104 protein-coding genes and 1 tRNA gene (2 of these 105 only partly in view) are annotated in these 114636 nt (G+C 63.3%); 64 read left to right on the top strand and 41 right to left on the bottom strand.

The genetic code is table 11. The features are described from left to right. The 6 genes from M2336_RS13585 to M2336_RS13560 all read left to right on the top strand — a co-directional run. On the top strand, positions 1-712 hold the 3' portion of the coding sequence (locus M2336_RS13585; protein ID WP_264593086.1) for a DMT family transporter. The gene continues 206 nt to the left of window position 1, outside the view; the window shows 712 of its 918 coding nt (coding positions 207-918); the start codon falls outside the window, past its left edge; it ends in the stop codon at positions 710-712. After that, on the top strand, positions 709-1578 hold the full coding sequence (locus M2336_RS13580; protein ID WP_264593085.1) for an ATP-binding protein: 870 nt from the start codon (positions 709-711) through the stop codon (positions 1576-1578). The genes M2336_RS13585 and M2336_RS13580 overlap by 4 nt, the downstream gene beginning before the upstream one ends. A gap of 158 nt (positions 1579-1736) precedes the next feature. Then, on the top strand, positions 1737-2522 hold the full coding sequence (locus M2336_RS13575) for a LuxR family transcriptional regulator (protein ID WP_264593084.1): 786 nt from the start codon (positions 1737-1739) through the stop codon (positions 2520-2522). Between the two features lie 67 nt (positions 2523-2589). Then, positions 2590-3195, top strand: a complete 606-nt coding sequence (locus tag M2336_RS13570; RefSeq protein WP_264593083.1) for an acyl-homoserine-lactone synthase — start codon at positions 2590-2592, stop codon at positions 3193-3195. Next, positions 3192-4058, top strand: coding sequence for a phytanoyl-CoA dioxygenase family protein (locus M2336_RS13565; protein ID WP_264593082.1), 867 nt, complete (start codon positions 3192-3194; stop codon positions 4056-4058). Before M2336_RS13570 ends, M2336_RS13565 begins: the two co-directional genes overlap by 4 nt. A 26-nt stretch (positions 4059-4084) precedes the next feature. Continuing rightward, positions 4085-4858, top strand: coding sequence for a DUF2285 domain-containing protein (locus tag M2336_RS13560; protein ID WP_264593081.1), 774 nt, complete (start codon positions 4085-4087; stop codon positions 4856-4858). A 34-nt stretch (positions 4859-4892) separates the two neighbouring features. Here the strand turns inward: M2336_RS13560 and M2336_RS13555 are convergent, their stop codons facing one another. Next, entirely contained in the window at positions 4893-5111 is a 219-nt protein-coding gene (locus tag M2336_RS13555) for a helix-turn-helix domain-containing protein (protein WP_264593080.1), read from the bottom strand. Between the two features lie 722 nt (positions 5112-5833). Here M2336_RS13555 and M2336_RS13550 point away from each other — a divergent pair. From M2336_RS13550 to M2336_RS13540, 3 genes are all read left to right on the top strand, one after another. Continuing rightward, the gene (locus tag M2336_RS13550) at positions 5834-6799 is read left to right on the top strand and encodes an ArdC family protein (protein ID WP_264593079.1); all 966 of its coding nucleotides are present in this window, start codon (positions 5834-5836) and stop codon (positions 6797-6799) included. Then, entirely contained in the window at positions 6796-7209 is a 414-nt protein-coding gene (locus tag M2336_RS13545) for a DUF2958 domain-containing protein (protein WP_264593078.1), read from the top strand. The genes M2336_RS13550 and M2336_RS13545 overlap by 4 nt, the downstream gene beginning before the upstream one ends. A 100-nt stretch (positions 7210-7309) precedes the next feature. Further along, on the top strand, positions 7310-9094 hold the full coding sequence (locus M2336_RS13540) for a ParB/RepB/Spo0J family partition protein (RefSeq protein ID WP_264593077.1): 1785 nt from the start codon (positions 7310-7312) through the stop codon (positions 9092-9094). Positions 9095-9198: 104 nt separating this feature from the next. Here M2336_RS13540 and trpS read toward each other — a convergent pair whose 3' ends face one another. Next, positions 9199-10212, bottom strand: a complete 1014-nt coding sequence (trpS, locus tag M2336_RS13535; RefSeq protein ID WP_264593076.1) for a tryptophan--tRNA ligase — start codon at positions 10210-10212, stop codon at positions 9199-9201. Between the two features lie 525 nt (positions 10213-10737). Between trpS and M2336_RS13530 the strand changes: the two genes are divergently transcribed. The 6 genes from M2336_RS13530 (at position 10738) to rlxS (ending at position 15398) form a co-directional block, all read left to right on the top strand. Next, positions 10738-11037, top strand: coding sequence for a DUF736 domain-containing protein (locus M2336_RS13530; protein ID WP_264593075.1), 300 nt, complete (start codon positions 10738-10740; stop codon positions 11035-11037). Positions 11038-11190: 153 nt separating this feature from the next. Then, positions 11191-11421: a helix-turn-helix domain-containing protein gene (locus tag M2336_RS13525; protein ID WP_264593074.1), complete on the top strand. Its 231-nt coding sequence runs from the start codon at positions 11191-11193 to the stop codon at positions 11419-11421. Next, entirely contained in the window at positions 11418-11996 is a 579-nt protein-coding gene (locus M2336_RS13520; protein WP_264593073.1) for a S26 family signal peptidase, read from the top strand. Before M2336_RS13525 ends, M2336_RS13520 begins: the two co-directional genes overlap by 4 nt. Continuing rightward, entirely contained in the window at positions 11984-12589 is a 606-nt protein-coding gene (locus M2336_RS13515) for a lytic transglycosylase domain-containing protein (protein ID WP_264593072.1), read from the top strand. The genes M2336_RS13520 and M2336_RS13515 overlap by 13 nt, the downstream gene beginning before the upstream one ends. A 227-nt stretch (positions 12590-12816) precedes the next feature. Next, complete coding sequence (locus tag M2336_RS13510) at positions 12817-13188, top strand: hypothetical protein (protein ID WP_264593071.1); 372 nt, start codon at positions 12817-12819, stop codon at positions 13186-13188. 251 nt (positions 13189-13439) lie between these two features. Beyond that, a complete protein-coding gene (gene rlxS / locus M2336_RS13505) occupies positions 13440-15398 on the top strand; it encodes a relaxase/mobilization nuclease RlxS (protein ID WP_264593070.1) in 1959 nt (652 codons plus the stop codon). 84 nt (positions 15399-15482) lie between these two features. Here rlxS and M2336_RS13500 read toward each other — a convergent pair whose 3' ends face one another. Together M2336_RS13500 and M2336_RS13495 are read right to left on the bottom strand one after the other, a co-directional pair. Further along, entirely contained in the window at positions 15483-16523 is a 1041-nt protein-coding gene (locus M2336_RS13500; RefSeq protein WP_264593069.1) for a class I SAM-dependent methyltransferase, read from the bottom strand. Beyond that, positions 16516-17532 carry an HNH endonuclease gene (locus M2336_RS13495; protein WP_264593068.1) on the bottom strand — a complete coding sequence of 339 codons (1017 nt, stop codon included), beginning with the start codon at positions 17530-17532 and terminating at the stop codon, positions 16516-16518. The genes M2336_RS13500 and M2336_RS13495 overlap by 8 nt, the downstream gene beginning before the upstream one ends. Before the next feature lie 213 nt (positions 17533-17745). Between M2336_RS13495 and dndB the strand changes: the two genes are divergently transcribed. From dndB to M2336_RS13470, 5 genes are read left to right on the top strand one after another with little or no spacing between them, the layout of a single operon-like run. Beyond that, positions 17746-18858, top strand: a complete 1113-nt coding sequence (gene dndB, locus M2336_RS13490) for a DNA sulfur modification protein DndB (protein WP_264593067.1) — start codon at positions 17746-17748, stop codon at positions 18856-18858. Beyond that, the gene (gene dndC, locus M2336_RS13485; protein WP_264593066.1) at positions 18858-20342 is read left to right on the top strand and encodes a DNA phosphorothioation system sulfurtransferase DndC; all 1485 of its coding nucleotides are present in this window, start codon (positions 18858-18860) and stop codon (positions 20340-20342) included. The genes dndB and dndC overlap by 1 nt, the downstream gene beginning before the upstream one ends. Beyond that, complete coding sequence (gene dndD, locus M2336_RS13480; RefSeq protein ID WP_264593065.1) at positions 20339-22348, top strand: DNA sulfur modification protein DndD; 2010 nt, start codon at positions 20339-20341, stop codon at positions 22346-22348. The genes dndC and dndD overlap by 4 nt, the downstream gene beginning before the upstream one ends. Then, positions 22329-22706: a DNA sulfur modification protein DndE gene (gene dndE, locus M2336_RS13475; RefSeq protein WP_264593064.1), complete on the top strand. Its 378-nt coding sequence runs from the start codon at positions 22329-22331 to the stop codon at positions 22704-22706. Before dndD ends, dndE begins: the two co-directional genes overlap by 20 nt. A 7-nt stretch (positions 22707-22713) precedes the next feature. After that, positions 22714-23889 carry a cysteine desulfurase family protein gene (locus M2336_RS13470; protein ID WP_264593063.1) on the top strand — a complete coding sequence of 392 codons (1176 nt, stop codon included), beginning with the start codon at positions 22714-22716 and terminating at the stop codon, positions 23887-23889. On the opposite strand, the gene M2336_RS13465 is transcribed toward M2336_RS13470, so the two are convergent. The 8 genes from M2336_RS13465 to M2336_RS13430 form a co-directional block, all read right to left on the bottom strand. Then, entirely contained in the window at positions 23886-24368 is a 483-nt protein-coding gene (locus tag M2336_RS13465) for a hypothetical protein (RefSeq protein ID WP_264593062.1), read from the bottom strand. The genes M2336_RS13470 and M2336_RS13465 overlap by 4 nt on opposite strands. A 1-nt stretch (position 24369) precedes the next feature. Continuing rightward, complete coding sequence (locus tag M2336_RS13460; protein ID WP_264593061.1) at positions 24370-26316, bottom strand: hypothetical protein; 1947 nt, start codon at positions 26314-26316, stop codon at positions 24370-24372. Between the two features lie 25 nt (positions 26317-26341). Beyond that, positions 26342-26545 carry a CxC ATPase DNA modification system associated small protein gene (locus tag M2336_RS13455; RefSeq protein WP_264593060.1) on the bottom strand — a complete coding sequence of 68 codons (204 nt, stop codon included), beginning with the start codon at positions 26543-26545 and terminating at the stop codon, positions 26342-26344. Further along, positions 26529-28499: a DEAD/DEAH box helicase family protein gene (locus M2336_RS13450; protein WP_264593059.1), complete on the bottom strand. Its 1971-nt coding sequence runs from the start codon at positions 28497-28499 to the stop codon at positions 26529-26531. Before M2336_RS13450 ends, M2336_RS13455 begins: the two co-directional genes overlap by 17 nt. A gap of 18 nt (positions 28500-28517) precedes the next feature. Further along, positions 28518-31148 (bottom strand): sigma factor-like helix-turn-helix DNA-binding protein, encoded by a 2631-nt coding sequence (locus M2336_RS13445; RefSeq protein WP_264593058.1) that lies wholly within the window; start codon positions 31146-31148, stop codon positions 28518-28520. 16 nt (positions 31149-31164) lie between these two features. Further along, positions 31165-32250, bottom strand: coding sequence for a GTP pyrophosphokinase family protein (locus M2336_RS13440; protein ID WP_264593057.1), 1086 nt, complete (start codon positions 32248-32250; stop codon positions 31165-31167). 281 nt (positions 32251-32531) lie between these two features. Then, entirely contained in the window at positions 32532-33773 is a 1242-nt protein-coding gene (locus M2336_RS13435; RefSeq protein WP_264593056.1) for a DGQHR domain-containing protein, read from the bottom strand. Next, the gene (locus M2336_RS13430) at positions 33773-34282 is read right to left on the bottom strand and encodes a hypothetical protein (RefSeq protein WP_264593055.1); all 510 of its coding nucleotides are present in this window, start codon (positions 34280-34282) and stop codon (positions 33773-33775) included. Before M2336_RS13430 ends, M2336_RS13435 begins: the two co-directional genes overlap by 1 nt. A 1124-nt stretch (positions 34283-35406) precedes the next feature. Between M2336_RS13430 and M2336_RS13425 the strand changes: the two genes are divergently transcribed. The 4 genes from M2336_RS13425 (at position 35407) to M2336_RS13410 (ending at position 40119) form a co-directional block, all read left to right on the top strand. Beyond that, positions 35407-36831, top strand: a complete 1425-nt coding sequence (locus M2336_RS13425) for an MvaI/BcnI family restriction endonuclease (RefSeq protein WP_264572921.1) — start codon at positions 35407-35409, stop codon at positions 36829-36831. Between the two features lie 195 nt (positions 36832-37026). Further along, positions 37027-38247 (top strand): DNA (cytosine-5-)-methyltransferase, encoded by a 1221-nt coding sequence (gene dcm / locus M2336_RS13420; protein ID WP_264572920.1) that lies wholly within the window; start codon positions 37027-37029, stop codon positions 38245-38247. 3 nt (positions 38248-38250) lie between these two features. After that, entirely contained in the window at positions 38251-38703 is a 453-nt protein-coding gene (locus M2336_RS13415) for a very short patch repair endonuclease (protein WP_264572919.1), read from the top strand. 126 nt (positions 38704-38829) lie between these two features. Further along, a complete protein-coding gene (locus tag M2336_RS13410) occupies positions 38830-40119 on the top strand; it encodes a phospholipase D family protein (RefSeq protein ID WP_264572918.1) in 1290 nt (429 codons plus the stop codon). Positions 40120-40196: 77 nt separating this feature from the next. Here M2336_RS13410 and M2336_RS13405 read toward each other — a convergent pair whose 3' ends face one another. From M2336_RS13405 to M2336_RS13395, 3 genes are all read right to left on the bottom strand, one after another. After that, a complete protein-coding gene (locus tag M2336_RS13405; RefSeq protein ID WP_264572917.1) occupies positions 40197-41432 on the bottom strand; it encodes a hypothetical protein in 1236 nt (411 codons plus the stop codon). Between the two features lie 335 nt (positions 41433-41767). Beyond that, positions 41768-42973, bottom strand: a complete 1206-nt coding sequence (locus M2336_RS13400) for a DUF4143 domain-containing protein (protein WP_264572916.1) — start codon at positions 42971-42973, stop codon at positions 41768-41770. Then, positions 42970-46851: an NACHT domain-containing protein gene (locus tag M2336_RS13395; RefSeq protein ID WP_264593054.1), complete on the bottom strand. Its 3882-nt coding sequence runs from the start codon at positions 46849-46851 to the stop codon at positions 42970-42972. Before M2336_RS13395 ends, M2336_RS13400 begins: the two co-directional genes overlap by 4 nt. A 480-nt stretch (positions 46852-47331) precedes the next feature. On the opposite strand from M2336_RS13395, the gene M2336_RS13390 reads away from it, so the two are divergent. The 4 genes from M2336_RS13390 to M2336_RS13375 are packed head-to-tail and all read left to right on the top strand — an operon-like array spanning position 47332 to position 49286. Further along, the gene (locus M2336_RS13390; RefSeq protein ID WP_264572914.1) at positions 47332-47856 is read left to right on the top strand and encodes a hypothetical protein; all 525 of its coding nucleotides are present in this window, start codon (positions 47332-47334) and stop codon (positions 47854-47856) included. A 2-nt stretch (positions 47857-47858) separates the two neighbouring features. Continuing rightward, entirely contained in the window at positions 47859-48473 is a 615-nt protein-coding gene (locus M2336_RS13385) for a hypothetical protein (RefSeq protein WP_264572913.1), read from the top strand. A 49-nt stretch (positions 48474-48522) separates the two neighbouring features. Beyond that, complete coding sequence (locus M2336_RS13380) at positions 48523-48792, top strand: hypothetical protein (protein WP_264572912.1); 270 nt, start codon at positions 48523-48525, stop codon at positions 48790-48792. Then, the gene (locus tag M2336_RS13375) at positions 48789-49286 is read left to right on the top strand and encodes a hypothetical protein (RefSeq protein ID WP_264572911.1); all 498 of its coding nucleotides are present in this window, start codon (positions 48789-48791) and stop codon (positions 49284-49286) included. The genes M2336_RS13380 and M2336_RS13375 overlap by 4 nt, the downstream gene beginning before the upstream one ends. Positions 49287-49329: 43 nt before the next feature. Here the strand turns inward: M2336_RS13375 and M2336_RS13370 are convergent, their stop codons facing one another. The 5 genes from M2336_RS13370 to recJ all read right to left on the bottom strand — a co-directional run bounded on the left by M2336_RS13370 (position 49330) and on the right by recJ (position 55471). Beyond that, entirely contained in the window at positions 49330-51177 is a 1848-nt protein-coding gene (locus tag M2336_RS13370; protein ID WP_264593053.1) for a plasmid recombination protein, read from the bottom strand. Between the two features lie 356 nt (positions 51178-51533). Beyond that, a complete protein-coding gene (locus M2336_RS13365; RefSeq protein ID WP_264593052.1) occupies positions 51534-52772 on the bottom strand; it encodes a hypothetical protein in 1239 nt (412 codons plus the stop codon). Next, positions 52773-53471: a DUF6538 domain-containing protein gene (locus tag M2336_RS13360; protein ID WP_264593051.1), complete on the bottom strand. Its 699-nt coding sequence runs from the start codon at positions 53469-53471 to the stop codon at positions 52773-52775. Positions 53472-53570: 99 nt separating this feature from the next. Then, a tRNA-Glu gene (locus M2336_RS13355) sits at positions 53571-53645 on the bottom strand. A 77-nt stretch (positions 53646-53722) separates the two neighbouring features. Then, complete coding sequence (recJ, locus tag M2336_RS13350; RefSeq protein ID WP_264572908.1) at positions 53723-55471, bottom strand: single-stranded-DNA-specific exonuclease RecJ; 1749 nt, start codon at positions 55469-55471, stop codon at positions 53723-53725. A 296-nt stretch (positions 55472-55767) separates the two neighbouring features. On the opposite strand from recJ, the gene M2336_RS13345 reads away from it, so the two are divergent. Beyond that, positions 55768-56715: an ABC transporter ATP-binding protein gene (locus M2336_RS13345; protein ID WP_264572907.1), complete on the top strand. Its 948-nt coding sequence runs from the start codon at positions 55768-55770 to the stop codon at positions 56713-56715. Further along, positions 56712-57482, top strand: a complete 771-nt coding sequence (locus M2336_RS13340) for an ABC transporter permease (RefSeq protein WP_264572906.1) — start codon at positions 56712-56714, stop codon at positions 57480-57482. Before M2336_RS13345 ends, M2336_RS13340 begins: the two co-directional genes overlap by 4 nt. Before the next feature lie 79 nt (positions 57483-57561). Here the strand turns inward: M2336_RS13340 and glpX are convergent, their stop codons facing one another. From glpX to M2336_RS13325, 3 genes are all read right to left on the bottom strand, one after another. Next, positions 57562-58551, bottom strand: a complete 990-nt coding sequence (glpX, locus tag M2336_RS13335) for a class II fructose-bisphosphatase (protein ID WP_181559765.1) — start codon at positions 58549-58551, stop codon at positions 57562-57564. A gap of 133 nt (positions 58552-58684) precedes the next feature. Further along, positions 58685-60001 (bottom strand): homoserine dehydrogenase, encoded by a 1317-nt coding sequence (locus M2336_RS13330; protein ID WP_181559764.1) that lies wholly within the window; start codon positions 59999-60001, stop codon positions 58685-58687. Positions 60002-60093: 92 nt separating this feature from the next. Next, on the bottom strand, positions 60094-60975 hold the full coding sequence (locus M2336_RS13325; RefSeq protein WP_264572905.1) for a hypothetical protein: 882 nt from the start codon (positions 60973-60975) through the stop codon (positions 60094-60096). Between the two features lie 229 nt (positions 60976-61204). Here M2336_RS13325 and M2336_RS13320 point away from each other — a divergent pair, with 229 nt between their 5' ends. From M2336_RS13320 to M2336_RS13300, 5 genes are all read left to right on the top strand, one after another. Next, positions 61205-61858, top strand: coding sequence for an energy transducer TonB (locus M2336_RS13320; RefSeq protein WP_264572904.1), 654 nt, complete (start codon positions 61205-61207; stop codon positions 61856-61858). 72 nt (positions 61859-61930) lie between these two features. Further along, entirely contained in the window at positions 61931-62680 is a 750-nt protein-coding gene (locus tag M2336_RS13315; protein ID WP_181559761.1) for a MotA/TolQ/ExbB proton channel family protein, read from the top strand. 101 nt (positions 62681-62781) lie between these two features. After that, positions 62782-63267 carry an ExbD/TolR family protein gene (locus M2336_RS13310; protein WP_181559760.1) on the top strand — a complete coding sequence of 162 codons (486 nt, stop codon included), beginning with the start codon at positions 62782-62784 and terminating at the stop codon, positions 63265-63267. A gap of 25 nt (positions 63268-63292) precedes the next feature. After that, positions 63293-63718: an ExbD/TolR family protein gene (locus tag M2336_RS13305; protein ID WP_181559759.1), complete on the top strand. Its 426-nt coding sequence runs from the start codon at positions 63293-63295 to the stop codon at positions 63716-63718. Positions 63719-64189: 471 nt separating this feature from the next. Then, a complete protein-coding gene (locus M2336_RS13300; RefSeq protein ID WP_264572250.1) occupies positions 64190-64510 on the top strand; it encodes a PilZ domain-containing protein in 321 nt (106 codons plus the stop codon). A gap of 456 nt (positions 64511-64966) precedes the next feature. On the opposite strand, the gene M2336_RS13295 is transcribed toward M2336_RS13300, so the two are convergent. Continuing rightward, positions 64967-66757, bottom strand: coding sequence for an ABC transporter transmembrane domain-containing protein (locus tag M2336_RS13295; protein ID WP_264572903.1), 1791 nt, complete (start codon positions 66755-66757; stop codon positions 64967-64969). A gap of 178 nt (positions 66758-66935) precedes the next feature. On the opposite strand from M2336_RS13295, the gene M2336_RS13290 reads away from it, so the two are divergent. The 3 genes from M2336_RS13290 (at position 66936) to M2336_RS13280 (ending at position 69668) form a co-directional block, all read left to right on the top strand. Next, a complete protein-coding gene (locus tag M2336_RS13290; RefSeq protein WP_264572902.1) occupies positions 66936-68171 on the top strand; it encodes a polyhydroxyalkanoate depolymerase in 1236 nt (411 codons plus the stop codon). Positions 68172-68200: 29 nt separating this feature from the next. After that, on the top strand, positions 68201-69217 hold the full coding sequence (gene dgcA, locus M2336_RS13285) for an N-acetyl-D-Glu racemase DgcA (protein ID WP_264572901.1): 1017 nt from the start codon (positions 68201-68203) through the stop codon (positions 69215-69217). Positions 69218-69293: 76 nt separating this feature from the next. After that, entirely contained in the window at positions 69294-69668 is a 375-nt protein-coding gene (locus tag M2336_RS13280; protein ID WP_181559754.1) for a hypothetical protein, read from the top strand. Here M2336_RS13280 and M2336_RS13275 read toward each other — a convergent pair. Together M2336_RS13275 and ubiG are read right to left on the bottom strand one after the other, a co-directional pair. Next, entirely contained in the window at positions 69650-70834 is a 1185-nt protein-coding gene (locus M2336_RS13275) for a mechanosensitive ion channel family protein (RefSeq protein WP_264572900.1), read from the bottom strand. The two genes, M2336_RS13280 and M2336_RS13275, sit on opposite strands and share 19 nt — an antisense overlap. Beyond that, positions 70834-71604: a bifunctional 2-polyprenyl-6-hydroxyphenol methylase/3-demethylubiquinol 3-O-methyltransferase UbiG gene (gene ubiG / locus M2336_RS13270; protein WP_264572899.1), complete on the bottom strand. Its 771-nt coding sequence runs from the start codon at positions 71602-71604 to the stop codon at positions 70834-70836. Before ubiG ends, M2336_RS13275 begins: the two co-directional genes overlap by 1 nt. A gap of 106 nt (positions 71605-71710) precedes the next feature. Between ubiG and M2336_RS13265 the strand changes: the two genes are divergently transcribed. The 8 genes from M2336_RS13265 to M2336_RS13230 all read left to right on the top strand — a co-directional run bounded on the left by M2336_RS13265 (position 71711) and on the right by M2336_RS13230 (position 82475). Continuing rightward, on the top strand, positions 71711-72970 hold the full coding sequence (locus M2336_RS13265; protein WP_264570375.1) for an aspartate kinase: 1260 nt from the start codon (positions 71711-71713) through the stop codon (positions 72968-72970). A gap of 119 nt (positions 72971-73089) precedes the next feature. Then, positions 73090-74100: an NAD(P)H-dependent flavin oxidoreductase gene (locus tag M2336_RS13260; RefSeq protein ID WP_264572898.1), complete on the top strand. Its 1011-nt coding sequence runs from the start codon at positions 73090-73092 to the stop codon at positions 74098-74100. 345 nt (positions 74101-74445) lie between these two features. Further along, the gene (gene ptsP / locus M2336_RS13255) at positions 74446-76746 is read left to right on the top strand and encodes a phosphoenolpyruvate--protein phosphotransferase (RefSeq protein WP_264572897.1); all 2301 of its coding nucleotides are present in this window, start codon (positions 74446-74448) and stop codon (positions 76744-76746) included. 107 nt (positions 76747-76853) lie between these two features. After that, positions 76854-77711, top strand: a complete 858-nt coding sequence (locus M2336_RS13250) for a helix-turn-helix domain-containing protein (RefSeq protein ID WP_264572896.1) — start codon at positions 76854-76856, stop codon at positions 77709-77711. A 93-nt stretch (positions 77712-77804) separates the two neighbouring features. Then, complete coding sequence (locus M2336_RS13245; protein WP_413716182.1) at positions 77805-78770, top strand: hypothetical protein; 966 nt, start codon at positions 77805-77807, stop codon at positions 78768-78770. Continuing rightward, entirely contained in the window at positions 78763-79710 is a 948-nt protein-coding gene (gene tilS, locus M2336_RS13240; protein WP_264572894.1) for a tRNA lysidine(34) synthetase TilS, read from the top strand. Before M2336_RS13245 ends, tilS begins: the two co-directional genes overlap by 8 nt. 70 nt (positions 79711-79780) lie before the next feature. After that, positions 79781-81730, top strand: a complete 1950-nt coding sequence (gene ftsH / locus M2336_RS13235; protein ID WP_181559746.1) for an ATP-dependent zinc metalloprotease FtsH — start codon at positions 79781-79783, stop codon at positions 81728-81730. Positions 81731-81839: 109 nt separating this feature from the next. After that, on the top strand, positions 81840-82475 hold the full coding sequence (locus tag M2336_RS13230) for a DUF3800 domain-containing protein (RefSeq protein WP_264572893.1): 636 nt from the start codon (positions 81840-81842) through the stop codon (positions 82473-82475). An 82-nt stretch (positions 82476-82557) separates the two neighbouring features. Here the strand turns inward: M2336_RS13230 and rpoZ are convergent, their stop codons facing one another. Then, complete coding sequence (gene rpoZ, locus M2336_RS13225) at positions 82558-82902, bottom strand: DNA-directed RNA polymerase subunit omega (protein WP_181559744.1); 345 nt, start codon at positions 82900-82902, stop codon at positions 82558-82560. A 203-nt stretch (positions 82903-83105) separates the two neighbouring features. On the opposite strand from rpoZ, the gene M2336_RS13220 reads away from it, so the two are divergent. Then, positions 83106-84287: a phospholipase D-like domain-containing protein gene (locus M2336_RS13220; protein WP_264572892.1), complete on the top strand. Its 1182-nt coding sequence runs from the start codon at positions 83106-83108 to the stop codon at positions 84285-84287. On the opposite strand, the gene M2336_RS13215 is transcribed toward M2336_RS13220, so the two are convergent. The 5 genes from M2336_RS13215 to dapF all read right to left on the bottom strand — a co-directional run bounded on the left by M2336_RS13215 (position 84256) and on the right by dapF (position 88734). Next, positions 84256-84864, bottom strand: coding sequence for a class I SAM-dependent methyltransferase (locus M2336_RS13215; RefSeq protein ID WP_264593050.1), 609 nt, complete (start codon positions 84862-84864; stop codon positions 84256-84258). The genes M2336_RS13220 and M2336_RS13215 overlap by 32 nt on opposite strands. Before the next feature lie 143 nt (positions 84865-85007). Further along, positions 85008-85652: an inner membrane-spanning protein YciB gene (locus M2336_RS13210; protein WP_413715131.1), complete on the bottom strand. Its 645-nt coding sequence runs from the start codon at positions 85650-85652 to the stop codon at positions 85008-85010. Beyond that, positions 85642-86574 (bottom strand): signal recognition particle-docking protein FtsY, encoded by a 933-nt coding sequence (ftsY, locus tag M2336_RS13205; RefSeq protein WP_264572890.1) that lies wholly within the window; start codon positions 86572-86574, stop codon positions 85642-85644. Before ftsY ends, M2336_RS13210 begins: the two co-directional genes overlap by 11 nt. Next, positions 86567-87907: a tRNA (N(6)-L-threonylcarbamoyladenosine(37)-C(2))-methylthiotransferase MtaB gene (mtaB, locus tag M2336_RS13200; RefSeq protein WP_264572889.1), complete on the bottom strand. Its 1341-nt coding sequence runs from the start codon at positions 87905-87907 to the stop codon at positions 86567-86569. Before mtaB ends, ftsY begins: the two co-directional genes overlap by 8 nt. After that, complete coding sequence (gene dapF, locus M2336_RS13195; protein ID WP_264572888.1) at positions 87904-88734, bottom strand: diaminopimelate epimerase; 831 nt, start codon at positions 88732-88734, stop codon at positions 87904-87906. The genes mtaB and dapF overlap by 4 nt, the downstream gene beginning before the upstream one ends. Before the next feature lie 125 nt (positions 88735-88859). Here dapF and M2336_RS13190 point away from each other — a divergent pair, with 125 nt between their 5' ends. Next, positions 88860-89441: a hypothetical protein gene (locus M2336_RS13190; RefSeq protein ID WP_264593049.1), complete on the top strand. Its 582-nt coding sequence runs from the start codon at positions 88860-88862 to the stop codon at positions 89439-89441. Positions 89442-89553: 112 nt separating this feature from the next. Then, positions 89554-90579 (top strand): aspartate-semialdehyde dehydrogenase, encoded by a 1026-nt coding sequence (locus tag M2336_RS13185; RefSeq protein WP_264572886.1) that lies wholly within the window; start codon positions 89554-89556, stop codon positions 90577-90579. A gap of 53 nt (positions 90580-90632) precedes the next feature. On the opposite strand, the gene M2336_RS13180 is transcribed toward M2336_RS13185, so the two are convergent. Genes M2336_RS13180 through M2336_RS13170 form a run of 3 tightly spaced genes read right to left on the bottom strand, consistent with a single transcriptional unit; the run spans position 90633 to position 93779 of the window. Further along, positions 90633-92174 carry a DHA2 family efflux MFS transporter permease subunit gene (locus M2336_RS13180; protein ID WP_264572885.1) on the bottom strand — a complete coding sequence of 514 codons (1542 nt, stop codon included), beginning with the start codon at positions 92172-92174 and terminating at the stop codon, positions 90633-90635. A 14-nt stretch (positions 92175-92188) separates the two neighbouring features. Then, a complete protein-coding gene (locus tag M2336_RS13175) occupies positions 92189-93316 on the bottom strand; it encodes an HlyD family secretion protein (RefSeq protein ID WP_264570361.1) in 1128 nt (375 codons plus the stop codon). Next, positions 93309-93779 (bottom strand): MarR family winged helix-turn-helix transcriptional regulator, encoded by a 471-nt coding sequence (locus M2336_RS13170; RefSeq protein ID WP_264572884.1) that lies wholly within the window; start codon positions 93777-93779, stop codon positions 93309-93311. The genes M2336_RS13175 and M2336_RS13170 overlap by 8 nt, the downstream gene beginning before the upstream one ends. Before the next feature lie 131 nt (positions 93780-93910). Between M2336_RS13170 and M2336_RS13165 the strand changes: the two genes are divergently transcribed. The 3 genes from M2336_RS13165 to M2336_RS13155 all read left to right on the top strand — a co-directional run bounded on the left by M2336_RS13165 (position 93911) and on the right by M2336_RS13155 (position 97654). Further along, on the top strand, positions 93911-94675 hold the full coding sequence (locus tag M2336_RS13165; protein ID WP_264572883.1) for an alpha/beta fold hydrolase: 765 nt from the start codon (positions 93911-93913) through the stop codon (positions 94673-94675). Between the two features lie 71 nt (positions 94676-94746). Continuing rightward, a complete protein-coding gene (locus tag M2336_RS13160; RefSeq protein WP_264572882.1) occupies positions 94747-96636 on the top strand; it encodes a M2 family metallopeptidase in 1890 nt (629 codons plus the stop codon). A gap of 184 nt (positions 96637-96820) precedes the next feature. Further along, a complete protein-coding gene (locus M2336_RS13155; protein ID WP_181559729.1) occupies positions 96821-97654 on the top strand; it encodes a GGDEF domain-containing protein in 834 nt (277 codons plus the stop codon). Positions 97655-97669: 15 nt separating this feature from the next. Here the strand turns inward: M2336_RS13155 and M2336_RS13150 are convergent, their stop codons facing one another. Beyond that, the gene (locus M2336_RS13150) at positions 97670-99118 is read right to left on the bottom strand and encodes an AMP nucleosidase (RefSeq protein WP_181559728.1); all 1449 of its coding nucleotides are present in this window, start codon (positions 99116-99118) and stop codon (positions 97670-97672) included. Between the two features lie 90 nt (positions 99119-99208). Continuing rightward, a complete protein-coding gene (locus M2336_RS13145) occupies positions 99209-99691 on the bottom strand; it encodes a peroxiredoxin (protein ID WP_264572881.1) in 483 nt (160 codons plus the stop codon). 210 nt (positions 99692-99901) lie between these two features. Here M2336_RS13145 and M2336_RS13140 point away from each other — a divergent pair, with 210 nt between their 5' ends. The 5 genes from M2336_RS13140 to M2336_RS13120 all read left to right on the top strand — a co-directional run bounded on the left by M2336_RS13140 (position 99902) and on the right by M2336_RS13120 (position 105816). Beyond that, the gene (locus M2336_RS13140; protein ID WP_181559726.1) at positions 99902-100474 is read left to right on the top strand and encodes a YqgE/AlgH family protein; all 573 of its coding nucleotides are present in this window, start codon (positions 99902-99904) and stop codon (positions 100472-100474) included. Between the two features lie 155 nt (positions 100475-100629). After that, positions 100630-102030, top strand: a complete 1401-nt coding sequence (gene ahcY / locus M2336_RS13135; RefSeq protein WP_181559725.1) for an adenosylhomocysteinase — start codon at positions 100630-100632, stop codon at positions 102028-102030. 136 nt (positions 102031-102166) lie between these two features. Then, positions 102167-103120, top strand: coding sequence for a metal-dependent hydrolase (locus tag M2336_RS13130; protein ID WP_264572880.1), 954 nt, complete (start codon positions 102167-102169; stop codon positions 103118-103120). Positions 103121-103124: 4 nt separating this feature from the next. After that, positions 103125-104501, top strand: coding sequence for a cryptochrome/photolyase family protein (locus M2336_RS13125; RefSeq protein ID WP_264572879.1), 1377 nt, complete (start codon positions 103125-103127; stop codon positions 104499-104501). Between the two features lie 46 nt (positions 104502-104547). Further along, entirely contained in the window at positions 104548-105816 is a 1269-nt protein-coding gene (locus M2336_RS13120) for a class I SAM-dependent methyltransferase (RefSeq protein WP_413715933.1), read from the top strand. Here the strand turns inward: M2336_RS13120 and M2336_RS13115 are convergent. Further along, on the bottom strand, positions 105813-108182 hold the full coding sequence (locus M2336_RS13115) for a patatin-like protein (RefSeq protein ID WP_264574875.1): 2370 nt from the start codon (positions 108180-108182) through the stop codon (positions 105813-105815). The two genes, M2336_RS13120 and M2336_RS13115, sit on opposite strands and share 4 nt — an antisense overlap. Positions 108183-108241: 59 nt before the next feature. Further along, on the bottom strand, positions 108242-108946 hold the full coding sequence (locus tag M2336_RS13110) for an endonuclease/exonuclease/phosphatase family protein (RefSeq protein ID WP_181559721.1): 705 nt from the start codon (positions 108944-108946) through the stop codon (positions 108242-108244). A gap of 110 nt (positions 108947-109056) precedes the next feature. Here M2336_RS13110 and M2336_RS13105 point away from each other — a divergent pair, with 110 nt between their 5' ends. Genes M2336_RS13105 through M2336_RS13085 form a run of 5 tightly spaced genes read left to right on the top strand, consistent with a single transcriptional unit; the run spans position 109057 to position 112292 of the window. Then, a complete protein-coding gene (locus tag M2336_RS13105) occupies positions 109057-109503 on the top strand; it encodes a host attachment family protein (protein ID WP_264572878.1) in 447 nt (148 codons plus the stop codon). A 42-nt stretch (positions 109504-109545) separates the two neighbouring features. Continuing rightward, on the top strand, positions 109546-110913 hold the full coding sequence (gene radA, locus M2336_RS13100) for a DNA repair protein RadA (RefSeq protein WP_264572877.1): 1368 nt from the start codon (positions 109546-109548) through the stop codon (positions 110911-110913). 9 nt (positions 110914-110922) lie between these two features. After that, the gene (locus M2336_RS13095) at positions 110923-111498 is read left to right on the top strand and encodes a CvpA family protein (RefSeq protein WP_181559718.1); all 576 of its coding nucleotides are present in this window, start codon (positions 110923-110925) and stop codon (positions 111496-111498) included. A 12-nt stretch (positions 111499-111510) separates the two neighbouring features. Next, positions 111511-111960, top strand: a complete 450-nt coding sequence (locus M2336_RS13090; RefSeq protein WP_264572876.1) for an iron-sulfur cluster assembly scaffold protein — start codon at positions 111511-111513, stop codon at positions 111958-111960. After that, positions 111957-112292 carry a DUF423 domain-containing protein gene (locus M2336_RS13085; protein ID WP_264572875.1) on the top strand — a complete coding sequence of 112 codons (336 nt, stop codon included), beginning with the start codon at positions 111957-111959 and terminating at the stop codon, positions 112290-112292. The genes M2336_RS13090 and M2336_RS13085 overlap by 4 nt, the downstream gene beginning before the upstream one ends. A gap of 15 nt (positions 112293-112307) precedes the next feature. Here the strand turns inward: M2336_RS13085 and aroB are convergent, their stop codons facing one another. Together aroB and M2336_RS13075 are read right to left on the bottom strand one after the other, a co-directional pair. Continuing rightward, positions 112308-113405 carry a 3-dehydroquinate synthase gene (gene aroB, locus M2336_RS13080; protein ID WP_264572874.1) on the bottom strand — a complete coding sequence of 366 codons (1098 nt, stop codon included), beginning with the start codon at positions 113403-113405 and terminating at the stop codon, positions 112308-112310. Further along, entirely contained in the window at positions 113402-113956 is a 555-nt protein-coding gene (locus tag M2336_RS13075) for a shikimate kinase (protein WP_264572873.1), read from the bottom strand. Before M2336_RS13075 ends, aroB begins: the two co-directional genes overlap by 4 nt. A gap of 96 nt (positions 113957-114052) precedes the next feature. Between M2336_RS13075 and M2336_RS13070 the strand changes: the two genes are divergently transcribed. Both M2336_RS13070 and M2336_RS13065 read left to right on the top strand, forming a co-directional pair. Continuing rightward, positions 114053-114244 (top strand): hypothetical protein, encoded by a 192-nt coding sequence (locus M2336_RS13070; protein ID WP_181559713.1) that lies wholly within the window; start codon positions 114053-114055, stop codon positions 114242-114244. A gap of 42 nt (positions 114245-114286) precedes the next feature. Next, on the top strand, positions 114287-114636 hold the beginning of the coding sequence (locus M2336_RS13065; RefSeq protein ID WP_264572872.1) for a hypothetical protein. Its footprint extends 1456 nt past the window's final position; only the first 350 of its 1806 coding nucleotides appear in the window; it begins with the start codon at positions 114287-114289; its stop codon lies off the right edge, out of view.

Raw genomic sequence — 114636 nt, 5'->3', positions numbered from 1 at the left:
CGCTGTTCTCGGGTTCCTGGCGATGTGCCTGTTCCAGAGTCTCTCCTACCTCGCAGCCGAAACGACCAGTGCCACCAACATGGCCGTTTTCACGGCTCTCGTACCTCTGCTTACGGTGGCGCTCAGCATCCCAATCCTGGGAGAGGCGCCGACCACTGGTCTTGTCTTTGGAGGCATGCTGTCGCTCGGGGGCATCCTGTACCTCGTCAGTGGCGGGGAGCCCGGCCAGATTTTCAGGAACGGCATTCATGCAGGCGATCTCATGATGCTGATCGCGGCGACGATCTATGCGCTTTACGGCATCCTTCTCAAAAGGTGGAACGTCGGCCTGCCGGGCTGGCAATCGACCTATGGCCAGGCCCTGTGCGCTCTCGCGATCATGTTTCCCGCATTCCTCGCAACGCCACCCGAGCTTCGCCAGTTGGATGCGCGCACCTTGCCGCTCATCGGCTATGCTGGTGCCTTCGCTTCCGTTCTGCTGCCCTTTCTCTGGATCAGGGGCGTGGAGAAGCTTGGCCCCAGCCGGTGCTCGATCTTCATGAATCTATTGCCGGTCTTTACCGCGGCGATTGCCTTCCTGCTGCTAGGCGAACCAATACGGCTCTACCATCTTCTCGGTGGAGTAACGATCCTCGCCGGCGTGGCCTGCGCACAAGTCTTTTCTCGCCCTCTCGCAAGGGAGGCGGCTGGAAGCCGGGGAGAAGCCCGATGAACAGTGTTGCCAATCAGGATCTCCTCGTCCGTCTGGTCGAGGCTCTCGAGCGGCTTGCGCCACCTCCGCGCAGTGTCGCAATCGCGCCCGAGGCTGAAGGCTATGTATGGCGCGCGGACGCCCTCGCGCTGGATCCTGTCGCCACCATCGCGCGCGTTGACCTCGACCTTTTGAGAGGCATTGAGCGCCAGCGTGACGCGCTGCTCGCCAATACGCTGGCTTTCGCCGAGGGGCAGCCGGCCAACAATGCCTTGCTATGGGGGGCTCGCGGCACCGGAAAGAGTTCGTTGGTCAAGGCGGTCCATGCCGAAGTCAATCGCGCGCTGGATGGCCAAACGGCGCCTGTCGCGCTGGTCGAAGTGCAGCGGGAAGACATTGGCAGCCTGGGCAAGCTGCTGGCGATCCTGGCTGGCGAGCATGGCAGGCGCTTCATCCTCTTCTGCGACGATCTCTCGTTCGACCATGGGGAAGGAGACTATAAGTCGCTGAAAGCTCTTCTCGACGGCGGCATAGCGGGGCGCCCATCAAACGTGATCATATATGCGACGTCCAATCGCCGGCACCTTCTCGCCCGTGACATCGTCGAAAACGAACGCGCGACGGCTATCCATCCGGGGGAGGCGATCGAGGAGAAAGTCTCGCTGTCGGACCGCTTCGGCCTTTGGCTGGGTTTCCACGCGATGGTGGAGACCGAATATCTCGACATCGTGGCATCCTATGCGGATCGGCTGGGTATCGGCATCGACCGCGCGGATCTCGCCCAGGCGGCTAGGGAATGGGCCCTTGCCAGGGGATCGCGATCGGGGCGGACGGCATGGCAATTCATCCAGCATGTTCGTGGCCAGGGTACCCCGGCATCCCGTTGATACGCACCAGCAGCGGTCGATCGCCAATTAAGTAGGTGGCTGGATAGGGGCCCCACCAACCAGTGACTCATGGCCATGGCAAACCATGGTCATATGCGAGCTTTCAAAGGAAAGGGTCTGGTTACCGGGTTGGCCCGGCGGGAGAGGAAAAACCGAGAATGCCTGCCGACCGATGGCGGTCGCGGCTGGCGCCAAGCGTAGCCCTGGCGGACGCCTTCATTCGCTCCGCCCGGGCGGCAGCGTCGCCCGGCGAGCTTGCCCTGCTGATGGAGGCGGTCACCGCCGACCTGGGCTTTCGTTACTACGCGCTCATCCATCACGCCGACCTGCGCGGATCGCCCCCAGGCCGGGTCGATGTCCGCCACTATCCCGAGGCAGTTGCTGCCCGGATCATCGACGAGGGCCGGTATCGCCGCGATCCAGTCATCCGGGCCTGTGCCTTCGCCGACGGCGCATTTCTCTGGTCAGAGCTCGACCGGATCATCCATCTTGATCGCCATGACCGCCGCTGCCTCGAGGCAGGCCAGGCCGAAGGGCTGAACGAGGGCATCACCGTGCCGTCCGTGCTGCTCGGGGACTGCATGGGCTCGTGCACCTTCGCCGGGATCAAATCGCCGAAGCGCGCAGTTCGCCTGCTCGGCCCCGTCCAGATGATCGGTATTTTTGCTTTCCAGGCAGCACGCCGTCTGGTCATCGGGCAGCGCCAGCCACGCCCGACGCCGCGCCTCCATCCCCGTCCGCGCGACTGCGTGATCCTTGCCGGACGCGGCATGTCCAACAAGGAAATCGCGCGAACCCTCTCGCTCACCCCGCGCACCGTCGATGGCTACATGACCGAGGCGCGTGAGCTCTTCGGCGCCCATGATCGCACCGAACTCGTCGTGAGCGCGATCTTCGCTGGCGAAATCGGCCTCGACGAACTCGTAGCTCGTCAACCCGAGTAATCACTCGGCCTGTTTCGAGGCCGCCCCGGTGCTTCCCTTGCGGCTGTCCGCAAACCGGGAGCACTTCATGATCCACATCGTTGAAAACCACCTCGCGCCGGGGAGCCGCCAGCTCCTGGAGACCATGTTCGCCGATCGCAAGCGCCTGTTCGTCGACCTTTTCGGATGGGACGTGCCCGTCGTCGATGGCCAGTTCGAAATCGACCAGTTCGATACTGCCGGTACGGTCTACATCATCTGTGCAGATGCGAACGGCGAACACGAGGCCTCGATCCGGCTGATGCCATCGACGCGCCCGCACATGCTCGGAGAACTGTTCGCACACCTTTGCCCGCTCGGCGTCCCGGTAGGGCCGACGATCTGGGAAAGCACGCGGCTGTGCTTGCCCCAGCGCCACGGTGCCTTGCGGCGACGCGAGCTTCGCAACAGTCTGATCTCCACCATGGTCGACTTCGCGCTGGAGCGCGGGATCACCTGCCTCACCGGCGTCCTGCCCGAGGCCTTCCGCAAGGAAGTCCTCGCCATGGGCTGGGCCGCCGAGTCCCTCGGCCCGGCGGTGCGCGTCGACAGCGGCCTGGTCGGCGCCTTCGCCGCTCATATCGGGCAGGATACGCCTGATCGGCTGCGTTGGTCGGGCACCTACGTGGGCACGACCCAGGCGGTGGCGGCATGAGCGCGCGCGTCGACCGGGAGAGCGCTGCATTGGCGCGCGATGGCTATTGCATCCTCGAGCGTGCTGTCGATCCGGCGCTGGTCGCGGGCATCAACGCCGGCTTGGAATCGCGCTTTATGGCGACGCCGCTGTGCCAGGGCGGCTTCTACGGCGCCCGTACCAAGCGGTTCGGGGCCTTGCTGCGCCGCTCGCCCGACATGGCCCGGCTCGTCATGCACGAGCGCGTTCTTGCCATCGCGGAATCGACACTCCTGCCCTGGTGCGATCGGATCGCCTTGAACCTGACCCAGGCGATAGAGATCCATCCAGGCGCGCTGCCGCAAGTGCCGCATCGCGACCAGGACATGTGGGCCGGGCCCAAGGGCACGCTCGAATATCTCGTCAACGTGATGTGGCCGCTCGATCCCTTCACCCGGGAAAATGGCGGGACTCGGCTCTGGCCGGGCAGCCACATCGACGCGGAGGTCGTAGAACTGGACGAGGCGGAAGCGATCGTACCCCGCCTGTCACCGGGCGATGCGTTGGTCTTCCTGGGCTCGACCCTGCATGGCGGTGGCGGGAATACCAGCCTAGCGCCGCGGCGGGGCATTATCGTCAGTTACTGCCTTGGCTGGCTGAAGCCCTTCGAGTTGCAGTGGCTCGTCTATCCGCCAGCCATTGCGCGCGAATTTTCGCCCGGACTGGCGGCACTGGCTGGCTACGCCCAGCACCGACCGAACCTCGGCAACGTCGAGGGGCAATGTCCTTCGATATTGTTGCGCGGCGACGTCCCGGACTGCCTGCCGGCGGTCGATGCCTTGCGGCCTGACCAGGAGGACGCCGTCGCCGCCTTCGTTCGCGGCCAACTGGGCGAGATGGGCTGAAGCCGGGCTGGCTTGGGTGACGCGCGATGCCGGCGGCCTTGCCAGATGCCTGGCCGGCCGCCGCATCCTATCGCAATCTCGACCATGCCGGTCCAGCGGGTCTTGCCTGGGAATGGCTGCGGCGGGATCCTGCCTATCAGGCGATTGCCGGCACTTCTGCCGTTGCCCACGGTGACGTGACGCTTGTTGAGCCCGCGCCCGCTGACTGCACGGGCCGCTGGGGCTGCCTGGCCATGCCCGATGCCAGCCTGGGGTGGACGGAGGCGCCAGTTCTCTGGAGCGCCGCGGTGGATGCCTCCGTCCTCCAGGTCGTGGCCTTGCCCGTTATGGACCGGCAGACGGAGCCGTTTGATCTCATCGGCAGTGCGGCCAAGGCTACGGTTATCCGCGGGGAGAACCGCGAGCACGTCCTGCTGGGCGTTGGCGCTGGCACCATTCGCCTCGACGTAGCGGGCGGTTCGTTGCTGGCGGGGCCTGTTGCCTTGATGCATGACCTGTCTGGGGTCGTGGACCTTGAGCCTGCGCTGGCCGCGCTTCGCCGGTTCCTGGAATTTCGGCGCACGGGGCATCTCACGGTAGTCCCGCCTGCCAGCCAGCGCCTGCGGCGGCAGGTTCTGGCCTTGCGCGTTCATGACGCGCTCGTCGCGGGCGCGAGCATTCGCGACGTCGGCGTGATGCTCTTCGGCCTCGGGCGCGTCCGGGACGAATGGGCGGGAGAGGCCCTCAAGTCCCAGTGCAGGCGACTGATCGCAATGGCCCGCGATATGGCGGAGGGAGGTTATCGGGAATTGCTGAGGTAAGCCCCGCATCTGACGAAATTTGGAATTCCCGGAATCATTCTTCCGGCAGCGGCGCCAAGAGATCTGCGGGCATTGCATCAACTGCTTGTGCGAGATGCCAGAGCGAAATCGCGGTCGGGTTTCGGCGTCCCTGTTCCAGCCAACCGATGTAAGCCTGTGTGAAACCAGAAGCTTCTGCGACCTGATGCTGAGTGAGGCCCTTTTCCTTCCGCAGGCGCGCAAAATTTTTACCGATTGTTTTGCGCACGTCCATCCATCTGAAGTCGAAGAAATGGACGCGGCGAGATATTCACTATAATGAATAATTCTCACTCAGCCGACGTCGCGGAACATGCCGAACCTCGTCCCACTAGCACCCCAAAATCACGTGACCGAGTACGATCGCCGTCAGTTGGCACTCTACGCAGCCTTGCTCGATGCGGAAGCTGCTGGAATGGGTTGGCAGGATGCCGCGGCAACGGTGATGCTGATTGATCCAGGCCAGGAGGGAGCCGAGCGTTGTTGGGCGTCGCATATCGCGCGAGCACGGTGGATCATCGGTGAGGGCCTCGCTCAGGCAAGTGAGGCCTTCGGAAACCCAAGCAGCTGACACGGTTCGCATAAGCCAAGGTAATCTGCGCCTCGAGCGCTACGCGCACGACCGCGCTCTCGCGGCTGCGCCGCCGAGCCGCCTTGGCGTCTCGTCCATTCGGCTTCGATCCCTGGCGTAGGCCGGTCAAGTGACCGGCTGATGGTCGCCGCTTGGCGCGGCGGCGTTGCTGGTGGCCTTCCCGTATCGGCGGGTGCGGGCGGCGCTTCCGGCTAGGCCCGTCGCGGCCGGCGCAACCCCTTCGCTTGTGCTCGGGGTGCTCCAGTTCCTTTCGCCCTGCGGTGCCCCGGCCGCTGGAGCCGGGCCTCTTGGTCGCGGCTTGCCGCCCACCCCCGCCTCTGCGGGAAAGCCATGGGGCTTTTTTAGGGCGGCGTGGAGGACAAGCCATGCCGAGGAATATCAAGCGTAGCGCCAGCCGGGATGTTGCGAAGGAAAGGGAGGGGAGCCGCGTCAATCTCTATGACGAGGTGACGCAACGGATCGTGTCCGAGCTTGAGGCCGGACGCCTGCCATGGGTCCAGCCGTGGGGCATGACCGGCGGGATCGGTCCCGGCCTGCCGCGCAATGCACTGACCGCGCGTCCCTATTCGGGCGTGAACATCCTGATCCTGTGGGGCGCGGTCATCGAGCACGGCTGGCCGTCGCAATCGTGGCTGACCTTCCGGCAAGCTCAGGAAGCAGGCGGCTGCGTCCGCAAGGGCGAGCGGGGGCAGTGCGTCGTCTATGCCGACCGCTTCACCCCCGAGGCCGAAAAACAGCGGGCCGACCGCGATGGCGGCGAGGCCAAGGCGGTGCCGTTTCTCAAGCGGTTCACTGTCTTCAACGTCGCGCAGTGCGAAGGCTTGCGCGAAGGCCTCGCCTCGGACCCGGCACCGCTGCCCGAACGTGAGGTCGTGCCGCTGGCCGAGGAGGTGATCGCAGCCTCGGGCGCCGATTTCCGCATCGGCGGGGACAAGGCTTTCTATGTGCCCTCGCTCGACTATGTGCAGGTCCCGCCGCAGCCCGCTTTCTTCAAGCAGGTCAATTACTACCGGACCTGCCTTCACGAATTGACCCACGCCACCGGGCACGCCAACCGGCTGGGGCGCAATCTCGTCAACGCCTTCGGATCGAAGGACTACGCCCGCGAGGAACTGGTCGCGGAAATGGGATCGGCCTTCCTCTGCGCGGCGCTCGGCATCTCCCCCACTGTACGCCATGCCGACTATATCGGCGCATGGCTTGAAGTCCTGCGTGAAGACAATCGCGCGATCTTCCGGGCGGCAAGTGCCGCGAGCAAGGCCGCCGATTGGCTACTCGCTCGCCATCGCGAGGCAGGTGCCACGCAAACCGAAGGGAGGATCGCGGCATGATCCTCCTCACCCCGCAGCTGCAACAGGCCCTGCGCGACAACTACGCCAATCGCCATGGCTGCGAAGCGCGCGGCGAACGGTTCGATCCGTTGCCCGTGATCAAGCTGTTCAATCCCGTGGGTGCGGCGACCTGGCTCGCGACCGAGCTTGCCGAGGACGGCGACGCGCTGTTTGGCCTTGCCGACCTCGGCTTTGGATGCCCCGAGCTCGGCTGGTTCAGCCTGTCGGAGATTGCCTCCGTCCGGCTGCCGTTCGGCCTCGCCATCGAGCGCGACCTCGGTTTCAAGACATCGCACCCGCTTTCGGCCTGGGCCGATTGGTCGCGCCGCGCCGGTTCGATCATCCACGCCGAGGCCCTGTTCCGCCGTATCGCCTCGAGCGGCACGGCTCCCGAGATTCCGCCGACCTGACGGCGGAATGATGCGAGGCGGCGCGTCTCGCCGCCATCAAAAGCCGATCCCGCCAAACTTGCACGAACGACGGGACCGGCACCTTTGAAAGGTGATTGCCATGAAACTCGAATATATCCCCCTCGACAAGCTCTTCGTGGACCGGACGAACATGCGTGCGCGCCAGAAGGCCCCCGACGTGTCGGACATCCTGCCGACCATCCGGGCGCGCGGCGTCATCCAGACCCTGCTGGTTCGCCCTGCCAATGCCGATGGCTGCTTCGGCATCGTCGCCGGAAGCCGCCGATTTCATGCCAGCCTTGTTGTCGCGGATGAGCGCCGCGCGTCGGGCGACGTCGATCCTGAAGGCCTGCTGCTGCCTTGCGGCATCCTCGAGGCGGGCGACGATGCCGCCGCCATCGAGGCATCGATGATCGAAAACATGGCGCGGCTCGATGCCGACGAGGTTCGCCAGTGGGAAAGCTTTACCCGGCTGGTCAAGGAAGGCCGCGAGGTGGACGACATCGCGGCGACCTTCGGCCTGCCCGACCTGACCATCCGCCGTGTCCTTGCACTGGGCAACCTGTTGCCGCGCATCCGCGACCTCTACCGCTCGGAAAAGATCGATCGCGCCACCGTCCGCCACCTGACCCTAGCCAGCAAGAGCCAGCAAAAGGCATGGCTGGCGCTCTACGACGATCCCGACAGCTATGTGCCGACCGGGCACCAGTTGAAGGCATGGCTGTTCGGGGGGCAGTCGATCTCCGCCCGGTTCGCGCTGTTCAACCTTGACGATTTTGCCGGAGCGACCATCGCCGACCTGTTCGGCGAGGACCGCTATTTTGCCGATCCCGACGCATTCTGGACCGCGCAGAATGCGGCTATCGAAGCCACGCGCTCTGCCTATCTGGAGCAAGGCTGGAGCGATGTCGTCATCGTTCCACCGTCAGAACACTTCCATTCCTGGGAATATGAAAAGGCTCCCAAGCGCAAGGGCGGGCGCGTCTATGCCGATGTGCGCAGCACCGGGGAAGTGACGTTCCATGAAGGTTACATCACCCGCAAGGAGGCCCGGCGCGCGGCCTGTGGGGAAGCGCCCGAAGGGCAAAAGCCGCAGCGACCTGAACTGACCTCGACACTCCAGACCTATGTCGACCTGCACCGCCATGCCGCCGTGCGCGCCGCCATGCTCAACCATCCCGGCATCGCTTTGCGGCTCATGGTGGCCCATGCAATCGTCGGATCGCAACTATGGACTGTGCGCCCCGAGCCGCAATCGACGCGCAATGACGAGGTGCGCGAAAGCATCGAGACCTGCCGCGGCGAGGCCGTCTTCGACCAGCATCGGCGCGCCGCGCTCGACCTGCTCGGCTTTTCGTCCGAGGAGCCGAGCGTCACCGGTGGCAATGGCGACGACTATGGCGTCGTGGGGGTATTCCTCCGCCTGACCGCACTATCCGATGAGGATGTGACCCGCATCATCGCCGTTGTCATCGGTGAGACACTCGCTGCCGGAAGCGCCGCAGTCGAGGCGGTTGGCAGCGAAATCGGGATCGCCATGGCCGACTGGTGGCAAACCGATGACGCCATGTTCTCATTGCTGCGCGACCGCGAGGTGCTGGGACGAATGGTCAGCGAAGTGGCCGGTGAGACGGTCGCCAGCGCCAATTCTGGCGAGAAGGCAAAGACCTTGAAGCGCATCATTGCCGACCATCTGGCGGGCAATGACGGACGCGCCAAGGTCGAGCGGTGGGTGCCGCGATGGATGCAGTTCCCGCCAAGCGCCTACACGGAGCGAGGTGGCGTCGGCACCGTCGCGGCCCACGACAAGGTGATGGCGGCGCGTGAATTGATCTTCGCAGAGAAGACAAACGAAGGCGAAGAACCGTTCGCACGAGCGGCGTAAAGGATCGAGGGGCGGGATCGCTCCCGCCCCTCGTGATGCCAAAAAATCGCGGCGCGGCCTCGCCCGTTGGGCTCGGCCGCGCCGCATTGTGCCCTGGAAGAACTCTACAAACGGAACAACCCCAAGCCTTCGATAACTACCTTCCTGGTCGTCTCGGTGACTGTCCGGCCACGTTCCGTGCCCGCCCGCAGGACGTCCCAGACGTATCCAAGATCGCCGCTATATCGCGCCCGTCGTTCCCTGATCGGAGCAATTATCGCCTGGAGAATCTCGGTCAGACGCCGCTTCAACGTCATATCGCCAAGGCCGCCACGCTGGTATTGCGCCTTCAAATCAGCAACCATCTCGGCATCTGGATCGAAAGCATCGAGATAGGTGAAGACAACATTTCCTTCGATCTGCCCCGGATCAGAGGCTCGCAGGTGGCGGGGATCGGTATACATGCTCTTCACCGCCGCAGCGATCTCGTCGTCACTGGCCGACAAGGGCAAAGCGTTGCCCTGAGACTTGCTCATCTTCGCCTTCCCATCGACCCCGGGCAGCCTTCCTATCCGAGGGACAAGCGCCCTTGCCTCAGCCAACAGCGGTCGAGCTGCCTGCCGGTTGAGACGCCGGACGATCTCGTTGGTCTGCTCGATAATGGGCGTCTGATCATCGCCGATGGGGACGAGCGTTGCCTTGAAAGCCGTGATGTCTGCTGCCTGTGCTGCCGGATAGCAAAGAAATCCGGCAGGAATGTCACGTCCGAAGCCGCGCGCCTGGATCTCGTCCTTGATCGTTGGATTGCGTTCAAGCCGCGCGACCGACACGAAATTAAGGTAGAGAAGCGTCAGTTCGGACAGCGCCGGCAAGGCCGATTGAACACAAATGGTCGAAAGGTTCGGGTCGATACCGACCGCCAGGTAGTCGAGGGCCACCTCCAGGACATTGTGCCTCACCTTGTCGGGGGCATGAGCATTATCGGTTAGAGCCTGGCTGTCCGCGAGGAGCAGATACTGCGTGTGTGCGTGTTGCAGTTCTACCCTGCTGCGCAGTGAGCCGACATAATGACCGAGGTGCAACGGCCCGGTTGTGCGGTCGCCAGTAAGGATCACGTGAGGCGTGGAATCGGGGGACATCAGCAACTCTCCATAAAGTCGCCGCTGCTGTTGTCGGTAAGATTATCCTGGAATCCGGCCGCCGCGAGCAGCGGCCAGGATCAAAGGGGTATGACGGGCCGCGCTTACAAAGCGGGCCACCAGCGACGTGCAATGATCGAAGGCCGGTTGGTCATAGGACCGCAATAGTTGCCCTGACACGACAAGCCAAGACCCTTCGACGAGTGGCTTGTAGCTGCAATCTCGGTCTTGGACGCGCGACACCGATAGCTCGCCCCCGGTTTTCCGACACTGACTTCCTGTCGCATCAAGCGCGCCGAGCGGACCTCTCTTCACGGCGGGTCTGACGGGGTCGCCTGACCATGCAACGGCTCCGCCCGATCTTCTTCCCCGGCGTGTTCCACGCCTCCTCGCGGGCCAAGAAGCCCGGCCTTTGCCGTTCTTTGCTCCGCGTCGGCCCTTCGGGTGCATGGTCATGCTTGGCCCGCCGATGACCGCCTGTCGAGGCCGCATCGGGCGACTTCGCATCCGACAAGGAGAAGCACAATGGCACAGATCGGGACTTTCACTCGCAACGAAGACGGCGTCTACAACGGCGAAATCCGAACCCTGACACTCCGCGTCAAGGCCACGATCCGGCCCGTCGAACGCGAGCACGACAAGGCCCCGGACCACCGCGTCAACGCTGGCGGCGTCGAGTTCGGCGCGGGTTGGACCAAGGCTGCTCGCGAGACCGGAGCGGAATACCTCAGCCTCAAGCTCGACGATCCGTCCTTCCCCGCACCAATCTACGCGACGCTGACCCTGGGCGAAAACGGCGAGCACAAGCTTATCTGGTCACGGTAATCCTCGGCCCCGCGCTGGCCAGGCGCGGGGCTCCCTTCACCGGTGTCGATGACGGCACCCCCGAATTCGACACTGATCACGCGGTGTCCTGCCCGGCAAGCCGGGTGCCGCGACCGCACGGGGCGGCCGCGGCTGCAAGGATATCGATTCCCCATGGATACCGACGACGAAATCACGCGGGCGAACCGCGCAAAGCGCGGCTCGCCCTTCCTCAATACCGACCAGGCGGCTGCCTATCTCAAGATGTCGAGCCGACTCCTGAAGCGCCTGCGTCGCGCGGGAAAGGGGCCCGTTTTCCGCCGCCATAGCCGCTTCGTGCAGTATCATATCGATGACCTCGACACGTGGTCGAGCGAGCATAGCGCGCGGGAAATCGACCGGTGAGTGGGCACCGCAACTTGTCGGATGCACCGCTCCTGGCGTGGGGCGACGCTTTGCGCACTCGAAAAGCGCAGCGCATTCGGCTTCGACACCATGTCCTCGCGGGGAGTGTGGGGATCGGAATGGCACTCCTCTCGGCTGTGCTTCCACCGGCACCGCGCCTCGTCTGGAATGCTAGCGCCAGCGCGCCGGTCGGCCTCTATTCGGTGGAGCCCGAAGCCATGCTCGAGCCTGGCGACATGGCAATTGCACGCGTCCCGCAGCGCTATCGGCATCTCGCTGCTTCTCGCCGCTACCTGCCGTTGAACGTACCGCTCGTGAAGCGTGTCGCAGCCTATGCCGGCGACAAGATCTGCGCACTCGGGAGCCAAGTCTTCATCAACGGACGATGGGCTGCCGAGCGCCGGGCAGCCGATGCAGCGGGACGGTCCATGCCATCGTGGACGGGCTGCCTTGTCCTGCGAGGGCGCCAGCTTTTCCTGCTCATGGACAATCCATCCTCATTCGACGGTCGCTACTTCGGCCCCACCGAAGGCGCCGACATCATCGGAAAGGCAAAGCTGCTGTGGCGCCGGTGAAGCGCTCCGTCATCGCACTGGCAATCGCCTGTGCGACGCCTGCACACGCCGAATCGGTGGCAACCTGGCAGCCATTTATCCGCGAGGCATCGCTGCGCTTCGGTATCCCCAGCGAATGGATCGAGCGCGTCATGCGCGCCGAGAGCGGCGGCCAAACCCAATGGAAAGGCCGTCCGATCCGTTCGTCTGCGGGCGCCATGGGGCTCATGCAACTCATGCCAGCGACCTGGGCCGACATGCGCATGCGGCTAGGCCTCGGGAACAACCCGGATGATCCGCGCGACAATATTCTGGCCGGCACGTTCTACCTACGACTGATGTACGATCGCTTTGGCTATCCGGGCATGTTCGCGGCCTATAATGCCGGTCCCGGGCGCTATGCCGAGCATCTGTCGGGGCGTCGCGCACTGCCGTCCGAGACGGTGGGCTACCTCGCTACGGTGGCTCCTTTGCCAGCGAAAAATATGATCGTGACTTCCAGGCCCGCCCCGTCGCAGTCGATCTTCGCGGTACGGCGCAACGTGCCCGATACTTCTTCTGACACACCGTCAACGACGCTGTTCGTCGCGCTGTCGAATGCGGATGAACGGTGATGTCGTGCGTGACCGTGAGGGAGGAAGCTCGTCTCGATAGACCCAGCATGACGGGTGGCGGAGCGGCTCTCAAGGCCCGTGGGCACCCCCCGATTTTCTTCGAAAATCGTCTCCCCCCACGTCCGCTTCGCGGCGCTGCGCTTCGCACAGCGGCCCTGACAGCCGCTCCGCCCCCCGTCCCTCGGACGCCGTTCTCGATGGTGAGGACGGTAGCGTTGGAGGTCATAATGAACATGGATCAAAGCATCGGAACGGCGTCGGCCAATGTCGTGGATCGCGTGATGGCAGCGCTGGTATCTGGTCTCGAACTGGAGTTCGGGCGGGGTGCCGGGGAGGATCTGGCCCACCAGTTTCTGGCGGCCGAAGAAGCGGATTTTCACTGGGATGCACGGGTCGAGGAGCGCTGGATCGGCGCTTACGAAAACCCTGACGACGAGGAATTCGAACTGGATCGGATCGCGATTTATGGGCGACTGGACGGCAACTGGTTCTGCGCCACCATGCTCGTGGATGGCGATGGCGAGGCCCATGGGATTCTGGGATGCCGTCTGTTCAGGTCGTTGGTCAGGGCGCGGGATGCAATGCTCCATGCGCACTGATTGCAGCAAGGTCTGCGGGGAGAGGCGGCGTCGGAAGGCGTTCGTCTCTCCCCCTTTTTTGAGCCGAAATGGGGAGGAAGAGGGAAAAGAGAGGAAACAAGATAAAGGCAGTGCCTCGCGACCCTGCTTAAGTGATTGTCTGCACATCCTTTTTTCACGAGACAGCGCGCGACCTTCGCGAGACATGGGGATGGGAAATAGCGGAAATCCGCCATTTATGCTGCGAAATCGCGAGATTCTGGGGCGTTGCCATGCCTGACGACGACTTCAAGCCCAGGCTCGGCAGGAATCGCGGCAAGGACGGCAAGCAGGTCGTCAAATATGGCGGGCGCATCCTCGCCGCCGCGCGGCTTGCGGGCACCAAGACCGGGGTGCGGTCCCGTCGGTTCGACGGCAGCCGGATCGGGCGCGGCGCGAGCCTGGGACGGCTCCTGTCCAGCCGCGACCGGCTTGCCGGGTTCCGCGGACGGCGCGCGGTGGTCAAGGCGAGCCTGATCCGTCTCCAGGGCAAGGCCGGCCAGGTCGCCCGGGCGCACATGCGTTATATCCAGCGCGACGGGGTCACGCGCGAGGGGCTGCCGGGCGAGCTCTACGGCCCGGAAACCGACCGCGTCGACGGCGACGATTTCCTCAAGCGGACGGCCGACGACCGCCACCAGTTCCGCTTCATCGTCTCGGCCGAGGACGGCGCCGAATATCCCGACCTCAAGCCCTATGTCCGACGGCTGATGACACAGGTCGAACAGGACTTGGGAACGAAGCTCGACTGGGTAGCGGTCGATCACTTCAATACCGAGCGCCCGCACACCCATATCGTTTTGCGCGGCGTCGACGATCGCGGCGGCAATCTCATCATCGCGCGCGAATATATTGCGCACGGGCTGCGCGAGCGCGCGTCCGAACTGGTTACGCTCGATCTCGGCCCGCGTACCGACCAGGAGATCGAGGCGCGCCTGCGCCACGATGTCGACCAGGAACGGCTGACCGCGATCGACCGCCGCCTGCTGCGCCGCATGGACGGCGAGCGCGAGGTGTCGCCAGCCGACAATGACCCGCTCCACCAATCGGTCGCGGCGGGTCGGTTGCGCAAGCTCAAGGCGATGGAGCTTGCTGAAGATCTGGGCGGTGGCCGCTATCGGCTTGCGGACGGGCTGGAGGATACGCTGCGCGGCATGGGCGAGCGCGGCGACATCGTCCGCTTGATGCAGCGCGAGCTGACCGCGCGCAGCCTGGATCGCTCAGGGGTCGAGCAGGTGGTAACGACGGAGCTAGACGAGCCGATCGTTGGCCGCGTGATCCATCGTGGATTCTCCGACGAGCATCGCGACCGCCATTACCTGATGATCGATGGCACCGATGGCCGCGTCCATTATGTCGATGTCGGACGGAGCGATGGAACGCCCGGCGTGCCCGAAGGCGCGACGGTCAGGATCGAACCGACGCGGCTGTCGGTGACCCAGGCGGATCGCTCCGTCGCTGCCATCTCCCGCGCCAATGGCGGCCGCTATTCGGTCGATCTGCACCTGGCGCACGATCCCAATGCCAGCGAGGCCTTCGCGACCAGCCATGTCCGCCGGCTGGAGGCGATGCGGCGTGCAGGTGCCGGTCCCCAGCGGTTGCCGGACGGAAGCTGGGCGATTGCAGATGATCATCTGGCGAAGGCGGAGGCGTTCGCCCGGCGTCAGCAGCGTGATCGGCCAGTGACACTGTCGGTTCTGTCCCGGACACCCGTCGCCGACCTTGCGGCGAGGGATGCCCCGACCTGGCTCGATCGCGAGATCGAGGGCGCCGCGCACGCCCCGCGCGACGTCGGCTTCGGTCGTGAGGTCAGGATGGCACTTGCCGCCCGGCGGAAATGGCTGGTCGCGCAGCAGCTCGCCGTTGGGGAGCGCGGCAATTTTCGACTGCGCGACGGTGCGGTCGAGGCGCTGCGTGAACGCGAATTGCGGGGCGCCGCAGCAGGCCTCGCAGACCGTTTCGGCAAGCCGTTCGAGCCGGCCCGAATAGGCGAGCGCGTCGAGGGCGTGATCGCGCGTCGTGTCGATCTGGAAAGCGGCAGCTACGCCCTGCTCGAACGATCGCGGGATTTCACGCTGGTGCCGTGGCGCGATGTGCTTGAACACAACATCGGAAAGGTCGCCTCTGGGATCATGCGGGTGGCCGGGATCAGCTGGCAGTTCGGTCGTGGTCGCGCGAGTCCGGAAATTTAACGAAACACACCTCACGCCTGCTCTTGAGCCGTTAAGCAGCCGGCTGCGCATACCTTCGATGGCGGTTCCGACTGTGGACAGGCATCATGGCCGATGCACGAGAAGGGTCTGCCAGCTGACCTCGGCACGCCCGAGCAGATCCGGCTGGGCACCCAGGTTTGTTACCTTGAAACCTTGCGCCGTCGCGAGCCGGCCGACTTCCTCGGCATTGACTGGCCAAATCCCGCGCGCCGCATCGCCAGGCCCCATGCGCAAGCTGATATAGAGGCTGCCCGCCGGGGCAGTCAGCGCCGCGAGCCGGCGAAACGCCGCAGCACGTTCTGCCGGTGGGATGTGCATCCAGACTGCGCTCAGCAAAACCACGTCGAACGGCGCGCCCCGAACTTTGCCGAGGCTGGGAAGTCCGTCGTCCACCCACGCGATCTGCGGGTTCCGGTGCAGCGACTGCGCGAGCTTCAGCATCTTGGCCGATGGGTCGACTGCCACGACCTGATGGCCGAGCTGGGCGATCGCCGCGGCGTCGCGGCCGGTGCCGGCACCGACGTCGAGCACGCGAAGCGGCGGGTTGCCCGACAGCATCTTGGCCAATGCCGGATGGGTATTGTCGAACGAGATGCCCTCATAGCTGTCGGCGAGCTCGACCGCGTGGCGATCATAATAGGCGATTGCCTTGTTGCCGTCTGATCCGGCTTGGCTGGTGTTGTTCGCGTACATCGTCATCGCGAGTAGCACGAAGCTGATGATCGCCGCCATCGCGAGCAGCACCTGGAAGATGAAGCGCACCGTCTCGTTGCCGGTGAACCAGGGCCCACCCGGCGCTGAGACGTGACCGTCACGATAAGTCGTCTTCGACCAGTCGAGATATTGCGCCATGATGTATCGCAGGCGGCGCAGCGTGAGCATCAGGCCGACATTCCCGCACCCGGCCAGCAACAGCAAGCCCGCCGCGAAATAGGGCATGTCCTTGACAGTCGAGACGCCGAACCAAAGACCGCCCGTCAGGGTCATGGCGATCAGTGGGATTTGCCACATCAGGCTGTTGAGCGAGCGGAAGGTCTCCCAATTCTGGTTATAGGCCGCGATCTGCATCGCCTTCGCCTGCTCGTCGCTCAATGGGTTAGCCATTCGTCGTCCCCTCTTTAGCCGCGCGTTCGAACTGGCAGCCCACAAGACAATGTTCTCCAACACCTTGTGACGCGATCACAATCGACGCGGTTCGGCCGTCCAGCCCCATTGAAGATGCACGTTCCCCAAGCGCGAGTTCAAGCGCACGGATGGCATTAAGCTCTGGCTGGAAAAGACCGAAATAGCCGGTGCCATGGCGCCGTGGGGCGATCTGGAAGTGACCTACCCGGCCGGGAACGGCTCTCGCCACTGCCAGCGCATTCTCGGCAACCAGCTCGGAAGCAAGCGGATCGCATAACGGGCATTGAGCAGACCGGTGGGTGAGGGCTTCGGCGGCGGCACGGAAGTCGGTCGCGTCACCGTTGAGCTTCTGGACGTTGCAGGTGCTGCACAGCGCCTGGAAGTTCGAGACGTCGTTCGAACCGCCCCAGGAGCGCGGAATGATATGGTCGACATGGAGCGCGCGCTCGGCCGCGCTGATTCCGCAGGCTTCACACCGCCCCATCGCGCGACGCAGGATGCGCCAGCGGATCGAACCCGGCACCGGATCGAAATTCTGCGATCGATGCTTCCAGACCATCTGCTGGCGGCGTTCGATGAACTCGGTGAGCTTCGCATCGCAGATGGCGATCAGCGCCGCGCGCTCCTCGGCATCGACGATATTATACGAGTCACAAAGCTGATAGCGGCCCCGCTGATGGTCGATGATGCCGTGGCGTTTCAGTGTCTGCGTCGGGTAGCGCTTGACGATCTCATCATAATATTCGAGCTGGCTTTGATCCTCGGCGAGGAACGCCGCGGAGATCTCGCGGCGCGAAGCAACGCCATTTCCAGCGAGGAGCGTCTTCAGCATCACCGGCTGGTAGATGTGGCTCATCGACATTTGCTGATCGAGAAATGCCAGCAGGCGCTGATAGCCTTTCGAATGCTGTGGCTCCTTCATGGATCCCCCTTCTTGAGAGTAGTCTGGCACAGCGTGTCGCTCGCAGCCATCGTTTGTCTGCGCCACGGTCCGTTGCCGGTCGTTGAAGTCACGCCTTGGCCCGGCGCCACGTCGGCGACGATAGAACCGGGTCGCCTGAGGATGTTCCTGTCGCTATAGCCTGATGGCGCCTGAATCGTGGAAGTGAACTCTTTCAAAAAAATCAGACTTCCATTCATCAATAATTGACTTCCAACACTTCGACCGGGTAGGATTCACCCTCACTCGGGGTGCATATCCATGGACGGCAACAGCCTAGAATTTACCGCCATCCGCGGCGTGCAGGCGGGCAGCGCATATTACGTCATCATGGTGCCGCTGAAGGTGGTGCCTCGCCTCTTCAAGTTCGATGACGAGGCCATGCCCGCCGAACTTCGCGCCCAGCGCGTGCTGAACAAGGCGCGCGTGCCGGCGATCGCCAACTACATCACCGGCAATGCGAGCGAGTATATCCTGTCCTCGCTGTGCGCCTCGATCGACGGGGAGATCGAGTTTGAGCCCGCAGCGGCCGATGGTCCCTTGCGAAAGGTCGGGCAGCTTCGAATCGACATGGGGGCGACGATCCTGATCAACGATGGCCAGCATCGCCGTGCGGCGATTGAGGAAGCCATTCGTGAGCGGCCGACCCTTGGGGACGAGACGATCTCGGTGGTGGTGTTTGTCGACAAGGGTCTGCACCGGTCGCAGCAGATGTTTGCCGACCTGAACATCCACGCGGTCCGGCCCACCAAATCGATCAAGATCCTCTACAATCACCGCGACGCGCTGTCCGGGCTGTCGCGCGATGTGGTGAAGGCGGTCCCGCTGCTGCGCGACTTCACCTGCTATGACGGCACCAGCATCTCCAACCGCTCGATCAAGTTTTTCACGCTGAGCAGCCTGCATCAGGCGATCGGCGAACTGATCGGCAAGCCGAAGTCCGGGACGATCGACGCAAGCGACAAGGCTCTGGCGATCGATTTCTGGAAGGCTGTGATCGAGCAGATGCCCGATTGGCAGCGCGTCGGGACCCGCGAGGTGTCCTCCTTCGAGCTGCGCCGCGACTATATCCATGCGCATGGCGTGGCGGTGCTCGCGATTGCCAAGGCTGGCGCGCAGCTCATCAAGGCGCATCCCAAAGATTGGACGAAACGGCTCGCAAAGTTGCGGACGATCGACTGGGCGCGGGCAAACCGGGCCCTGTGGGACAATCGCGCCCTGGTCGCCGGCAAGGTCAACAAGTCCAAGAACAATGTCACCTTGGTGACCAATGTGATCGTGCGCGCGCTCGGTCTGCCGCTCGACGAGGAAGGGAAGCGCGTTGAGGATCTCTACGCACCGACGGAGAATGTTCAGTTGAAGGTGGTCGGCTGATGGCGCGCACGTCGATGCTCGATGGCGACGGCCTGGAGGCGCGCTATCGCGAAATCCAGCAGGTCTATCTCTCGGACAGCCGTCCCTGGGTGGTCGGCTATTCGGGCGGGAAAGACTCGACCTGCGCCTTGCAGATGGTCTGGAAGGCATTGCTTGGCCTGCCGCCCGAGCAGCGTCAGAAGCCGGTCTATGTGATCAGCTCGGACACGCTGGTCGAGACGCCGGTGATCGTCCGCTACATCGACGTGACGCTCGAACGGATCGAAAAGGCCGCCGTCGAGCAGGGGCTGCCAATCAAGACCGAGAAGGTCATGCCGACGGTCGATCGCAGCTTCTGGGTCAACATGATCGGCCGGGGCTATCCGGCGCCGTCGCGGCGCTTTCGCTGGTGTACCGAGCGCCTTAAGATCGAGCCGGCCAACGACTTCATCAAGTCCAAGGTCGCCGACTTTGGCGAAGTGGTGATGATCCTGGGGGTCCGCTCGTCCGAGAGCGCGACCCGAGCCCAGGTCATGTCGTTCCACCGGATCAAGGGTTCGCCGCTTTCCCGCCATTCGTCGCTGCTGAACGCCTTCGTCTATGGCCCGATCGAGGCGCTCACCACCGACGACGTCTGGACTTACCTGCTCCAGAACCCCTCGCCATGGGGAAATGATAATCGCGACCTTGTCGCGATGTACCGCAATGCCCAGGCCGGCGAATGTCCGCTGGTGGTCGACACGACCACGCCCAGCTGCGGCAATTCGCGCTTCGGCTGCTGGGTCTGCACGGTCGTCGAGCGCGATCGCTCGATGGAAGCGATGATCGATTCGGGCGAAGATTGGCTCGAGCCGCTGCTCGAGTTCCGCGATCTGCTGGCCGAGACGCAGGCGCCGGACAAGAAGAAGCTCTATCGCGACTTTAGGCGGCGCAGCGGCCAGGTCGCCTTCATCAAAGGAACCGATACGCCGGTTCCCGGACCCTATACGCTTGACTTCTGCAAGACGCTGCTTCGCCGGCTGCTCGAGACGCAGATCCGGGTCCAGCGTGAAGCCCCGCCCGGCGATGAGACCCTGCTCGTCCACGATGCCGAACTGCACGAGATCAGGCGGATCTGGCGCGCCGAGCGTGGCGATTGGCCGGACTCGGTGCCGCAGATCGTTCGCGAGGTTCTCGGCCGCGACCTTAACTGGATCGCCGAGGACGCCGTCACGTTCACGGCGGATGACGGTCGGCTGCTCGATACGATTTGCACCGATTATGAAGTGCCGACCGAACTCGTCATCAAGCTTCTCGATGTCGAGCGCGCTGCGCACGGGCTCAAGCGGCGGCACGCCGTTCATACCAAGATAGAGGATCTGTTCCGGCAGGAATGGCGCGGCCTCGATGTGGTGCTGGCCGAGCGGCTGTCCGGCCGCCCGGCCCTCGAAGTGGAGAGTGCCGAACTCGACGATGACAAAGGAGCCCTGGCCTCGGCGGTCAGCGGCGAAGGTGCCGCCGAATGATCTTGCGCAACGTCATCCTCGAGGATTTTGGCCTTTACGCCGGAAAGACGGAGATCGATCTCGTGCCCCGTACCCGGCGTGGCGAGGCCTGCCCGATCATTCTGGTCGGCGGGAAAAATGGGGCAGGCAAAACGACCCTGCTCGAAGCCGTTCGGCTGGCACTCTACGGCCGCCGCGCCTTGGGCGCGCGCGTCGCCCAGTCCGATTACGAAGCGTATCTTCGCGGCCGCATCAATCGGTCGGCGACCGCCATGGCTGCGGCGGTCGGCCTTGAGTTCGATTATGCGGAAGCCGGCGTCGTCCATCGCTACCGCGTGCGCCGGGAATGGGCCGTACGGGGCAAGGCCTTGGTCGAAGCCCTCCTGCTCGAGAAGGACGGCGCGATCGTCACGTCGGTCCCGCGCGAGGAGTGGCATCATTTCCTTCAGGAGCTGATACCGCCCGGCGTATCACAGCTCTTCTTCTTCGATGGTGAGAAGATCAGCGAAATCGCGGACGGCGAAGCCGAGAACGAACATCTCGCCGAAGCCGTGCGTGGATTGCTCGGGATCGAGCTCGTCGGGCGACTGCGCGCCGACCTCGGCCTCTATCTTGCGCGCCACCTGCGCGACGATGATGGCGCCTCAACCGCGAAGCTGGAGGCGGTAAACCGCGATATCGCCACTGCAGCGCGCCGCGCCGAGGAGATGGGCGACGCCGTGGCGGAGCTCGTGGCAGCGAGGGACTCTCAAGCTCGCCAGGCCGAACGGGTCCGGCGGCAGTTCGTGGCGGAAGGCGGCGATGTCGCCTTGCACCGCGCGCGCACGGAAGCGGAGCGGGACGAAGCCAAGCGGAGCATCGCGCGCTGCGAGCATGAGATGCGGGACCTGGCCAACAAGCTCCTGCCGTTTGCCTTGGCGCCCAAGCTGGTCGGCAGCTTTCGGACGGCGCTGGCACAAGCCGATGGGCCTGAGCGTCATCAGGGCTCGCTGACGCTGGTCCGCAGTCTGCTGGTGGAATGGCGTGGCGACAAGGCTGCGAAGCGGCAAGCCAAATGGGACACGAGGCATTGGGCCGATCTGCAGCACTTCTTCGAAGAGCAGACCCGACCGCATTCTGAATCCCTCAATCATGCCGCGTTCCAGGAAGTTGGCGACGGCGCGGCGACGCTGGGCCGGCTGGCAGAATTGGAAGTGGACGTCCGTCCGCGCGCCCGCGCCTTGCTGAAGGAGCTAGATGCCCTCACCGCGAAGGTGCGGGCTTTGGACACCGCGCTTGCTCGCGCGGACAATGCTGCGGCGGGCGTCCTGCTCGACGAGCTTCGAATGGCCGAACAGAGGGTCGGCGCCACCGAAGCGACGCTGAACGGCCGGCAGGAAGAGCTCAAACTGCTTCGCGGCCAGATGGTCACGTTGGACCGGGAGCGGCGTCGTCTCGAGGATGAACAAGCCGGTTCGGCCAAGGCCATGGAACGTGCGGAGCTCGCCGCGCGGACCGCGCAGGCGCTCGGCGATTATGAGCGGCGGTTGCTTGAACATAAGTTGGGCCAGCTTCGCACCGAGTTCGTCAGCTGCTTCAATCGGTTGGCACGCAAGGCCGATCTGATCGCGGACGTTCGCATCGATCCGGAGACTTTCGCGACCACCCTCATCGACCGGCAGCGACGGGAAATCCCTAAGTCAGCTTTGTCCGCAGGCGAGAAGCAGATCTACGCCATCGCCATGCTCTGGGCCCTCGCGCGCACCAGCGGCCGGCCGCTCCCAATGATCATCGACACGCCGCTTGCCCGCCTGGACTCGGAACACCGCGCCAAACTCACCGGGCGGTATTTCCCGGCCGCGTCGCATCAGGTGATCTTGTTGTCGACCGATACCGAGATCGATGAAGCTTTGATGCACGATCTGGCGCCGAGCGTCTCGCACGCCTTCAGGCTCGATTATGATCATGAGGCCGGCCGAACTGTGGTGTCGAACGGCTATTTCGCGGCCGAGACTGCTGGGAGGATCCATGCACTACAGCAAGCTTAAGATCTCCAGCGACGCGACCAGCAAGCTTCGTTCGCTGCGCCAGCGAACCGGGATCACGCCAAATCTGCTCTGTCGGATGGCCATCATGATCTCGCTCGAGGAAGGCCCGCTCGGTGGCGCGGCCATCCCGGACGAGGATGGGTCCGAGTTCAACGCCTATACACTCACTGGCGAATATGGCGCGCTGATCGCGGCCTTGCTGCGCTGGGTGGAGGAAGGGCAATCGGGAGACGACCAGCTCGACGATGGGACGCTACTCGACCGCCTGCGGGGCCATATCCATCGCGGCGTCGGTACGCTCGCGGTGCGTGCCAAGTCGCCCGCAGACCTGCTCCGGCTCGTGCCAGTGGCGGCCTGACGCCTCGATGGACCGCATCTATCTCGACCATAATGCGACCACGCCCGTCGACCCCGCAGTCGTGCAGGCGATGGAGCCGTATCTGCGAGAGATATTCGGCAACCCGTCGAGTGTGGAGCATGAGGATGGTCATGTCGCCGCTCGTGCGGTTGCTACCGCTCGCGTCCAGGTCGCCGAGGCGATCGGCGCCCGCGAGAATGAGATCATCTTCACCGGCAGCTGTACCGAAGCGGACAATCTGGCGATCTTCGGGGTTGCGCGCGCCAACCCCGAGAAGAAGCATCTTGTCACGACCGTCATCGAGCATCCGGCGATCCTGGAGCCGGCGCGCGCGCTCGAGCGCGAAGGCTGGCGCATCACCTTTTTGCCGGTCGATGCCGACGGGCGGGTCTCGGTAGAAGTGGTTGCCCAGAGCCTGTGCGATGACACTGCTTTGGTGTCGGTCATGGCGGCTAATAACGAGGTCGGCTCGCTTCAGCCGATCGGCGAGATCGGCGCTCTCTGCGCCGCGCGCGACATCATATTCCATACCGATTTGGCGCAGGTCGCGGCCTGCGGCGACATTGACGTCGAGCGCGACAATATCCATCTTGCCAGCCTGTCCGCCCACAAGGCCTATGGGCCCAAGGGAATCGGCGCATTGTACGTCCGGTCGCGGCGGCCGCGAGTAAAGCTTGCCCCAATGCTCTTCGGCGGCGGCCAGGAGCGAGGCCTTCGGCCTGGGACCCTCAATACCGCCGGTATCGTCGGCATGGGCGCGGCAATGGCGATCGCCAGAAAGTCAGCCAAGGCCGAATCGGCGCGGCTGTCGGACCTGTGCAGTGAGTTCCGGGACCTGTTGCTCGCGCACGTCGCCGGCGCGGTGCTCAACGGGCATCCGACCGAGCGGCTGCCGAACAACCTGTCCTTTTCGATTCCAGGCCTGGAGCCGCTCGCGCTGATGCGCAGCCTCCGCGATCACCTGAGCTTTTCGGCATCGAGCGCCTGCGCGACGGACAAGATCGAGACGTCGCACGTCCTATTGGCCATGTTCGGCGATACCGAGCGGGCGCGCGGCGCATTCCGGATCGCTCCCGGCCGGTTTACGACCGAGGCGCAGATGAGGGCTGCAGCATCGCTCATCATCGACCAGTGCGCGCTGCTGCGACGCTCGCCGCCCGTTCCGATGCAGGCGATCGCCTAGGCGGCGCCCGCCTTCTCAACCGCTTCCTCGATCAGAGCGGTGTAACCCTGAATAAACTCCTCAGCCGTATAGGGCTTCATGTCGCGCTGCTCGGCGAGATATTCATACCCGCCGCTCGCATAGGCATTGAGCCGGCGCATACCCATCTCGGTCAGACTGTTGGGGCTTTCGGAGTCGACCAGGCGCTTAAAGAGCGCACGAACCTGCGCCTTCTCGCTGACATCGATGCCGCTCTTCTTGAGCTCCGCTGTCACCAGCAAGCCGATGATCAGGCGGCTCGCCGGCCGATAGTCCTCGACGAACTTCTCGACGAGGTCGGTCGCCGGATTAGCGGCACCGGACAGCTCCGCCGCGCGGCCGCTCGCAAGGCCGGCCAGCAGGCAAAGATAATAGACATCGAACTTGGTCTTGAACGGCGGCGCATCGGCAATCTCGGAGAACCAGCTCTGCGCGTCGGTGCGGAGGCGAAAATAGGCCATGTTATTCGTCCTCCTCGTCTTCGGTGATGTCGAACGTCATGAAATACTCATTCCCTTCGACCACGACCGAGTGATCGTTCTGGGTGACGCCGGTCGCGGGCAGTGCCGGAAGCAGGCGCGCCGTCCCTGGCGTTTTGCGGAACATCGTCAAATAGCGGATTTCGTCGGTTGCTCCAGCGAGCGCGGGCACGAAGCCCGGCAGCTCGGTGTTGATGGTAAACGCGACGAACTGGCTGCACAGTTCCGGGATCAGGCCACCCACCCGCCGCCGCCGGCCCATGTCCATAGGGTTTGCCGGACTGTCGACCACCAGGGGAAAGTCGTTGTTGCCGCGTCGAAGCGCACTCATCAGGAAGACATAGCCGGCGGCCAGCACCTGCGCCGTGCTGCCGGTCCCTTGGCCTTCGAGCCGGATCGAACGGTCGATCCGGGCAATAGTTAGCGGATCATTGGCGAGGACTTTCGCGAGCCGGTCGTTGCTCAGCGCAATGAGCTCGGTTTTGATCTTCTGGCGGGCGAGCTCCTTGGTCCGCGCCATGATGCCCTTGACCACATCGGTCTGCTTACGGAGCGTCACAGTCTCGGTGATCTCGGAGATCCGCGAGCCGAAATCCTTGATCTTCTTGTCGATCAGCTTGAGCGAGCAAGGGTCGGACGCGCCGTCCTTCTCGTCGTCGGCGTCGATCTCGTGGAGCAGGCGGGCACACTCGGCATTGAGCTGCGATTGTTTCTCCAGCTGCTGCTGCCAAGCGCGAAGTTCCTCATCGCCTTCATCGATCAGCTTCTGCTGAAGCGCGAGCACGGTCTGCCGCGCCATCTTCTGGTCGCGGCGAGCGGCCCCGAGCTCGGCCATTGCCTCTGCCAGGCTTTCGGACGGTGACTGGGTCTCTGATGCGGCGGTGAAATCACCAATGTCCTGCTTGATCGCGTTGACCACGCCCGACTCCGAGGCGTCGAGGTAGCGCAGCGACCGAATGCCGATCTCATGCTTGGCGCCGGCGGTCATCTCCCGCCCGCAGATGCACTCATCCTCCTCGAGCAGCTCGTTGAAGAATTGCGCGGAGGTGTTTTCGGGGAGACGCAGATTGTCGAGATTGTCCTTCAGTGCGATCAGCGAGTCGGCAAAGGATGGATGGATCGCCAGCGGCTGGCGCAGCGCCTGCATCGCGTTGCCGGCTGCAACGACTAGCGCCCCTTCGGTCCGCGTCATCTCGATCTTGGCTTCGTTAAACTGTTCGCGGGTCGACCGTCCGGTGCCCAGCCGTTCCTCGATCTTGTTCTTGAGGTCCTCGATTTCGGCGGCGGTGTCGCGGACCTGACCTTCAGCCTTGGCCCGTGCCTGGACGATGACTGCACGGCGGGCGGTCATGCTGGCGAGCTGCGAGCGCAGACGCGTCAGGGCGCTGTCGCTCTTGGCACCCGCCTGCTTCGTCCGCCGCGACCATTCCTGCTCGACGAAGTCCTCGACCTCATCGAGGAGATACAGCTGACACAGCGCGTCGATCGCATCGTCGGCCGCGGTCTCGCGAGCGTCGAGCAAACGCGCGGCAAATTCGCCGTTGAACACGAAAAGCCCGAGAAACTCCTTTGCGAGGAAGCGACGCACGAGCGGCGGCGGCGACCAGGACTGGACCACGCCGCCACTTCCAGGGTTCGTTGTGCGATAGCGGGCCGTCCCCATCTCGAAGTCGAGAACCAGCTCGATCGACAGCGGCCGGCCATCGACCAGCAGCGACACGACGAAGGTCCCGATGTCGCGGTCGTCGCCCTTGCGGCGATAGCTGCGGACCGTCTTGTCGTCCCAGGACGTCGCAACCCCGCTCAAAGTGGCGATCAGCATTTCGAGCGTGGTCGTCTTGCCGGTGCCGTTGGGCATCTGGAGCAGGGTGACCTTGGGCGGCGTCGGCGACGAACCGACCAGGTCGATGATGACGTCGGGGCAGCGCAATCCAGCGGTCGACCAGCCCGCAATATCAATTCGCACTCGACTGTCCCTCCACCTGCACGGCTTCCCGGACATCCTCGTACCGCTGGGCCTGATCCTCCTGGGCGTCGTCGCCTTCGGTCATTGCCTGAAGCCAGGCCTCGAGCCGAAGCGACAGCGCCCGCGGCTGCCCGCTTTCCTCGACAGCCTCGCGCAGCGCCGCTGCCAGCGCAGTATCAAGCGCCATCGTCATTCCCCTTTCTTACCGTCGCCAGGTTGGCCAGCCAAACTTGCCGTCCTTGGTCCGCATTCGGAATCGGGCCAGCTTCACCTCCCGGCCGTACGAAGTCCACCACCAGCGCGCGCTTTCCCGGGTTGGTCGGGTCGATCCGCAGGCAGCGTCCGATGCGCTGGATCGTCTCGAGCTTAGCCCGCGCCGATGCGAACAGGACCACCGTGTTGAGCGAACGGATGTCGATCCCTTGCGAGATGCGGTGGCACGTGATGAGGCAGTCGATATCGCCGCGCGCGAACGCAATTAGATGATCACGATCGTCATCGGCATAATAGGTGCGGTAGCGGTGCGTACGCCGGTGGATCGATGCGAGGATCCGCTCACCATATTCGATCGTCTCCACGAACACGATGCTACGGTTCAGGATTTCGGGCGCGATGCGAAGATGCTCTTCGAAGATCTCGGGCTTCGCCTCGGCCGTCTTGTAGACCTTGGCGATCTCGGTCCAGAGTTCCTCATTGCCCATCGGCCGGCCCTCGCGCAGCCGGGCCGCCTTCTTGGCATAGACCAGGCGAAGCCGCTCGCGATCGCCGTCAGTGAGATCATAAGCGAGCGGCCGGTAATCGAACTCGCTGAGGACACCCCGCGCAATCGCCTTCTCGAGCGGGAAGCGATAGAGCGTAGGACCCAGCTCGCTGGTGATGAAGTCATTGCCTAGGGCGTCATAGGCGCGGTCGGGGGTGGCGCTGAGCCCAACCCGCCAGCCAAACGCTCCGTGTTGTCCGGCCAGACTCTCGACCAGACTGGGCGTGCCAAGGCCGTGCACCTCATCATGGATGATAAGCGCCTTGCTCTTGACCCGATCGGGCAGCCGGGGGAGCAGTCGCGATAGCTGGCCGCGCGAGACGACGATCAGCGCGCGCTCAGGGTCGACGAGAAAGTCTCCCATTTCGTGATGGCGGCCGAAATGGCGGTAGATCAGCCATTTTGGTCCATCGTCCAGATTCCAGGCGTCGAGCTCGCCTGCCCATTGCTCGAGAAGGTCGGTGCCCTCCATCGTGACGATCGCGCAGCTGATCGCCCCGTCGAAGACAAGACGAGTCAGTATCTTGATCGCGGTCCGCGTCTTGCCGGTGCCGGTCGCCATTTCGAGGATGCCAGCAGGACTTTCCAGAAAAGCCGCGACCGCTTCATCCTGGTGGCGCCAGCGCGGGTCGGTCTCCGGGGGAGCATCGGTCTCTTGTTCAGGACCGGGCTGCACGAAGGGCCAGTCCGCATTCTGGCGAAGCCTGTTCAGGATCTTGATCGAGGGCTCGACCACGGCAAGGCCCGAGGCCTTTCCTGCCCAAGTCTCGTCGAACTGCTCGGCCTTGGTCGCAACCCGGTCCATCTCGCCCGGCAGCCAGTCGCAATACACATCGACACTCTCGTAATTCCTGGTGTGGCCTCCGCTGGTTTCGTTGGCCGAGCCGGTGAAGGCGACCCTGCCGCCGCCCTCGAGGTCGAAGATCCCGAACTTTTCATGGAAAATGCCCGGCTCGTCGAGATGCTCGGGGAAAGCGAACTTCAGTTGCAGACGGTCATTGGCGATCAGCCAGGCAAAGATGCGCGCGCGAACGGCGGTGTCGTTGGGGGCAAGCGCGAGTTCAGCGATCTCCTCGATGATGCGGTCGACAACCATCGATCGGTAGGCGGCGCGGGCTTGGTCATCCTCCATCGCGGTGAGCGTCTGGCGATCCGCTTCCGAGATCATCGGCGAAGAGATGAGGCGGATCGATAGCACCTTCAGGGCCGCCCGCGGCAGGCCGTCGATCCAGGCGAGGAGCGCCGTGCTGGAGAAATAGCCGGCGGCGCGGCGATAGAGCGTCGCCTCGCGAATGCAGGGCGCGAAAAAGTCATCGGCCAAGCTGTCGCGGCCGCTCCGGTAATGGCTTTTGGGATGAAACCCCGAATGTCCAGCCGGCTTAGCCATTCATGCCCCAATGCAGCATCATTCCTCGAGCAACCATCGTAACAGGTCTTCCCGCTTCTGCCGGTCCGCCGATTGGCGGCTCTCGGCCATGATCGCATCAAGCGGATCGACGATCAGGTCGTCGGCGGACGCTGAGCCGGCGGCTGCCGCGTCAAACATTGCCGCCAAACGGGCGGCGTCGGGCCAGCGTTCGATCTCCGGTGCAGCAGCGACGACCTCCTGCGCCAGGCGAAGGCCGATCCCTCGCTCCCACGACAAGACACCAGTCGATGACAGCGTGTCGACCAACTCGTCGCGCAGCGCGGTCGCACGTTCCGTCGCCTGATGAGATTGCTGCCAGGCGGCCGGGTCGGCGTCTGCGACGCTAACAGCGCCCAGTGCCAGCAAGATCGCGATGATCGAGGCACCGACCTGACTGTCGATGCGTCGCCCAGCCATCCGGTTGCAGGACATCCAGTTGAGCTCGCCCGAGCTGACCAGCTCGATGCAGGCCGCAAGGAGGCGGTCCAGGTCAGGGCGAGCATAGGCTTCGGGACGCAATGGCTCGGCAAGCTCGAAGCGTCCGTCGCGTCGAGCCACCTCTAGCCAATGGCTTTGCTCCGACGCGGAGATCGGCCAGGCATCGATATCGGCGACGGCCAGCAGCGAACGAAGGCTCTCGGGAGCGCCGTGATGATAACCCCACCGGGCCAGCGCGAACTCGCCTTCGAGCGACCAGAGCGGAAACACGTCCCGGCGTTCGCCCGCGCGCCGCGCAAGCGCCATCATCCGCAGCTGCATATTGTCGAGCAGATAGGGTGGTGGATCGGAAAGCAGGTCGGCGGCTGAGGGCACCTGATGAGGCAGCCCATAAACCCCGGGCAGGAGCCGGCTGAAGATGTGAGAATTGGTCAGCAGGGTTGGACCGACACTGTTCGGCGAACGGCCTGCTGGAAGGATGTCCTTCGCATTCTGATAGAGGGTGAGCAGGCGCTCGGGTCCGCGGCGTTCCAGCGCGGCGATCAGCGATGCCGCGCAGGTCTCTTCGTCGCTCTCGCTATCACTTTGTGCGACCGGTGCCGGGCAATCGCCCTCAGCGGAACCGGCGGCGTCCGGAACCGGAGGCGACCCGCAGGCGCCAATTCCAGACCAGACCTGGTCGTAGGTTTCGACGAAGAGGTGCGGCGCGGCCAGCATGACGATCTCTGCGTCGCGTGCCGAACATGGATCAGACGGGCAGAGACGATGATATTGTGGGATCAAGCGATCTGCCGGCAGCGGGCCAGATGCCGATGCGAGAAGCCGATGCAGACCGAGCGCCCGGCGCATCCGGCGCCCTGGCCTGGATTGAACCACATAACCTTGCTCCAGCTCCAGACCGAGCTCGACCCTGAGCGCGGCTTCGATCTCCGCCCGATCGTCAGTATGGGCTGCGTCACGGAGCGAGCGGGGCAGTGGCAGCTTGAGAATCGGACGAATTTCGGCTGCGGCGGTTTTGACCAAGGCAGAATCGATTGGCGACCCGAACCAGCCATGCGCCGATCGTTCGGCTACATCAGTCAGCAATGCGCGCGGCGTTCTTCCGAGCAGTTCAAGCGCAAGCTGGAGTTCGCCGCCAAGCTTGCGCAGGGCAGCGTCCGACTGCGGGTCCGTGATCCATCCGCGGCCTTCGCTGATCTCAAGCCATGCGCGCTCAGACGCGGCATTTACATGATCCGCGAGCGGTACGCGGCGCATTCGCACCCGCATCCGGCCAAGCGCGCGTTTCTCGATCTGGCGGATCCGTTCGCGCGTGACGCGGAAGTCGGCGCCGATCTCCTCGAGGGTTTCGGTGTCCGCCCGGCCGATACCGAATCTTCGTTCGACGACTTCGCGGTCGCGGTCCTGGCACTGGCTGAGCAGCCAATCGAGACAGTCCGCCAGCGTCTCATGCGTCGGCACATCATCTGTCGGCAGAGCCGCCGCTCCATCCCTGTGGCCGAACAATGTGGAAAAGGTGCGTGCTATCTGCTCTGGCGCCACGCCATTTTGTGCGAGCAACCTTGGGACAAGCCGGTGAACCAGTTGGGTCAACTCGCGCGCCGAGGTGCGTCCGACGTTCGGCCGCCGCATGAACTCGGCCAGGAACGGCTGCAGGTTGAGCGCAACAGCAGCGAAGCGTATCGTTCGGAGCTCAGGCGCAGCCAGGCCATTTTCGAGCCGAACCGAAAGGATTTCTCCCTCGGTCGCTTGACGCAGAGAAAGGTGCCCGATGGCGTCGAGGACCTCCTCTGGGGTGGGCCCGTCGTCAATAAGCTCGGCTGTCACGACTGGTCGGGTCCATGTCTCGCAGTTTGCCGTGATCATGGCATCGAGCTCGCGGGCAGTTTTGGTCCCAAAGTTCGGGACCTCACGCATCATGGTCGGGATAGCCATCGCACCCGCCGCGAGATAATCCGCCGCCGTGAGGTACGGAAGAACGCCGGCTTGGGCGGCCGCCGTGATCGAGTTGCGCAAGCGTACCGTGGTGCCCTCGGTGAGCACGAATTCGGTAAGACGCGGCGACTCATCGACCGGCGCGGTCTCGACCGGATCCTTGACCGCGAGCGGCAAAGGTTCGACGTTGTCGGCAGCTGGCCTGAACACTGCTCCGATCCTGGCGAACCATGTGCGAGGCAAGGTGCTAGTCATCGCGCGGCTCTGGAGCTCATGCGGCGCTGCGCTCGCTGCTCTTCAGGCTCTCCGCGAAGCGGTCGTATAGGCGGGCGATGTAGAAGATCCTCGCCGGCCGCCCCTTGCTCCTATCAGATGGATGGCTGTCGAAGATGGCCCCGGCGAACTTATGCAGCACGGCCACAGTCAGCACATCGGCGGAAGCCGGATTCAAGCTATATTCGGCACCGTCGACAGTCGTGAGATAGCGATTGAACGCGTCGATGAGTTTCGCGGCGACAGCGGGGCTGAGCGCCTCATCGCCGAGCTCGGCCTTTAGCGCGACGACAGAATTGAGCCCCTGCTCAGTGACGGCGTCAAAGGCTTGGCCGGCGTTCACCGACAGATCGGCATCAGGGAAGAACGGACGGAGCCGGGCTACGAAATCGTGGACATCAACGAAGTCGCCGACATTTTCCTGCATCCTGGCTGCATTGGCTGCCAGCAACCGCGTGATCGCCGCATCCCCTGACCGGGTGAGATGTCCGAGCGCCTCTAGCAGACCTTTTTCGGCATCACCGGGGCCGCCGCCTTCGGGCTTGTAGCCGATGTCGTGCTCAATCTCGTTCCAGACGTGTGCCATCATCGAGCACACCTGGATTTCGCAGCTCGTGCCGCGCAGATTCTCATAATGCCCGACCAGGTCCTCCTCCCGCAGGAACACTTGGCAGTGGGTGGCCCGGTAGAATTGATAGCTGTTGACGGCGAGCTTGTCCTTCTTGTCGACGAACACGTCGCTGCTACTTTCTCCTTCGAACAGCTTCTTGATCTCGTCGGTAACGCGGCGCTCATCCTCGGGTCGATAGGTCGCGATACGCACGCCGGCAAAGTCGCCGACGCCAGCGAACACCTCGTCGACGCTGGCGTAATTCTTGTCGGCACGACGGGCAAACCGCTTTAGCTTGCCCTCGAAGCTGCGGACAGTTTTCGTGCGAAACGTGACCTGCGCGCGGATCGCATTGTCCTCCACAATGCTGGAGCGACAGATGTCGGAGACGCGCGCAGCGAGCTTCAGGTAACGGTCTCGTTCGCGATCGTAGCGAGCGACAGCGTCGTGTATGACTTTTTCAGATATCGGCATCGCTCGCCCCCTCGACATCTAGGTGCCTCAAACACCTTAAAAAGTCGAGCTGAGAGAAGCACTCGCAACCGTCTGCAGCAACCGGATTTGGCCCACCAAGAGGAATTAAGGCTGCAGACCTGTACCGACAGACTTCGGACCTCCTCCGTCCAAACAATGTCCAGCCTTTTCCACAAATTCAGATCGTGATGAAAAATGGTCGCGGCAACTTCGCAAGTCTATCTTTTCCCGAGAAATAAATCCGCTTAGGCGCCCCGTTAGAATGCACTTCTGATGCCGGCTCAAAGTTGAGCTGGTAATGCGGCCTGTGGGTTGCCGACCGCCCGGCGATAGCTGGTCCGCACAGCCGCCGTCGTCACCGGCACGCCTGCCATGTGGAATGCAAGATCTCGCGCTAGCGTTTTCTCGGCAACGATCATCTTCTTCTTAGCAGGGTCCCAGAGAACATTCCGGAACGGTGGCTTCGAGATGTCTATCGGCATGAGTCGGAGCTGATGAACGGCGTCGGCCACGCTAATCCCATTCGCTTTCGCCAGTGCAACGCTCGTCCGCGTGAAGATCTCCAGTCCGATAGAACGGAACAGAAGATGGCCGCCGGAATCATGGCGCTGCGCGGCGGTGATCGCTGATGGATCGGCTGCCGCAAAAACATCCCGAACAGGCTTGAAAGCCTTGCCCAACGCTGAAAAATAAGCCGTCGCGACCGCGTAATAATGGTCCAGCTTGTCATCCGTCGGGCGACGGGTCTTCAAAGTGCGATCCGACGCTTTGCCGAGATCGTGTAGGAACAGCATCTTGAGCACGTCGTAGAGCGAGGAGATAGTCATCATCGATTCGTGGTTGGTGACGGGCATGTTGGTGCTTGAAATCACAGCCACCTTTGGATGCTTGAAGCTCGCATTCTCCTCTACAAGCCGCCTGGCGATGATCGCCATCGCATCGTCTTCATCCAGTGCGATAATATCGGCCTTCTGGACAGGAATAGCGGTCTTGTTGAGGGTGGTGAACAGACGGCGGGTACGCTGTTTGCCGGCCTTGTCCTTCTTGTGTCCTACAATCAGGACGGGGACCAGGTCATCCTCGAGCTTCGTGCCGTCGGCCAGCGCTTGCCGGATGCCGGCCAGCCTGTGCTGACCGTCGAGCGCGAAGATTTTCTCGGCACCGCTTAGGCGTAGGAAACCGATGCTATCGCGCGCGCGCTCCGAAATTTCCTTGAGGATATTTGGCTGCGAGGACGATCGCAAATTGCCGACCTCAAGCCACTCCGGAGCGCCGGCATAGGTTGCCAACACGAGTGAGTTGAAGAAACGGTCGGGCGCCGAAGCGAGATAGGAGGCGATCTGCTTTGCGCGGGCGCCGGTCAGGCGCCGCTGGATCAGCTCCGAGAGGGCCTTGTCGGGATGAATTTCCTCAGCGAAGCGTACTCGCGTCGACAGCTCGTCGATCGGCATCAGGCAGGAATAGAAGATCCAACTGCCGAACGAGCCACGCAGCGATGGAAGAACAAGGGGTGTGTTCGCCATCAGAATGTTGCTGCCTTTGCTGCTCGAAGGACGCCCTCGATGTCACGTTTGTTGATAGGTGGTACCAAGGCGTTGATGAAGGACGATTCGATCCGCGCTAGGTTTACTGCCTTGTTTGGCAGCGGCACGAAGTTGAAAAAGAGATCGCCGGCCCAGTTCTGAAGCATGAAGGACACTGCAGGGCGGCCGTCTTCCTTGCGCTGATGGGCCAGATATTGGCCGTATCGTTTGTACAGGTTCGCCGCCTCGGACTCATCACCGGTGATACCGACGTACATTATGTAGCCATGAGCCGGGAGTTTTGCAGCGGATAGCTCCGTCGTGAACGCATAGATACCGCGTTGCTTAGGAACCTCGGCCTGGCCGGCCTCGTCGAATCGGATTTTCTGCCAATCGAGTCGGTATCGGCTACGGAAGGATCGCCACTTCTTCAGGTCGAGGAAAAATTCATAAAGCTCGGCCTTATACTTCTTCGTCTGATTGACCAGATCGTGGTGCTTACCTGGCACGCTTCCCCCTACGGTTCCCCAACAACCCGTGCTGGTTAGCAGAAGGGCTTGCGACGACAAAGCAAGGACGCGCAATCGCGCCGACTTAACCGAGCAGTTAGGCAATTCTCACGCGAAGCGGATGACATAGCTGCGGACGCACCCGACCGATGCACAATTGGGCGAATGACCGCAAGCGAGCTGCTTCGCACCTCATGAGCCCGGCTACCAACTCGGCTTTCTTGCGGACGCATGGGAACTCGAACCAAGCGTCCAGCTACATCCAGCCTTTTCCACGAATTCAGATCGTGCTAATGATGTCCTTGGCGACTTCTCAAGTCTTTGATTTGAATGAGAAATCAACCGTTTAGGCGGCGTCCGAGAAAGCTCTTCTGGGCACCATTTTTCTGACACCCCCAAATAGCGATGATTTCGCTCTTCCCGCGCTCGGGAAGGGGTTTGGTGGCTGCGTCTTTTCCCCTTGTAGCCGGCTCCCTGACACCACACGAATTTTGCGGTCGCGAGCCATACATGCGCACATGCGATCATCGCAGGTCGATAATCTATGTTGGGAGATCAAGGGCTTTTCCAAGCCTGCCCAGCCGGGAAGGCTGGTGACCCCTACGGGAGGGGTCCCCAACAATCTTCCGATAGAAAAATCAACAACTTATTGACCGCCGGATAAGCCCAAAACTACGTCCGTGTACTACCCATTTGGAGTACCGGGCATGGGCACGGTGCCAGCGCTGCCCGGACCTGTAAAGGCGAAAACCGTCTCGACCTGCGTGGCGGTTCTCACCGCTGAGTGGTGAGGTGTTCCGGGTATGTCCTACATGCGACCGATCAATGCCAACCATAGATCGTGATCATGCAACCCCAAATAGCAATCGGCGACTCCCCCGACCACGAGAAGGCCGGTGCCAGTCAGCAAGCCAGCCTGTCCGCTGTGCGCCTGACATTTCCATCGCCTCCATGGCGGTCGCGCCGACCGATCTCCAAGACTCGCATTAACGGCGCGCGCCAAGTCGCTGAACGGGAGCTGCGTGGAGAATTTATTCGCAGAAAATTCGCTATATGTTGTCTACAAATGGCCGAAATGAGCTATTCATAATATTCTAGCCGGGTTTTAGCCGTGTAAATACCCCTTGCGCGCCTATTTCCAAGTGCCTACTTCGCCTCCATCAGAAATCCTGGAGGTGCCGGTGCCGTTCGAATATTCTCCCGCAGATCTCTCCGAAATTCGCGACCTGCTCGGCCGCCATGGCGCGACAGAGGCGCTGATCAAGCCGCTGAGCAAGAACCACAACGACAAGAACCAGATCTACTCCGGTGCTGATTTCGCACCCGTCTATCCCATGTTCGACGTGACATTCTCACTCCGGGGATCGTCTGCAAGCCGCAGGAAGGGAGCCAACACGAAGGGGGCGGCGATTCCAGAGGCGATTTTCAGTCACTTTGCCTGGATCGATACAACTGGCCGGGAGGTCGCCGCCCGAGACGTGCGGATGATCATCTACCCTCAGTATCCGGAGACGCGGCTGAGTGGATTCAAGACAGTCGAGAACACCATGCCGGAAGCCATGTCGGTGGCGTTTACGAAGGCGCATCCGCACATACCCCGGTATCTGGTTCTGGGACGCCGGGGCTTGGGCGAGGTCATTGCGGTCCTGGTTGCCGATCCCAAGCCGCAGTTCATCAGCGATGTCGCCGCCCTGCCTTCAGCACAGGGTTCGCGAGTGTGGCGGCATCTGCGGCTACGGTCGACCGCGCCTGAGCGCCTCACTGCTATGCTTGCGGTAGCCGCCGGGCGACCGCTGCCCGGCAGTCGGCTGGATACGTCGGGAGGCACTCTTGCTTTCAACGGAACTCAGGTGTGCGGCTACACCCTGGAGCATGCGCTCGGGATCATTCCGAACAGTGACAAGAATGGCGATTTCGAGGGAATTGAGCTCAAGACCCACACTCAGAAGAAGGTGACCCTGTTCACGCCGGAGCCCGATATGGGGGTTTATGCGCAAGATTTTGCGAAGTTCATGCAAACTTGGGGCTACCCTGATGAAAACGGCAATCTGCGGGTTACCGGCGTCCATCGCGTAGGGGTGCGATGCGACAAGAGCGGCCTGACTCTCCGAATCATGAACCATGTCCGAGGCGTCTCGCTTGCAGCCAGCGCCGACGATGACGTGCATCTTGGCCTGTTCGATGACGAGGATTGTTTGGCGGCGGGATGGTCGTTGGAGCGGATGCTCAACTCCTGGACATCCAAGCACAACGAGGCTGTCTACATCCCCGCCACGAAAGTGAAGTCCAGCGATCCGGAGTTGCTGAAAATGGGGCACCAGCACATCATCCAGTTTTCCCGGCAGGTGATGTGGTGCCGGGAGACCTCGGCCGAGCGACTGTTCGAGGCGCTGTACAACGGCACGCTGTTTCTCGATCCGGCACCTAAGTACTGTCCCGGCAATCCCCGGCTCAACAAACGGCGTTCACAATGGCGCGTCAACGACATCGCCGAGGCCGCAAAGGATTTGTACCGGGATGTGCGCACAATTTCCCTTGATGCACACTGAATTGATCCCTGATCGCCCGGTTGGGCTTGCTGCCGCAGCCCGGGCGCTTGGGCGCTTCGCATGACAGGTAACCGCTGCCACCCCTGAAATCAGATCGAAATCCAGCCAAGAACAAAAAGTGAACTATTTTTGAAACAGGACTTGTTATCTGGGATGAAGGACGACACTGTGTCGTAAATTGTCCCAGAGGAAAATATGCTTAACGAATTTGCTGCTCTTCGCGTCCGCGCCGGCCTGTCGGTCGATGAACTCGCCCTCATGACCGGTTACAGCGGGCGTCAGGTACAGCGCTGGGAAGCAGGTGAGGGTAAGCCGCGCGAGGCCGCAATCGGGCTACTTCGTTCCATGGCTCGCGAGACCATTAATCAGCCTGCCACCCGGTTCAACTTCATTGACCTGTTTGCCGGGATTGGAGGGATTCGCAAAGGCTTTGACGCAATAGGAGGACATTGCGTGTTCACCTCCGAGTGGAACAAATATGCCCAGCAGACTTACGCCGCCAATTTCCGGGACAATCATCCGCCGCATGGCGATATCACGACCATTGGCATCGATGAGATCCCAGACCACGACGTTCTGCTTGCAGGCTTCCCGTGCCAGCCTTTTTCGATCGCAGGCGTATCCAAGAAGAACTCCCTGGGCCGCAAGCATGGATTTCTGGATGAGACTCAGGGCACGCTGTTTTTCGATGTCGCGCGCATTCTGAAAGCAAAGCGACCGGCGGCGTTTCTGCTTGAGAACGTCAAGAACCTGACCAGTCATGACAAGGGGCGTACCTTTGAGGTGATCCTCAAGACCCTGACCGAAGAGCTCGGCTACAAGGTCTGGCACAGGGTCATCGACGCACAGCACTTCGTTCCGCAGCACCGCGAACGCATTGTCATCGTTGGCTTCCGGGAGAATGTTGCATTCGGATGGGATGACCTGAAGCTTCCTGTCCGGGGTAGCGTGCGCCTGAAGAGCATTCTGCATCCGCAGGATGGATCAGAGAAGGCAGAAGCACCTTATACCTTGGGCCCCGATGCCATTGTGAACGGCAAATATACGCTGACTGACAAGCTCTGGCAGTATCTTCAGGGGTATGCCGATAAGCACAAAGCGGCGGGAAATGGCTTTGGCTTCGGTCTCGTGACGCCGGACGATGTCGCTCGCACGCTTTCCGCCCGCTACTATAAGGACGGATCCGAAATCCTCGTTAGTCAGGGCAAAAAGCGTAATCCGCGCCGCCTTACGCCGCGGGAATGCGCCCGCTTGATGGGCTATGGCGATGACTTCCGTATCCCCGTGTCAGATACCCAAGCTTACAAGCAGTTCGGCAATTCCGTGGCGGTGCCCGTTTTCGAGGCCGTCGCGCGGATTATGCAGCCCCATATCCAGGCGCTGGTCGAACCGGCATTGCCGCGCGAAGCTGCCTGAGGTGTGGCTGACGTTCACGATGCAGCGACCCGCAGCCGGAATATGTCTGCCATCAAAAGCAGTCATACAAAGCCGGAACTGCTGATCCGCAAAGCATTGCATGCGGCCGGTCTGCGTTACCGTCTTCACGCGAAACAACTGCCGGGCAAACCTGACCTCGTCTTCCCCCGCCATAAAGCGGCCGTGTTCGTGCATGGCTGCTTCTGGCATCAGCATGACTGCCATTTGTTCAAATGGCCAGCCACGCGGGTGGATTTCTGGCGTGAGAAGATCGGCCGCAATGTCGCCAACGACGAGCGGGTCACCGGCGCGCTGCTAGACGCTGGCTGGCGTGTAGCGACGGTGTGGGAATGTGCGCTCAAAGGCCGGACGAGAAGTGATTTTGGGGAAGTGATGCGGCGTCTGATCGTCTGGATACAGTCTAACGACCAAATGATCACGATCAGGGGGGAATAGAAAACAGCTGGCCCGCTTCTGGTAATCGGAGGCATTTCGATTCGAAAGGGCAAGCTTCCTAAAAGGTTCACCAGAGATTTACCGATATTCTCGATATACAGCGGAATGACGGTAGGAGAGATGAGCTTGAGTAAAACGAAAATTCGCGACGCCTACGGCAACTCCGCGCCCTCGGGCTATTCAATTGACTTCTTCAGACATGCGGGAGTGCAGGGATCAGAAGCTTTTCTGGCTAGCCCCTTCGTATCTACATATGAACCCGTCAGGCTCCTCACTGTACAGAACTGTAAGGTCAACTTGCTCGTTCGACTATGCTCCATCACGACGCCGGCAGCGCTACGCCAGATGCTCAAAGATCCGTTGGTGAGTGTTCGATACTATACTAGCCGAGAATTTCACGCAAAGCTGTATATCGTCGGGAACGTCGCGATGGTCGGTTCCGCAAATCTCACCGACGCCGGCTTGATGCGAAACCGAGAGGTATCCGTGGTGCTTCATAAGGGAAGAGACACCGGTTTCGATGAACTGCCTGGTCTTTTTAATCTATTCTGGGATCGCGCGGACGTCTTCACCGAAGAACTCTGCACGCAATACGAACTAGCGTTTCGTACTGTTGGAAATCCCGTCGAAGACTCCGATTTTCAGAAGCACATTGAACGCTTTGTCCCTCCTGCTTCGCCGCCAAGTGCGAAAGTCGGCAGTGACTTGGTTTCGAAGAAGCGGTCTTTCCTTCAGGCATTGCGCCGCAAGTATGAGGAGGAATTGATTCCAGCCTTTCAGGAAGTGCGAGATATCTTCGCGGCGGATGGCCGGCGGCGATCAGAGTTCCGCGAGGGAGATCCAGACATTGAGATTGGCCGCTTTCTCGGCTGGCTGCGTGTGACCCATGCGCCTGCCGACACATGGCACTCGACGCCCCTGACAGATCGCGAAGAACGGGGGCAACGTATCCGCCATTGGCTGGATATTTGGTTTGCCCAGGCGGAAACGGATGCTGGCGACATGGTTCGGGCCGATAGCGAGGTCGGCAACATTCAGCGCCTACGGGCAACATTGAGGTCTCCTGCTTCAATTGAGGCCGCGGAATATGATGAGATTTTTGACGCGCTGAGCGGCGTGCACGCGTTCAACGAACGCCTACGGTTCGTTGCAGGCGGCTTACGAGGCCTACGGCCGGAATTTCTTGCCCAAAATGGACTTCTCAGCATCAAGGAAACACTGACCTACCTTTTGCATGGCAACGGCACTCAACTCGAGCGCGCCTATGACTGCCTATTCGACGAAAACAGATCCTTGAGCGGCTTCGGTGAAGCCTGCATCATGGAGTTAATTGGTTGGATGGATACGGAACGACCGCCAATTAATGGCCGCACAATCAAGTCTCTGCGCTTTCTAGGCTTTGACGTGAAGGATTAAGATAGCTGACCAGGCCCACCTCAGTGAGTTAGCGATTTTCGAGATGGCTCAGGCCCACCTGGGATCCACTTTCGATCCTAAATTCCGTAGATAATCGATGCATAGCGGCGCACATCGTCGGGCGTCGCGTCGATGATCGCCTGAAGGTAGGCTATAAATTCTTCCCGGGAATTCAGGCTAAAGATCTTTGCCCGATATTTGAGCGCCCCCAGACATCGCTTGTCTTGAAGCAGTTGGGCGCACTCGATGTCGACAAACATTGCATCAACGTACGGTGCGTAGGAGGCAATCGCGGAAACGTCATTCAAGAAGCCTGCGGACGGCTTCTTTTTACGCCCATGAGCAAATTGGTCTGCGAGCGCCGCCAGCATGTAGGCCAGAATTTTTCCGTTAGGCTGCTCCTTGTTGCCATCCCAATCCCAAAATGCTCGCACGCGCGCTGTCAGTTCGCCGTCGGGCACACCGGCCCCCTTAAACAGCTCTCGGACGTATTGAAGCTCCCGGAACGCGGAGCCGTAGAAGAGTTCCGCCATCGCCATTAAATCGTGATTTTCGAGGCCTTTTTCAAATCTGCGTTGGGCCTCTCTAAGTCCTTCCAACCGACTTTCGTGATAGGCGTTCAACTCTTGCTTCAGGACGTCATCAAAACCCATTCCCTTGGCTATCCAGCGGTCTATGAGTTCGGACATCGCGAAGCCCGTCTTATCGCGTTGCTCTCTCGTTTCAGGCGCGAACCCGCTCCAGTCGAAGGGAACGCTGATCCTAATGTCGTTGAGCCATTCGTTGCGCTCATCATCGAGGATGTCATCGACGTCGAACTCCAAGCTTGGTCCTGCGCCACTCGCAAACGCCTCGGCAAATACCTCCATCTGATCGAGCTGGATTTCGTTCGTGCTGATGAAACTGATATCCCCTCCGATATGCTCTTGGGTGTCCCGTAACGCCTCGGCAAAGGGGCTAACGATCGTTTCGTCGTGGTGGACGTTTGAGTGTGGAAGAATGACTTGTTGGAGAAGGACCGCCTCGTTGATCAGGTCCGAGACTTTTGACCAAAATGCTGTGTGTTTGTCCTCACGCCGGGTTCGGGCACGAAGTTTGTGGAGTTCGCTGAAGCCGAATTGATCGAGATAGATGACCTTCTTTTCCAGTTCTGGCAAAATCTCGCTGTAGCTATACCGGCACTTCGTGCATCGCCAGCGCAAGGTATCGCCGCCTGCTGAAAGTATGCCCAAGCCTTCCGCCTCTTGGCATTTCGGACACTTCGAAAAGGGGGCGCGCTCCCATGTGAAAGGCTTCTTAGGTTTATCGATCATGCTGCCGAATATAGCCCATGCTCGGTGAGGATATATGCGGAAACTTAGCTGAGATCGAGCAATCGAGCGTGGATCCCGCGTGGAAAGCTCGGATCGTCGGCCGCGACGAAAGGTTAGCTTTGCGCTGACTTCAAACGTGCGATCGCTTCTTACGGCCGCCGATGAGCTGCCGTTCGTTCAGCCGTTGGACCGGGATGGATTATAAGTTAAATCTCCGGGAACCTGCGGGGTCCAGAGGTGCACAGGTGTTCGCGGGGGCGGTATCGGGGCCGTTGCGGACTGACGGGATTGGGCGATTGATGGCAAAAAGCGGTTTAGCCCAAGCATCTTGGCAACTACCTTTTCGCCCCGACGGCCGCTACGCGTCTCATGGCAGACCGCAGATCGAGCCGGTGAACGCGCTCCTCACAATACGATTCCGGGCCGGAATGGACCACGAACTGCTCGTCGATACCCAACAGGGCGCACGCCCGAAAGAAGCCCGGCTCAGCCCGTTTCGTCGGCCCGACCTTGAATTCGATCGCGATCCGCCGACCGGCCTGCGCGGGAAAATCGAGGATTAGATCGATCTCATCGAAGCCTTGCCCATTGTCGAACCGATAGAAATGCGCGCCGCTCTCTCTGCCAGCGGCGGCGATCAGTGCTTCGATCGCATAGCTTTCGAAGCTCGCCCCAATGGCCTTGGAGGCCTCGAGCTGATCGACTGTGATGATACCGAGCAGCGCATGAAGTATCCCGGTGTCGCGCACGAACACCTTGTCGACCAACTCATCAGGGTGCTCGACCGCCGCGACATTTGGGAGGCGGCGGATCAGCCCGAGCTTGTCGAGCGTGAAGATGGCCGATTTGAGCTCCGAGCGCTTGCCGAATTTGTTGATGGCCTCATCGACTTCAGCACTGTTGCGCTGCGCGAGCCACCGTAGAACGTCCTGTAATGGATAGGCCGGCGGGAGACCGCAGCGGCCATAGTCGCGTTCGAGCAAGGGCCCCAGCAACTGGCGGCGCCAAGCCAGACTGGCCTGATCGCTGGGCGCATTGAGACTCTCCGGAAAACCGCCGCGTAACCAGTGGCGATGGCGATCCAAAACCAATTGCGGCCCGGGCATTGCTGGGGCGGCAGCGGCAACGAGCGGTCCCATCGCAGCCGATAAGGAGGCGAAGCCATCCTCGATTTCATCAGGGCGCAGCGGCATGACATCGATTGTGTCGAAACCGCCGGCAAGTGTGTCACGCAGCGCGAAACTAGTCGCAAGATCGGCGGGGGCGGCCACATAGCGCGTCCGTGCGCCGGCAAGCCCCGCCGCCCGCACTGATACAACGAGGGCGCGGACGCCAGCCAGATCCAAGTGATCGAGGACGAGCACGCCGTCAGTTCCCAGTGCAACAGCCGAATCGCTGCACATAACGGCATCGGTGCGCCGTTGCATCCAGTCCGCGATCAGCTGGCTCCGTCCGACGCGCGGCAACCCTTGCACCAAGGTCATGGTCCGTTGCTCGACGGCGGCGTCGAGCTGTGCTTGCAGAGCAAGGCGCCCGGTCATGCCGGTCGGGTCATGTCGAGAACGATGATCTCGGTCCGCCCGTCGCCAGTACTGGCACTCAGCCCGACTAAGGCGTCGCGTAAGGCTTGGGCACTATGGGGCGCGGCCATGCCGACCGGCGGTGCCTTGGGTGGTTTCGAGGTGTTGGGACCGAACCACAGGACAAGGTAGATGCCCCGTTCGGCGCGGTGGTCGGTGGTGTAAAGCAAGTCGAGCTGCCGATCGGCGGCCGTCCAGAGGTCACGATGCCATTGGCCCTTGATCTCAATCGGGATCATCATGTCGCCAAGCAGGCAAAGAACATCGCATCGTTTGGCGTCGGCCAGATGCCCTTCGGGGAGTGCCTTGATGCCGAACGGGAGCCTGCCAAGCATTTTGATGATGGTGTCACGGCAATGCTCCTCGACCGCGGGCGCACCGTCGTCGAAGAAGTCGCGATACCAATTGATATCGCTGCCCGTGATCTTGGCTTGCACGTGGGCAAGCTCGTCGACCAACACGGCGAGGAATTGGGCGGCAGTCGTCGGGGTCCGGTCGGCGATGACCGACACCACCGTCTCGAGAGTCGGTGACCGCCATTCGGCTTCCACGCGCTTCCGCTTCTGCTCGGCGACCGCAATGCGCAGCACATCCGTGTAGCCGTCGACCGGCGCATCGCGCAGTTCGACCAAGGCCGCGGTCGCCGCCGGGGAGGGAATATCGCCGAGGCGATTGATAAGAGCCGTCAAATAGTCAGTGGCATCCCATGCGTTGGTGTCACCTGTCGTGACCGAGTTCGGCCGCCGCACCACAGGATACATCGACCGGAACGTGGCGATCGCCCAAGCCAGCTGCTCGACGTCAAGTCGGGCATGCGGCGCACCGTGACGGCGATCGCCGAGCCGGGCCCGCAAGTGCCAAAAGAGCGCGGGTTCGATGCCGAGGCCGGCAGCGAGCGACCGCAAGGTCTCGGCGAAATCAACAATGATCCCGACCGCGTCCCAGGTTCTTCGGCGTTCGTCGCTGGGATCCGCGGCTCGGCGCTCGCGGACAATCGCGCGGAGCACTGCTCGGCCCTCATCGGTGCCGAGCAATCGATCGAGTAGCTCGGCCTCGGCCTCGGCGGACATTTGTGGGAAGCGCACGATCCGGTCGCTGGCAAACGCGTCCGCAAACGAGCTATTCTCCTCGCCTCGCATGAGCTCATAAAGACCATCAACATGCTGGAGACGCGCGGCGAGCTGGGGCTCCAAGAACTGCCGCAGCGCGGCTTCATATGCGCCACGCTTGCGCAGTTCATCGGCGAGACAAGCGTCGAGACCGGTCAAGCCGGCATGATCGTCCAGCCGGGTATGCCGTACCTCGAACAGGCCGGCCATCAGACGTTCGTCGGGCAAGTCGTCGAACCCGCGCTCGGTGCGCTGCCGCTCAGCAAGCGCAGCGATAATGATGTCGCCAGCTCCCCAGCGCCGACCCTCCGCGTGACTCTCCACGATATCGCTAGCGCTCGGCTGCGGCGGATCGAGCTTCAGGAAGGCGTCGAACCCGTCGAGCGCCGCGTCGCGAAGATCGGGGCCGAGCCATCCGAGCAAGCGAGTGGGGCCATCCGCCGCCTGGTCACCCATGTCCTGAAACAGCTTAAGGTAGGCTTTGGCGGGGTTGATCACATACCCATAGTCGCCACGCCGCATCTCTTCGATGTGCGCGGCAAAGTTAACTCGATGCTCTTCCCAGGCGGCGTCGCGCTCGGCTTGGCGGACACGTGCGCGCTCCTCCTGCTTGATTTGCCATTCCGGCACGACATGCTTGGCGAGCCCTGCAAGCCACAGCGCCGCTTCGGTGTCGCCAGCGGCGAAGCGCGCAGCGGCAGCGCGAACCGCTGCGCCGTGCTCGGGACCTTGCCGCGCGATAGTGACGATATCGCGCCAGCGGTCATCGTCATCGTCTAAGAGGTTGAGAAGCGCGCAGACATCCGCCTCGCCCGGATGGAGTCCGGCAGAGCGTTCGCTCAGCCGCCAAGATCGGTGCCAGGGGGTCTTGTCGCCGGGAAGATCGAGCAGCACGTGACGCTGCAAACCGCGGCGCAGCTGCTCGTTGCCCTCGAAAATGGCCGCGACTACCTGCCGCGTTTCGCGTTGATAGCCGGAGCTCTCTTCAAAAGGTTCGAGCCACGACCACAGTTCTGAAATGTCCGATAAAGGCAGGGTAAGACGCCGTGCCAGCAAGGCGTACATCAGGTCCGAAATCGCACCATCGTCGGGACGCTCGTGCGGTCGCCCCATGGCGCGCGCCATCTTGGCAATCTCCGTGATGAGCACATCCAGGCGGTCGTTCGGCAAATCGCGTTCGAGCGACAAGAACACGCCGACCGTGCGCTCGGTCCGGTCGAACTGCGCGCGCACCGTGTCGAGCAACAACCTATCGCCGAAGCGATCGTAGCCGATCTCGTGCATAAGCTCGCTAACCAGCCGGACGCTGTCGTCGGTGCGCTGCTCCAAGAGCTGTTCGAAGATCCTGGGCCAATCAACCGCGATATCCGCCTCGACCAGGCGATCGCACGCTTCGCTTCGTGCGGCGAAGAAACTGTCAGGCGACAACAGCAGGCTCACCAGTTCGGTTTGCAGCTGGTCGACTAGCGGCGACCGCTTTAGCGCCTGCAGCACGAGCAGGCGTAGACCGAACTCGATGCGCGGGCCAGCGATGGCGTCGCGGATTTCGGGAAGAAGTTCCGGTTGGACGAGCCCACCGGTGCGATAGTCTGACCAGTCGCGAAAGCGGGGATTGGTTTCGGAGAGGCGACGCAAGGCGGCGAACAGGGCCCGGCCTTGCGGGGGCGTCAGCGTATCGGCGTCCCCATACTCGATGACGCCCATCGGATCGACGGCGATGACCTGTTCAGCGAGCGTCGCCGAATGCCAGGCGAGCCAGGCGTGAAGACCGCGCAGACTCGCAGGCACGAGCGACTGGCCGTTGAACAGTTCGAGGAGGCGGCGCTGCTTGCGGGGTGTGTCCGCTTGCCGGGCAAGCCAGCGAGCGCCCAGAAACTCACCGATAGCGCGGTGATCATAGCTGAACCGATCGTCGGGCAGGCCCGCGAACAAGCGTGATCCGAGAATGTCGGGGAGCGCGCCGGCGCCGGGCAGGCCCGCGGCTTCTGCCAGCGGTATGTCGCCATCGGCGACCTGAACCCGGCGCGAGATCGCCTCCTTTCCGGTCAGGATCCTCGCGGCGAACGCGGCACCCGCGGCGTCAAGCACCTCGGATTCGGAAAGCAGTGCGAAGGGCGTGTTGGCCTTCTCCTCGCGATGCTCGGATCGCATCAACTTGGTCGCCGCGGCAAAGAGCGCGCCCTTGGACGTGGGTAACCTCCCCGTCGCCACGACGTCAGCGACCAGGTTGAGCGTTTGCGGATTGCGCCAGAGCCCGCCAAGGCCCCGATCCTCCAGATTGTCTATCGCGCTATTTGCAGCGTCCGCGCCTACAATCGCGGTCAAATAGCTGGTCGCGTCCTCGCGTGTCAGCGGGTCCAGGTGCAGTTCGAGCGGCGCCGTTTCGTAGAAATCAGTGATGCCCTGAAGCGCGGTTGCCTTCCGCCAGTCGGCCACGCGGCATGACAGGATGAAACGCGGGAGCGCCAGTTCGGCAAGGCGACGCAGCACCAGATCAACGGCATCCCCGTCAAGGCGGGCCGATACCTCATCCAGCGCGTCTATGACGAGGGTCGTCGCCTTGCCCATGAGCGCGAGGGGGGCCGGAGCATTGATCAACTTGCGCGCCGTGCAGACCTTGAAACCATCGACGCCATCGAGCTGCTGCAAGAGCGTCGACTTGCCCATGCCGGCCTCACCCAGAACGATGAGCGAGCGCGGATCGTCTCGCAGAATTTCCTGCCCGACCATGACGATATCACGCCGACCTTGATACCATAGTTGACGGCGAAGAAGCGGTGCTAGCATCCCTCAGACCTGCCCCAACTCGCTTCTGACTCACAAGTGCTGATACGCTCATCCTGTAAGTTAAGGACTGTAGTCAGTACTCCCAAGCTGAAGGAACGTCGGTTTCAGGCGATTTTCAATCCTGAAGCGGAATAGCCGGATTGTCCGACTGACCAGTCATTCACAGCTTCCGGCCGCAGTCTTTGCGGCACTGGATCGGGTGCCGCGCCTCGAATGATGCCAACTGGCGCTAACGGGCCGGCACAGTGGCTTCCTGACCTGATCATCCGCAGCCGAGAGCGCAGAAGCCGCGGCGCGCCGCGCCTCGTGCAGGTGAAGGAAGGATCAAGAGAAAGGAAGTGCTCAGTCAGGTTGAGCAGTGAAATGAAAATATCCTGTGGAACGCGCTCCGCTCGACCGGCGCGAACCGCTCAAGGATCAAGCATGTACCAGTCCCAAATTGATTACTTCGGAACCACCAAGCAGCTGCTGCCGCAGGTGGGCAATGTTGCCAAAACGCAGATCGTTGCGTTGGCGAAATGGATCGACAGCCCAATTGATAACTCTGCTCAAGGCAGGATGCTCGCGCATGCCGGTTGCTTGTATCTGCCGCTCGCTGGCCTTGCGGTTACCGCTACAAACTGCGCGCCACCGCTGGTTCGGACGGAAGCAGATCGGATCGGTCGAATGCTCCTGTGCGACATGATCTTGCTCCGTTGTGGCGCAGAACAGGGCGGTACGCTTGAGATCAAGCTTGCTCATCAGGAAAGCTGGTTGGCTGGCTACCTGCCCTGGTCTTGCGAGGAAAGTCTGTGGTTCATTCCTTGCCAGCCAGACTATCCGCTGTTCGAGGTAGCGGGCGGACTGTTCGAGCGCTCTCTCGTGCCGTTCTCGAGTGCTGCTGGTCGGTCGCATGGCATTGAGCGGGCATTTCGGGCCCTAGCCGGCCTCGCACGCAGGAGCATCTGACCATGGCGCGGACTGATATTCACCCGAAGCGCCCGGCGCCTGCCGGCCTCGATTTCGTACCTGTCGAAGGGGGACCGGATTGTCTGACGTTTGGGGTTGTTCGCCGCCAGATCGGTAATGGCCCCATTCATACCACCCACGAGGCGATCCTGCGCCGGCTGTGCCCGGGCGGCCGTGCCAAGCCTGCTGAGCCATGGCGCCCCAGCTGCTACCGCCATGACGTGCTCCTGCCGCCAAAGGCACCCGACGAATGCTTCAATCCCAAGGTTCTCTGCGACCTTTATGAGAAGCAATCCTTCGGCAAGATCAAGGATTTGGTGGTGATGGCGACCCTCCGATTCTACTCACCCGATCGTCTGGCCCACGAATGGGAGGCAGTTCGCGCCTTTGCTCATGAGCGTCTCTGCAATGAGCGCCATCTTGCAGTCGTGGCCGTCATGCATCTGCCGGTATTGGTAGGGTCGACCAATCCGCCGCATATGCACCTGATGATCCCGGCGAGGGAGCTTCACAGCTTCGGGTTCGGCGAACTGGTGCGTCCCCTCGCGACCGATCGGGGCAAGCAGATTTTGACCGACGAGCTAGCCGAATGGCTGCCCGGCTTCTCCGCTGACTAACACATAAATTGGGCCGGGTCCGTCCGGCCACTCATTAAGGAATACAAATATGCTTATCGTTCGCGCCGAAATCTGGCCCGGCGGCGATGGTCGCTTGTGCTATCCCATCGGCGAAATTGTGGCGGCCAATGAGAGCGACCTTGCTTCCGTGAGCGCCTATTCTGGCGCAGTCGTCCAGGATGCTGCCACCGCAATTGGCGTTGCACCGTGGCGAAAGGAGTTCACGCTGACCGGTCATCGCCGTGAGAGCGGTGTCTGGCCGCTGGTGGCCGCCATCCTTCAGCATGTTCTCGCTGAAGAACAGGAAGGGCGTTCATGACTGACGACACCAGCCGGCCTATCTCCGAACACGTCGTCCGCCATCTCGCGGGCCGAGGTAACGCCGAGATCGACCGGATGCAGGATCTCATCCATCGAGCTCGCGCGTTGCTTGAGAATGGAGAACTCTCCGACGCGGACATCACCACTTACTGGTGGGAGCTCGACAGAGCCATTGCGTCCGACCACTCGGTGCAGATCTGGGTGACCTACATATCCGATTATGCCACCGGCGCAGGCCTCACCAGTCAGATCTATGTCGCCCGGGCGCACAGTGAAGCCGACTTCAGGCGGCAGCTCTCCTGGCAGTTTAATCGTAATGTCGCCCACTATGCGGTCGTGGCGCAAGGCGAAGGTGCCCTTGATGAGATCGCGCCTGGGGCGTCCTCGCTCCTGGCGCCGGCTATCCGGGAAAGGCTCGTTCGCATTGAGGAAGGAGAGGACCGGCCAGCAGCGTTCAGCGTCCTGGTGCAGGTCCATGCCAACTATGCCTGAAGAAAAAGGCCTATTCCTGAATATCTGGCCTGAATCGGATAGTTTACCGGGACGCGCCTCCGCGCCCCGGCAGCGTAAAGCCGGGCGGCAGGTCATCGGTGGTAAGGCCTTCAGCGACGCTTATGGCTGAGTTAACTGCAGGGGATCGTTCGCTCGAGGGAATGTGATCCCACAATTTGCGGAATTGCATTGCATGCGCGAGAGTGCGCTGAAGCAGCGATGCCTTTTCGTCGAAGAGGTCTTCGTTTCCGCGTAGAATTGCATCGCGTTCTTCGACGTTCTTTATTCGTTGATCGAGCAGCGCGGCGCGATCAGCGACGGACCGTACTCCTGCGATGATCCTCTCTATGCCACTCTTCAACCAGCTCGGGGCCTCTTTAAGGGCTACCGTCTCTTGTTCAGTCACTCCGATGAGGCGAATATCTGACCCCGCCTTTTCGATGGAAAGCCCGCCGCTGGGATCCAAGGCCTTTTCCAGAACGCTGAGTTGCACGCGGTGCCGATCTTGTTCCAAATTCAAAGCTTCACGGTCATTCTGAACTTTTTCCGCATCAGCCTCGCGGACGGCAAGCCGCGTAATCCGCTTGGCAAGAGCTTCAATCCCGCCGGGTAGCCAGGCCCAGTTACCTCGCACGCCATTCCAGTCCGAGGCATCAAGACCCCGTACCTGTGGCTTGCCGTCTTGATGAAAGAGTTCGACCGGACTTGTCGGCTCAAGCGCTCTCGCGATGAACCGCATTTGATCACGGTGCGTGTCGCTTTCGCGAGCGAGGGCATTCGCTCGCCCCTCTAGCGCCTTCTTTTCCGCGGCCAGTTTCTCCTCATCTTTCGCCAACACGCTACGGATGCGCTCGTTCTCTTCCTCCAAACTGCGAGAACGAGCGACGGCTGCCTCAGCGATATCGCGTTCAAGCTTTGCGGCCAATCGGTCGGCTTCCGCCTCTTCGGCCTTCGCCGCGGCATCTTTTTTCAGATCGGCGGTGCGCCTCTCGTGATCTGCAGCGCGATTTCGCGAACGTTCCGCTTCCTCGTGCAGATGCTGTCGTTGCTCGCGCGCGTCCTTTTCCGCAAGGCTCGCACGGCCCGTCTGACGATTGCGACGGGCGCGGCGCTCCGCCTCCGTCATGTCACTGCCTCTCGCGCCCCGGACCAGACCGTAAGGTTTGCAGACTTCAGCCCATTGGTCGTGGTTCTTTTCCAATTTGCTAGAGAGCCCTCGGATGCTCGAGACATCCAGGCTCCACTTCAGCACCAGAGGACGGGCGTCCTCCAACGGCTTGCCTTGCTCGTCCCGGGGCGTGGCTTTTGGCTTCCGTCCCCGCTTGGCGTGAGCGCGATGCACGAGCGGCACGGAGATGACGTGGACGTGCGGAGATTCTTCATCCAGATGCAGCGAACACGACACGAGGAGGGAGCCGTGTTTACGCCGGGCAAGTGCAAGTGCAGCCTGAACGACTGGATCGTTCATGACGTCGTCTACCGGTTTCAGCTTCCAGTCGCCGTTGCGATTCCAGTATTCTGGGGAGGCGCCGTAGACATCCTCACAGGCAATGGTCCCGCCCTTGCGAATTTTCACCGGCACGGCGTGCTCACGGAGAACATCCTTGACTCGGTCGACATAGGATCCGCTCCGCTCGTCGAGCAGCTCGACTGGCTGTGGTGCGTCCTTACGGGCGTTAGGCGTGTTCTTGGTCCGGGTATTGTGGCCCTGCGCGGCCTCAACCCTTGCCCAGCTTTTCAGATTGCTGTGGCTGAGCGTGGCGAATCCGAGCAGCGGGCGACCATCCGTGCCTGCAGGGAGTCTACCCATCCGATCCCGCATCACTGGCTCACGCCGACCGGCGCTGGTCGCATGCACTCCATCGCCATTTATCCCCTGATCAAAATCCATGCTCATGCCCTTTGCGGGTATATGGTATCAGGCGAGCCACCCGCCCCGAAAGGGGACGGGTGAAATGTTTATTACAGCGAAGCGTAAAAACATTTCACCCGGGAAAGGTTTTTTCGCGTTCGCGAAATAAACCCCGGGCAAGGGCGCTGCACCCCTGGACCCCGCAGGCACCCGGCAAGGGCCGGCTGCGCATCCCGCCAAGGGGCGCGATGCATGACGCTTGCCGGCGTTTCCGCCGGCCACCATCCCGTGACTGCCACGGGCGCGCCGGGGACGCCGGCGCGAAGGTTCAGGAAGAAATGGCAGCGGGTCGCCGCTATATGAGGAAAGAAGTGCAGTGGCAGCGATGTTGCCGGTCACTTGGCCTTCGCCCGTTCGACCGCCGCCATCAGCCGATCCCAGTCGATGAATTCCAGGTCCAGCTTCTCCAGTTCCTTCGCTGCGTGATGGAGAGGCGCGCCCAGTCCGTACAGCCGACCACGGGCATGGCCCATGATCTTCTTAGAGACCTCTACGGAGATGTTGACTTCGGACCGGTCGGCGAACTCGTGGCGCAGCGAATGGAAGACGTATCGCCGGTCATCGACCACCATTTTATCGAGGTAGCCGTTGACGTGCTCGCTCAGCTTCTTGCTGCCGCCCTTGGGAAGATCGAATAGATGCGTCGCATTATTCTTCTCACGGGCGCGGACGTAGTCAAGGAAGCCCAGTTCAAGGAGCTTCGGATGCACGAGGATGACTCGCCTGGAATCCTCATTCTTTGCGTCCAGGACGAAGATACCGACGATCGTCTCGCCATCTGGCCCCAGGCCTTCCTCCACGTCGGTCACCAGGGCCTCCGCCACCTCGGACAGACGGTGGCCGGAAGTCGCCCCGAACAGAAAGCTCCAATACAGCGCGTCCTGGAACACATAAGGTCCGACGCGCGTTCGCTTGAGGCCGGCCCTGCCTTCACAGCCCGTAAATAGGGGGCTTTCGAAAAGCTCCTTCATCATGCTGGGCTTGAGCGGGAAGACCTTCCGTTTTTTGGAATATCCGTCAACGGGGATCTTGTCAGCGGGGTTAGTCACGATCCATCGTTCGGATAAGACCGCGCTGAAAATCGCGCTGAGACCACCGATGTCCTTCTTGACGGACTGGGGCGAAAGGCGGCGCGGGGTAGGCAGCTCGACGCCCTTCTTCTCGGCCTCAGCTTCACGCTTGAGCTCCTCAGCGTGAAGCCGCTCCACATGGTCGCGCAGGGTCGTGCCGCTCGCCCTAACGGCCGGCAGGCTGATGCCGGCGGGCATTGTCGTCAGGAAGTCGCGATAGTCGAAGAGGTCATCGGGCGTGATCTGCGCAACGTGCTTGTCGCCAAAGAGATCGACGAACCGCTCGACTGAGCGGGTCGTCTCGGTAACGGCGCTTTCGCCGGGCGCCATGCTTTCCTTCCACCTCTGGAGGGCCGCTGTCAGGGTGTGGGTCGACTGGTAGCGGCGCCCGACGTTGTGCCAGTCACTAGCCGAGGCCACCACCTCCGACGGGACGGAGGCGATGACCGGTGCGCTGGTGGTTGCGGTCGGCCGCTCGCTTGGGGCGGCCGGCTCCTCGAGCAATCACTCATCCCACTGGCTCGACCGGAAAGTCATGATCCGCTCAACCAGACTCTCGGCGACCGCTTCGTACAGCGCACCCTGATGGCCGATGGTCGTGCCGGTGAATTCCTCGGCCATCAGCACTTCTAGCCTCAGGACGCCCCAGCGCCGGCTTTGCTGCAGAAACCGAATCGCGGCGTTGTAGCCCGCACCGAAAGTATGTGGGTTCCAGTGCAGGAGGAGCATCTCCCTGACCAGGGCAGGCCGCGCTTCCTCGGGGACAATATCCCCATCCTCATCGAAAGCGTCTTCGAACCAGTTATCATCGTCGGGCACGCCGCCGAAGATCTGGCTGAGCTCGTACTCGAGATAAGCGTGCGGCCCCCACGACACCATGAGGCGGTATGCGATTGCACGTTTAAGTGCGTGGATCGCGCCATCGATATCGCCATATTGCTTGTCCGCGATCGTCCGAATGAAGCGGTCGACGATTTGGGGCGCTGCCGCGAGGCGTTCGCCTGCGATCTCGTCGCGCATGTCGCGGAAGCGCTGTTTCCATTCGAGCTTTAGCTGGGTCGCCTTCGCGATCGCTTCGTCAGGATCGGTGGTCCCGAGTGAGCCGACGATTTCGGTTTTCCCTATCCGGTCCTGAAGATCCTTCGGAACGGGCATGCGAAAGCGGGGGAATCGGCTCTTTTTGATCCTCTGGATATGCGACACGCGAAATCTCATTATGTACCACCGATATGTACTACCGGGCGGTGTCAAAGCTCTTGATTTCGTGCTAAGCTCGCAGAGTTAAAGCATTCTTACGAATGCTGGTGACCCCTACGGGAATCGAACCCGTGTTTCAGCCGTGAGAGGGCCGCGTCCTGACCGCTAGACGAAGGGGCCACTGAGCGAGCGATGTGTGTCGCTGCCGTGAGAGGGCGCCTTTACGGGCATGGTCTGGCGCGGTCAAGGCCATTTGCTCAGGCGATGGCAAGATCCTCGATATGCAGCTCCGCGGCGGGACGGGGCCCCCAGTCGTCGATCTTTGCGCGACCGGCGAGCCAGAAGCGCGTGCCGGCGCGGGAGGAGAGCAGCATCTGCCCAAGCTCGGTCTCGGCCTGACGGAAGGCCATGGCCTTGAGCGAGCGGCCATCCTCGCCCGCCACGATGGCGCGGACATGGCTCGTCCCGACGATATCGGCGCGCACGACGCGCACCGGCCCCAGGGCGACACGGGGGGCGGGCCAGCCATTGCCGAAGGGGCCGGCCTGCTCCATCGACTGGATCAGCTCCGGTGTCAGTCCTGCCGGCGCCACCAGCAGGTCGATGAGGAGGGCGCGGGCGGTGGCGGCGCGGACGACATCCTCGCGCAGCCGCTCCTCCAGAAACTCCGCCAATGCGGTCACCTGCTCCCGGCGAACGGTCAGCCCGGCCGCCATGGCATGCCCGCCGCCTGCCACGAGCAGGCCGTGGTCCTTGGCGGCCAGAATGGCAGCGCCCAGATCGACACCGGTAATGGAGCGTCCCGAGCCCTTGCCGAGGCCGTCCTCGTCAATGGCGATGACGATGGCCGGGCGGGTGATCTTTTCCTTCAGGCGCCCGGCCACGATGCCGATGACGCCGGGATGCCACAGATCGCCGGCGATCACGGCGACGGAGCGCTCGCCCAGCTCTGCGAGAAGGGCTTCGGCTTCCTCTTGCACGGTCGCCTCGATCGCGCGTCGCTCCTGATTGAGCTGATCGAGCTCCGCGGCGAGCATGGCGGCTTCGTCGGGGTCGGCGGTGGTGAGCAGGCGCACGCCCAGATCCGAGCGGCCCACGCGTCCGCCGGCATTGATGCGGGGTCCCAGGGCAAAGCCGAGGTCCGAGCATTGCGGGGCACGCTCCAGCCGGCTTGCGGAAAGCAATGCGTTGAGGCCGATATTGCCGCGCCGTGCCATCGTCTTGAGCCCCTGGGCGACAAAGGCGCGGTTGAGGCCCCGAATGGGCGCCACATCTGCGACAGTCCCCAGCGCGACCAGATCGAGCAGGTCCAGCAAGCGCGGTTCCGGACGGGCGGCGAACCACCCTCGCGCGCGCAAGGTGCGGACCAGCGCGGCACCGAGCAGGAAGGCAACGCCGACCGCGGCGAGATGGCCGTGGCTGGCGGCCTCATCGGCCTCATCGAGCCGATTGGGGTTGACCAGCGCAAGGGCAGGGGGGAGCGAGGCGGCGCATTTGTGATGATCGACGACGATGACATCCAGCCCCACGGAGCGTGCAGCCTCCAACGCGGCAAAGGCCTGCGCGCCGCAATCGACCGTGACGACAAGGCTGGCACCGCTGCGTGCCAGCGCTACCAGCGCCTCACCGGATGGGCCATAGCCCTCCATCAGTCGGTCGGGGATGTAAACGCCGGCATCGAGCCCGAGTTCGCGCAGCAGCCGGACGAGCAGTGCTGCGCTCGTCGCGCCGTCCACGTCATAATCGCCGAAGATGGTGACCGATTCCCGGTCGATGACGGCCGCGGCGAGCCGCTCGGCGGCGCGATCCATATCCTGGAAGATTGACGGATCGGGGAGGAAGCTGCGGATGGTCGGCGCCCGCTCGCGCTCCAGGCTGTCATGCGGGCACCCCCGCGCGCGCAGCAGATCGTCCACGAGATTGCTGCCGCTGCCGCAGGGCTCAGGTCCGCGCCAACGCCATGCACGGCCGGTGAGCGATCGATCGATATCCAGAGCAAAGCGCATGGCGGCACCATAGCCGAGCTTGTGGGGGAAAGGATAGGAGCGTCGTGATAGGGGCGGGTTAGTCTTCGCCGCTCGTGCTGGGCAGGGTCTAGGTGCGCCGCAGGCGCGTAGCGAGGAGCCGTATCGAAGCATCGAAGCCTTCGATACGCCGCTTCTACAGGCGCAGCAGCTACTCAGGACGAACGGAGATATCATCCGAGATGTCGTCATTTTGCGCACGGCGTCCTTCGGGCGGAACGGCGTTTATCCGCACGCCGCTCTTTGCAAGACCCGGCCGATGGAGTAGCTGCGCTATCATGACGGCAATCCTCTCGCTCCGCGGCGTTACCAAGCAATATGCCAGCGGTCACAAGGCGCTCGGCAGCGTCGATCTCGATGTGGAGGAGGGCGAGATCTTCGCGCTTCTCGGGCCGAATGGCGCTGGCAAGACCACGCTCATATCCATCATCTGCGGCATTGTGCGCGCCAGTGGCGGGACTGTGCATGTCGGCGGGCACGATATCGTGCGGGATTATCGCCAGACGCGCGCCACCATCGGTCTGGTGCCGCAGGAACTCTCGACCGATCAGTTCGAGCGCGTGATCGATACGGTGCGCTTCAGCCGTGGCCTGTTCGGCAAGCCGCGCGACGATGCCTATATCGAGAAGGTGCTGCGCGACCTGACGCTTTGGGACAAGCGCCACGCCAAGCTGCAGGAGCTTTCCGGCGGCATGAAGCGGCGGGTCATGATCGCCAAGGCACTCGCCCATGAGCCGCGCCTGCTGTTTCTGGATGAGCCGACTGCCGGCGTCGACGTGGAACTGCGCCGCGACATGTGGGCGCTGGTCCGCCAGCTGCGGGACAATGGCGCGACGATCATCCTCACGACCCATTATATCGAGGAAGCCGAGGACATGGCCGATCGCGTGGGGGTCATCACCGGCGGCGAGCTGATCCTCGTGGAAGACAAGGCGCGGCTGATGAAGAAGCTGGGCAAGAAGACGCTGCGGATCACGCTCAATGAGCCGATGTCGGCTGTGCCTGCTGCCCTGTCTGACTGGCGCGTGACTCTGGAGAGCGACGGCGCCGAGCTTGAATATGTGTTCGACAGCCAGGCCGAGCGCACCGGGATCTCGGCGCTGCTCGGCCAGCTGAGCGCCCTCGGCATCGGCTACAAGGACCTCAATACCAAGGAAAGCTCGTTGGAGGACATTTTCGTGGATCTTGTCCACAAGCCCACGGCCCGGTCGGAGCAGGCGGCATGAGCGGCATCAATATCCACGCGATCCGCGCGATCTATCTGTTCGAGCTGCACCGCTTTCAGCGCACGCTGATGACGGGGCTGGTCGTGCCGGCGTTGACCACCACGCTCTATTTCGTGGTGTTCGGCAGCGCCATCGGCTCGCGGATGACTGAGGTCGACGGGATTCCCTATGGCGCGTTCATTGTGCCGGGCCTCATCATGCTGTCGATGTTCACGGAGAGCATCTTCAATGCCAGCTTCGGCATCTACATGCCCAAATATAGCGGCACGATCTACGAGCTGCTCTCCGCGCCCATTTCCGCGCTGGAGACGATCATCGCCTATGTGGGCGCGGCGGCGACCAAGTCGATGATCATCGGGCTGGTGATTCTCGCGACGGCGCATCTGTTCGTCGATCTGCCCATCGCGCACCCTGCCGCGATGCTCCTGTTCATGATGGTGATCGCGATCAGCTTTTGCCTGTTCGGGTTCATCCTGGGTATCTGGGCGCAGAGTTTCGAGCAGTTGCAGGTTATTCCGCTCATCGTCGTCATGCCGATGACCTTTCTCGGCGGCGCGTTCTACTCGATCCATATGCTGCCCGAGCCCTGGCGGACGATCACCATGTTCAATCCGGTGGTCTATCTGATCAGCGGGTTCCGCTGGACCTTCTTCGGGAAGGGCGATGTCGCGATGGGCGTCTCCGTGGCATTCGTCAGCGCGATGCTGGTCATCTGCCTCGCGGTAATCGCCTGGATGTTCAAGACCGGATATCGTCTCAAGAAGTAGAGCGAACTGGCGTTAAATACCAAAACGCCCGCCCTGCGCGAACGCAGGCGGGCGGTTCAGTCTCTGAATACTCGGTGCGTCAGTCGCGGGCGCGATGCTCACCCTTGACCCAGCGGACCGTGCCGGACGAGGCCCGCATCACGACGCTGTTCGTGGTCATCTTGCCGCCGCGGAGGAGCTTGACACCCTCGAGCAGCGAGCCATCGGTGACGCCGGTTGCAGCGAAGATGCAGTCCCCCTTGGCGAGGTCCTCCAGCTTGTAGATGCGGTCGAGGTCGGTGATGCCCCATTTGCGGGCGCGAGCCTTCTCGTCCTCGTTGCGGAACAAGAGCTTGCCGTTGAACTGGCCACCGACGCAGCGCAGGGCCGCACAGGCTAGCACGCCCTCGGGCGCACCGCCAGAGCCCATGTACATGTCGATGGTGGTGTCCGGGTCCGTCGTCGCGATCACGCCGGCCACGTCGCCGTCGCCGATCAGCACCACCCCGCAGCCGATGCCGCGCAGCTCGGCAATCAGCTTCTCATGGCGGGGGCGATCCAGCACGCACACGATGATCTCGGAGGGCTTCACGCCCTTGGCCTTGGCCACCGCCTCGACATTCTCCGTGGCGCTCTTGCGCATGTCGATGATGTCCGGCGGATAGCCGGGGCCAACCGCCAGCTTCTCCATGTAAACGTCCGGCGCGTTGAGCAGATTGCCTTCCTCGGCCGCAGCCAGAACCGCAAGCGCATTGGGGCCGGCCTTGGCGGTGATGGTCGTGCCTTCCAGCGGATCGAGCGCGATGTCGATCTTGGGGCCACGGCCCGGCGCGCCGCCGACCTTCTCGCCGATGTACAGCATGGGGGCTTCGTCGCGCTCACCTTCGCCGATCACCACCGTGCCATCCATGTACAGGCCATCGAAGGCCTTGCGCATCGCTTCGACGGCTGCAGCGTCAGCGGCCTTCTCGTCGCCGCGCCCCACCAGCTTGGACGCGGCGATCGCGGCGGCCTCGGTGACGCGCACCATCTCAAGAACAAGTACCCGATCGAGTACGGAACTGGCTTCGACGGTATTCGACTTCCCCATCCTGCGGCATCCTTTGCTGAATTGATGGGACGCGATAGGCGAGGATTGTTGCAATGTCGATAATGAGCCAGCGTCTTACCGGTGCGGCCGGGCGCATATCGCATCCCGGCCTCTAAGCGCGGGGTCGCGCCTGTCAGTCGAGGATGTGCATCAGCATCGGTGCGCCCAGTAGACTGTCCGATCCGCCGAGCCTGCGCAGCAGATCGTCGATGGCGGAGAGGGCGCCCGGGTGCGTGACGATGGCGACGAGAACGCCCTCGTCCGCGGTGGCGGCCCGCTGGATCACGCTTTCGATCGACACGCCCGAATCCCGCATCGCCGCCGTGATTTCCGCCAGAACGCCGGGGCGATCCTGGACCTGGAAGCGCAAATACGCACGGCCGGTGCGCTGGCCGGCATCGGCCTTGACCTGGCGCTGCAGCCATTCGGCCGGCATGGCGAAGGCAGGGCCATATTCATCGCGTGCCACGTCGATGACATCGGCGACCACCGCCGAAGCAGTCGGGCCTTCACCAGCGCCGGCGCCCTGGAAGAACAGACGGCCGACGAAATTGCCCTCCGCCACGACGGCGTTCAGCGCGCCATCGACGTGAGAAAGCGGGTGATCGAGCGGCACCAGCATGGGGTGGACGCGCTGGAAAAGGCCGACATTCTCGCTGCCGTCCGCCTCGCACTCCGCCATGCCGACCAGCCTGATCTTGAAGCCGAGCGATGCCGCCTCGCGGATGTCGGCAGCCATGACGTTGCGGATGCCGGTGATATCTACCGAGCCGAAATCGATCTCCGTACCGAAGGCGAGGCTGGCGAGAATCGAGAGCTTGTGCGCGGCGTCGATACCGTCGATGTCGAAGGTTGGATCGGCTTCGGCATAGCCTTTGGCCTGCGCTTCCTCCAGCACCTGGTCGAACGGGCTGCCGTGCTGTTCCATGGTGGAGAGGATGTAATTGCAGGTGCCGTTGAGGATGCCATAGACCCGCATGATGCGATTGGCAGCGGCGCCCTCCCGCAGGCCCTTGATGACCGGCACACCGCCCGCGACGGCCGCTTCATATTTCAGCGCAACGCCGCTCCGCTCGGCTTCATGTGCCAAATCGAGACCATGATGAGCGATCATCGCCTTGTTGGCGGTAACGAAAGGCTTGCCCTGGCTCAGGCATTGGCGGGCCAGCGTCAAGGCCGGGCCATCCGCGCCGCCGATCAGTTCAACGACCGTGTCGATGTCCTCGCGCTGGGCGAGGGTCGCCATGTCGTCGACCCATTCATAGGCGGAGAGATCGAGGCCGCGATCCTTGCTGCGGTCCCGCGCGGAAATGGCGACCACCTCGATCGGGCGGCCTGCACGCCGGGCAATCAGATCCCGATTGGTCTCCAGCAGGCGAATGACACCGGCGCCCACGGTTCCCAAGCCGACGATGGCGAGGCGAAGGGGGCGGGAAGAGGCGTCGGTCATGATCATGTCCTGCAAAAAGGTGTGAGCGGCGGTCGCGCGGAGGTCCGCCGCCGCTCATAGCGGGTAATCCTGTTCAGGAAAGAGCCCTCTGCCTAAATGACTGGCGTTTGGGTGCGGTCACATGGTCCGAGCGCGGCCCGGAATGCGCTGTAATCGCGACTGGCGGCCTCCGCATCGTTGCGCGCCAGTTCGGTGAGGGACAAGGGCGGGAGCTGGTCGGGCAAGCTGCACGCGAGGCGATACCACAGCAAGGTGTCCCGCTCGGGGAGCTTCGCCGAATCATCCACAACCTCGCCCAGCGACACGCTGAAATGCGGTTGCTCCTGCGGTCTGCGGATCACCGACAGTGAAATCGGCGAGCCGTCCGCTGTGCCAAGAAAGATCTGGGTCTCCCCTTCGCCCACAATCGCGCCTGGCACATGGAAGGCGGAGGTGATGGCGGTGATCGGACCGGGTGCGCCCGGCGCGTAAAGATCTTCGATGACCTTTCGTGCCAGCGCCTCGTTGGCGGGGGTCCAGGGCACGAGCGCCGTGCTCGCGCTCAACTGGAACTCGCTCACCTGCTGGCCGACTTTGCCGAAAGCGAGAAAAATCTTGTTCTTGAGGTTGGGGCGTCGGGCATTTTCCGCGGACCCGTCCACGAGGAAAGAGATTCGCTTGGACATCACACCATCGCTGCGAATCAAGCCCAGCGTTTCAGCCTGAACGTAAAAACGGCTCCGCGTTTCCGGCAGATCGGGCGCGCGCTCGCGCTTGAGGGCGACGATAGAGCGCACGGTAATGCGCGCCACCGTGGGGGATGACGATACCAGTTCGGCCATCCGCGCGTAACTCAAGCTTGCCGGCTCTGGCGATTCTGCCACCTGTGCCGTAGCGGAAGTGGAAATAAAGGGGAAAGCGGCCGTCAACAGGACGCTGCAACCGATTGCCGCCAGTTTGAACGGGGCCTTTTGGCGTCGGATTGTGTCGGTCATACGCAATTCTCCTGATAGGCCTTCCTCAGCCTCTAACATAGGGGGTTAAGCAGAGGTGACCACCGTCAACAAAGCGTTTGCTTCACACGTTTTGCCACGATAGGACATGCCTCGGAATTTAGGAGCCCGAGCGATCAGTATCGCACGGAAGACGTCGTGCTTTACGGCATTTCGTCGATTCGTGGTCTGATTGTCAGCGCTGTATCGAGCTAGGGAGTGTCATTGCTGAATGGCCTATGCTGACCAGTCACAATCGTCCGGTAGGACGGTTTCTCTTATCATCGTGGCAATCATTCACGCGATCCTCGGTTATGCGTTTGTGACGGGGCTTGGCATCAAGTATGTCAAGCAGGCTGCAGAACAGCTGAACGTCATCGACGTGGCAGAGGAGCCGCCGCCGCCAGAGGAGGAGCCGCCGCCACCGCCTCCGCCTCCGCCAGACATGCCGCCACCACCGCCGCCGCCGCCCACAGCGCCGCCGCCGATGATTTCGCTGCCGAGCACGGCTCCGGTTCTGGCGCCGCCGCCGCCTCCCACGCCGCCTCCGCCGGCTCCGCCCGCGCCGCCGCCGCCGCCTGCGCCGGTTGTCAGCAAGGCTGCTGGTGCCAGGGGTAACCCTGCGAGCTGGATTACGTCTGACGACTATCCTGCAGGCGCCCGTCGTGACGAAGCCGAGGGTTCGGTGACGATCGCATGGGAGATCAATGAGCAGGGTCGGGTGGAGAATTGCCGAGTGACCGCATCGAGCGGCCGTCGGGATCTCGACGAAACCGCTTGCAGTCTGATCGTTCGCCGGGGACGTTATTCTCCTGCGCTCGATCAAGCCGGCAACCCGATCAAGTCTAGCAGCTCGCGTCGCGTCGTCTGGAAGCTTGAACGTTAATCCTGATTTCGGCCGTCCCGAACCGGGGCGAGGGACGGCCCATTCACCGACTGGTTTGAGAGGAATACACGAATGTTGATTTATTTGTCCGCAGCCGCTGCGCCGGCCGATAACCCTTACGGTCTCATGGAAGCCCTCGAGCAGGGCGGCGTGATCGCCTGGACCGTTTTCATCATTCTTTGCGGCATGTCCGTGTTCTCGTTCTTCATTCTGTTCTCGAAGCTCATCGAGCAGCAGAAGGTGATCGGCCAGGCCAAGAAGGTCCGTACGACGTTCTGGCGTTCGGCGACCCTCAAGGAGGGTTCGGCCAAGCTCGAGAAGAACAGCGCCTACAAGCAGCTGGTCGACGACGGCATCATGGCGCAGGAACAGCATGCCAAGCTGACCGATCCGGTCGAGGCGCATGACTGGATGCACGCTTCGCTCGCGCGTTCGGAAGCTGCCATCAACTCCAAGCTCGGCGGTGGCCTCGCGTTCCTCGCGACCGTCGGTGCGACCGCGCCGTTCATCGGTCTGTTCGGTACGGTTATCGGTATTTACCGCGCGCTCATCAAGATCGGTGCGTCCGGTCAGGCCTCGATCGACGCCGTTGCCGGCCCGGTCGGTGAAGCTCTGATCATGACCGCGCTGGGTCTGGCCGTGGCCGTTCCGGCTGTGCTTGCCTACAACTGGCTGCAGCGTCGTAACAAGTCGATTGCTGAAGACCTGAGCGGCTTCAACAACGACCTGCTCGGCTACATGGTGTCCAACGGTGCGGTCCGTCCGACCGTGGTTGCTGCCCCGGCCGCGCCCGCTGCCAAGCCGGCTGCCGCCAAGGCCTGAGCTATCAAATGAAGCAGGTGTGGCGACCCTCGAGCGGTCGCCACATCAAGCCTCCGCAAGGACGTGCGTGCTTCCAAAGCCAAGAGTTAGGATTTTGATCGATGGCAATTAGCTCTGGGGGTGGTGGTGATGACACCCCGATGTCGGACATCAACACGACGCCTCTCGTGGACGTCATGCTGGTGCTTCTCATCATCTTCCTCATCGCAATTCCGGTGGTGATCCAGACAGTGGACGTGAAGCTGCCGAAGATCGCCTTCGAGCCAACGACCACGAAGCCGGAAAATGTGAGCCTTACGGTTCGCGCAGTGGATGGCCAGTGCGAAGTGTACTGGAACGTGACCAAGGTCACGGCCGGTGACCTTCTCAACCGCGCTGTCAAGAAGCTGGAAGCGGATATCGAGAAGGCCGGCGGCGTGGAGAACATGAACCCCGACGATCTGCCCGAAGCGCACATCCGTGCAGACATCGATACGCCGTACCGGTGCATCGGCGGCACGATCTTCACGATGCAGCGCGCTGGTTATCCGAAGGTTGGCTTCATTTCCGAGCCCGACCCGGCTTCGATTTCCGTCCGTCGCCTCTGACGCCCAAGTTTAGGAGACCAGTCCCATGGCAATGAGTGGTGGCCGCGACGACGGCGAGCCGATGATGGAAATGAACACGACGCCGTTGATCGACGTCATGCTCGTGCTCCTCATCATGTTCATTATCACGATCCCGATCCAGACCCACGCGGTGAAGATCGACCTTCCGCAGAATGCGGACGCGCCGCAGAACACGATCGACCCGGTCAAGAATCGTCTGACCATCGATCCGGCAGGCACGATCTACTGGAATGGCGCCCCGGTCGACCGGGTGACGCTGCGCCAGTATCTCGATCAGACCAGCCGTATGGCCCCGGAGCCTGAGCTGCAGTTCGAGCCTGACCAGTCGGCTCGTTATGTGGTGGTTGATGAGGTGCTCGCCATCATCAAGCGCGCTGGCGTGACCAAGCTGGGCTTCGTCGGCAATGACCGTTACGGCGGCGTGTTCTGATCATAGCGGAAACGCGCTTCGTCGCGGATCTGGATGCATTTGGAAAAGGGGGCTTCGGCCCCCTTTTTTTATTGGGCTTCAGAGCGAGGCGTCTGGGGTTAAGAAGGCGTCTGGGCGGCAGGCTTCGCCTCAAGCGTCGGCGCGGATTAGCGGCCCTCATGACCTCGATCCTGGCCGCGCGTGCGAGCACAGTGGTATTGCGCTGGGACGCCAGCACGTGACTGGCGGACAAACACGCAAGCCAGTTGACGGTTCTGGACCTTTCAACGGCGCCGGTGATGCCATTAGCCCTCTGCTCGGGCGCTGAGGCGGCGCTGCTGATTTCAAGCGATCGGGATGGAGAAGTGGCCGCCGGTCGAGGTAGTCCTAGGTTTTAGAGTCTCATATGCTGCGCCGGAGGGACCTCGTATGATTAGGACGATGGTAAGCTTCCCTGTCGTATCGTGCGATGTTCCAGGCAGGCAGGTCGATATGGGCGCAGTTCCAGACAGAATGAATGAGCCGTCCGCTCGTTCGTCAGCACGGCAGTCGGTCTTGATTGGCGTCCGCGTGCGCCGCAAGGGCGAGAGCTGGTTCAAGAGCCGGATTTCGGACATGTCGCTCACCGGCTTCCGCCTGATGAGCTATGTGAAGCTTCAGGTCGGTATGGAAGTGTGGGTGATGTTTGCCGGCTTTGAAGGACGCAAGGCGTTCGTCACGTGGGTGTGCGACCATGAAGCGGGGTGCGAGTTCGAGACACCGATGCATCCGGCGATTTTCGATCACATCGTTCGGGGCGCTGAGGCGGACTGACGACATCGGGCCAATCAAGGGCGCGGGCTAGGCAAATGGGCAAAGGGCTGGAGGGTGCGCTGAGGCTTGCTTGCCCTGATCGTGGGACACGCTCGGTCAGCTCCGTGCCGCGCTGCAGACCCATTGCCGGTTTACTGCACACGACAGGCAGCACCGAAAGGGACCTCGCTTTCGACATCGAAGGGGCGTGGTAAGGACTTGGTTGATGCTTCGATGCCATTCTGCACCCGTTCTTTAGGGCTTGGAACTGCTCGGGCTGCGCGTGGGCGGGCTGCCGGTCTCAGTGCTCCCACGTGAGACCCTGAACCCTACGCAGCCGACTTATGTTTGATCGTCGCTCACTTGGCCACGCGGCTGCCGGGCCAGTCACGCCCTCCCTTCGCGAGCGCAAGCAGCTGAGAGCCAGCGCCGCATCAGCAACAGCTGACCGCCGCGCCAACGTCCGGTAAGCTCCGATCAGGCCGGTTCGTCGAACTGCAGCGATGCGAGCCGCGCATAGAGGCCACCGCGGGCAATCAGGTCCGCGTGGGTGCCGATGTCGGCGATCCGGCCCTGATCGAGGACGACGATGCGGTCGGCGGCGCGGACGGTCGCCAGGCGATGGGCGATGACGATGGTCGTGCGATCCTTCATCAGCCGGGCGAGGGCATCCTGCACCAGGCTCTCGGATTCCGCGTCCAGCGCCGAGGTCGCTTCATCGAGCAGCAGCAGCGGCGCGTCCTTGAGAAGCGCGCGGGCGATCGCAACGCGCTGGCGCTGGCCGCCGGAGAGGCGGGCGCCGCTCTCGCCAAGTTCTGTGTCCAAGCCCTGCGGCAGCGCCTTGAGAAAGCCGTCGGCATTGGCTGCGCGCGCGGCCTCCATCAACTGCTCGTCGGTGGCATCCCAGCGTCCGTAACGCAGATTGTCGCGCGCACTGGCCGCAAAGATCACGGTTTCCTGCGGCACCAGCGCGATCATGCCGCGCAGGCTCAGCAGGTCTGCCTCGCGCAGGTCGACGCCGTTGAGGAGGACCCTCCCGTGGGACGGATCGTAAAACCGCTCTGCAAGCTGAAGGAGCGTGGATTTGCCCGCGCCGGATGGGCCGACGATCGCCACGGTCTCGCCCGGCGCGACGTCCAGCGAGAAATCCATAAGGGCGGGCAAATCGGGCCGCGTCGGATAGCGAAAGGCCACATTTTCGAATGTCAGCCGCGCCTGACCGGGCTGCGGGATGGCGACCGGCCGCGCCGGTTGGCGGATTTCGGAGACGGCGCTGGTCAGTTCGCTCAGCCGGGTGGCGGCCCCGGCCCCGCGCAGCAGATCGCCATAGACCTCGGTGAGGGCCCCGAAGGCACCCGCGACAAGGCCGCCCGTCATGACGAAGGCTGCGATGCTGCCGCCGGACATCCGGCCCGCCGCGACGTCAAGCGCGCCCTGCCACATGATGAGCGTGATGGAGCCGAAGATAACCAGGATGATCGTTGCGGTCATAGCCGACCGCAGGGTGATGCGCTGGCGGGCCGTGCGGAAACTGTCCTCGACGGCGCGCCGGAACCGGCCGGCTTCGCGCTCCTCCTGACCGAAGGCCTGGACGATCTTCATGGCGCTCAGCACTTCGTTGGTGATGCTGCCGACCGCAGCCAGCCGATCCTGACTGTTGCGCGAGAGCGCGCGCAGGCGCCGACCGACCAGAATGATCGGCCCGAGCACGATGGGAATGCCGAACAGCAGCATCGCCGTAAGGCGCGGCGCGAGCATGAACAGATAGACGATGCCGCCAAAACCGGTGAGCAGATTGCGCATCGCCACCGAGACCGTCGAGCCGACGACCTGCTCGATGATCGCCGTATCCGCCGTCATGCGAGAGGCGATCTCGGAGGGCCGGTTATGCTCGAAGAAAGCCGGCTCTTGCCGCAGCAGATTGGCCTGCGCGGCGATCCGCAGATCGGCCACCACGCGCTCGCCCAGCCAGGCGACGAAGTAGAAGCGCATGGCCGTCGCAAAGGCGAGGATGACCACGATCAGCAGCAGATACTGGAACCAGCGGCTGATGTCCCCATCCAGACCAGAGGCGAAACCGCGATCGATGACCAGCTTGAAACCACTGGGGATGGCAAGCGTTGCTGCAGAGGCGAGAACCAGTGCGAAGCCGGCGCCGGCTATGCGGCCGGGGTAGCGGAGCGCGGCGTGCCAGATCAGTCGAAGATTGCCAAGATCGCCCGCTTTGCGCCGATCGTCATTGTCTGGGGTGGACGCCGAGGTAGCCATGGCCGCGCCCTAGACCAACTTTGCAACCAAGGGGAGGGCTTTTGCACCTGCGCTGTGCCTTCGGGTGTGGCAAAGGAGACGCGTCGGCACTATTTAATGCTTCTAAGCCCGGCATCGGCGCTGGCATCAGGGCGTTGGATGTGCTGGTTTAGACAGATGGCCCCGAGTAAGGAAACACATGCTCTATAGTGCCTATGAAATTCAGCGCAGCTTCCTGGCAAGCGCCAGTGCCATGGCGACCGCGAGCGTAGAACTGCTCCAAAATCCCGCAAATCCCTTTGCTTATTTCGGTGGCGGTCCGATGCTCGCCTCCGCGCTGGATGTGTTCGCACATGCCGCGGCGCCGCGCGGCAAGCCCGCCTTCGATCTACCGACCACCGAGGTGGACGGGCAGACCGTAGCGGTGAACGAAGTCATCGAGGCGCGCCAGGTCTTCGGCCAGCTGCGTCATTTCGTGCGGGAAGGGCAGGAGGGCCGGCACCCCAAGCTGCTGATCGTCGCGCCGATGTCCGGCCATTTCGCGACGCTCCTGCGCGGCACCGTCGCCCGGATGCTGCCGGGGCATGACGTCTACATTACCGACTGGCGCGATGCGCGCGATGTGCCGCTTTCCGATGGGTCGTTCGATCTGGATGATTATGTCGATTATCTCGTCGGGTGGCTCGAGCATATCGGACCGGGCGCACATATGCTGGCGGTCTGCCAGCCGTCCGTGCCCTGCCTTGCTGCCGCGAGCCTCATGTCGGCCTCGAAGCATCCTTGCCGTCCGCGTACCTTGACGATGATGGGCGGCCCCATCGACACGCGCGAGGGGCCGACGGCCGTCAATCAGCTGGCGCAGGAGCGGCCGCTGAGCTGGTTCAGCCAGAACGTCGTGACCTCGGTTCCATTCAATTATCCCGGCGCCGGGCGGAAGGTCTATCCCGGCTTCATGCAATTGGCCGGTTTCATGACCATGAACCTCGGCAACCACCTGATGAGCCACTGGCAGATGTTCCGCCACCTCGTTCAGGGCGATGACGAGAGCGCGGACGCGACCAAGAAGTTCTACGAGGAATATCGCTCGGTCTGCGACATGACCGCCGAATTCTACCTGCAGACCGTCAATGAGGTCTTCAAGAAGCACAGCCTGCCCAAGGGCGAGTTCATGCATCGCGGCGTCCGCATCGACACGGCGGCGATCACGGATGTCGCGCTGCTCGCCGTCGAAGGCGAGAATGACGATATTTCGGGGATCGGCCAGACGAGGGCGGCGCTCAAGATTTCCCCGAACCTGCCGGACGAGATGAAGCAATATTATCTCGCCGAGACGGTCGGCCATTACGGCATCTTCAATGGTTCGAAATGGCGCAACCGCATTGCGCCAGTGGTCGAGGCATGGATCTCCAGCCACGATGATCTACCGCGCGGCTGATCGCCCGTTCTCATGAGGTCGGATTCGCAATGATCGACATTGGCCTGCAGCAAGTCGCGGTCGAGCGCTTCGCCGTGCGCGACGCTTTCACCATCAGCCGTGGCGCCAAGACGTTTGTGGATGTGGTCATGTGCGTGGTCACGGACGGAATGTTCATCGGCCGAGGCGAGGGCACGCCGATCTATTATCATGGTGAGACGGCCGAAGGATGTGCGGCGGCGATCGAGGCGCTCGTGCAGGCTCAGGGCGGCGTGCCCGACCGCGAGGCGTTGCGCACCCTGATGCCACCGGGCGCCGCACGCAATGCGCTGGATTGCGCACTGTGGGATCTGGAGGCAGCGCGGACCGGCAAGCCGGTTTGGGCGCTGGCCGGACTGAAGGCGCCCCAGCCGGTCCGGACGGCCTATACGATCAGCCTCGATACGCCGGAGAAGATGGCGCAGGCGGCCGCAGACGCGCGGGCGCGGGGGTTCACGCTGCTCAAGTGCAAGCTCACCGGCGACGGCGATCAGGCCCGCATCGAAGCGGTGCGCCAAGGTGCGCCGGATGTCGACCTGATCGTGGATGCCAATGAGAGCTGGGCCGATCTGGACGTGCAGGCGCAAGCCCGTGCATTGGCTGATCTGGGCGTCGCATTGATCGAGCAGCCCTTGCCGGCGCAGGCTGACGCAGCGCTCGCCGGGCTGGCTCTGCCGGTGCCGATCTGCGCGGACGAGAGCTGCCAGTCGCTGGAGGATCTCGCGCGGCTCGGGGCCTATCAGGCAATCAACATCAAGCTCGACAAGGCCGGCGGACTGACCGAGGCGCTCGCCATGGCGCATGCGGCGCGGGCAGCGGGCAAGCGCATCATGGTCGGCTGCATGCTCGCAAGCTCGCTCGGCATTGCGCCTGCCTTTCTGCTTGCACAGTTCGCCGATTGGGTGGACCTCGATGGCGCCTTGCTGCTAGCTCATGATCGCGAGGGCGCCATGAAAGTCGCCAACGGATATCTTTCGCCCGGAACTTTATGGGGCGAGGCGATTATAACGGATGCTCAACGAAGTTGAACGACAATAGGGTTTTGAAGCGGTCGTAAAGGCCGAGGACCGGCAGTTGCCGGGTCGCGATTGGAGGAGGCTGTACGTGCGCCTAGCACGAATTCTCGCATTATTGGTGGTACTCGCGACTGTCGGCGTGTCGGCCTATTTCCTCTATCGCATGCCCTTCGCCTGGCTGCAGATCGTCCCTGCGGCGATTGGCGTCGGCCTGTGCCTCTGGTTCTGGCGCACGGCACCCAAGCGCAAGAAAGCTCGCAAGCGCGCCGCGCTCGCGACGGTTCTGTTCGTGCCGCTGCTGATGGCGAGCGCCGTGCTCAGCCTGATGGTTTCGCCGGAATCGGTCTGGCCGGTGTTCACCGCGCTGGCGCTGCTCGCGATGATGGTCGCCGTGCTTGCGCTCATGCGGATCGAGCGCAAACAGAACCATGTGTGGGCCGGCTATTATTCCGACGTGGCCTGATCGGCGCTCCCGATGCTGCGCGGGGCCAGAGCGCCCGGAAGTTCGTGGAGGACCGGGTAGGGCATGATCATCTTGCCGGCCGGATCGGCGGTAAATGTGGTCTGCGTGGGATAGGCAAATTCCAGCCCGAGATCGTTGAAACGGTCGAGAATATCGAGGCCGATCGCATGGCGGATCATATAGATTTTATCCCAATCGGCCGAGTGCACGTCGAACTCCAGCTCAAAATCCAGTGAGCTGGCCCCGAACCCAATGAAGCCCGAGCGCACGAAGTCACCGCCATGCGCGTTGACGATCTCTCGTAGCAGATCGGGTATTTTCGCCGCTTCGGCCGGCGGGGTCTGATAGATCACGCCGATAGCGAACTTGATCCGGCGGCGATCGAGGCCGGTGTAGCTCGTGATCTCCTTGTTCAGCAATTGCGCATTGGAGACGATCATGCGTTCGCCTGTCACCACGCGCAGGCGCGTGGATTTGAGGCCGATGCGCTCCACAACGCCCGTCTGCGTACCGAAATTGATCGCATCGCCGACCTTGAAGGGCTTGTCGAAGATGATCGAGAGGGACGCGAACAGGTCCGAAAAAATTCCCTGCGCCGCTAGACCAATGGCAATGCCGCCGATCCCGAGACCGGCGACCAGACCGGTGACGTTGACGCCGAGATTGTCCAGCACGACGATGGCCGCAACGGCGAAAATCGCAATGGAGAGCAGAACCTTGATAAGGCCGCTGGCATTGGCCAAGGCCTCGCTGCCGCCCAGCTCCGGGTCCGAGCGCATCTGGATGAAGCCGAGCGCCATGTGGCGCACCCAGACCGCGATCTGCCAGGCCGTCACCACGATGAACAGGAAGTTGATCGCATTGAACAATGCCGGCGGCACCGGGAAATAATTGACGACGAGGCGCGCCGCGATGAGCATCATGAACAGATGCCCGGTTTTCCCGACGGTGCTGGCCGCGACGCCCATGATCGGGGCGCTGTGCGCGGCCTTGAGGAGCAGCCGCTGCACGATCCGCTTGAGTAGCCCCAGCGCAAAATAGATGGCGATGCCGATCGCGATGGCGATCGCCACCTCGATCCAGTTCTCGCCAAGCCATGTCATGGCATGTTCGAGGCTGCGGAGGGGATTGGCGTGGGATGAAGTTGTCGTCGGGGCAGCAGTCATCAGGCTGGCGTGCTCGCAGATTGGGGGATGTCGTGCGATGAGAACGCCGCAGAGAGGATGTAGTTCACGGACAGATTGTCACTGAGCACGAAGCCATATCGCGGATCGGCCATCAGTCCCTTGGTCGCCGTGAGGTGCAGGCCACGGTCGGTCAGCAGCGCTTCCATTTCCTCCGGGGTGATGAAGCGGGCTGCGTCATGCGTGCCCTTGGCGATGCGGCCGAAGCCCTCTGCCAGCGTCACCACCATCAGCTTGGAGAGCGGCGTCCGGTTTGGCGTCGAGATAATCAGTAGCCCATCGGGCTTGAGCAGCCGCGCGATGGCGGAGAGGAACATCGCCGGATCGGTGACATGCTCGATGACTTCCAGCGCCGTGATCAGGTCGAACTGCGGATCGCTCAGCGTCTCCACCCCGCAATTGCGATAATCGATGGGCAGGCCCATTGCGGCGGCATGGTCACGGGCGACGGCGATATTCTCTGGCGCCGCATCTACAGCCGTCACGGCGCCGCCCATGCGGGCGAGCGGCTCGGCTACCAGCCCGGCCCCGCAGCCGACATCGAGGACGCGCTTGCCGGCCAGCGGGCGCAGATCCTGGGGCGATCCACCCCAGTGCGCGTCGATAGCGGCGCGGATGAAACCAAGGCGCACCGGCCCGAGCTTGTGGAGCATGGCGCTGGAGCCATTGGGGTCCCACCAATCGGCCGCGTGCGCGCCGAAATGCGCGGCTTCTTTGGGGTCGATGGTGCTGCTGTGCGGTTCGCTTGCCATTGCCGATCCTGCTGACTAATAGGGCGCCGGCTCGAAGGCCGGTGAATACCGATCCGTCGGCATTTCATGCCCCCTTGATAGTCCAAGAAAGGTCCGCGGCAAGTCCATGGCGCGTATTGTGATGAAATTTGGCGGCACGTCGATGGCCGGCATGGAGCGAATCCGCAACGTCGCGCTTCGGGTGAAGCATGAGGTTGGCCTGGGCAACGAGGTCGCCGTCGTCGTCTCTGCGATGGCCGGCGAGACCGATCGCCTGGTCAATTTCTGCAAGGAAGCCAGCCCGCTTTACGACCCTGCGGAATATGACGTGGTCGTCGCGGCCGGCGAGCAGGTGACGTCCGGGTTGCTGGCGATGACGCTCAAGGCGCTGGGCGTCGATGCGCGCAGCTGGCTGGGCTGGCAGTTGCCGATCCGCACGAGCGAGGCACATAGCAAGGCGCGGATCGACACGGTCGAGACCGAAGGCCTGCTGGCGGCGATGACCTCCGGGCAGGTCGCGGTCATTCCGGGCTTTCAGGGGCAGATGGAGAGCGGCCGGGTCTCGACCCTGGGTCGTGGCGGGTCTGATACCTCCGCCGTGGCGGTCGCGGCCGCCGTGCAGGCCGATCGGTGCGATATCTATACCGATGTCGATGGCGTCTACACGACCGATCCGCGCATCGTCAGCCGGGCCCGCAAGCTCGACAAGGTCACCTATGAGGAAATGCTGGAGCTGGCCAGTGTCGGCTCGAAAGTGCTGCAGACGCGGTCCGTCGCGCTGGCGATGAAGGAGAAGGTGCGCGTGCAGGTGCTCTCCTCCTTCGACGCGCCAGGGGACGATCCCGAACCCGGCACGATGATCGTCAGCGAAGCAGAAATTGAGGAAAGCGACATGGAACGGCAGCTCATCACCGGCATCGCTCATGACAAGAACGAAGCCAAGATCATCGTCACGCGCGTGCCGGACAAGCCCGGGGCGGTTGCCAGCATCTTCGGTCCGCTGGCCGATGCGAGCATCAATGTCGACATGATCATCCAGAATGACAGCAAGGATAATGCGGAGACGGACGTGACTTTCACGGTCCCCCGCACCGACCTCGCGCGCAGCGTCGACATTCTGGAGAAGCTGCAGGACGAGATCGGTTTCCGCCGCATCATCACCGACGATCAGGTCGCCAAGATCAGCGTCGTGGGTGTTGGCATGCGCAGCCATGCCGGCGTCGCGGCGACCATGTTCAAGACGCTGGCCGAGCGCGGCATCAATATCGAGGCGATCTCCACCAGCGAGATCAAGGTCTCGGTGCTGATCGACGAGGACGAGACCGAACTGGCCGTTCGCGTGCTCCACACCGCCTACGGTCTCGACGCGGAGCAGGCGCCCGCTTGATCTATTTGGAGCCGCTTCCGTTCGGGAGAGGCTCCGAGGCAGCGTGCCGGCATCCGGTCGGCCGCTGATCTCCTCTTTGCCGTCGCTTCCCGGTGGGAAGGGTCAGATTGGGTATCGCAATGACCGACCGTCTTTCTTCCCTCATGGCCCGCGGCACCGCCTTTCTCGGCAGCGAGACCGCGATCATCTGTGGCGCGATGAGCTGGGTCTCCGAGCGGCATCTGGTGTCCGCTGTCAGCAACGCCGGCGGCTTCGGCCTGATCGCTTGCGGCGCCATGACCCCCGAGCTGCTCGATACCGAGATCGCGGCGACCAAGGCGATGACGGACAAGCCCTTCGGCGTGAACCTCATCACTATGCACCCGCAGCTGTTCGATCTGATCGCGGTCTGCGCGCGCCATTCGGTGACGCATATCGTGCTGGCTGGCGGCCTCCCGCCCAAGGGCAGCATCGAGGCGATCAAGGCGAGCGGCGCCAAGGTGATCTGCTTTGCGCCGGCCCTGTCGCTGGCCAAGAAATTGCACCGCTCGGGCGTCGATGCGCTGGTGATCGAGGGCATGGAAGCGGGCGGCCATATCGGCCCGGTGGCGACCAGCGTGCTGGCGCAGGAAATTCTGCCGGTCATGGCAAGCGAGCTGCCGGTCTTCGTGGCCGGCGGCATCGGCCATGGCGAGGCGATCGCTGCTTATCTCGACATGGGCGCGGCCGGTGTGCAGCTGGGCACCCGCTTTGCCTGCGCCAGCGAGAGCATCGCTCACGCCAATTTCAAGAAGGCGTTCTTCCGGGCGTCGGCGCGCGACGCGATTGCCAGCGTTCAGATCGATTCGCGGTTGCCGGTGATCCCCGTGCGCGCCCTGCGCAACGCCGGAACCGACGCCTTCACCGCCAAGCAGCGCGAAGTCGCGCAACTGCTCGACGACGGCAAGGTCGATATGGGCGAGGCGCAGCTGCAGATCGAGCATTATTGGGCCGGTGCCCTGCGGCGGGCGGTGATCGATGGCGACATCGAAAATGGCTCGCTGATGGCCGGCCAGTCCGTGGGCATGGTGACGAAGGAAGAACCCGTCGCCGAGATCATCACGACCCTGATGGCCGAGGCGCGGGCCGCGTTGACGCGCCGGGTCGGCTGATCGCGGCACGGCTCTCGCAGACAGCCTGTCGGTCATTGGTTAACGGGTAGCGATATCACGGCGTTCCGTTTACAGCGGTGCGAACGCGCCGACTGGTGCGACCGTCGAAAAGAACAAGACATCGGGAGAGGTGCCGTGCTGAAGGGCCGGTCCAACGACAGGTGCATGAGGGGCGCGTTGTTGCGCGTTTCAACGCCTGCTTGCGTGTCTGCCGCGTCTCCTTCTTTTCCGACTGGCTTTCTTCCTCTGCTGCTCGCCATTCCGTCATCGTCTTTGCCGGGTTTCTCGCCCGGAAAGATCGAGACGAGGTTGGTTCCCGGCGGCAGTTTCTGATAGCAGGAACGCATGGATCAAACGCGGCGCCCGGAATCCCCATCGAGCAGTGCGGCCACGGCCGCGCGCAGAATTCTCTCTCGCCTCCATGAGGTGATGGCGGCGCGTACGCAGACGCAGGTGAAACTCAACAAGGTCGTCGAGATTGTCGGACAGGAGCTTTCGAGCGAGGTCTGCTCGATTTACTTGCTGCGCGATGGCATGCTGGAGCTGTTCGCGACGCGCGGCCTCAAGCAGGAGGCCGTTCACGTCACGCGCCTGGCGCCGGGCGAGGGGCTTGTCGGCACGATTGCCCAGAATGTCGAAACGCTCAACCTCGAGGAAGCGTCGGGCCATCCCGACTTCGCCTATCGGCCGGAAACGGGCGAGGAGCGCTTCCACAGCTTCGCCGGCGTGCCGATCGTGCGTCGTGAGAATGCAATTGGTGCGCTGTGCGTCCAGCATCTCGACCCGCGCGGCTATGAGGAAGTCGAGATCGAGGCGCTGCAGACGGTGGCGATGGTGCTCGCCGAGTTGATCAACAACGCCAATCTGGTCGATGAAAATCCCGGCGAAGATCGCCCGCTCGAAACCGGTGCGAGCATCCTCTCTGGCCTGCAGCTCGTGATGGGCATGGCCCGCGGTCACGCGGTGTTCCATCAGCCGCGCGTGACCATCGAGCATACCGTCGCCGAGGATGTTGAGGTCGAGCGGCAGCGCGTGTATTCGGCATTCGCCAAGATGCGCGAGCAGATCGAGCGGATGGCCGGGCAGGCCGAGTTCGGCATGGACGGCGAGCACAAGGAGGTGCTCGAGACCTACAAGATGTTCGCCTATGATGAAGGCTGGTCGCGGCGGATCAACGAAGCGATCGACTCCGGCCTCACGGCCGAGGCGGCAATCGAGCGGGTGCAGCAACGCACCCGGATGCGGATGCGGCAGATCGACGATCCGCTTCTGCAGGACCGGATGCATGATCTGGAGGATCTCTCCAACCGCCTGCTGCGCATCGTGGCGGGACAGCTTGGCACGGCTGCGCAACTGGGGCTGCGGCAGGACACAATTCTGATCGCGCGCAACCTGGGGCCGGCGGAGTTGTTGGAATATGACCGGCGGCGCCTCAAGGGCGTCGTGCTGGAAGAAGGCTCGCTGACCGCGCACGTCACGATCGTCGCGCGGGCCATGGGCGTGCCGGTGTTGGGCCGCGTCAAAAATACCCGGGCGCTAATCAACGAGGGCGATCTGCTGCTGCTCGATGTGAATCAGAACCGCCTCTACATCCGCCCCTCCGAGCCGATGGACGAGGCGTTCGAGAGCGGCCTGGCGCTCACGCAGAAGCGGCGCGCGGCCTATGCCGGGCAGCGCGATCTGCCGGCGGAGACGAAGGACGGCCAGCGCATCGAGCTGATGGTGAATGCCGGCCTGCGCGACGATGTCGCCGCGCTGGACGTGACGGGCGCCGATGGCATCGGCCTGTTCCGCACCGAGTTCCAGTTTCTCGTCTCGGCCACCCTGCCGCAGCGCGAGCGCCAGCAGCGGCTCTACAAGGAAGTGCTCGACGCGGCGGGCAGCCGCCCGGTCATTTTCCGCACGGTCGATATCGGCGGGGACAAGGCCCTGCCTTATCTGCGCAAGAGCGATTCCGACGATGAGGAAAATCCCGCCATGGGCTGGCGGGCGGTTCGCCTCGCTCTAGAGCGCGATGGCCTGATGAAGGCGCAGGCGCGGGCATTGCTGGAGGCCGCGGCCGGGCGGACCTTGCATGTCATGTTCCCGATGATCTCCGAGCCATGGGAACTCACCCAGGCGATGACCCTGTTTCGCGAGCAGAAGGACTGGCTCACCAAGCGTGGCCGCAAGTTGCCCAAGAGCGTCAAATATGGCGCGATGCTGGAAGTGCCCGCGCTCGCCGAGGCGCTCGACTTCGTGCTGCCGGAACTGGACTTTCTCTCCATCGGCACCAACGATCTCACCCAGTTCCTGTTTGCTGCCGACCGCGCGAACCCCAAGCTGGCTGAGCGTTACGATTGGCTGAGCGTCGCGATCCTCCGCTTCCTCGCCCGCGTGACGCGGACCTGCTCCGAGCATGGGGTGCCGGTGGGAGTCTGCGGCGAAATGGGCGGGCGGACGCTGGAAGCCATGGCCCTGCTCGGCCTTGGCATTCGGCGCCTTTCCATCACGCCGGCCTCGATCGGCCCGGTCAAGGCGATGGTACGCTCGGTGGATCTCACGGCCTTGTCGCAGGTCACGGTCGATTTGCTGAAGGGCGGGGTTGCCAACCTTCGCGAGCCACTCTCGCAGTGGGCCGACGATAACGGCGTCGATCTCGGTTGAGAGCCTGTGCGGTGCCGCGCCAGCGAATTCGCGCGTTGACACCGCATAGCGACTGATGGAACAAAGGAATTGGCAAAAAGACCGAAAATAGACGGAAAAAGGCCTCAATGCGCGAAGATGCGAACGAAAATGAGACGGTCGCGCGCAGCGGACTGAGTGCATCGGCAAAGATGCGGCAGGCGCGTGAGGCCGCAGGCATGTCGCTCGATGATGTAGCGAACCGCACGCGGATTACCTTGCGCCATCTCACCGCGCTGGAAGCCGGTGACTATCAGGCCCTTCCCGGAACGACCTATTGCGCAGGTTTCTCGCGCGCTTATGCCCGCGCGGTCGGCATCGACGAACACGCCCTTGTCAGCAAGGTGCGTGAAGAAATCGCTGAAATGGGCGTCGAGCAGGACCCTTATGAGATCGAGGAGCCAGTCGATCCCAGCAGCGTTCCGCCGCGCTATCTGGTGATCGCCGCCGCCGTCATCGCGCTGCTGTTTGCGGGCGGTTACGCGATCTGGCGGACCCAGTACATCACGCCGCCGACCGACGACCAGCTTGCGATCGAGCAGCGAACCGAGCCGCGCATCGCCGACCCGCGCAACAAATCGGCGGCGCCCGCGCAGAACCCGGCGCAGGCGCGTCCCAATGGCCCGGTGGTCCTGACTGCGGTGAACGAGGTTTGGCTGCGCATCTATCAGCCGGACGGAAAGCGTCTCTTCGAAGGGACGCTGGAGAAGGACAAGAGCTTCACCGTCCCGGCCGAGGCACAGGACCCGATGATCCTCACCGGGCGTCCGGATGCGCTGGCGGTGACCGTTGGCGGGCAGGCTATCCCGCCACTCGGGACTGCCGAGCGGACGATATCGGATGTTCCGCTGACGGCTGCGGCTTTGCTTGAACGCCGCGTTCAGCCCACAGACACCGATCCGGCGGCATCGCAAACCAGCAATGGTGATGCACCGCCGGCGGGTTGATGCTAGCAGGCACGGCCTCGCCAACGGATGGGGTTGCGCTCATTGCGCCTCCGCCACCGGCCAACATGATTTGAACATATCAGGAATTTCACCATGGCAGCAGAGCTTTCCCCCCACGAGATGACCAGTAAACGGACCGGCGGCGGGATTGTCCGCGCGCTGCTCCTTGCCGGCGCCGGCCTGCCGCTGCTCTTCAGTGCCCCGGCAAGCGCCCAGCGCACGGTGGAAGGCCGCGTCGATCGGCTCGAGCAGGAAATGCGGGCCGTGCAGCGCAAGGTGTTTCCCGGCGGGGCGGGCCAGATCATGGCGCCGGAAGTCACGCCGCCTGCGCCGACGCCCGGTGTCGCAGCCGGTGCGCCCGCGACGACGCCGATTGCGGATCTGACGGCGCGAATCAACGCCGTGGAGGCGCAGCTCGCTCGCCTCACCGGTCAGGTCGAGGAGAATGAGCACCGGCTCCGTCAGCTGGAAGAGAATTTCAAGGCGATGAGCGCCGCGCAGGCTGCTCCGGCCGTCGATCCGGCCAGTCCCTTTGGCCCGCCCAGCGCGCCGCTCCCCGACCGCGCGGCCCAGGCTGCGCCGGCGGCGACCCCACGCCCAGCAGCGCAGCCGTCCCTCGTGGCCCGCACCGAAGCGGTGGCGGCGGTCGAGCGCCCCAGCACCGGCAATGCCGCGCTGGATAGCTACACCTATGGCTTCCGCCTCTGGACCGCGAAATTCTATCCCGAGGCGCAGGTGCAGCTGCAGCAGACCGTCGACAAATATGGCAAGGACCCGATCGCCAGCCGTGCCCATAATCTGCTCGGCCGTGCGTTTCTCGATGACAAGAAGCCGGCGGCTGCAGCCAAGATTTTCTACGAAAATTACCGGCAGCGCCCGGCTGGCGACCGCGCGGCGGAGAGCCTTGCCTGGGTGGGTGAGTCGCTCATCCAGCTCAACCGGCTGAAGGACGCGTGCCTCGCCTATGATGAGTTGAACGAGGTGTTCGGCGCCAACATGCCGGCCAGCGTGCGCGACATGATGACCAAGGGCCGGACCCGCGCCAAATGTAGTGGCTGACACGCTCGCGCAGCGATTTCCCGAGGCAGTTCAGCACCTGCTTGGGCGCGCCTTGCAAGCGTCCGAGCGCGTTGGCATCGCAGTCTCGGGCGGAGCGGACAGCATGGCGCTGCTCTCGCTGGCTGCGCGTTGCTGGCCCGGGCAGGTTGAGGCGGCGACGGTCGATCACCGATTGCGAGCCGATTCCGCCGCGGAAGCAGCCATGGTGGCCCATTGGTGCCAAAGCGAGGGCGTACCCCACGCGACTTTGACCGTCGCGCGGTCCCTTGACGGCAATCTTCAGGCGGCGGCACGTGCAGCGCGCTATGCCCTGTTGGAGGACTGGCAGCAGGCGCGGGGCCTCGACTGGCTGATGACGGCGCATCAGGCGGACGATCAGCTCGAAACGCTGGTCCTGCGGCTCAATCGCGGGGCGGGGGTGGCGGGACTGTCAGCCATCCGGGCCCGGCGCGGGACATTGCTGCGGCCGCTGCTCAATGAGCGCCGCGCTGATCTGCGCGCGTGGTGCCAGAGCGAAAACGTCCCGTTCATCGACGATCCGAGCAACGAGAACCAGCGGTTCGACCGCGTAAGGGTTCGGCAGGCACTGACTGGCTGCGATCTGATTGACCCCGGTGGCATGAACCGCGCGCTGGAAGCGCTGGGCGAAGCGGAGGACGCCATCGCGTGGATGCTGGACCGGCTCGCCGCCGAGCACCTTGTGCTGGCCGAGGATCGCGCCGACCTCACGCGAACGGACCTGCCGCCCGAGCTGCTTCGCCGCCTGATCTTGCGCATGGTTGCCCATCTCAATCCGCAGGCAGAAAAACCGCGCGGGCCATCGCTGGATCAAGCGCTTGTTCAACTTTTCGATGGTAAGACCGTCACCTTGGCAGACTGCCTTGTCACCGGAGGGGCGCGATGGACGATGCGGCGGGCACCACCGCGCAAGTCGTGCTGAGCCCAAAGCCGTTCCGGGCATTGTGTTCCGGGCAGGAAGTCCTATTTTGGACCGCGAAAGCGAGTGGTTGATGAACGATAACAAAGAGCCGCAAGGCAATCCATGGATCAAGAGCGCCCTCATATTGGCGGGCGTGTTTCTTGCGCTGCTAATGTTCGTGACGGTGTTCGACAGCAAGGGCATGAGCAACAACGGCACCGCGATTGCCTATTCCGATTTCCGCGACCGGGTTTCGGCTGACGCGGTGAAGGAAGTGGCGATCGGTCCGGACCGGATCAGTGGCGTGCTCAAGAACGATCAGCGTTTCGTCACCTACGCCGTGCCGGACCCGCAGCTCACGGCGCTGCTGGACGAGCATAAGGTCAAATATAGCGGCCAGCCCGAAGAACAGCCGAACTTCTGGATGATCCTGCTCTACCAGTCGCTGCCGTTCATCCTGATCCTCGGCATCGCCTTTTTCGTTCTGCGCCAGATGCAGAAGGGTGGCGGCGCCGGTGGCGCGATGGGCTTTGGCAAGTCCAAGGCCAAGCTGCTCACCGAGAAGCAGGGGCGGGTGACGTTCGACGACGTGGCCGGCATCGATGAAGCCCGTGAGGAGCTTCAGGAGATCGTCGAGTTCCTCAAGGACCCGAGCAAGTTTGCGCGACTGGGCGGCAAGATCCCCAAGGGCGCGCTGCTGGTCGGCTCGCCGGGCACCGGCAAGACGCTGCTGGCGCGCGCGATCGCGGGCGAGGCGGGCGTGCCGTTCTTCACCATTTCGGGCTCTGACTTCGTCGAAATGTTTGTGGGCGTCGGCGCAAGCCGCGTGCGCGACATGTTCGAGCAGGCCAAGAAGAACGCACCCTGCATCGTCTTCATCGACGAGATCGACGCGGTCGGTCGCCATCGTGGCGCGGGCCTGGGCAATGGCAATGACGAGCGCGAGCAGACGCTGAACCAGCTGCTGGTCGAGATGGATGGCTTTGAATCGAACGAAGGCATCATCATCATCGCCGCGACCAACCGGCCTGACGTGCTCGATCCGGCGCTGCTGCGTCCGGGTCGTTTCGACCGTCAGGTCGTCGTGCCGCGGCCGGATATCGAGGGGCGCATCAAGATCCTCGAAGTCCATATGGCGAAGGTGCCGCTGGCGCCCGACGTCGATGCCCGCACGATTGCACGTGGTACGCCCGGCTTCTCCGGTGCCGACCTTGCCAATCTCGTCAACGAGGCGGCGCTGATGGCGGCGCGGCGCGGCAAGCGTCTCGTGGCCAGCGCCGAGTTCGAGGCGGCCAAGGACAAGGTGATGATGGGCTCCGAACGGCGCTCCATGGTCATGACCGAGGACGAGAAGAAGATGACGGCCTATCATGAGGCTGGTCACGCCATCGTCGCGATTCACGAGCCGGCGTCCGATCCGATCCACAAGGCGACAATCATCCCGCGCGGTCGCGCACTGGGCATGGTGATGCGTCTGCCCGAGCGGGACAGCTACAGCTATCACCGCGACAAGATGCACGCCAATCTGGCGGTCGCCATGGGCGGGCGCGTGGCTGAGGAAGTGATCTTCGGTCACGAAAAGGTGTCGTCCGGTGCTTCCGGCGATATCCAGTACGCCACGCGGCTCGCGCGCGACATGGTCACCCAGTGGGGCATGTCCGACGAGCTGGGGCCGCTGCAATATGAGGAGCCGCAGGGCGAGACCTTCCTCGGTTACTCGCAAAGCCAGCGCGTGCACATGTCCAATGAAACCGCGCAGAAGATCGACGCGGAGATCCGCAAGGTTGTCGAATCCGGTTATGATCGGGCCAAGACGGTGCTGAGCGATCATCTCGACCAGCTTCACCTGCTGGCCAATGCGCTGCTGGAGTTCGAAACGCTCTCGGGCGACGAGATCAAGACTTTGATCGACAAGGGCGAACTCGTGCGTCCGAGTGGTGAGAAGATCCGGCCCTCTCCGGTCCCGGTGACGGGCACGTCGATCCCCAAGACGGGCAAGCGCAAAGGCCCGATCAGCGATCCGACGCCGCAAAACGTCTGACCCTCATGAGGGTGGACACGAAAGACTGATTGTCGCCGCGAGCCCACGGGCTTTGCGGCGACATTCATTTCAACAGGCGGCCATTTCAAGAAGCGGCGCAGGAGGACGGATGCCCATCTATATTGACGAAAGCGGCAGTCTTCCCGCGGGCGCCATGATCATGGCTGGCGTCGAGATCGAGGCGGATGCAGCAGACCGGCTGCTGGCTCGGTTTCGTGCGGTTGTGGGTTTGCGCGGTGAGCTCAAGGGCAGCCGGATCGGTCTGGTCGAACGCGCCTTCTTCTTCGAACTGCTCGACCGGTTCGGTGCCCGGGCCAAGATCTGCATCATCCGCGCCGACCCGCAAGACGCCGGACGCCGTCCCGAAGACCTCGACGTCTATGTCGCTCTACTCACCCAACTGGTAGATGAGTGGCGACCGGATGCGGAGGAGGATTGTCTGCAGGTCTTCATCGATGCGGGTCGCTATGACACGCTAGTGCTGGAATCCGTGCGGCACGACATTGCCAAAAGGCTCGCGCGATGCGGCAGCGCGCAGATGATCGACAGCAGGCGCTCGGCGGGGGTGCAGATCGCCGATGTCGTCGCCAACAGCTTCTACAACATCGCGATCCGGTCTGGCCGCTCCGCACGGATCGAGACCATCGTCGAGCCCTTTCTTGCAGGCGGCGTGCTGCAAACCAGCGATTTGCGCCACAGGCCGGCACCGCGCGCGCCGCATCCGGTAGCGGCAAGGCACGATTGACGTCGAATTCAGGCCCTAGCCGCATAAAAAAAGGCGGCTTCGACTGTGCCGAAACCGCCTTTCAATCTGATGTTCTGGGGGCTTAGCCGTCGTAATCGGCACCCAGGCTGTGCGAGCGCGGCGGCGTCGCAGCCGTGAGGCGCAGCGCCTCGGCAGAGCGTGCGATCGAGCCGATTTCGTCCGGCGTATCGTCGTCGTCGATCTGCATCTTCTGCATCGAGCCGACGAGATCATGCTTGAGGTCGTCCGGCATGATCGTCTCTTCAGCGATCTCGCGCAGAGCGACGACCGGGTTCTTGTCGCGATCCCGATCCACGGTCAGCTCGGCGCCACCGGAGATGGTCCGGGCGCGCTGGGCCGCGAGGAGAACGAGGTCGAACCGGTTGGGAACCTTGTCGATGCAATCTTCGACAGTAACGCGCGCCATGCTTGGCTCCTGAACAGATTAAGGAGAATGCGGGAAAGGCTGTCAGCTAACAGTCGAGGGAGCGAAAGTCAAGAAAATCGCAGGGGCGATGGGAGGCTCGCGGCGCTGCGATCGTGGAAACAATAGCGTCCATCCGGCATTGAAAGGGTGGGATGCGCGCGTGATGGTTGGCAAGGCAGGGTGGTTGACGCATGAGGGGGGGCATGACAGGCAACGTCTCTACGCTGGCACCGCGCGTGCAGGATGATCGCCTGCACGAGGTGGCCGGTAACAAGCTCAGGTTGCTGCCCGGCGGGCAGGATCGGCTCGATACGCTGCTCGATCTGATTGGCAACGCGCGCGAGACACTCGACCTCTATTTTTATATTTTCGCGGCGGACGACTGCAGCACGCTGATCCGTGACGCTCTGGTCGAGGCCTGCAAGCGCGGCGTCGCTGTCACACTGATGATCGACGCGTTCGGATCGGCGCGGACGCCCGATGGGTTCTTCGATGCCTTCATCTGTGCTGGTGGGCGTTTCGCGCGGTTCGGTGCGCGTCGATCCATGCGCTACCTGATCCGCAATCATCAGAAGATGGTGATCTGCGATGGCCGGCGGGCGATGATCGGCGGGTTCAATTGCGAGAACAGCTACTTCGCAGGCCCCGAGGACGCGAACGCCTGGTGCGACCTCGGCCTCGCGCTTGAAGGGCCGCTCGTCGAAGATCTCGGCCGATGGTATCAGGGATTGGCGAAGTGGAGCCTGGAAAGCCGGCAGCGGTTCAGCCATCTGCGCCGGCTGGTCCGCACCTGGCAGCCCGGCGAAGGAAAGGCGCGCTGGCTGATCGGGGGACCGACGCGCTTTCTTAACAGCTGGGCCAAGTGCGTGAAGACAGATTTGCACCATGGCCGCACGCTCGATCTGGTCGCGGCCTATTTTTCCCCGAGCCCCGGCATCATGCGCCGCATAGCCGGCATCGCCCAGCGTGGGAGCGCCCGGCTCATCACGCCGGAGCGATCCGATAACACCACCACGGTCGGGGCTGCCCGGCACTTGTATCGGCGGCTGCTGCGGGCCGGGGTGCGAATCCTGGAATATCAGCCGCAGAAGCTGCACATGAAGCTGATCGTCATTGATGACATCGTCTACGTCGGTTCCGCCAATTTTGACATGCGCAGCCTGTTCCTCAATCTGGAGCTGATGCTGCGCATCGAGGATGCCGAATTTGCCCGCGCCGCGCGCGCGCTGGTCGACACGATGGCGAAGGACAGCACGGTCATCGACGGCCGCACTTATGCGGCACTCGCCAGTCCGTTCAGTCGGTTTCGATGGTGGATCGATTATCTTCTGGTCGGCGTGGCCGACTATACCGTCACGCGACGGCTAAACTTTCGGCGTCGCTGAGCGCGGCGCCCACGTCGTCACCCTTGCGCGCCCAGAACAGGCGGGCAGGGGGAATGCATCGCCACACCATGCCTTGCGCGACATTCGCGAAATTGGCTTCAAGGCGTGAGAGCACGAAGCGCGAATATTGATAGACGAGAAACTGCCCGCCCGGACGGATGGCGCGCGCCGTTGCGGCAGCGATGTCGTCGGCGACAGCGGGGGGCAGAGTGGAAAAGGGCAGGCCGGAGATGATGTAATCCGCGGCCTCGAAACCCTCACGTGCGAGAATGGCTTCCACATCGGCGGCCGATCCTTCCACGCAGATCAGCCTTGGGTCCGCCATGTGCTGGCGCAGGTGGGTTACGAACATGGGATTGGTATCGATGGCGATCAGCCGCGCGTCCGGCCCAAGCCGCTCAAGAATGCGCCGGGTGAACACGCCCGTGCCCGGCCCATATTCGACGACGCAACGCACATCCTGCCAATCGACCGGATCGAGCAGGGCGTGAATGGCGATGTCGGACGTGGGGATCACCGATCCCACCATCCGCGGATGGCGGATAAACTGTTGAAGGAACAAAAATTTGGGAGACATTGCCAACGTCGTTGCGGTCACTTTCCGGGCTTCCCTCTCTTTGACGTGACAAATTAACGCGCGACGCGCAAGGTCGTTTCTTAAGCCTTGAAGAATATTGCTAAAATTCTTCGGCCAACATCAGCGTTTGTCGCGCGCTTGTCTTAGGCCGTTGGGCCGCTCTGCTTGTCGCCCAGCTCCAGACCGTGCTTCATGAGCATGGGGACATTGGCCATGGCGAACAGCATCGAGGCAGCGGTGACGCCCCAGACCTTGACCAGCAGCCACGTATCGAAATCGAGCGACATCCGCATCAGTTCATTCGCCACGCCGAGCGCCGCGAAGAAGAAGCCCCAGTTGCGCGAGAGCTTGAGCCAGCCCGTTTCATCCAGCCCGCTATAGGCCGACTGCAGCAGGTAGCGCAGCAACGGGCGGCCGCCCATCCAGCCCCCGATCAGCATCAGCGCGAAGAAGCCGTAAATGATCGTCGGCTTGAGCTGGATAAAGGCCGGATCATGGAAATACAGCGTCAGGGCGCCGAAGAAGAGAACCAGGATCGCCGAGAGCCAGAGCATCGGCGACACCTTGCCCAGCCGCCATTTGCTGACCACCACGGCCACCGCAATCGCGGCCATGAAGGCGGCAGTGCCGGCAAACATGCCGATGAACTTGGTGGCAAGGAAGAAGACGAGCAACGGCCCGAAATCAAGTGCCATCGGCAGCCAGCTTTCGCCCTTCGGGCCGGGTGCGATCGGCGCGGAATCGATGGTCGCATCGACGCGGGGCCGGGCTTTGTCGTCAGCGTGCATAAGCCGCTCCTGCAATGGCGTGGGCGAGTTCGCCGGGGTCGAAGGGGCGCAGATCGTCGATCTTCTCGCCTACGCCGATGGCGTGAATGGGCAGGCCGAATTTCTCGGCCGCCGCGACCAGAACGCCGCCCCGCGCCGTGCCATCCAGCTTGGTCATCACCAGCCCGGTGACATTGGCGACATTCTGGAAAATCTCGATCTGCGACAGCGCATTCTGGCCGGTCGTCGCGTCGAGCACGAGCACGACATCGTGCGGCGCGGCGGGATTGAGGCGCCCCAGCACGCGGCGGATCTTGGCCAGCTCGTCCATCAACTCCGTGCGGTTCTGCAACCGCCCGGCGGTATCGACGATAAGGATGTCCGTGCCCTGCGCGGTCGCCTGCTTGACCGCGTCGAACACCACGCCTGCCGCATCGCCGCCTTCCGGTCCGGTGACGATGGGCACGCCCAACCGCTCGGCCCAGATGCGCAACTGGCCGATGGCCGCGGCGCGGAAGGTGTCGCCGGCCGCCAGCATCACGCTGTAGTCCTGCTCCTGGAACAGATGCGCGAGCTTGGCGATGGTCGTCGTCTTGCCCGAGCCGTTGACGCCGATGACTAGGATGACCTGCGGGCGCGGGAAAGCCTCGATCTCGATGGGCTTGGCTACCGGGGTCAGCACCTTCTCGATTTCCTCGGCGAGGATCTCGCGCAGATATTCCTCGGTCAGTTCCTTGTTGAAGCGCCCCTCGGCTAGCCGGTCACGGATGCGCGCGGCCATCGCCGGGCCAAGATCGGTCGTGTAGAGCGCTTCCTCCAGCTCATCGAGCGTCTGCTCATCCAGCGCCGCCTTGGCAAAGACGCCGGAAATGCTCTCACCGAGCCGGTCGGAAGTGCGTTTGAAGCCGCCGAAAAGGCGATCGCGCCAGGAAAGTTCAGCCATGCTCGGCTCCATGCGCGATGAGCGTGTTTCCCTCAAGCCCCGTGATGCGGGCGCGGACAATCTCGCCGGGCTTTTGTGGGGTAGCAAAGCGGACCGGCGCGAAGCTCTCGCCATAGCCCATGAGTCCGCTGGTCTCGATCAGCACGCTCTGGGTGGAGCCGACGAGGGCGCGAAGCCATACCGTCCGTTCGGCGTCACAGGCGGCCCGAAGCCGCGCGGCGCGCTCGCGGATTACGGCCCGGTCGACCTGGGGCATCCGCGCTGCCGGGGTGGTGTCACGCGGCGAGTAAGGGAAAATATGGCCGTGAACGATGCGGCAATCACGAACCAGCGCGAGACTGTTCTCGAACATCCCATCGTCCTCGGTCGGGAAGCCGGCAATGATGTCCGCGCCGATGGCGATCTCCGGGCGCCTCGCGTGCAAGCGCTCGACCAGATCGACGGCCTGAGCACGGCTGTGCCGACGCTTCATCCGCTTGAGAATCATGTCATCGCCCGCCTGCAGCGAGAGATGGACATGCGGCATGAGCCGCGGTTCGCCGGCGATGAGCTCGAACAGCCGGTCGTCGATCTCGATGCCGTCGAGTGAGGAGAGGCGCAGGCGGGGCAGGTCAGGCACATGGCGCAGGATGCGCTCGACCAGCAGCCCGAGACTGGGCGTGCCGGGCAGGTCCGGCCCATAGCTCGTCACGTCGACGCCGGTGAGCACGATTTCCTGCACGCCCTCATCGACCAGTGCGCGGATCTGATCCACCACGGCGCCGGCCGGTACCGATCGGCTCGGTCCACGGCCGAAGGGGATGATGCAGAAGGTGCAGCGATGATCGCAGCCATTCTGCACCACGACGAAGGCGCGAACCCGCTCGGCAAAGGCGGCCAGCAGGTGCGGCGCCTGATGTTCGAGGGTCATGATATCGGCGACACGGACCCGCTCGGGCGATGGAATCTCTCCTCCGTTCGTGTCGAGCGAAGTCGAGACACCAGAGGACGAGCCTGGCCGTATCTCGACTTCGCTCGATACGAACGGAGAGGTCCGGAGATGCTCTGCAAAGTCCGCCTTCTCGCCATTCCCGATCACGGCGGCAACCTCCGGCATAGCAGCGAACATTCCGGGGTCGGTCTGCGCCGCGCAGCCTGTGACCACGATGCGCGCCTCCGGCCGGGCACGATGAGCGCGGCGAATGGCTTGGCGGGTCTGGCGGACGGCCTCGCCGGTGACCGCGCAGCTGTTCACCACGACAAGATCATCCTGCCCGCCCAATTGCTGGCGAATGGCCTCACTCTCGGCAATGTTGAGCCGGCAGCCGAGCGTGATGACCTCGGGGCCGGTCATGCGGCGGGTGCGAACTCAGCCGGATCGAGCGTGCCATCGAACACATGGGCAGCCGGGCCGGTCATGCTGATATGGCCACCCGGCGCCCAATCGATGAGAAGATCACCGCCCGGCAGACTGACGCGCACCGGACCTTGAGCGATCCCCCGGCGAAGCGCGCTGACTGCCGTCGCGCAGGCGCCGGTCCCGCAGGCCTGGGTGAAGCCAGCTCCGCGTTCCCAGACCACCAACCGAATATGGTCGGGCGCGAGCATCTGCGCGAAATTCACGTTCACGCGGGTTGGGAACAGCGGATCATGCTCGATCAGCGGCCCGAGGCGCGCCATGTCCACATCATCCAGCGCATCGACGAAGAACACCACATGCGGGTTGCCAATGCTCACCGCGGACGGCGCCGGCAGATCGTCCCAGCTCACCGGCATGGTGAGCGTGTCCATGGCATAAGCCAACGGCACCTGCTCCCAATCCGTCCGCGCCTCGCCCATGTCGACGCTGACCAAATTACCCTGGCGATGCGCCTCCAGCAGTCCGGCATTGGTCTCGATGGTGACGTCCCGCCCCACGAACAGCGGCACGCAGCGGGTGGCATTGCCGCACGCATCGACCTCGCTGCCATCCTGGTTGAAGATGCGCATGGAGACATCGGCGCGCTCGGAGGCGCCGACGACGATCAACTGATCGCATCCCACCCCGGTCCGACGGTCGGCAATGGCCCGTGCCAGCTGCTCGGTCATGACGACAGGTCGCTCGCGGGCATCGATGACCACGAAGTCATTTCCGAGGCCGTGCATCTTGGCGAAGGAGAGAAGGGCGGGGTTGGCAGACATGCGGCGCATTTAGGCGCGCGAGGCGGCGAAGTCCATGTTTCGCGGAAAAATGCAGCTGCTCGGGGTTGTCACTGCGGCCCCCAACGCCCATTCTCTATCGAAGCTGATGAGATGGAGGAGGCATGATGAGACGATTGACCCTGGTGGCGGCACTGGCGCTTCTTTCTGCCTGCGGCCAATCCGGGTCAAATCTCTCGGAGGACGTCTCGAACAGCCTCAACGTGCTGGAAGGCGATGTCGGATCGCAAGCCAAGGCAGCCAATGCGATGAACAGCGCCGGCAACAGCGCGGCGAATAGCACAGAGCCGGGCAAAGTGCTCGTCGGCGGCCTGCCCTTGCGGCTGGGCTATTATGTTTCCAACGAAACGGCCTGTGAGTCAGCCTCCAAAGCCACGGTCACGCTGATCGGCCGGAATGGCTATAGCGGCGCGCGCTACAGTTGCACCTTCGGCACCATCGAGAAGACCGGCGCCACCACCTATCGCGTGACCGAGACATGCCGGGAAGGCGATGCCCTCGCAAGCCGGCAGGAGGTGCGCACCAGCACCCGGACCTATGACGTGACCGATGCGGAAAATTACGCTGCCCAATCGGACAGCGGCTGGGCCAACAAGGCGCGTTACTGCCCGCAGAGCAGCCTGCCGGCACCGTGGAAAGACGAGGATATGCGCGCGCTGACCGGCGCGCCGCCACCAGAAAAGCCCTGACCCTTCACCGGCGGGGCACAAGTACCCGCCACAAGATTGCGCTTTTGCCTCTGCGGCCCTTTTGCGGTATCCGGCCCGCTGTTTCCCTCATTCAACCGCTGGAGAAGCCCCTGTGGGATATCGTGTCGTCGTCGTAGGCGCCACCGGCAACGTCGGTCGCGAAATGCTCAACATCCTTGCCGAGCGGGAGTTCCCCATCGACGAGATCGCGGCCGTTGCCAGTGCGCGGTCGACGGGCGACGAGATCGAGTTCGGTGAGACCGGCAAGATGCTCAAGGTCAAGAATATCGAGCATTTCGATTTCACGGGCTGGGATATGGCCCTGTTCGCCGCCGGCTCCGGACCGACCAAGGAATATGCGCCCAAGGCCGCCGCCGCTGGCTGCGTGGTGATCGACAACAGCTCGCTCTACCGCATGGACCCCGATGTGCCGCTCATCGTGCCGGAGGTGAATCCCGAGGCCATCGAGGGCTACCGACGCAAGAACATCATCGCGAACCCTAATTGCTCGACCGCGCAGCTCGTCGTGGCGCTCAAGCCACTGCACGATGCCGCCAAGATCAAGCGGGTGGTCGTGGCGACCTATCAGTCCGTGTCCGGGGCCGGCAAGGAGGGGATGGACGAGCTGTTCGAGCAGAGCCGTAACATCTTCGTCGGCGATTCCGCTGAACCCAAGAAGTTCACCAAGCAGATCGCCTTCAACGTCATTCCCCACATCGACGTGTTCCTCGACGATGGCTCCACCAAGGAAGAGTGGAAGATGGTGGTCGAGACCAAGAAGATCCTCGATCCCAAGATCAAGGTCACCGCGACCTGCGTGCGGGTGCCGGTGTTCGTCGGCCACAGCGAGGCCGTAAACATCGAGTTCGAGGATGAGATCAGCGCGAAGGAAGCGAAGAAAATCCTGCGTGAGGCGCCGGGTGTGATGCTCGTCGACAAGCATGAAGACGGCGGATACGTCACCCCGGTCGAGTGCGTGGGCGATTATGCGACCTTCGTCAGCCGCGTACGCGAGGATTCGACCGTCGAGAACGGCCTGTCGCTCTGGTGCGTCTCGGATAATCTGCGCAAGGGCGCGGCGCTGAATGCGGTGCAGATCGCCGAACTGCTCGGCCGCGAGCACCTGCAGAAGGGCTGAGCCTTATACCTGTCAACGCCCGGCGGCGACCGTCCGCCGGGCTTGGCGCCCCCTCACTCGCTGATCGGGGGTGGCGGGGGCGATCCTGGCCCTCGCTTGGGCTTGCGCAGGAAGAAGGCGGCCGGAATGATCAGCGTGCTGACGATGGCCATGGCGTAGAAATCGTCGAGGAAGGCGATCATCGTCGCCTGCTGGTTCACGATCCCGTCGATCGTCGCGAGTACGGTCGTGCCGAAGCTGCCGAAGCGCTGCAACTCGCTCGGGTCCACCGGCAGATTGGCCGACGAGATATGCTGCGTGAGATCGGCATGGCTGACCTGGCTGTTGCGCGCCAGCAGCGCCATCACCACCGCGATGCCGATGGACGAGCCGATGTTCCGGGTAAGGTTGAGCACGGCGGCGCCCTCGGTGCGGGCGCCGGGTGGCAGGGTGCCGAAGGCGAGCATCTGCAGGGGCACGAATACGATGCCGATACCGGCCCCCTGAACTACGCCGGTGACCACGAACGGCACCCAGTTCTGCTCCAGTGACCAGCCGGTCATCATCCACAAAGAACTGGCCGTGACCGAGAAGCCGCCGGCAATCAGCACGCGCGGATCGATGAGGCTGGTCAGGCGGCTGGAAAGGGCCATGGCGACCAGCAGGCCCGCGCCGCGTGTCGCCAGGATCCAGCCGGTGTCGACCACTGAATAGCCATAGAGGCCCTGGAGCAGCGGCGGGAGCAGCGCCATGGCGGCGAACATCACCAGACCGATGATGAACATGAACGCAGCGGCGCTCAGGAAATTGCGATCTGCGAAGAGGGCAGGGGCGAAGAGCGGCTTGCGGGCGGTGAGCGTGTGGACCGCGAACATCCACAGGCCGCTAACGGCCAGAGCGGCCTCGACCCAGATTTCCGTCGAGGAGAACCAGTCGGCATGTTGCCCGCGGTCAAGCATGAGCTGGAGGCTCGCCAGACCCAAGGCGATCAGCGCGAAGCCGAACAGGTCGAAATTCCGCCGCTGCAGCGGCTTCTCGGGGAGAAGGGCGTAAAGCCCGACCAGGCAGACGATGCCGAAGGGGACGTTGACGAAGAAGCACCAGCGCCAGTCGATCCACTCGGTCAGCCACCCGCCGACCACCGGCCCCATGATCGGGCCGATCATGACGCCCATGCCATAGACGGACATCGCCTTGGCGTGCTGGGACGGGCGATTGATGTCGAGCATCAAGCTCTGCGCCAGCGGGCCGACAAAGGCGCCGCCAACACCCTGCAGCGCGCGGAACAGCACCATCTCCGTCAGGCTCTGCGCAATGCCGCAGAGCACGGAGGCCACCACGAAGACGAAGACGGAAATCAGCAGCAGTCGCCGCGTCCCGATCCGGTCCGCAAGCCAGCCGGTGATGGGAATGGCGATGGCGGCGGCGAGGATGTAGCTGGTGAGTACCCAGCTGATTGTCTCGTCACTGGCACCGAGTGAGGCGCGCATGTGCGGCAGCGCCACGTTGGTGATCGTCGTATCGAGCACCTGCATGATCATGGCCGACATGATCGCCATGGTCAGCAGCGCCTTGTGGCGCACCTGCAGTTGCGGAAGATCCGACGTAGGGGCCATGATGCCGGTTTGCGTCAGCGGGCGGAGGCGACTGCGGCGCCAGCTTTGGTCGCGTGAATGTCCACCGTCACCTTCGCGCTCAGGCCAGCGATCATCGGCCGCTCCGGATGGCCGTCGATAGCGATGCGCACCGGCACGCGCTGCGTCACCTTCACCCAGTTGCCATTGGCATTCTGGGCCGGGAGTACTGAAAACTCAGAGCCCGTACCTGCGCCGATGCTGTCGACATGGCCACGGATATGCGATCCGGGATAGGCATCGATCTTGATATCGGCGCTCTGGCCCGGGCGCATCCTGTCGAGATCGGTTTCCTTGAAATTCGCGGTCACCCAGATCCGGTCGCTAGCGACGATGCTGACCAGTGGCAGACCTTGCACCGCCATCTGACCGACTTGCAGGCGACTGGCCTGGCTGATCCGGCCGGAGACCGGGGCATGGACCACGGTGCGATCGAGGTTGAGAGCGGCCTGATCGCGCTGGGCTTGCGCCGCGGCGATTTCAGGATTCACGCCCGGCACCTGCGCGCCGTTGGCGAGCGCCGCCTTGGCCTTGGCGGCATCGGCTTCCGCCGTGCGCAGCCGCGTGCGGGCATTGTCGAGCGCCTGCTGGGATTGCTGGAGACGGGCGCGGGTAGTGAACCCGTCCTTCATCAGCGCCTGCTGCCGGTCGAGATCCTGCTGGGCGTAATAGACATCCTCACGCGCACCGGTGATGTCGACGTTCGTAGCCTGAAAATCCGTGCGGAGGCGCCCGACCGCGACCTGCGCATTGGCGATCTGGGCGTTGGCCTGCTGGAGGGCGACCTTGTAGGGCTGCTGGTCGACGACGAACAGCACGTCTCCGGCCTTCACCATCTGGTTCTCGCGAACCTTCACCTCGATGATCCGCCCAGCGACATCGCTGCCGACTGCCACGATGTCCTGCTTTACATAGGCATTGTCGGTGGAGACGGTGCGCCCGCTCGTCGCCCAGAACCACGCACCCACCGCCAGAATGATCAGCGGCACCGAAATCATGAGCAGGCGGTTGCGCAAGCGCTTGCCGCGCGGCTCCGCTGCGGCAGATTCATCGGGGGTAGCCACGGTCTCGGCAGGCGCAGGCGACTGAGCGGTCGGACGCAGGGCAGGATCGGCTTCAGACATGGACTGCCGCCTCCTTTGCGGCCGCGTCAGTGGCAGGCTGGCTATCGCCGGAAAGATTGTCACGGATGCGGCAGAGCACGGAAAGCACGGTTTCCTGCTCCTCCGCTGAAATGCCGGCGAGCGATTCATTGAGCACCCGCTGGCCGATCTGCTGCAATTCGGCGGCGAGCGGCTTGGCCGCCTCGGTCAGGAACAGCTGCCAGGCGCGGCGGTCCTGCGGATCGCGGCGGCGCTCGACCATGTCGGCCTGCTCGAGACGGTCCACCATGCGGCAGGTCGTGATCGGCTCGACATCCAGCCGCTCGGCAAGCGCGCCTTGGTTGATGCCGGGAAAGCGCATGATCTGCGCGAGCGCGCGCATCTGCGGCCCGGTAATGCCAAGGCTGCGGGTGCGCTCGTCAAACCTGCGACGATACAGGCGCCCGAGGTCGCCGATTGCAAAGGCGAGATGATTGCCGTCCATGATGCCGGCGCATTTAGTAAGCCGGCTTATTAAAAGCAAGTCCAGACTCTGTACCCCGCGCACGGGACGGCGCGCTCATTTCCCGCGTATTCGCCTTGCCTTCGGTGGGCGATCTCGCCCACAATCAGGCGATGACAGATACATCGACGATCCGCATCGACCATCTTCAAGGCCATGGCGGCACGCGCATCGCCGTCCATCGGCTCGGCGATGGGCCGGCGGTCATTATGCTGCATGGCCTCAGTTCAAGCGCGCAAATCAACTGGCAGCGTTATGGCACGGCCCAGAAAATCGCCGATGCCGGTTTCGAGGCGATCATGATCGATCAGCGCGTGCATGGCAGCAGCGATGCGCCGACGGATGCCGATGCCTATCCGCAGGACGTGATGCTGCTCGACCTGGAAGCGGTGATCGGGACGCTGGGCGTCAACCAGTTCGATCTTGTCGGCTATTCCATGGGCGCGCGGCTGTGCCTGGGACTGATCGACCGGGGCATGACGCCTCGCAGGCTGGTGCTCGGCGGCATGGGGCTGGAAGGCCTGCTGGAGTGGACGCGCCGCCGGCAGTTCTTCCTCAACGCGCTCGATCATTTCGAGACAGTGCGGCCGGGCGACCGCGACTATATGGCGATCCAGTTCATGAAGACAATGAAGATCGATCCGGTCGCCTTGCGCCTGCTGCTGATGAGCATGAGCGATATGGATCGCGCGGTGCTGACCAAGGTGACGATGCCGACCCTGGTGCTGTGCGGCGAGGATGATGACGATAACGGGTCGGCCGATGCGCTGGTCGCGGCGCTGCCCAATGCGCAACGCGGCACATGCCCAGGCACCCATATGACAGCGATCACCAAACCGGAATTCGGACAGGTCATCGCCGATTATCTCGCGGGTTGACGAACCTAGCCCTGACAGGCCAGCTTGGCCGTAATCCACAGGCTCAGGCCACAGGTTCAGGGACACCAATCATGTTCAATCCCGTTTCGCGCCTTGCCGTAGCGGCAGCGCTCTCATTGGCCGTTTGCGGCGCGCCGGCTTTTGCCCAGGCCGATTCGGCTCCGACACAGGCAATGCCCACGGCGGCGCAGGCCGATGCCCTCGTGGCGCAGGCCGAGAAGGAATTCTTCGATTATTCGCTGGAGGCCAATCAGGTCTATTGGGTCAACGCGACCTATCTGACCGAGGATACCGATGCGCTTGCCGCCCGCGTCGGCGCCAAGGGCACCGAGATGTCGGTCCGCTATGCGCTGGAGGCCGCCAAGTTCGAGAAGGTGCCGGGCCTCTCCTACGACACCAAGCGCAAGCTCGACATCTTGCGGGCAGGCATCGTGCTGCCGGCGCCGACCACGCCCGGCGCTGCCGCCGAGCTGAACGCCATCGCGACCAAGCTGCAGTCCGATTATGGCAAGGGCCGCGGCACGTTGGACGGCAAGCCGATCAACGGCAGCGATATCGAAGCGGAAATGGGCAATCTCGACCACACGCCGAACGAGTATCGGGAGATGTGGACGAGCTGGCACGACAATGTGGGCAAACCGATGCGCGGCGAGTTCGAGCGGCTGGTGACCATCGCCAATGAAGGCGCCAAGGAGCTGGGCTTTGCGGATGCAGGCGCGATGTGGCGCTCCAATTACGATATGCCGCCGGACGACTTCGCCAAGCTGACCGAGAAGCTCTGGCAGGATGTGAAGCCGCTCTACGATTCGCTGCACTGCTATGTGCGGGACAAGCTGAACGCCAAATATGGCGATGCGGTCCAGCCCAAGACCGGGCCGATCCGCGCCGATCTTCTCGGCAATATGTGGGCGCAGGAGTGGGGCAATATCTACCCGCTGGTCGCGCCGGCCGGGGCTGGGGATCTGGGCTATGACATCGGTGCCCTGCTCAAGGCCAAGGGCTATGTGGAAACCAGCCCGACCGAGGCGGACCCCGCCAAGCGTGGCAAGTGGGAAACGCAGATGTTCAAGTTCGGCGAGGGCTTCTTCTCCTCGCTCGGCTTCGACCCGCTGCCGGAAACCTTCTGGACGCGCACCCAGTTCATCAAGCCGCTCGACCGGGAAGTGGTCTGCCACGCTTCGGCCTGGGATATCGACAACAAGGACGATATCCGCATCAAGATGTGCACCAAGGTAGACAGCGGCGACTTCGTCACCATCCATCATGAGCTGGGGCACAATTACTATCAGCGCGCCTATAAGGACAAGAGCTTCCTCTATCTGAACGGCGCCAATGACGGCTTCCATGAGGCCATTGGCGACACCATCGCGCTGTCGATCACGCCGCAATATCTGGTCGACATCGGCCTGCTCGATCCGTCCAAGGTGCCAGGCACGGACAAGGACATCGGCCTGCTGCTGCGGCAGGCGATGGACAAGATCGCCTTCCTGCCCTTCGGCCTGCTGATCGATCGCTGGCGCTGGGGCGTGTTCGACGGCTCGATCCAGCCCGCGGACTACAACAAGGCGTGGAATGCCATGCGGCTGCAATATCAGGGCATCGTTCCGCCGACGGACCGTCCGGATGACGCCTTCGACGCCGGCGCGAAATATCACATTCCGGCGAGTGTGCCCTATACCCGTTACTTCCTGGCGCGGCTGCTGCAGTTCCAATTTTATGAGGCTGCCTGCAAGCAATCGGGCTGGAAGGGGCCGCTCCACCGCTGTTCCTTCTACGGCAACAAGGCCGTCGGTGAAAAGCTGAACGCCATGCTGGAAATGGGCGCCTCCCGCCCGTGGCCGGATGCGCTGCAGGCCTTCACCGGCTCGCGCGAGATGAGCGGCAAGGCACTGGCCGCCTATTTCTCGCCGCTGAAGACTTGGCTGGACCGGCAGAACAAGGGAAAGAGCTGCGGCTGGTGAGCCGCCAGCGGGGCAGGGCGAGCCGCTCTGCCCCGTCCTTACACCGAAGCCTTGATCGTCCGCTGATGCGTTAGGCGCGGGCGAGGCGAGTGGACGTGCGAATGATGGTTAACGCAGCAGGGAATGCGCGCAATGCTTAGATAAACATGCTATTTGACAGCATGTTAGATGGTCTGGTGGGCATATGGTCTGGCTTCTCCTGTTAATCGTCTCGGCCGGCATTGGCTTGCTCGCATCGTCCCTTCCCTCGATCCATTCGATCCTCAAGGCCCTCAAAGGTGGCGATTTGTACCGCCGCTGGAATCGCCTTCGCTGGTTGGTCGTCGGCTTCATCATGGCCTATGCCGTGTACGGCAGCACTCGCTTTGCCACGGTGTCGGAGCCAACGGATTTGCTTGGCAGTTTGATTCTGCTGGCGGGCGGGTTCTTCGTGCTCGCCGTGGCCCGGCTCTCCGCGCTGACCACGCAGGATCTCGTGCGCATCGCCATACTGGAGCGCGACGTGGTGCGCGATCCGCTCACCGGCACGTTCAACCGACGCTATCTCGACACAAGGCTGGACGAAGAGATCAGCCGCTCCCGCCGCTCGGGACTGCCCCTATCGACGCTGATGATCGATCTGGACCATTTCAAAGGCGTCAATGATTTCTATGGGCATCTGGTCGGGGATCAGGTGTTGCGTCACGTGAGTTCGCTGATCCAGAGCCAGGTGCGTCTGAATGACATCGTGGTGCGCTATGGCGGCGAAGAGTTCGTTGTAATCACGCCGGACAGCAGCCTGGAAGATGCGGCGCGGCTGGGGCACCGGCTGCTGCGACAGTTGCGCGACCACAGCATCGATTTGCCCAATGGCGACACGCTGGCGGTCACCGCCAGCATCGGCGCAGCCACGCTTGCGGAGGCGGAGGGGCGCACGACATTCCTGCGCCGGGCGGATGATGCGCTGTATGAGGCCAAGCGCGGGGGCCGCGATCGGCTTTGCGTCGCCGGCCGGCTGGCGGAGGAGAGCCCGGCCTGACGTCCCTTCGCGCCGTCAGCGAAACGGCGGCTCGTTGAACGCGCGCAGCTTGCGGCTGTGCAGGCGGTCGCCCTGCTGGCGCAGGCGTTCGCAGGTCTCGATGCCGATGGCGAGGTGGCCCGCTATGGCTTCCTCGTAGAAGCGATTGGCCTGGCCCGGCAGCTTGAGTTCGCCATGGATCGGCTTGTCGGAGACGCACAGCAACGTGCCATAGGGCACCCGGAAGCGATATCCCTGGGCAGCGATGGTCGCGCTCTCCATATCCACGCCCACCGCGCGCGAGAGGGAGAAGCGCAGGGCCGAGCGGGAGTAGCGCAGTTCCCAGTTGCGGTCGTCCGTCGTCACGATGGTGCCGGTGCGCAGGCGGCGCTTCATGTCGCCGCTGGCGCCCAGAATATGCTCGCACGCCTCGGCCATCGCCACCTGCACCTCGGCAATGGCGGGCACCGGAATTTCCGGCGGCAACATTTCATCGAGCACATGGTCGTCGCGCAGATAGGCATGGGCCAGCACATAATCACCGATCCGCTGGCTCGGGCGCAGGCCGCCGCAGTGACCGATCATAAGCCAAGCCTCGGGGCGCAAAACCGCGAGATGATCGCAGATGGTTTTCGCGTTGGCGGGGCCGACGCCGATGTTGACCAGCGTGATGCCGGTGCCGTCCGGGGCGATCAAGTGGTAGGCCGGCATCTGGTGACGCCGCCAGGCGCTGTCAGCGATCGCGCTTTCCGGATTGGCGGTGTCGGCGGTGACCTCGACGCCCCCGGCACCGGAAAGCGCCGTGAAACGCGTGCCCGGTCGCTTGAGTTCGGTGCAGCCCCAGCGCACGAATTCATCGACATAGCGGTGATAGTTGGTGAACAGAATGTAGCGCTGGACGTGCTCAGGCGGCGTGCCGGTGTAATGCCGCAGACGCGCTAGACTGAAATCCGTGCGCAGCGCATCGAACAGCGCCAGCGGTCGCTCGCCTGATGGGCCGGGCAGCAGCAGCCCGTCCGCCACCTCATCACCGATCTGCGCGAGCTCCGTCGAGGGGAAATGGCGCGCCAACTCGCTCGGCGGAATTGCGGCAAGTGTGCCGGCGGGCAGCGAATCCAGCACATAGGGGAACGGGATCGCCTGATCGCTCCGGCCGACGCTGACTTCCACCTCATAGTCGGCCATCAGCAGATCGAGCTGTTCGGTCAGATAGCGCGCGAACATCTGCGGCCGGGTGATCGTCGTCACATAATGGCCGGGGCGAGAGAGGCGCGCGAAGGAGCGGCGGCTCGGCACGCCGTCATTGGTCTGATGATAATCGATGATCAGCGAGGGATAGCAGAAATCCCGGTCCGCCACCGAGCGGGCGGAAGGCACGGTGCCATCCTTGGCATAAGCGAAAATGGCCTCGCGCAAATTGGCGGTCGCGGTTTCATAGCCCGCGATCAGCGCTTCGACGATGTGGGTGCTGGAAGCTTGGTTCATGCCCCTTCATAGCTGGCCTGTATGACAGGCGGAAGAGGGGCGCGGGGCGGGGCAGCAGCGACTTGTGCCGCCGCCCCGCTCGCAATGGTCTTAGAGCTGCTCGAGCATGAAATCTGCGCTGGAGACGCGGAATTCGCCCGGCGCTTCGACATGGAGCTGCTCGACCACGCCATCATTGACCAGCATCGAGAAGCGCTGGCCGCGCGTGCCGAGGCCGAACTTGCTGCCATCCATGGTGAGGCCGACAGCCTCGGCGAAGCTGCCATTGCCGTCCGCCAGCATCGTCACCTTGCCGTCAGCCGACGAGGCCTTGCCCCACGCGCCCATCACGAACGGATCGTTGACGGCGGTGCAGGCGATCTCATCGACGCCCTTCGCCTTCAGATCGCTTTCCTTCTCGATAAAGCCCGGTAGGTGCTTGGCCGAGCAGGTGGGCGTGAAGGCGCCCGGAACGGAGAAGAGCGCGACCTTGCGGCCAGCAAAATAATTCTTGCTGTCAACCGGTTCGGGGCCGTTTTCGGTCATCTTGACGAAGGTCGTTTCGGGCAGCGTGTCGCCAACTTTGATCGTCATCGGTGTCTCCTGTTCTTGGGGGAAAGGGCTCGGCTGGTGAACCAGCGCGCAGCGAGCAAGTCGGTGTTCGGCCTGCGCCTGTCAAGGTTGATGCTGTGCAGGACCGGGCGGCTCTGCGGTACGATGGCCGCTGGGCCGGACGGGCCAAGCGCCTGCGGGGTGGACGCATTGTCCCCAACAAGGCATGGTCGCGCTCAGGAGGCCCATCGCATGAGCGCGCCCGCGCAACCGAGACTCTCCCTCGCCGGCAAATTGTTGCTGGCCATGCCGGATATGCCGGACGCGCGGTTCGAGCGCGCAGTCATTCTCCTGTGTGTGCATGACGAGGGCGGCGCCCTGGGCATCGCGCTGCACGAGCCGATGGAGGGCATGGGACTGCACGCTCTGCTTGGCTCGTTAAGCATCGACGCGCAGTCGGTGGGCGATGAGCCGGTGCTGCAAGGCGGGCCCGTCGAACCGCGCCGTGGCTTTGTGCTGCACAGTCGGGACTGGATGACGGCGGACAGCCACCCCATTGATGACGAGATTGCGCTCACCGGGTCGATGGAGGTGCTGCACGCCGTTGCTTCGGGAGGCGGGCCGGCCCGCTGGTTGGTCGCCTTGGGCTATGCCGGGTGGAGCGCGGGACAGCTGGAAACGGAGCTGGCCGCGCCGGGCTGGTATCTCAGCAAGGCGCAGCCTTATCGGCTGTTCTCGATGGCGCCGGAGAACCGCTGGGCCGGGGCGTTTTCGCTCGAAGGCATCGATCCCGCGATGCTGACCGGCAATATGGGACACGCCTGACACGGCAGGGCTGGCTTCCTTTATCCCTTCCGCCCGACCCCAATCACATAAAGATATCTTTATATTTGCGAGGGAGCGATAGCCTTGGTAAGGCGCCGCGGTGTTACCGGTGGCGTGCGTAGCGGCCCCGGCTCAGGCAATCAGGAGAATGATCAGTGGCGACCGTGGCCCAGGACTATATCGTAAAGGACATCTCCCTCGCTGGCTTCGGCCGCAAGGAGATCGAGATCGCCGAGACCGAAATGCCGGGCCTGATGGCGCTGCGCGAGGAATTCGGTGCATCCAAGCCGCTCAAGGGCGCGCGGATCACCGGCTCGCTGCACATGACGATCCAGACCGCTGTGCTCATCGAGACGCTGGCTGAGCTGGGCGCAGAGCTGCGCTGGGCCACCTGCAACATCTTCTCGACCCAGGACCATGCCGCCGCCGCGATCGCCGAGCGGGGCATCCCCGTGTTCGCCATCAAGGGCGAGACGCTCGAGGAATATTGGGACTATGTCATCAAGATCTTCGATTGGGGTCAGGACACGACCTGCAACATGATCCTCGATGATGGCGGCGACGCGACAATGTTCGCGCTGTGGGGCGCCCGTGTCGAGGCCGGTGAAGAGCTGTTCGCGCCGTCCAACGAGGAAGAGACGATCTTCGTCGCGACCCTCAAGCGCTTCCTCGCCGAGCGTCCCGGCTATCTCACCAAGACCGTCGCGGCGATCAAGGGCGTATCCGAAGAGACGACCACCGGCGTTCACCGGCTCTATGAGCTCGCCAAGAAGGGCAAGCTGCCCTTCCCGGCGATCAACGTGAACGATAGCGTCACCAAGTCCAAGTTCGACAATCTTTATGGCTGCAAGGAGTCGCTGGTCGATGCCATCCGCCGCGCCACGGACGTGATGCTGGCTGGCAAGGTCGCCTGCGTCGCCGGCTTCGGCGATGTCGGCAAGGGCTCGGCGGCCTCGCTCCGCAATGGCGGCGCCCGCGTGCTGGTGACCGAGATCGACCCGATCTGCGCCCTGCAGGCGGCGATGGAAGGCTATGAGGTCGTGACCATGGAAGAGGCGGCGACCCGCGCCGACATCTTTGTGACCGCGACCGGCAATGAAGACATCATCACGCTCGACCACATGCGCGCGATGAAGAACATGGCCATCGTCTGCAACATCGGCCACTTCGACAGCGAAATCCAGATCGCGGCGCTCAGCAACATGAAGTGGACCGAGATCAAGCCGCAGGTCGACGAGGTCGAGTTCCCCGATGGCAAGAAGATCATCATGCTCGCCAAGGGCCGTCTGGTGAACCTGGGCTGCGCGACCGGCCACCCGAGCTTCGTCATGTCCTCCAGCTTCACCAACCAGGTGCTGGCGCAGATCGAGCTGTGGACCAAGAGCGATGCCTATAAGAACGAGGTCTATGTTCTGCCCAAGCATCTCGATGAAAAGGTCGCAGCGCTCCACCTCGAGAAGCTGGGCGTGAAGCTCTCCAAGCTGACCGACAAGCAGGCGGCTTATATCGGCGTGACTCCCGAGGGTCCGTTCAAGCCGGATCACTACCGCTACTAAGCCGCATAAGGCTGAGAAGACGTGAGAAGGCGCGGGCTAAGTCCGCGCCTTTTTTCGTGATCCGGGCCGCGCCCCTGATCCGTTCCCGCCCTCTCGGGCAACTTGACCTGCGGCAGTGGGGTCGCGAAGACAGGGCATGGATAATCTCACACACAGCATGGTGGGCGCCGTGCTGGGCCAGATCGGGCTCAAGCGCACGTCCGGCCTTGCCATGCCGACGATTATCATCGCGGCCAACATCCCGGATATCGACGCCACTTGCACGTTGATGGGGACACAGGCGCTGGCGCTGCGGCGCGGGTTGACGCACGGCCCCATCGCGATGATCGTGCTGCCATTGATCCTCACCGCGATCATGGTCGCGTTCGACCGCTGGCAGGCGAAGCGTGGGACACGGCCAAAGACGCGGCCGCCGGTGAACATAGTCTGGCTGTGGGTCGGCGCGCAGATCGGGACGCTCAGCCACCCCGCCTTCGACTGGCTCAACAGCTATGGCATCCGATTGCTCTCGCCGTTCAGCGACCAGTGGTTCCATGGCGATACGCTGTTCATCATCGATATCTGGCTCTGGGCGCTGCTGATCGGCGGCTATCTCTGGGCACGGTGCGGCGAGCGCACCGGGCCCGCGCCGATGATGCAGCGCGCGCGGATTATCGCGACGGCCGCCTGCGCCTACATCTTCGTCAACGGACTGATCACCGGATCGGCGGAGGCGAAAGCCGCCGCATGGCTGCGCGCCCAAGGCCGCGATCCGGACCTGGTGGTTGCCAATGCGCGTCCGTTCGCACCCTGGTCGCGCGAAATGCTCTGGCGTGGGGACGGGCGCTTCGGCGGCTTTCCCTACAACCTCGCCACCGGGCTAGAAGCCGATGCAGGCGCAGCGGAAGGGATGCCGACCGGCATGGACGATCCCGGCGTCGAGCGGGCGCGGCAGCGCGATGCGGATGCGCGGGCTTTCCTGTTCTGGTCGCGGATGCCGGTCGCGCAGCGGGCGGAGAATGGCGACCTGCTGATCTCCGACCAGCGCTTTGAGGGGCGCGGCGCCAGCGCGAGCTTTTCCGTGCAGGTGCCGGCGCAAGCATTGCGGTAGGGCGATGTCGGCAGCGAGCATCTTATGGTTCCGGCGGGATCTTCGCCTGACCGATCAGGCCGCGCTCATACAGGCGTGCGCGGACGGGCCGGTGATCCCGGTCTATATTCTCGATGATGAGACGGCGCGGCACCGGGCCATGGGCGGCGCCTCGCGCTGGTGGTTGCATCATAGTATCGAGAGCCTTGATGCTGCCCTGCGCGCGCGCGGATCGCGACTGATCCTGCGCCAGGGTAAGGCCGAGGCGGTTCTCGCCGTGCTGGCCGGAGAGACCGGCGCGACCCGCATCCATGCCTTGCACCATTATGAGCCATGGTGGCGCCAGGCAGAGAAGACGGTTGCGCGCTCCCACGAGCTGATATTGCACGATGGCAATTACCTCATGCCGCCGGGCGCCCTGACCACGGGCAGCGGCGGCCCCTACAAGATCTTCACGCCCTTCTGGCGCGCGCTGCGGGAGGTGATGCCGCCGGGTCGGCCCGTGCCGGCGCCTGATACCGTTCCTGCTCCCCCAAAATGGCCGGTGAGCGATCAACTCGAAAACTGGGCCTTGCTGCCGACCTCACCCAACTGGGCGGGCGGTTTCGCGCATGATTGGTCGCCTGGCGAGGCGGGCGCCCACGATCGGCTCGATGCCTTTATGGACCATGTCGGTGACTATGACGAAGGCCGCAATCTGCCCTCCGTAGAGGGCTCCTCGCGCCTGTCGCCGCATCTGCATTTCGGCGAGATTTCACCGGCGACGCTGTGGCACGCGCTCGACCGTGAGGATGGCGCCAGTGAGGTCTATCTGCGCGAACTGGGCTGGCGCGATTATGCTCAGAATGTGATCACGCAGATAAGCGATTATGGGAGTCGGAACGGTCGGGCGCAGTTCTATGCCTTTCCCTGGCGCTCGGGCCATGAGGCGCGCGACGACCTCAAGGCCTGGCAAGAGGGTCGCACCGGCTACCCGATCGTCGATGCGGGGATGCGCCAGCTCTGGCAGACCGGATGGATGCACAACCGGGTGCGGATGATCGCGGCGAGCTTCCTTATCAAGCATCTGCTCATCGACTGGCGGGCAGGGGAGCGCTGGTTTTGGGATACGCTCATTGATGCCGATTATGGCAATAACGCCGTCAACTGGCAGTGGGTCGCGGGCACCGGGATCGATTCCAACATGTTCGTGCGGATCATGGCGCCGCTCTCCCAGTCCGAGAAGTTCGACGCGGCTGCCTATATCCGGCGCTGGGTGCCGGAGCTGGCGCATGTGAAGGACGCCGCAATCCACGATCCCGAGTCCGCGGGTGTTAGGCCAGCGCAATATCCGGCCAAGTTAATCGAGCATCGCGCCGCGCGAGAGCGGGCGCTCGCCGCCTATGCCCGCGTGAAAGGCTGAGCGGGCCCCGGTTGTCTTTGCGGGAGGAATGCGTTCATATGGGCGCATGACCATTCACAATCCCAAAGCCAGCCGCCAGCGCGCCATGATGCGCCGGGCCGGCGCGCAGGTGGGTGGGCGTTTCTGGCGGGCTTTGCCGACCCGGCTGTTCGAGCCGATGCTCGTGAGGGTCGACCGGGGTCTGATGCGTGGATCACTCGAACTGCATCTGCCGGATGGATCGGTGCGCTTACTCGGCGGGCGCAAGCAGGGCTTTGCCGCGATCGTCCACCTTGCCAATTGGCGGGCCTTGATCCGGCTGGCGGCCTCCGGCTCGACCGGCTGGTATCGCGCCTGGGCGGATGGGGACTGGTCGAGCCCCGATCCGGTTGCGCTGTTCGCCCTGTTCGGCGCTAATGCCCGTTCGCTGGGGAAGTCCGCGCGCTCGACTGGCCTGCCGCGCCTGATGGGCCGCTGGAAACTCGCGCGGCGGCATAACAGCCGGCGGGGCGCGCGGCGGAACATCGCCGAGCATTATGATCTGGGCAATGATTTCTATCGGCTGTGGCTGGACGAGACGCTGACTTATTCCAGCGCCCGACCCGCGCATCCCCAGGAAGCGTTAGAAGCCGCGCAGATTCGCAAGATCGATGAGCTTTTGGCGCGACTCGATCTCAACGATGGCCAGCAACTGCTTGAAATTGGCTGCGGATGGGGAGGATTGGCCGAGCGCGTGCTGGATCGGTGCGATGTCGACTATACCGGCCTTACACTCTCCACCGAGCAGCAGCAGATCGTGCAGGGGCGGATCGAGGGGTTGGGCGCGCAGGACCGTGCCCATGTGCTGCTGCAGGATTATCGCGATTGCGAGGGCCAGTTCGATGCCATTGCCAGCGTGGAAATGGTGGAGGCCGTCGGCGAAAGCTATTGGCCGACTTACCTTGCCTGCCTTGCCCGGCTGCTGAAACCCGGCGGGCGCGCCGCCATCCAGTATATCAGCATCGATGACGAGATTTTCCCGGCCTATGCCGCACGGGCCGACTTCATCCAGCGCTACATCTTCCCGGGCGGTTGCCTGATCGCCGAGCGGCGCTTTCGTGACCTTGCCCAGCACGAAGGGCTGGAATGGGCAGACCAGACTCGCTTCGGCCTCGATTATGCGTGGACACTCCGACAGTGGCGCGCGCGCTTTGACGCAGTGGTGGATGCAGGTCGTCTGCCCGCCCGGTTCGATGCGCGGTTCGTGGACATGTGGCGCTACTATCTCATGTATTGCGAAGGCGGTTTTGCCGGAAGCAGCATCGATGTCTCGCAGGTGACGCTGATCAAGCGCTAGGCGCCGATCTGAGCGATCTCGGCGCGGATCGTCGCGATCTGGCCCGGGATCAGGGTCAGTCGGGGCTCTTCCTCATCCAAAATCGCTTCGAAGGCCGCGCGCTTCCAGGCCGCCTTGCGGGCGTCATCGGCGGCGATTTCCGGCGGCATGGTGGAGAGCAGGATGTCGATCAGCCGATCAGCCCCATGGAGCCGACCCCAGAGATAGTCGTTCTCGCGATAGGCACGGCTGAAGAACGCCCCGAAGCAGTTGAATTCGATGCCACGCAGCGTCGCTGGTGCGCCGCCCTTGCGGATCGCCACGGCATCTTCGGGAGATATCCGATCCACCTTGATGGGGTCGTACTCATCCAGACCTTCTCCCTGCAGGAGCGGAAAGGTCGCAATGTCGTAATAAGGGAAGCCGAGATAGGCCTTGAGCAAGGTCCGCCGGTCCTCGGCCGGGAGCGCCACACAAGCGGCCGCAAAACGCGCGTCGATCTGCTGGTCCAGATCCCGCAAGCCCCGCGCTTCCGCGATGATCGCAAGGGACGCCATCAGGTCATCGCCATGCGGCCGCAGGGCTTCGCGTGTGCCCGCGCCAAACCATGCGGGCGTCTGACGTTCGGCATAAAGGCCGATGGCCTCGTAGAGCATATCCTGCATGGCGGAGAGCGCGGCGCCGTTCCCCTCATCCTCCTCGCTGGCGCCTTCCACAGTCTGCTCACGGAGCTGGACGAGGCGCCGGGCGAGGAAGCGCAGCCGGCGGATGCGGAACGCAATGTCGTGATTGCGATAGAACAGAATGAGCGCCGCGCTTGCGCCATCGCCCGACCCGGGATCCATCTGGTCCACGCCCGCCGCATGTAGCTGCGCTCGCAGGCGCTCCCGCAGGCTTTCGCGTGTGGCCGTGCGTGGGCCATCGCGGAGTTGGCTGAGCAGATCGGCCAGTTCATCGATGATGCCGGCATATTTGAGATAGCCATAAGCGGGATAGGCAAAGCCCGCCGCCCGCGAAGCCTTTTGCTGCAGCTTCGCGCGCAGATGCGCCAGACGGCGCGGCGAGGGCCGGCTGAGCAGTAGGCTGAGGCCGACGGTCTGGTCCACGGTCCGCTCGATGTCCGGCCGCAAGCGCTCAGTGATTTCCAGCATCCGGTGAATGCGGCTGGAGCGGGCGCCAATCGCCTCCAGATTGTCCCGGATCGGCTGTTCGCGCGGAATATCGCTGACCGCGCCGAAGATCGTGCGGAAGAAGCCCGGGACCGGGCGCTCACCATTCTGCGCATGGTGGGAAGGGGAGGTGAGGCGAAAGCCCGGCGCACTGGGCGTCGGCTCGATGAACACAAAGCGCCGGTCGACCGTCCGCCGCGCCGGGCGGTTCTTGAGCGCATCGATTGCTTGGGCGAAGGGCGCATTGGCCAGCACCGATCCGTCGATCAGCACGGCATCCTCCGCATCGCCGGTGGCGCTGTGACCGGGGAGCACACGGCGCAAAAACGCATCGCGACCGGGCCAGGCGCGGTCGCGGTCGGCAAGCACCTTGTCCATTTCCCGAGCCGTGAACGGCGGAAAGGCGCCCGGAAAACTGGCCGTCGCACGCGCCGCGAAGGCGAGTTCGGCAGGGTCGGCGAGTGTGCGCGGTTGCCCGCCCCGGGCATGGAAGCTTATCGTGAGCCGGTGCTCCGTCTCGCTGATCTCCGGCGGGCTATTGAGGCGCAGCCGTTCCTCATGGCCGGTGAAATCCGTGGCGGTGACGAACAGGTCCAGCGGATGCCCACGCGGCAGCAGCGATCCTCCGCTCTTCTCCGGCTCCGTCTCGCGCGCCTTTTCCATCGCATCGAAGGCATTGAGCAACAGCTCGGTAAACCCCTTGCCGCCGAAGGGAGGCGCGAACCAGCGCGCCCGAATGAAGTTGGACAGCTTGCGTCGCACCTCCGAGCGCGTTTCCGGCGCCACGGTGCGGGACACCGTGTCATTGCGGCGGCGCAGCAGCAGCCAGAGCAGCGGCGCGGCCCAGAATTTGGTGAAGCGCGAGAGCGGGCGCGCGTCCGGATCGAGCAGGATGTCGACATCGGCGCAGCGCAGCCACAGTTCGGTCAGCGGGTCGAGCGACTGACCGCTCTCTATGGCCTGCGCCAGATACACGCCGTTGATGCCGCCCGCGCTGGCCCCGGCGATGATGTCCGGCAGAATCCGCACCCGCAGGCCGGTCTCCGCAAGGCAGGTCTCCAGAATGCGCTGATAAACGAGATTGCCCGGCCGACCGCTGCGGAAATCCCGGCTGGCCTGCGCCAGATGCCAGATTTCCTTGGTGACCCCGTGCATGTAGACCGCGAGGCTGACTCCACCATAGCAGACCAGCGCCAGCCTCAGTTCCTTCTCCCGCATGAGCGCAGATTGGCGCGCTACGGCCGGCTTGTCGAGCCGTTGCACGGATTATCCGCAAATCAGCGAAGGTCGAACGTGGCCCAGACCGGCAGATGATCGGACGCGCGCCGGGCCAGAACGGAGGAATGGACGCCGCTGTCGGTCAGCGTCAGGCCGCCCCGCCACATGATCCGGTCGAGTTCGGCAATCTGGCGGCGGGCGTGGAAACTGCGGCCGCATGGCGCGATGTCATAGTGGCGCGAGAAATCCTGCAGGCACCCGCGATTGGCGGTCCACTCGTTCGTGTCGCCCATCAGGATGGTCGCATCGGCGGGATGCTGGACATCTACCATATCGACATGATGCTGAACCGCCGCAGCCTGCCGCCGCCGCCAGAGGCCGGAGAGGTCGAGGTGCATCCCCACCGTCCGCAGGCGAATGCCCTTGATCTCGATACAGGCCATCACAGCGCCGCGCGGCTCGAGGCAGGGGAGATGGATCACGCTGGCATCGGCATGGCTCTGGTCGCGCCGGACGAGAAGCGCGTTGCCGTGCCAGCCCATGCTCTCGACTCGCGTCGGCAACTCGATGGCGCGATAATCCGAATGCATCTCCAGCAGGCGATCCGGCAGCACCGCATGACGGATGCCGAAGCGGCGGTCGGCTTCCTGCAGGGCAATCACATCGGCATCCAGTTCGTTCAGCACATCAATGATGCGCTCTGGCATGCGGCGCCGATCGGTACCGACGGCTTTGCGGATGTTGTAAGAAGCGACCTTGATCATTGCGCCGTAGATTTGGCCTTATCGGCCGCAAGGCAACCCCATGGCCAAGAAAAAGGCAACTCCGCGCCAGCTCAGCCATTCAACTTATATCGCAATCTTGGAGGATGATGATGAAAGTTGCTCATGACGCGCTCGTGATGGTGGTCGATGGCAGCAAGATGCTGCTGTTCCGTAATGCTGGCGACGAGGAGTTTCTTAACCTTCAGGTCGAAGAGGCGGTGGAGCAGAAATCCGAGCAGGATCAGGATCTTTCGACCGATCGTCCCGGGCGCAGCTTCGCCTCGGCACCCAACAGCCAGGATCGCAGCGCGATGGAAGAAACCGACTTCAAGCAGCAGGCGGAGGATCGGTTTGCGGCGGATGCGGTTGCGCTGCTCAACAAGCGCGCCATGGAGGGATCGTTCGACCACCTCGTCATCGTCGCGGCACCGATCACCCTGGGCGAGATGCGCCGCCATTATCACAAGACGCTCAAGGATCGGCTCGCGGGCGAAATCGGCAAGACGCTCACTAGCCATCCGGTCGACGAGATCGAACAGATACTCATGAAGAGCTGATCTCGCCTCTGGCGTTCCCGCTTCGTTCTGCTAAGAGGGGGCATGGCGAAAGTGAAACGTCGATATGTGTGCCAGGCCTGCGGGGCGGTGGCGTCCCGCTGGCAAGGGCAGTGCGATGACTGCGGAGAATGGAACAGTCTGATCGAGGAAGCGCCGCCCACGGCGTTCTCGGCCAAGCACGATCTACAAGCGGGCGGGCAGGCGATCAATCTGATTGGACTGGACGCGGATATCGCTCTGCCCGAGCGGATGAGCACCGGCCTGCCGGAGTTCGATCGCGCGGTCGGCGGGGGACTGGTGGCCGGGTCCGCCAGTCTGATTGGCGGCGATCCGGGCATCGGCAAGTCCACTTTGCTGCTTCAAGCTGCGGCGCGGATGGCCAAGGCCGGGCGTCACGTCGTTTATGTGAGCGGCGAGGAAGCTGCCGATCAGGTCAGGCTGCGCGCGCGGCGGCTGGGGCTGGGCGATGCGCCGGTGCATCTCGCCAGCGCTACGTCGGTGCGGGATATTCTGACGACCTTGGGGCAGCGGGAAGAACCCGATCTGCTCATCATCGATTCGATCCAGACCATGCACAGCGACCTGATCGAAGGTGCGCCGGGCACGGTCAGCCAGGTGCGGGCGAGCGCGCAAGAGCTGATTCGCTTTGCCAAGCGGGGCGGGACCGCGCTCATTCTCGTCGGCCATGTCACCAAAGATGGGACCATCGCCGGTCCGCGCGTGCTGGAGCATATGGTGGACACCGTCCTCAGCTTCGAGGGCGAGCGCAGCCACCAGTATCGTATCCTGCGCGCGATCAAGAATCGCTTTGGCGGCACGGACGAGATCGGCGTGTTCGCAATGGTTGAGGAGGGACTGCAGGAAGTCGGCAACCCCTCGGCGCTGTTCCTCACGGACCGTGAAGAGCGCGTGGCGGGCACGGCCGTCTTCCCCGCGCTTGAAGGTACGCGGCCGGTTCTGGTGGAAGTGCAGGCGCTGACGGTGCGGCTGGCCAGTGGCGCGACCCCGCGCCGGGCCGTCGTGGGTTGGGATAGCGGCCGGCTGGCCATGGTGCTGGCCGTGCTCGAAGCCCGCTGCGGCTTGAGCTTTGCGACTTGCGAGGTCTATCTCAATGTCGCTGGCGGTTACCGCTTGCAGGACCCTGCCGCCGACCTTGCCGTCGCTGCTGCCCTGATCTCGGCGCTTTCCGAAAAACCCGTGCCGCATGATGCTGTGATGCTCGGGGAAATTGCACTGTCCGGCGAGTTGCGCCCGGTCGCCCATAGTGCGCTGCGCCTGCGGGAAGCTGCCAAGCTCGGCTTCGGGCGTGCCTTGTTGCCGGCATCCAGCGCGGCGCAGGCCAGTGGCATTTCGACGACCGGATTCCGCCGGCTCGGCGATCTTGTTGACCATCTGCTTGGGCGGGACTAGCCAGCCGGCATGACCGTGCTGGATTTTGCCGTTCTTCTGCTCATCGGTGGCCTGGCCGTGCGGGGCTTCCTGCGCGGTTTCGTGACCGAATCGCTATCGCTTGCGGCGCTGATCGGCGCCATCGTCGCGGTGCGGCTGTTCCACGCGCCGTTTACCGCTCTGCTCGATACCATCGTGGGGGCGGAATATGTGGCGGCGCTGCTGGCATTCGTCGCGGTGTTCGGCGTCGTCTTCATGCTGGGCACGCTGCTGGCGCGCTGGATCGGCGACAAGACCAAGACGTCGCTGCTCGGCCTTTTCGACCGGACGCTGGGCCTTGGCTTCGGCGCCATCAAGGGCCTGCTGGTGGCGACCATCGCCTTCGTGCTGTTCACGATCGGCTATGATGCCATCTACGGCGTGCAGACCAATCGGCCGGACTGGATGCGGCTGTCCCGTTCCTATCCGCTCCTGAGCGCGAGCGGCGCGGCGATGAGCGGTTGGATGGCGGAGAACAGCCGCCGCGGTGGCCTGCTCGGTATTCTTGAGGATGATGGCGCTGAGAGTAGCAACGCGAGTGGCGAGGACAGCAATGCCGCGCAGTGAAGGCACCGGCGCATGAGCAGCGCGCTCTACAGCATGGACGTGCTGCGCCGCGCTGCCGGCATTTCCGCCTATCCGCCGCTCGAGCAGGCTGATTTCGTCGAGGAGCGGCGCTCGCCGACCTGCGGCAGTCGTGTCTCGGTCAGCCTGCGGGTGGATGAGGCCGGCCGCATCACCGCCTTCGGGGTGGATGCCAAGGCTTGCGCGCTGGGGCAGGCCGCCTCGGCGATTCTCGCCGCGCAAGCTGTCGGTGCAGACCACGCAACCATCGACTCGGTGAGCGAGGCATGGCGGGGCTATCTGGCCGGGGAGCAGGATGCCCTGCCGGACTGGCCGGATCTCGCCTTGCTCGCAGCCGGTCGCGATTATCCCGCCCGGCACCCCTCAATGCGACTGGCATTCGAGGCCACGGCCGCCGCCCTCGCTCGCGCGCAAGGGGATGCGCACGGGGAGGCGTCGTCATGATCGGCATGCTGGCCGCGCTGAGCGCCGCCTTGTCCATCGGCGCGTCGGCGTTCGGCGCTCATGCTGCCAGCAGCCCGCAGGCGGCGGAGTGGTTACGGACCGGGGGCGTCTATCAGCTTGTCCATGCCGTGGCAGTGCTCGCCATTTTGCGCCTGCCGGTTAGCAATGGTCCTTCATGGGCATTGCTGAGCGGCAGCGCGCTGTTCGCGGCGACGCTCTACGCCATAGCACTGGGTGCCCCGCGCTGGCTCGGCGCAATCACGCCGATTGGCGGCGTGGTGATGATCCTGGGATGGCTCTGGTTGGCCTGGCAACTCGCGCGCGCTGACTGAGGCGATCTGCCTGTTTCAGGCGCCGTCGAGATAGGCGGCAACGTCCGCCAGATCGACATCCTTGGCGAGATAGGTCTTGCCGATACCACGGGCCAGCAGGAAGGGCAGGGTGCCGCTGCTCATCTTCTTGTCATGCAGCATATGCTCGACGAGCCGCGCACCAGAAGCGGAGACACCCGCATCCGCCAGCGAGGCGGGCAGGCCGACCGCGCGCAGATGCGCGACGACCCGCTCTGCATCCTCGAGCGGGCATTCGCCGCGCCGCACGGAGTATCCAAAGGCCAGTGCCATACCCGCAGCGACACCCTCGCCATGCAGCAGTCGATCCGAAAAGCCAGTTTCCGCCTCCAGCGCATGGCCGAAGGTGTGGCCAAGGTTGAGCAGCGCCCGGCGGCCGCTGGTCTCGCGCTCATCCTCGGCGACGATGGTGGCCTTGGCGGCGACGCTGCGGGCAATGGCGTGGGCGCGGGCCTCGGGGTCACCAGCCATCAGCGCCGTGCCGTTCGCCTCGCACCAGGCGAAGAACTCGGCATCGTCGATCAGGCCGTACTTCACCACCTCGGCATAGCCAGCGCGCACTTCGCGTGGACCCAACGTATCGAGGGTATCGGGGTCGATCAGCACGAGCGACGGCTGATGGAAGGCCCCGAGCAGGTTCTTGCCTGCCCGGCTGTTGATCGCGGTCTTGCCGCCGACCGAGCTATCCACTTGGGAGAGCAATGTCGTCGGGATCTGCACGAAGTTGCAGCCGCGCTTGACGATGGATGCCGCGAAACCGACCAGATCGCCGATCACCCCGCCACCCAGTGCAATCACATGGTCCCGCCGTTCGATGCCGTGGGCGATCATCCGGTCGGTCAGGGCTTCGAGATGCTGCCAGCTCTTGGTGGATTCGCCAGCGGGCAGCGTCACCAGCTCGGCCGCCAGCCCGGCCCGCTCCAGCGCGGCCGCCAGGCGCGGCCATTGAGCCGAAGCGACATGCGCATCCGTCACGACCAGAAAGGGTCGGCTGCTGGCAAAGGGCGCCAGCGCCTCGCCCGCGCGCTCCATCAGCCCGGCTTCGATGCGGACATCATAGCTGCGCTCGCCAAGGGAAACGGGGACGGTGGTCATGGGTTGAGCGCTTTCACGATCTTGTCGATGGTCGCCTCATGCGGCGAGTCCGAGCTTTTGATGTGGATGGGGGCTTGCTGGTAAAAGGGCGTGCGCGCCGCAGCGAGGCTCTTGAGCACTTCGCGCGGCTCACGGCCCTTGAGCAGGGGGCGGCCATCGCGCCGGGAAACGCGGTCGACGAGAATGTCGATATCCGCATCCAACCAGACGGCCGTGGCGTGCGCGAGGATCAGCGCCCGCGTCTCGTCATTGACGAAAGCGCCACCACCGGTGGCGACAATCTTGGGCACGCCGTCGATCAGCCGAGCGATCACGCGCCGTTCGCCATCGCGAAAGGCCGGCTCGCCATAGGTGTCGAAGATTTCCTGAATGGTCATCCCGGCCGCCCGCTCGATCTCGTCGTCGGCATCGACAAAGGGCAGGTTAAGCCGGGCTGCGAGGCGGCGGCCGATGGTGGACTTTCCCACGCCCATCAGGCCCACCAGGACGATGGATGGTCCTGCGGATGCCCCTGCGATGGCCTCTTCGCGATATTTATCGTTTCGCCCCATGATCTGCGGGGCTATACAGCCGCCAACGTCTGAGGCAACGGCGTTCGAACGCCATCAGGCATATGTCACTGCAACGGTAAGGCCCGATCCCCCATCATGAAACTCAGCCGCCGCGACCCTTATCAACAGTCCTATCGCTCACGCCGTCCGCGCAATCCGCTGTCGCTGATCGGCGTCATTCTGTTGGTCGTCATCGTGCTGCTCCTCGTGCTGTCCTGGTGGAATGGCGCTGAACGACCCGTCACCGAGATCGAGCTGCCGGTTTCCGCCGAGCAACTTGCCGGTTAGGGCAGGGCAGTGCGAGGCAGACAGATTGGCTTGCTGGCGGGGATGAGCGCGCTGGCGCTCAGCATTCCCGTGCTGGCGCAGAGCGGCCCTGAATCGCTGCTGCCGCCCGGATTTGGCGATGCCGCGCCGACGCCGTCGCCCAGCGGGCCGCAGCCGGCGACACCGCAGCCCGCGCGGCCGGCCTCGCCGGCGCCAACGCCGCTACTGCCACCCGGCGCGGTGATCGACCGCGCCGCCAATGCCATGGCAGCCGACGAGGCGGTGAACGAGACGGCTGCCGACGAAATCGCCGAGAAATACGATCTGCCCCCGTCCGCACGCCGGTCTCTGGACCGGATCGGCCCACTCAAGAGGGCGCAGGGCGGCCTTGGCGAGAGCGCTTTCGGGCAACG

Source organism: Sphingobium sp. B1D7B (genome assembly GCF_025961965.1).
Taxonomy (GTDB): Bacteria; Pseudomonadota; Alphaproteobacteria; order Sphingomonadales; family Sphingomonadaceae; genus Sphingobium.
This window is presented reverse-complemented; position numbering and strand designations above follow the sequence as displayed.

Bases quoted from the DNA above. Each gene is read 5' to 3' on its own strand.
- trpS (WP_264593076.1), bottom strand. From the start codon at position 10,212: ATGTCCCCCGATTCCACGCCTCACGTGATCCTTACTGGCGACCGCACA.
- M2336_RS13370 (WP_264593053.1), bottom strand. From the start codon at position 51,177: ATGGATTTTGATCAGGGGATAAATGGCGATGGAGTGCATGCGACCAGC.
- M2336_RS13435 (WP_264593056.1), bottom strand. From the start codon at position 33,773: ATGGCGAACACACCCCTTGTTCTTCCATCGCTGCGTGGCTCGTTCGGC.
- M2336_RS13245 (WP_413716182.1), top strand. From the start codon at position 77,805: ATGGCAGCAGAGCTTTCCCCCCACGAGATGACCAGTAAACGGACCGGC.
- M2336_RS13165 (WP_264572883.1), top strand. From the start codon at position 93,911: ATGACAGATACATCGACGATCCGCATCGACCATCTTCAAGGCCATGGC.
- M2336_RS13130 (WP_264572880.1), top strand. From the start codon at position 102,167: ATGGATAATCTCACACACAGCATGGTGGGCGCCGTGCTGGGCCAGATC.
- aroB (WP_264572874.1), bottom strand. From the start codon at position 113,405: ATGACCACCGTCCCCGTTTCCCTTGGCGAGCGCAGCTATGATGTCCGC.
- M2336_RS13265 (WP_264570375.1), top strand. From the start codon at position 71,711: ATGGCGCGTATTGTGATGAAATTTGGCGGCACGTCGATGGCCGGCATG.
- M2336_RS13445 (WP_264593058.1), bottom strand. From the start codon at position 31,148: ATGACTAGCACCTTGCCTCGCACATGGTTCGCCAGGATCGGAGCAGTG.
- M2336_RS13150 (WP_181559728.1), bottom strand. From the start codon at position 99,118: ATGAACCAAGCTTCCAGCACCCACATCGTCGAAGCGCTGATCGCGGGC.
- dapF (WP_264572888.1), bottom strand. From the start codon at position 88,734: ATGTCTGCCAACCCCGCCCTTCTCTCCTTCGCCAAGATGCACGGCCTC.
- M2336_RS13220 (WP_264572892.1), top strand. From the start codon at position 83,106: ATGACAGGCAACGTCTCTACGCTGGCACCGCGCGTGCAGGATGATCGC.
- M2336_RS13450 (WP_264593059.1), bottom strand. From the start codon at position 28,499: ATGGCTAAGCCGGCTGGACATTCGGGGTTTCATCCCAAAAGCCATTAC.
- M2336_RS13315 (WP_181559761.1), top strand. From the start codon at position 61,931: ATGTTGATTTATTTGTCCGCAGCCGCTGCGCCGGCCGATAACCCTTAC.
- M2336_RS13095 (WP_181559718.1), top strand. From the start codon at position 110,923: ATGACCGTGCTGGATTTTGCCGTTCTTCTGCTCATCGGTGGCCTGGCC.
- dcm (WP_264572920.1), top strand. From the start codon at position 37,027: ATGCTTAACGAATTTGCTGCTCTTCGCGTCCGCGCCGGCCTGTCGGTC.
- M2336_RS13110 (WP_181559721.1), bottom strand. From the start codon at position 108,946: ATGATCAAGGTCGCTTCTTACAACATCCGCAAAGCCGTCGGTACCGAT.
- mtaB (WP_264572889.1), bottom strand. From the start codon at position 87,907: ATGACCGGCCCCGAGGTCATCACGCTCGGCTGCCGGCTCAACATTGCC.
- M2336_RS13070 (WP_181559713.1), top strand. From the start codon at position 114,053: ATGAAACTCAGCCGCCGCGACCCTTATCAACAGTCCTATCGCTCACGC.
- M2336_RS13275 (WP_264572900.1), bottom strand. From the start codon at position 70,834: ATGACTGCTGCCCCGACGACAACTTCATCCCACGCCAATCCCCTCCGC.
- recJ (WP_264572908.1), bottom strand. From the start codon at position 55,471: ATGCGCTTTGCTCTGGATATCGATCGATCGCTCACCGGCCGTGCATGG.
- M2336_RS13385 (WP_264572913.1), top strand. From the start codon at position 47,859: ATGGCGCGGACTGATATTCACCCGAAGCGCCCGGCGCCTGCCGGCCTC.
- M2336_RS13310 (WP_181559760.1), top strand. From the start codon at position 62,782: ATGGCAATTAGCTCTGGGGGTGGTGGTGATGACACCCCGATGTCGGAC.
- M2336_RS13300 (WP_264572250.1), top strand. From the start codon at position 64,190: ATGGGCGCAGTTCCAGACAGAATGAATGAGCCGTCCGCTCGTTCGTCA.
- M2336_RS13525 (WP_264593074.1), top strand. From the start codon at position 11,191: ATGGATACCGACGACGAAATCACGCGGGCGAACCGCGCAAAGCGCGGC.
- M2336_RS13250 (WP_264572896.1), top strand. From the start codon at position 76,854: ATGCGCGAAGATGCGAACGAAAATGAGACGGTCGCGCGCAGCGGACTG.
- M2336_RS13555 (WP_264593080.1), bottom strand. From the start codon at position 5,111: ATGGACGTGCGCAAAACAATCGGTAAAAATTTTGCGCGCCTGCGGAAG.
- ubiG (WP_264572899.1), bottom strand. From the start codon at position 71,604: ATGGCAAGCGAACCGCACAGCAGCACCATCGACCCCAAAGAAGCCGCG.
- M2336_RS13290 (WP_264572902.1), top strand. From the start codon at position 66,936: ATGCTCTATAGTGCCTATGAAATTCAGCGCAGCTTCCTGGCAAGCGCC.
- M2336_RS13380 (WP_264572912.1), top strand. From the start codon at position 48,523: ATGCTTATCGTTCGCGCCGAAATCTGGCCCGGCGGCGATGGTCGCTTG.
- ftsH (WP_181559746.1), top strand. From the start codon at position 79,781: ATGAACGATAACAAAGAGCCGCAAGGCAATCCATGGATCAAGAGCGCC.
- M2336_RS13405 (WP_264572917.1), bottom strand. From the start codon at position 41,432: ATGATCGATAAACCTAAGAAGCCTTTCACATGGGAGCGCGCCCCCTTT.
- M2336_RS13400 (WP_264572916.1), bottom strand. From the start codon at position 42,973: ATGACCGGGCGCCTTGCTCTGCAAGCACAGCTCGACGCCGCCGTCGAG.
- M2336_RS13510 (WP_264593071.1), top strand. From the start codon at position 12,817: ATGAACATGGATCAAAGCATCGGAACGGCGTCGGCCAATGTCGTGGAT.
- M2336_RS13375 (WP_264572911.1), top strand. From the start codon at position 48,789: ATGACTGACGACACCAGCCGGCCTATCTCCGAACACGTCGTCCGCCAT.
- M2336_RS13160 (WP_264572882.1), top strand. From the start codon at position 94,747: ATGTTCAATCCCGTTTCGCGCCTTGCCGTAGCGGCAGCGCTCTCATTG.
- M2336_RS13170 (WP_264572884.1), bottom strand. From the start codon at position 93,779: ATGGACGGCAATCATCTCGCCTTTGCAATCGGCGACCTCGGGCGCCTG.
- M2336_RS13175 (WP_264570361.1), bottom strand. From the start codon at position 93,316: ATGTCTGAAGCCGATCCTGCCCTGCGTCCGACCGCTCAGTCGCCTGCG.
- M2336_RS13570 (WP_264593083.1), top strand. From the start codon at position 2,590: ATGATCCACATCGTTGAAAACCACCTCGCGCCGGGGAGCCGCCAGCTC.
- dgcA (WP_264572901.1), top strand. From the start codon at position 68,201: ATGATCGACATTGGCCTGCAGCAAGTCGCGGTCGAGCGCTTCGCCGTG.
- M2336_RS13085 (WP_264572875.1), top strand. From the start codon at position 111,957: ATGATCGGCATGCTGGCCGCGCTGAGCGCCGCCTTGTCCATCGGCGCG.
- M2336_RS13305 (WP_181559759.1), top strand. From the start codon at position 63,293: ATGGCAATGAGTGGTGGCCGCGACGACGGCGAGCCGATGATGGAAATG.
- M2336_RS13210 (WP_413715131.1), bottom strand. From the start codon at position 85,652: ATGCACGCTGACGACAAAGCCCGGCCCCGCGTCGATGCGACCATCGAT.
- radA (WP_264572877.1), top strand. From the start codon at position 109,546: ATGGCGAAAGTGAAACGTCGATATGTGTGCCAGGCCTGCGGGGCGGTG.
- M2336_RS13295 (WP_264572903.1), bottom strand. From the start codon at position 66,757: ATGGCTACCTCGGCGTCCACCCCAGACAATGACGATCGGCGCAAAGCG.
- M2336_RS13230 (WP_264572893.1), top strand. From the start codon at position 81,840: ATGCCCATCTATATTGACGAAAGCGGCAGTCTTCCCGCGGGCGCCATG.
- dndD (WP_264593065.1), top strand. From the start codon at position 20,339: ATGATCTTGCGCAACGTCATCCTCGAGGATTTTGGCCTTTACGCCGGA.
- M2336_RS13120 (WP_413715933.1), top strand. From the start codon at position 104,548: ATGACCATTCACAATCCCAAAGCCAGCCGCCAGCGCGCCATGATGCGC.
- M2336_RS13440 (WP_264593057.1), bottom strand. From the start codon at position 32,250: ATGCCGATATCTGAAAAAGTCATACACGACGCTGTCGCTCGCTACGAT.
- dndE (WP_264593064.1), top strand. From the start codon at position 22,329: ATGCACTACAGCAAGCTTAAGATCTCCAGCGACGCGACCAGCAAGCTT.
- M2336_RS13500 (WP_264593069.1), bottom strand. From the start codon at position 16,523: ATGGCTAACCCATTGAGCGACGAGCAGGCGAAGGCGATGCAGATCGCG.
- M2336_RS13145 (WP_264572881.1), bottom strand. From the start codon at position 99,691: ATGACGATCAAAGTTGGCGACACGCTGCCCGAAACGACCTTCGTCAAG.
- M2336_RS13540 (WP_264593077.1), top strand. From the start codon at position 7,310: ATGAAACTCGAATATATCCCCCTCGACAAGCTCTTCGTGGACCGGACG.
- M2336_RS13340 (WP_264572906.1), top strand. From the start codon at position 56,712: ATGAGCGGCATCAATATCCACGCGATCCGCGCGATCTATCTGTTCGAG.
- M2336_RS13560 (WP_264593081.1), top strand. From the start codon at position 4,085: ATGCCGGCGGCCTTGCCAGATGCCTGGCCGGCCGCCGCATCCTATCGC.
- M2336_RS13345 (WP_264572907.1), top strand. From the start codon at position 55,768: ATGACGGCAATCCTCTCGCTCCGCGGCGTTACCAAGCAATATGCCAGC.
- M2336_RS13565 (WP_264593082.1), top strand. From the start codon at position 3,192: ATGAGCGCGCGCGTCGACCGGGAGAGCGCTGCATTGGCGCGCGATGGC.
- M2336_RS13550 (WP_264593079.1), top strand. From the start codon at position 5,834: ATGCCGAGGAATATCAAGCGTAGCGCCAGCCGGGATGTTGCGAAGGAA.
- M2336_RS13465 (WP_264593062.1), bottom strand. From the start codon at position 24,368: ATGGCCTATTTTCGCCTCCGCACCGACGCGCAGAGCTGGTTCTCCGAG.
- M2336_RS13325 (WP_264572905.1), bottom strand. From the start codon at position 60,975: ATGACCGACACAATCCGACGCCAAAAGGCCCCGTTCAAACTGGCGGCA.
- rlxS (WP_264593070.1), top strand. From the start codon at position 13,440: ATGCCTGACGACGACTTCAAGCCCAGGCTCGGCAGGAATCGCGGCAAG.
- M2336_RS13390 (WP_264572914.1), top strand. From the start codon at position 47,332: ATGTACCAGTCCCAAATTGATTACTTCGGAACCACCAAGCAGCTGCTG.
- M2336_RS13190 (WP_264593049.1), top strand. From the start codon at position 88,860: ATGAGACGATTGACCCTGGTGGCGGCACTGGCGCTTCTTTCTGCCTGC.
- M2336_RS13455 (WP_264593060.1), bottom strand. From the start codon at position 26,545: ATGACGATGGCGCTTGATACTGCGCTGGCAGCGGCGCTGCGCGAGGCT.
- M2336_RS13545 (WP_264593078.1), top strand. From the start codon at position 6,796: ATGATCCTCCTCACCCCGCAGCTGCAACAGGCCCTGCGCGACAACTAC.
- glpX (WP_181559765.1), bottom strand. From the start codon at position 58,551: ATGGGGAAGTCGAATACCGTCGAAGCCAGTTCCGTACTCGATCGGGTA.
- M2336_RS13530 (WP_264593075.1), top strand. From the start codon at position 10,738: ATGGCACAGATCGGGACTTTCACTCGCAACGAAGACGGCGTCTACAAC.
- M2336_RS13580 (WP_264593085.1), top strand. From the start codon at position 709: ATGAACAGTGTTGCCAATCAGGATCTCCTCGTCCGTCTGGTCGAGGCT.
- dndB (WP_264593067.1), top strand. From the start codon at position 17,746: ATGGACGGCAACAGCCTAGAATTTACCGCCATCCGCGGCGTGCAGGCG.
- M2336_RS13155 (WP_181559729.1), top strand. From the start codon at position 96,821: ATGGTCTGGCTTCTCCTGTTAATCGTCTCGGCCGGCATTGGCTTGCTC.
- M2336_RS13320 (WP_264572904.1), top strand. From the start codon at position 61,205: ATGGCCTATGCTGACCAGTCACAATCGTCCGGTAGGACGGTTTCTCTT.
- M2336_RS13125 (WP_264572879.1), top strand. From the start codon at position 103,125: ATGTCGGCAGCGAGCATCTTATGGTTCCGGCGGGATCTTCGCCTGACC.
- M2336_RS13330 (WP_181559764.1), bottom strand. From the start codon at position 60,001: ATGACCGACGCCTCTTCCCGCCCCCTTCGCCTCGCCATCGTCGGCTTG.
- ptsP (WP_264572897.1), top strand. From the start codon at position 74,446: ATGGATCAAACGCGGCGCCCGGAATCCCCATCGAGCAGTGCGGCCACG.
- M2336_RS13090 (WP_264572876.1), top strand. From the start codon at position 111,511: ATGAGCAGCGCGCTCTACAGCATGGACGTGCTGCGCCGCGCTGCCGGC.
- ftsY (WP_264572890.1), bottom strand. From the start codon at position 86,574: ATGGCTGAACTTTCCTGGCGCGATCGCCTTTTCGGCGGCTTCAAACGC.
- M2336_RS13470 (WP_264593063.1), top strand. From the start codon at position 22,714: ATGGACCGCATCTATCTCGACCATAATGCGACCACGCCCGTCGACCCC.
- M2336_RS13075 (WP_264572873.1), bottom strand. From the start codon at position 113,956: ATGGGGCGAAACGATAAATATCGCGAAGAGGCCATCGCAGGGGCATCC.
- M2336_RS13215 (WP_264593050.1), bottom strand. From the start codon at position 84,864: ATGTCTCCCAAATTTTTGTTCCTTCAACAGTTTATCCGCCATCCGCGG.
- dndC (WP_264593066.1), top strand. From the start codon at position 18,858: ATGGCGCGCACGTCGATGCTCGATGGCGACGGCCTGGAGGCGCGCTAT.
- M2336_RS13180 (WP_264572885.1), bottom strand. From the start codon at position 92,174: ATGGCCCCTACGTCGGATCTTCCGCAACTGCAGGTGCGCCACAAGGCG.
- M2336_RS13105 (WP_264572878.1), top strand. From the start codon at position 109,057: ATGAAAGTTGCTCATGACGCGCTCGTGATGGTGGTCGATGGCAGCAAG.
- M2336_RS13575 (WP_264593084.1), top strand. From the start codon at position 1,737: ATGCCTGCCGACCGATGGCGGTCGCGGCTGGCGCCAAGCGTAGCCCTG.
- rpoZ (WP_181559744.1), bottom strand. From the start codon at position 82,902: ATGGCGCGCGTTACTGTCGAAGATTGCATCGACAAGGTTCCCAACCGG.
- M2336_RS13140 (WP_181559726.1), top strand. From the start codon at position 99,902: ATGAGCGCGCCCGCGCAACCGAGACTCTCCCTCGCCGGCAAATTGTTG.
- M2336_RS13115 (WP_264574875.1), bottom strand. From the start codon at position 108,182: ATGCGGGAGAAGGAACTGAGGCTGGCGCTGGTCTGCTATGGTGGAGTC.
- M2336_RS13260 (WP_264572898.1), top strand. From the start codon at position 73,090: ATGACCGACCGTCTTTCTTCCCTCATGGCCCGCGGCACCGCCTTTCTC.
- M2336_RS13395 (WP_264593054.1), bottom strand. From the start codon at position 46,851: ATGGTCGGGCAGGAAATTCTGCGAGACGATCCGCGCTCGCTCATCGTT.